We start from the raw sequence: 81,577 nt of genomic DNA on the forward strand, positions 1-81,577 counted from the left end.
GGTGTGCCCCTCTACTCGGGTTCAACTTTCCGTGGATGTGCGCGCGTTGGTGGTACGTGGCGTGCGCGCCGTTCTCGTTCGTGGGGTGCCGGTCCGGGCGGGTGCCCGGGCCGGTTTCGCGGGCGTCTCGACGGGGGCCCGGGAGTCGACGAGCTCCCCGATGCGGGCACTGGCGCGACGGCCCTCCAGATGCAGGCGCCCGACGCTCACGCCGTCCTGGGCGAGCAGGGTCAGGACGGCCGTGCGACCGGCCGAGTACGTCGACACGTAGCCGTAAGCCCCCCGCACCAGCAGTTCGCGGAAGTCGCCCTGCCCGGTCGCGTCGGCCAGCCGTACGGCGACGCCTAGCGCGGCGGCGGTCAGCGCGGCCATGCCATCGGGCTCGACACCGGGCGTGTCCTGGGCGATGACGAGTCCGTCCACGCTCGCCGCCAGGGCGCCGGTGAGGTGCGGCACCCGGCTTCTCAACCGGCGCAGCTCGTCCAGGATTTCGGGTTCGGCCGCCATCAGGTCTCTCCTCTCGGCGCGTGCCCGCTGCCGTTCAAAGGGACTCCAGCGCATCCCTGAGCCTCTTCAGCAACGTGATGTCGGGATCGGCGACCTCGGGCATGGCCGCATCGGAGGGGCGTTGGGGGCCGCGGGTGGCCAGGGGTATCGGCGTGCCGTGGCGCACGGGGCCGGGTCTGACGGGGGCGGCGGCCGGGTCGCGGGTCACGACCCCGGCCGCCGCCAGCCGCCGTACGTCCACCAGGGTGTGGAACGCCGGGCGGCCCAGCCGGTGGGCGATGTCCGACGCCGCGCGGACGCCGTCGACCAGGTGCAGCACCGCACGCTGGCGGGCCGTGAGGCCGGGGGCGGCGAGGGCGTCGGAGTGCAGCAGCGGCGCCTCGTCGGTCGTGGGGTCGGGCCAGATGCGGTGCAGCAGGTCGCGGCGGCGCAGCGTCTCGTGCTCCAGGGCGGCCACGGTGACCGGGTGCACGGCACCGAGACGGCCGGCGCCCGTGTACCGGAAGCGGCCCGGACTGCTGCTGGGCGCCAGCGCGAAGTAGGCGGCGTCGTACAGCGCCTCCAGGTGGCACAGCTCCAGCGCGCCCCGGGTGAGCCGGCCGCGCCCGGCCAGCAGCAGACCGGCGCCCGGAGCGCCGTCGGCCTCGGCGACCGCCTGGTTCCAGGTGTCCGCGTCCAGCGTGCCGTGGGCCGTGAGGAGCACGTCGAGGCCCGGCGCCAGGGGGCTCTCGGCGTGCACCACCCGGCCCTCGGCCAGATGCAGGGTGCCGCGCTCGCGGACGAGGACGCCGGTGGCCCGCTCGGCGGCGAGCCGGGTCAGCATCGGTGAGACGCCGCCCCACGCCCGGTCGCGGGCCTCCGCCTTGTCCCGCACCGGCAGCCTGGGCGGCGGTGGGGTCCTGACCGTCGTCATCCGAGCACCAGCCGTCCGGTCATCTCACCGAGGCGGATACGGGCCAGCGCGAGGTTGCCCTCCACGCGGGCCAGCCACAGATGCAGGAAGACGCTGCTGTCGAAGGACGTCCGGACGAAGCACAGGACGTGGTAGCTGTCCCGGTTGCTGATGATGACGTCCTCGACCGGTGGGTCGGTGACGTCGTCGTCCGGGGCGAACGCCCGGTGTTCGGCGGCCAGTCGGGCCAGCTCGGCCGCCTCCGCGGCGGCCGCCTCGTGGTCGCCGCCCGGTGACTCCCCGGCGGTGCCCAGGGCCAGCCCGCTGGTCCAGTCGACCAGCGCGACGCCCCGGGCACCGGGTAGTTGCATGGCTTCCAGCAGACACTCGTCGATTCCGGGCACCGCGGTTCCCCTCCCGCATGGGGTTCGGCTGAGTGACGCCGAAACTACGCAGGGTGTGCGTGAGGGGTGAGGATTCTGGCATTTTCCAGTGGAACATGCGCCAGATGACTAAGGTGGGTCAACTGGGCTCGTTTTCGGAACAGTTGACCCACATGTCCACCGGCGTGCGTCAACGGCGCGTGGTTGCTCAGAGGGTGGTGAGCCCGGACGCGTGCGCCCCTCCGGATTCGGCCACGATCTCGTCGACCGTCTGCGGCGTACGGACGGTCGCGAAAGCGACCCCGCCACCGTCGCCGCCCCCGTCGCCGACGTCACGGCCGTCGCTCGGGGCGAAGCCGTAAATGCCGGGCCGCGCCAGGGAGTTGTACGCGTAGTGATGCGCGAAGTAGTACGCCCCCGTGTCCAGCGCCGCCGCGTGGTCCCCCTGCTCCAGCAGCGGCAGTGCCCGCGCCTCGGCGAGCAGATCCCCCGAGAAACAGGCCGGCCCGGCGATGTCCTGCACCACCTCGGGCCCCTCCTTGGGCCGCCCCTTCGCGTCGTACGCCGCGATCCTGAGCGGCCACGACCCCGGCACGTACACCGTCCGCGTCGCCACCTGCACCCCCGCGTGCGTCACCGCGACCGCCCGCCCGCCGGCGCTCTTGGTGTACTCGACCCGCGCCACGACCGTCCCGTGCTTGGCCAGCAGCGACCGCCCGAACTCGGTGACCAGCCCGTACCGCCCGTCGAACAGCCCCGGCACCGCCTCGCTCAGCAGCCGCGCGTACTGCGCGTACGTCGGCGCCGTCGTGTCCGAGCCGAAGTTCACCGGCAGCCCGCCACCGATGTCGACCGTGTCGATCTGCCGCCGCCCGAGGCTCCGGTTGATCTCCTCGGCGAGCGCGTACGTCTCCGCGGCCCCCTGCGCCATCAGCGACAGCGGGATGCCCTGCGAGCCGGTGTGCGCGTGCAGCCGGGTGAGCCAGGGGCGGTCGGCGTAGGCGCGCACGATCCACTCCCGGGCGCCCTCGTCCCGTAGCGCCACCCCGAACTTCGAGGTCGCCGTGGCCGTGGACGTCGCCCCGATCGAACCCCCGCCGACCTGTGGGTTGACCCGGATCCCGATGGGGGAGCGGCTCGTGGCGGACCGCATCAGGGCGTCGATACGGTCCAGCTCCTGCGGATTGTCGGCGTTGACGGCGATCCCCAGCGCCAGCGCCTCCCGCAGCTCCGCCGGCGTCTTCGCGGGCGAGTCCAGAACGGTCATCTCCGGACGCAACCCCGCCGCCCGCGCCAGCGCCAGCTCGCCCGGACTGGCCACCTCCGCCCCGATCCCCGCCTCCCGCAGCAGCCGCAGCACCGGCACCAGTGGGGTCGCCTTCACCGCGAAGGCGTGCAGCACCGGGGTGCCGGGCGCGGTGACCGCGTCGAACGCCGCCCGCAGCTCAGCCGCCGACTCCCGGATGCCGGTCACGTCCAGAAGGCCGACGATGGGGTGGCCGGGCCCCAGCAGCCCCTGCTCCACGGCGGCCCGCACCGCCGCGTCCCGCCGCACCGCGCGTGCCAGGTGCTCCCCGTTGCCGTTGTCCACGCCGTCCCCCGTCAGGTCGATGTCCGTGCCCATGCATCCAGCCAAACACCGGTTCCGGCCCCATGCCGAGGGACCGTGCTATTGACTAGGTCTATTCAGAAAGTCAGGATGTGAATAACAGCAGCAACAGTCCGCTAGGAGGCAGACCATGTCAGGACCCCGCCCCGTCCGAGCGTCGCGCGGTACGGAACTGAGCGCCCTGGGATGGCAGCAGGAAGCCGCCCTGCGGATGCTGCAGAACAACCTCGACCCCGAGGTCGCCGAGCACCCCGACAAGCTCGTCGTCTACGGCGGCACGGGCAAGGCGGCCCGTGACTGGCGCTCCTTCGACGCGATGGTCCGCACGCTGCGCACCCTCAAGCAGGACGAGACGATGCTGGTCCAGTCCGGCCGGCCCGTCGGTGTCATGCAGACCCACGAGTGGGCGCCGCGCGTGCTGATCGCCAACTCCAACCTCGTCGGCGACTGGGCGAACTGGGAGGAGTTCCGCCGTCTGGAGGCCCTAGGTCTGACCATGTACGGCCAGATGACCGCCGGCTCCTGGATCTACATCGGCACCCAGGGCATCCTCCAGGGCACCTACGAGACGTTCTCCGCCGTCGCCGCGAAGAAGTTCGACGGCACCCTCGCCGGGACGATCACCCTCACCGCCGGCCTCGGCGGCATGGGCGGCGCCCAGCCGCTCGCCGTCACCATGAACGACGGTGTCGCGATCTGCATCGACTGCGACCCGCGGGCGATCGAGCGCCGGATCGAGCACCGGTACCTGGACGTGCGGGCCGACAGCCTCGAGCACGCGCTCCAGCTGGCGGTCGAGGCCCGTGACCAGCGCAAGCCGCTGTCCATCGGCGTCCTCGGCAACGCGGCGGACCTGGTGCCTCAGCTGCTCGCCATGGGCGCCCCCATCGACATCGTCACCGACCAGACCTCGGCCCACGACCCGCTGGCGTATCTGCCGACGGGCCTCGCCTTCGAGGACATGGCGGACGACGCGGCGAAGGACCCCGCCGGGTTCACCCAGCGCGCCCGTGAGTCGATGGCCCGGCACGTCGAGGCCATGGTCGGCTTCATGGACGCCGGCGCCGAGGTCTTCGACTACGGCAACTCGATCCGCGGCGAGGCCCAGCTCGCCGGGTACGAGCGGGCGTTCGCCTTCCCGGGCTTCGTCCCCGCGTACATCCGGCCGCTGTTCAGCGAGGGCAAGGGCCCCTTCCGCTGGGCGGCCCTGTCCGGCGAGGCGTCCGACATCGCGAAGACCGACAAGGCGATCCTGGAGCTGTTCCCCGAGAACGAGTCCCTGCACCGCTGGATCAAGATGGCGGGGGAGAGGGTCCACTTCCAGGGCCTGCCCGCCCGTATCTGCTGGCTCGGCTACGGCGAACGCGACAAGGCCGGCGAACGCTTCAACGACATGGTGGCCTCGGGCGAGCTGGCGGCACCGCTGGCGATCGGCCGCGACCACCTCGACTCGGGTTCCGTCGCCTCCCCCTACCGCGAGACCGAGGCCATGCTCGACGGCTCCGACGCGATCGCCGACTGGCCGCTGCTGAACGCCATGGTGAACGTGGCGTCCGGTGCGTCGTGGGTGTCCATCCACCACGGTGGCGGCGTGGGCATGGGGCGGTCGATCCACGCGGGCCAGGTGTCCGTGGCCGACGGCACGAAGCTCGCCGGCGAGAAGCTCCGGCGGGTGCTCACGAACGACCCCGGCATGGGTGTCATCCGGCACGTGGACGCGGGATACGACATCGCGGCGTCGGTCGCCGATGAGCGGGGTGTGCGGGTGCCGATGCGCGAGGGTGACGACGCGTGACGGTGAGCGAGAGCGGGCGCGGCAACTCCCCGGCGGGTGCTGAGGCCTCGTCGCCGGGCGCGGATCCGGCCGTGCCGACCCTCCCCCACTCTCAACCCCGTTCGAGCGGGGGGACCCCCATCGCCCTGCGGAACGACTGCCCACAGCCTGTGCGGGGTGATGCGGCACAGCCGGCCTCGGGCGGTGCTTCCTTCCACACCATGTGGAGCGAGCTCCGACCCATCGGCCGTCACCCCGGCTCCCGCGGCTACCGCCGCTACGCCTGGACCGGTGCCGACGCCGAGTGCCGGGCCTGGTTCAAGGAGCAGGCCGAGGCTCGTGGGCTGGCCTACGAGGTGGACCGCAACGGCAACCAGTGGGCGTGGCTCGGGGATCCCTCCGCCGGGGACGCCGTCGTCACCGGGTCGCATCTGGACTCCGTGCCGGACGGCGGTGCCTTCGACGGGCCCCTCGGCGTCGTGTCCTCCTTCGCCGCGCTCGATGAGCTCCGCGCCCGCAAGGCGACGTTCACCAGGCCCCTCGCCCTCGTCAACTTCGGCGACGAGGAGGGCGCCCGGTTCGGGCTGGCCTGTGTCGGGTCGCGGCTCACCTCGGGGCAGCTCACCGTCGAGCAGGCGCACAAGCTGACCGACGGGGACGGGGTCACGCTCCCGAAGGCCATGGAGGCCGCCGGGTACGATCCCGACGCCCTCGGCGCGGACCCGGAGCGGCTCGCCCGCATCGGCGCCTTCGTCGAGCTGCATGTCGAGCAGGGCCGGGCGCTGGACCTGTCCGGCGACCGGGTCGGGCTCGCCAGCGCCATCTGGCCGCACGGGCGGTGGCGGTTCGACTTCCGGGGCGAGGCCAACCACGCCGGCACCACCCGCCTCGTCGACCGGCGCGACCCGATGCTGTCGTACGCCGAGACCGTGCTCGCCGCCCGTCGCGAGGCCGAACTCGCCGGTGCCGTCGCCACCTTCGGCAAGATCTCCGTCGAACCCAACGGCGTCAACGCCATCCCGTCCCTCGTCCGCGGCTGGCTCGACTCCCGCGCCGCCGACCAGGAGAGCCTGGACGCCGTGGTCGGCGGGGTCGAGAAGGCCGCCCGCGAGTACGCGGCGGCCCACGGCATCGACCTCGACGTGGTCCGCGAGTCCTTCACCCCCGTCGTAGAGTTCGACCACGCCCTGCGTGACGAACTCGCCCGCATCCTCGGCAGCAGCAGCGGCACCGACCTCAAGGTCCCCGTCCTGGGAACCGGCGCCGGACACGACGCCGGGATCCTCTCCGGGCACATCCCGACCGCCATGCTGTTCGTACGCAACCCCACGGGTGTCTCGCACTCCCCGGCCGAATTCGCGGCCGAGGACGACTGCGTGGCCGGGGTACTCGCACTCGCCGACGTACTGGAAGGGCTGGCCTGCAGGTGACCCGGAAGACCTACTGGCTCGAACACGCCTGGCTCGACACCCACGTCGAGCCGGGCGTGGCCGTGGCGACAGAGGACGGTCGCATCACCACCGTCCGCACGGACACGCCCACCCCACCTCCCGGCGCCGAGATCCTGCGCGGCCTCACGCTGCCCGGCCTCGCCAACGCCCACTCGCACGCCTTCCACCGCGCCCTGCGCGGCACCGTCCAGGTCGGCTCCGGCACCTTCTGGACCTGGCGTGAGGTCATGTACGCCACGGCCGACCGGCTGACCCCGGAGAACTACCACGCCCTCGCCCGGGCCGCCTACGCCGAGATGGCGCTGGCCGGCATCACCGCGGTCGGCGAGTTCCACTACGTCCACCACGCCCCCGGCGGCACCCCGTACGCCGACCCCAACGCCATGGGCGAGGCCCTCATCGCGGCCGCCGCCGACGCCGGCATCCGCATCACTCTCCTCGACACCGCCTACCTCTCCTCCGGCATCCTGAACAAGCACAGCGGACAACCGCCCAACACCCATCAGCTGCGCTTCTCCGACGGCAGCGCGGACGCCTGGGCCGAACGCTGTTCCGTTCTCAAGGAACGGGATCACGCGCGGATCGGGGCGGCCATCCACTCCGTACGGGCCGTGCCCGCCGGCCAGTTGGCGACCGTGGCGCAGTGGGCCGAGGAGCGGCGGGCCCCGCTCCATGTGCATCTGTCCGAGCAGACCGCCGAGAACGACGCCTGCCGGGCGGCCCACGGACGCACCCCCACCCAGCTGCTCGCCGAGCACGGCGTCCTCGGCCGGCGCACCACCGGCGTCCACAGCACCCACCTCACCGACGAGGACATCGCCCTCATCGGCGACTCCGGCACCGGCACCTGTATGTGCCCCACGACGGAACGCGACCTCGCGGACGGCATCGGACCCGCGGTCGCCCTGCAGAGAGCGGGCTCCCCGCTCTCCCTCGGCTCCGACAGCCACGCCGTCATCGACCTGCTCGAAGAGGCCCGGGCGATGGAGCTCAACGAGCGGCTGCGCACCCGCACCCGGGGCCACTGGACCGCCGCCGCGTTGCTACGGGCCGCCTCCGCCGACGGTCACGCGGCCCTCGGCTGGGACGAGGCGGGGACCCTGGAACCCGGAGCGCTCGCCGACTTCACGACGATCGCGCTCGACTCGGTCAGGACGGCAGGGCCGCTTCCGCGGCTCGGGGCCGAGACGGCCGTATTCGCCGCGTCGGCAGCAGACGTGTCGCACACGGTCGTGGGTGGTCGCCATGTCGTGCGGGACGGGGTCCACTGCCTCGTACCGGATGTACCGCAAGCCCTCGCGGACGCGGTCGAAGCCCTGCGCGGATGACCCCGGGCCGCCCGCCCGCGCGGCCCGCCTCCGTCCCCGAACCCGCCCCCACCGCCGACCAGGCCACCAAGGACGCCATGAGCAACGCGACGACCGTCAGTCCCGCCCACTCCGCGAGCACCGCAAGCACGCTCATCACCAGCATCGCCGCCCTGGTCACCAACGACCCCTCCCTCGGTGACAGATCCCCCCTCGGACTGATCCAGGACGCGGCCGTCGTCATCGAGGGCGACCGCGTCGTGTGGACCGGTGATCAAAGCAAAGCACCCGCCACTGACAACCGGGTCGACGCGGGCGGCCGGGCGGTCGTCCCGGGCTTCGTGGACTCCCACTCCCACCTCGTCTTCGCGGGTGACCGGACGCAGGAGTTCAACGCCCGGATGTCGGGGCGGGCCTACAGCGCGGGCGGCATCCGTACGACGGTCGCGGCGACCCGGGCGGCGAGCGACGCCGATCTGGAGGCCAACCTCACGCGCTACCTCGCCGAGGCCCTCCGTCAGGGCACCACGACCTTCGAGACGAAGTCCGGCTACGGCCTGACCGTCGAGGACGAGGCCCGCGCCCTGCGCATCGCCGCCGCGCACACCGAGGAGGTCACCTACCTGGGTGCGCACATCGTCTCGCCCGACTACGCCGACGACCCGGCCGCGTATGTGGAGCTCGTCACCGGCGAGATGCTCGACGCCTGTGCCCCGTACGCCCGTTGGATCGACGTCTTCTGCGAGAAGGGCGCCTTCGACGGCGACCAGGCCCGTGCGATCCTCACGGCCGGCAGGGCGAAGGGGCTGCACCCGCGCATCCACGCCAACCAGCTCTCCTCCGGCCCCGGCGTCCAGCTCGCCGTCGAACTCGACGCCGCCAGCGCCGACCACTGCACCCACCTCACGGACGCCGACGTGGCGGCACTGGCGAGCGGCAACACCGTCGCCACGCTCCTCCCCGGCGCCGAGTTCTCCACGCGCGCGCAGTGGCCGAACGCCCGCCGACTCCTGGACGCCGGCGTGACGGTGGCCCTGTCGACCGACTGCAACCCGGGCTCGTCCTTCACGTCGTCCGTGCCGTTCTGCATCGCCCTCGCGGTACGGGACATGGGCATGACCCCCGACGAGGCCGTCTGGTCGGCCACGGCGGGCGGCGCGGCGGCCCTGCGCCGCGACGACATCGGCCGCCTCACTCCGGGCGCCCGAGCCGACCTCACCCTCCTCGACGCCCCGAGCCATGTGCACCTGGCCTACCGGCCGGGCGTACCACTGGTCAGCGCGGTGTGGCGCAAAGGCGTACGCCAGGTCTGAAGCACTGCGAACGCGGCCCGCCCGGCAACCGGGCGGACCGCGCTGGGAGAACCGGCGTCACTCCTCGACCGTGAGCCCTTTCCGCAGCCGCACCAGCGTCCGCGACAGCAACCGCGACACATGCATCTGCGAGATCCCGAGTTCGTCGCCGATCTCGGACTGCGTCAGCCCCGCCACGAACCGCAGGGAGAGGATCTTCCGGTCCCGGGGCGGGAGTTCGGCGATCAGGGGCTTCAGGGACTCGACGTACTCGATGCCCTCGATGCCGTGGTCCTCGTAGCCGATCCGGTCGGCCAGGGCGCCCTCGGCGTCGTCCTCCTCCGGCTGGGCGTCCAGGGAAGAGGCCGTGTACGCGTTGGACGCGGCCATGCCCTCCACGACCTCGTCCTTGGTCAGGCCCAGGCGCTCGGCCAGTTCACCCACCGTCGGCGCACGGTCCAGCTGCTGGGCCAGCTCGTCGCCGGCCTTGGCGAGGTCGAGCCGGAGCTCCTGGAGCCGGCGAGGCACCCGCACCGACCACGACGTGTCGCGGAAGAAGCGCTTGATCTCACCGACGATGGTTGGCATCGCGAAGGTGGGGAACTCCACGCCGCGGGCGAGCTCGAAGCGGTCGATCGCCTTGATCAGGCCGATCGTGCCGACCTGGATGATGTCCTCCATCGGCTCGCTGCGGGAGCGGAAGCGGGAGGCGGCGAACTTGACCAGGGCGAGGTTGAGCTCGACGAGCGTGTTACGGACGTACGAGTATTCGTGGGTGCCCTCCTCCAGCGACTCCAGCCGCGCGAAGAGGGTCTTGGACAGGGCCCGTGCGTCCACCGGCCCCACCTCGTCGAACGGGGGGATCTCCGGAAGCCCGGCAAGTAGGTCGTCCTGCTCGATGGGATCCAGATGTTCCGGGGGGGATGTCGACGTCGCTGTCTGGGTATGCGAGGCGTCGAGCCGGGGTGACATGATGTCCTCCATCGTTCTCGGCATATGGGCTGCCGAAGCCATTTGCGTGCACTGCGGTGTGCGGCGCCTCCAAAGCCGGCCGTGTCGAGTACGTGTCCTTACTAGCCCTACCCGCTTTCCCGACCCCACCGCAAGTGCATTCTGTTCGGATATGTCCGTTTGTGTGCAGATGTTCGGGTGTCAGGGCGTGGAGGGAAGGCGTAGTGTTCGTGGGCGTCAGGAGCAGCCACGACGTCGGGAGAGAGAGACGGCATGGACCGCGGGACGGTCGGCAGCGCACAGTCTGGCCGGCTTCTGGTCGAGGTGCGGAAACAAGGCGCCAGCGCCGTCGTGACCCCGGCGGGTGAGTTGGATCACCACACCGCCGATCTGTTGCGTGAGCCACTCGAGGCCTGCCTCGACGAGGGCTTCAACCGGCTGGTGGTGGACTGCTCGCGTCTGGAGTTCTGTGACTCCACCGGGCTCAACGTACTTCTCGGCGCACGGCTGAAGGCCGAGGCCGCCGGTGGCGGAGTGCATCTCGCCGGGATGCTGCCCGTGGTGGCACGCGTCTTCGAGATCACCGGCGCCGATGCGGTCTTCACCGTCCATGACACGCTCCAAGCGGCCCTGGCCGACGAGACCGGCTGAGCCGGTCCGTCGGGCCTCGCGGTGCCCCGGGCGTCCCTGTGCGACCGGTGCTCTCCACGCGCGTCCGCCCTCGCGGGAAAAGACGCGGGCCGAAACAGGGGGTGTTCTGCCCGTTCGGTCGGGCAGGAGACATCCTGAAAAAGGCGTCAGGCGCGGCGACGGATCCATCGTCGATCTACGTACTGCACTCTGACTATTGAATCGTGAACTGGTGAATCGGTGAGGTGAAGCGCTGATGAGCAGCACCCGGCCTTTCTCGCCGGGCGACCGCGGCCCGGAGGCCGACGGCGCTTCCGGGGTGTCCGAAGGGGGTGCGGCCGTGCCGCCCGAGTCGTCGGCGGGCCGGCAGGTCCGCAGAGTGAGCTTCGACGGCGCGAGCGGCGTCGTCCCCATGGCCCGCGACTTCGCCCGTCAGGCGTTGTACGCGTGGGGCTGGCTGCCGGCCGCCACCGCCGACCAGCGGGCCGCCGCCGAGGATGTCCTGCTCGTCGTCTCCGAGCTGGTCACCAACGCCTGTCTGCATGCCGAGGGCCCGGACGAGCTGTGCATCGCGCTCGACAACAAGGTGATCCGCATCGAGGTCTCCGACAAGGGCAACGGCCAGCCGGCCCCCCGCACCCCGCACCGCGCGGGCCGCCCCGGCGGCCACGGCATGTTCATCGTGCAGCGCCTCTGCCTGGACTGGGGCGTGGTCCGCAGCCCCGGACTCGCGGGCAAGAAGGTGTGGGCGGAGCTGGGCGCACCGGCGTAATCCGGTTGGCGCGCCGGGCCCGGCCCCTCTAGCCTCGACCGCAACGCGCTGACGGAGACAAGTAGCCCCGGGCCACGCGAGCAGAGAGAGCCGCCGACAGCTGTGAAGGCGGCCTCGCGGTCCCGGTGCGAATCCACTCCCGAGTGCGGGGAGGAAATGCCCCGCCGGCCGGCCCCCGTCATCGGGCTCGAACGAGACCGCCGTACGGGCCGAAGAGATCCGGCTCCACGACGGTGAAGGCGTGGTGGCACCGCGAGTACCCTCTCGCCCACGCCCCGAGGGACCACCCCGGGGCGGCGCCTGCCGTTCCGGCAGAACCGGACGGAGCGGGCACCATGCTCGACGTCACCCTCATCCGACAGCACCCCGACCGAGTCCAGGACGCCCTGCGCAAGCGCGCCGTGGACGCCGACATCCCCGCCTTCCTCGCCCTGGACGCCGAGTTCCGCGAGGCCCGTACCGCCGTGGAGCGGCTGCGCGGGGAGCGACGGCGGATCTCGGCCGACATCGCCGTACGACGGAGGGCGGGCGAAACCGCCGAGGGGCTCCAGACCGACGCCAAGGAGCTGACCGACCGGCTCGCCGCTGCCGAGGCGGAGCTCGCCCGGCTGGCGCGGGAACACCGGACGTTCCTGGATGCCCTGCCCAACCTCCCGGACGACGACGTCGTCGCGGGCGGCAAGGAGAACAACCAGGTCGTCCGGGCCACCGGAACCCCGCCCGCGTTCGACTTCGACGCCAAGGACCACGTCCAGCTCACCGAGGAACTCGGCCTGGTCGACCACAAACGCGGCACCCGGCTCGCCGGCAGCGGCTACTGGGTCTACCGGGGAGAGGGCGCCGCCCTGGAGTGGGCGCTGCTCAATCACTTCCTCGACACCCACCGCCGGGCGGGCTACGAGTTCGTGCTGCCGCCGCACCTGCTCACCTACGAAGCCGGTTATACGGCGGGACAGTTCCCGAAGTTCGCCGACGAGGTCTTCCGCACGGACGACGACCACTTCCTCCTGCCCACCGCCGAGACCGCCCTGGTGAACCTGCACCGCGGCGAGACCCTCGACGAGGCCGAACTCCCGCTCAAGTACGTGGCCTGCACGCCCTGTTACCGCAAGGAGAGCGGCAGCCACCGCACCGCCGACCGCGGCACCCTGCGCGGCCACCAGTTCAACAAGGTCGAGCTGTTCCAGTTCGCCCGCCCCGAGGACTCGGCCGCGGTTCAGCAGGAACTCCTCGCCCGCGCAGAGGAGTTGGTCGCCGGGCTCGGACTGCACCACCGGGTCACCCAGCTCGCCGCCGAGGACACCAGCCCCGCCCAGGCCAAGACCTACGACGTCGAGGTGTGGCTGCCCAGCCTCGGTGCGTACGCCGAGGTCAGCTCGGTGTCGAACGCCCGCGAGTACCAGGCCCGGCGCGGCGGCATCCGCTACCGCCCGGCAGGCGGCGGCAAGCCGGCGTACGTCCACACCCTCAACGCCTCGGGCCTCGCCACCAGCCGGCTGCTGCCCGCCATCCTGGAACAGCACCAGCGGGCCGACGGAACGGTCGAGGTGCCGCGGGTGCTGAGGCGCTGGGGAGCCCCCGAGCTACTCCGTCCTCGGGTTACCCGGGGTTAGCTCTCCACCCGAACCACCTTGCGTGCGCGCCGGATCGTCACAACTCCGGCGCGCACCTTGTCTTCCCTCCTCGCGAGCCCGGGCGTACCTTGACGGCCCATCTGATGTGCCGTCAGGTACTCGCGCAAGACAGGAACCAGTCAGGGAAACGAGTAAGGGAGCGGAACCGTGTCGTACCGGAAACGAACCGCCGCGCTCGCGTCCACCGCGGCCCTGGCCGGCTCGGTGGTGCTGATGGCCGCCCCCGCCGCCCGGGCCGAGGTCGTCGACGTCAAGTACCAGTGCAAGACGCCGATCGGCGACAAGAGCGCCGTCTCGCCCATCGACATCAAGGGCGTCAAGAGCGGCAGCGGCTACAAGATCACCATGTCCTGGCAGAAGGGCGTCTCGTCCAGCCCGGTCGATCTGGGCAAGGGGTCGATGAAGCCGAGCGCGGTCATCCAGCTCGGCGGTGCGGAGAAGGGCACCCTGAAGGTGACCGGCTCGGCCAACCAGGCGGTGGTGCCCGCCAACACCCCCATCAAGATCAATGACTTGAGCGGAACGTACACGCCGAAGGAGTCCGGAAAGGTCACCTTCACGGCGGGTGTGCTGACGATCATCGCGCTCGGTACGACGACGACGTGTACGCCGACGAACAGTCCCGGGCCGTCTCTCAGTCTCGATGTGACTGCCGCGGGTGGTGGGGGCGGCGGCGATACACAGAGCGGATCCGAATCCGGTTCCGGTGACTCGCTTCCGCAGACCGGGCCCGAGGATTCGGCGATCGCGCTCGGGACGCTCGGCGGCACGGTGTTGCTCGCGGGGGCGGCGGGGTCGTTGTGGGTTACGCGGAGGCGTCGGCGTTCTGCGGGGTGAGATGCGCCTTCGGGGCGCCGCGCCATGGCCGTTTGCGGCTGCGGCGCCGTTGTGGCTTGTCGCGCAGTTCCCCGCGCCCCTCAGGGGGCGCGTACCGCAACGCACGATTCTACGGAGCCGCCGATGTCGTTCGCCCTTCGTGTGCTGGGACTGACCGTCTTCACCCTGTTGACCACTGTGTCGGCTGCAACTGCCGCCGACGGGTGGTCCGTTGTGCCACTCGGTGAGGAGCGGCCTGTCTTCTATGCCGAGGGTGAGCCCAGGGCGGTGCTGCAGGACACGGTGGCGCTGGTCAATCGGGGGGAGAGGGCGGTCGAGGTCTCCCTCCGGGGCGACGGCGCCCGTGTCGTCTTCGCCGACTCCCGGCTCCGGCTGCCCCCGGGCACCCGCACCGAGGTGCCCTTCACCGTGACCGTTCCGGGCGAGGACGGCAGCGCCGAGATCGTGGTCCGGGACTCCGACGGGCGCACCCGGCGGGTGGCCGTTCACCTCCGGGCCGCCGTTCCCAGCGTGTCCGCGCTGACCGTCGAACACCTTGCCGTGCGCGGTGATCGCATCACGTACGAACTGGTCAACCGGGGTACGACGCCCCTCGTACCCACGGTCGCGGTCCGCGCCGACGGCCTCTTCGGGCGGGTCCTCGACCGGTCCCCGCGCACCCTGTCGGCCGAGCTGGCGCCGGGGCGGCGGCTCGAGCTCAGCGAGCCATGGAGTGCGCCCGCGCTGGACTCCGTCGAGGTGCGGCTGACGGTGACGGCGGCCGGTGGGGTGCGGGACGCGGCGAGTGTGTCGACCGGGAGCGGCCCGTGGGGGATGGGGGCCGCCGGGGTGGTGGCGGCCGGGGGCGCGCTGTTCGTCGTACGACGTCGAAGGCGCCGTAAGGGTGACGCGCCTGAACCCTCTTGTGTCGAGGTCGAGTTGACGGGAGCGGTGTCGTGAAGGTGCGGATCCTGGTGCTGGCGGCGCTCCTGGCGCTGGTGTCGGTCGTGTCGTTGCCCGTACAGGCCGCCGAGCGGCCCACCGTGAAACTCTCCAAGTCCCAGGCGGGGACCGGCGGTTCGATCACCGTCACCGGCAGCGGCTGGCGGTCGAAGGCGCTGCTGATGATCCTGGTCTGCGGTCAGGCCGTGCCGTCACGGGGTGTGCCCGGCGGTACCAACTCCTGTGCCAACGCCGACGGGCGGGCCGTCACCACGGATGCCGACGGCCGTTTCAGCAAGAAGCTGCCGGTCGCCGAGCCGCCCGTGCCCTGCCCCTGCGTGGTGCACGTGGCGACCGTGACCGGGGCCGGGGCCGAGGCCGACGCCATCTTCCAGGTCGCCGGACACGCGGTGGAGCCGCTGCCCGCCGAGGCCTCCGGCGGGCGACTGTCGGTGCTCACCGACACCCGGCTCGACGGCTCCGGCGGACTGCTGACCTGGTTCGGGGCACCGCCCGCCCGCACCCTCGTCTTCACCGTCGGCAACGTCGGCACCTCGGACATCAAGAACCCCGTCTTCCAGGTCGGCACCTCCCACGGCGTGTTCGCGCCGCAGTGGGAGGAACAGCAGTGGCGCGGCACGATCGAGCCCGGCAAGAAGGCGCGCATCGAACTGCCCGTCGAGCTCACGGGCGGCGCGCACGGCGACTACACCGTGTCCCTCAAGTACGGCGGCAAGGTCCTCGCCGAACAGCCCTGGGGCGTGGGCCGGCCCTGGGGCGTGACCCTGTTCTGGATCCTGGTCTGTCTGGTCGTGCCCGCCGCGCTGTTCCGGATCGGGATGGCCGTGATCGACCGGGCGCGGCCGCATCGGTCCGGCCGCGCACGGACCCCGGTCCGGCTCCGACTGCCCGAACTCACCCTGCGGCTCCCGGGAATGCACACCCCGGACCGGGAGCCGCCCCCCTCTTCGACCCTGCCGTGGTTCACCCCGGACTCCGATCCGGGCGCGGCCGGCCGGCTCTCCGCACCGCACGACGACAACTCCACGACCTCCACCAGAAAGGGATCCACGTGAGACAGCGAAGGAGAGTCCTGCCGGGCGCGAGAGTCGCGCTCGCACTCGGCTGTGCGGGCGCGCTGATCGGTGTGGCCGTCACGCCCGCGCAGGCGGCGGAGGTGTCGTTCGCGACGCACTGCATACCGCCCGTGGGCGATCCCGTGGACGGCACCACAAAGGTCGAGATCACCGCCCCGGAGACCGCGAAGGTCGGCGACGAGGTCGAGGTGGTGTGGAAGTTCGTCCAGGCCGCCTCGAAGAACCCCGGCCCCATCGTCATCGAGAAGGACAAGGTCAAGCCGACCGGCACCCTCAAGGCGGCCGGTGCGCAGACCGCCGACATCGCGATGGAGGGCCCGCAGGAGAACCCGGAGATCCCGATCGGCAGCGACATGGTGCTCTCCGACATGAAGGGCACGCTGAAACTGACGACGGCCGGCGACGTGACGCTGACGCCGGACGCGTTCGTCGTCAACGCCTACGGCACGAAGACCAACTGCGCCCCGACGGCGGCCGTGCCGACGGCCGCGACCATCAAGGTCGAGGAGGGGGACGGGAGTTCCTCCCCGACTCCCACCCCGACTCCGACCGAGAGCGAGAGCACGTCCCCGACGCCGACGGAGAGTGCCACGGAGAGCCCCTCCACGAGTCCGTCCGAGACCGACCCCGGCCAGACCGACTTCACCGGCGAGGTCGTCGACATCCCCTACACCTGTGAGTCGCCCATCGGTACGCAGAAGGCGACCTCCACGATCCAGATCAACGCCAAGAAGAACGGCGGGGACTTCGACATCACCGTCCAGTTCAAGAAGTCGCCGATGAACAGTCCGGCGCCCATTCCCGCGGGCAAGCTCCAGCCGTTCATGAACGTCGTCCTGGGCGGCTCCGACGAGGGGTCGGTGTCGGTGGAGGGGCCGGTCAACGCCGAGGAGATCAAGTCGGGGGACCCGATCGAGATACCGGACATGACCGGTACCTACAAGCCGGGGGCCACGGGTGAGTCGACGCTGTCGCCGGGGGTGCTGACGATCAAGGCGCTCGGTACGACGACGACGTGCACGCCGGACAAGACGTCCGTGTCGCTGACTCTGGACACCACCGAGCAGGAGGGCGGGGCGTCAGGTGGTACGTCGTCCACGGGCGGCGGCGGTTCGTCGTCCTCCGGGGGGCTCGCCGCGACGGGGTCCGAGGACCATGGCGCATTGAAGGCCCTGGGGTTGGTGGCCGGTACGGCCGTGTTGTTGGGTGCGGCCGTGTTCACGTTCCTTCCGGGGCGGCGGCGTCTGCGGTGATGGGTCCGACGGCCGGTGGGCGCTGGTCGCGCCCACGCGGCGGTAGCCGCATGTTGAACACAGCCCCGCGCCCCTAGGCGGGTCGGCGCTTACGCGTGCTTCAACAGCCAGCTCAGGACCAGATCCCTCGCCTGGTTCATGAGGGCGCCTCCATGCGAGGCGCCCTCCAGCGTGGATACGGTGATGTCCTTGTGGCCCAATCGGCGTTCCGCCGCCGCCAGTTCGGTCGAGTGGGCCGGAGGGACGAAGTCGCCCTCCGAATGGATCAACAGCATCGGGGCGTCGTCCGCGCCGGAGGCGTGTGCGCGGGCCGCGAGGTCGCCCCAGCGGGTCCAGCAGCGGGGGCCCGTGCGGTCGGGGGCGCAGCCGACCAGGCGCTGCGCCTCCTGGCGTAAGCGGCGCTGCTGGGCCGTGGCTCCGGGGCGGCCGCCGTCCACCCACGCCCGGTACGGGGAGGCGACCGGGGACAGGGCCACCACGCCTCGGACCAGCGATCCGCCCGCGCCGTACGTCGCCGCGTCCAGGGCGAGCTGGCCGCCCGCGGAGGAGCCGAGCAGCAGGGGCCGGCCCGGGGAGTCGGCGGCGATCCAGCGCAGCGCCGCCCGGACGTCCTCGCGTTGCGCGGGCCAGCGGGCGTCGGTGTTCAGGCGGTAGTCGGTCTCGTAGACGCGGAAGCCCTGGGCCGCCAGCCACCGCGCCGTGCGGCTCCAGTCGGCGTCCTCGGCCCAGTACCCGCCGTGCAGGATCACCAGCGGTGGGGCGCCCCGGTCGCCGTACACCGTGATGGTCTGCCGTTCGTGGCCGCCGTACGGGATCGTCTCCGGGACCGCCTCCACGACCGTGCCGGACGACGACATGAGGAAACCGAGGGCCGCGGCCACGGACAGAAACGTACGACGCATGCTTCCGATGGTGTGGTGCGGGCCTCGAGCGCGGCCGGAAAACCCCGAAGGGCCACCGCACCGGGTGGTGAGGCGGCCCTTCGTTCGAAGAAACGTCAGTGCACGGAGCCCATGAGCTCCTTGACGCGGTTGCGGTACATCCAGATCGCGACACCGGCGACCACGGCGAGCGTGGCCTCCAGGGCGACGATGCCCGTCTTGTTGAGGTCGACGCCGGCGATGGAGAGCAGACCGGTCGTGGCGTCACCTGCGGTGACGGCCAGGAACCAGACGCCCATCATCTGGGAGGCGTACTTGGCCGGGGCCATCTTCGTCGTCACCGACAGGCCGACCGGCGACAGGAGCAGCTCACCCACCGTCTGGACGAAGTAGATCGCCACCAGCCACGCCGCGGCCGCCTTGTGACCGCCCTCGGCGATCGACAGCGGGGCGAGGAAGAGGAAGAAGGACGCACCGACCAGGACCAGACCCGAGGCGAACTTCACGATCGTGCTCGGCTCCTTGCCGCGCCGGTTCAGCGCGAGCCAGAACCAGGCGAAGACCGGGGCCAGCGCCATGATCAGGACCGGGTTGACCGACTGGTACCAGGAGACCGGGAACTCCCAGCCGAAGATGGTGTTGTCGGCGGAGGAGTCGGCGAAGATCGACAGGGTCGAGCCGCCCTGGTCGTAGATCATCCAGAACACGGCCGCGGCCACGAAGAACCAGATGTACGCGGACATCGAGCGCTGCTCGGTGCGGTCCAGGTCCTTGTCGCGCTTGATGCGGGCCAGCACCATCACCGGGATGATCAGGCCGAGCAGCGTCAGCGGGACCAGGATCCAGTTCAGCGTGTAGTGGCCGGAGGAGCCGACGATCGCGTAGAAGACCACGGCGATGGCGGCCCAGATCGCGGCCTTGCGCAGCGTGGAGGCCTTCTCCTCGGCGGACAGCGGTGTCGGGACGACGCTGGAGCGGTCGGCGAGGTGACGGGAGCCGATCAGGAACTGGCCGAGGCCCAGCGCCATGCCGAGCGCGGCGAGCGCGAAGCCCAGGTGCCAGTTGACGTTCTCACCGATGGTGCCGATGACCAGCGGCGCGGCGAACGCGCCGAGGTTGATGCCCATGTAGAAGACGGTGAAGCCACCGTCGCGACGCGGGTCGTCCTTGCCCTCGTAGAGGTGGCCGACCATCGTCGAGATGTTGGCCTTCAGCAGACCGGAGCCGATCGCCACGAGGCCGAGACCGGCGTAGAAGGTGCCGGAGTTCGGCAGGGCCAGGGTGAGGTGGCCGAGCATGATGACGCCACCGGCGACGGCGACGGTCTTGCGGGGACCCCAGACGCGGTCGCCGAACCAGCCGCCGGGCAGCGCGAGCAGGTACACCAGCGACACGTACACGGAGTAGATCGCGGTCGCCGTCGCGGCGCTGAGGTGGAGGCCGCCCGGGGCGACGAGGTACAGCGGGAGGAGAGCCCTCATGCCGTAGTAGGAGAAACGCTCCCACATCTCGGTCATGAAGAGAGTGGCCAGTCCGCGGGGGTGGCCGAAGAAGGTCTGCTCGGTGCCGGGGGTGCCCGGTCGGGCCGAGTCCTTCGTCAGGCTGGACGCCATGGTCGTTCCTTGCTGGTCGGGACGCGCGTGCTGATGCGTGAGCGGCTCTGCGCGCCCGGTGGTCGCCGTCCCCTCCTGGGGGCCCGGCCACGGGTCATTCCTTCAGGCCGGCGATTGCTGGCCCGCACACAAAAGAGACCTTCAGCGTCAAATGATTGCCAAAGGTCCCCGTGGTGCTAAAGGCGTCTTTCACCATACGGCAGGACAGCGCCGGAAATAAAAGGACTTGAGATATGGATCACAGGTGCCAGCGGAACCGTAGGCACCTTTTCCAAGGTCCTTACTACCTTCTCACCGTTGAGACATAGGTTCGTACCAGAACGCCCCATGGTAAGAATCACGGGCTTGCGATCACACCCCAGCTTCTGTCATGCGCGGTCTACCATCAGGTCATGACCCGTGTACTGCTCGCCGAGGACGATGCGTCCATCTCGGAGCCGCTGGCCCGCGCACTGCGACGGGAAGGGTACGAGGTGGAGGTGCGCGAGGACGGCCCCACCGCGCTCGACGCCGGCATCCAGGGCGGCATCGATCTGGTCGTGCTGGACCTCGGACTCCCCGGCATGGACGGCCTCGAGGTGGCCCGCCGACTGCGCGCCGAAGGCCTCACCGTGCCCATCCTCATCCTGACCGCGCGTGCGGACGAGGTGGACACCGTCGTGGGGCTCGACGCCGGCGCCGACGACTACGTCACCAAGCCGTTCCGCCTCGCCGAACTGCTCGCCCGAGTCCGGGCCCTGCTCCGGCGCGGTGCCTCGGAGCCGGCGCAGCCGCCGGCGACGCACGGGGTGCGCATCGACGTGGAGTCCCACCGCGCGTGGATGGGCGAGGAGGAGCTTCAGCTCACGGCCAAGGAGTTCGACCTGCTGCGGGTCCTTGTGCGGGATGCCGGGCGGGTCGTCACGCGTGACCAGCTGATGCGTGAGGTCTGGGACACGACCTGGTGGTCGTCGACCAAGACGCTGGACATGCACATCTCGTGGCTGCGGAAGAAGCTCGGTGATGATGCGGCGAACCCTCGGTACATCGCCACGGTGCGTGGTGTGGGCTTCCGGTTCGAGAAGAGCTAGCTTCCGCGTCTTGTGCCGTCCGTGCGGGTCGACTGTGGCTGGTCGCAGTTCCCCGCGCCCCTAGGCGGGTGCCCTGCACCGGCCTCCAGAAGTAACCCGCCCGGAGGGGCCCCGTGCGTCGCCGTCTCATTCAGTCGACCCTCGCTGTGGTGCTGGTCGTCATCGCCGTCTTCGGTGTGAGCCTCGTCATCGTCGAGACCCGCACCATCAGCAACAGCGCCCAGGAGCGGGTCGACTCCGAGGCCGTGCGGCTGGCCAGCATCGTGGACAGCCGGCTGCTCGGGGAGCAGACCGTCGACGCGCAGGTGCTGAAGGAGCAGGTCGCCGGGGACCGGTACGCCGTGATCCGGATCCCGGGAGAGCCCGTCATCGAGGTCGGCACCAAGGCGACCGGGGACGTCATCAGCGCCACGGAGACGGGCGAGGAGGGCGAGACGGTCACCGTCCAGGAGCCGCGCTCGTCGGTGACCCGGGAGGTCGGCCGCACCCTGCTGATCATCGGGGCGGTGGCGCTGCTCGCGGTGATCGCGGCCGTGCTGCTCGCCGTACGGCAGGCCAACAAGCTGGCGTCGCCGCTCACCGACCTCGCCGAGACCGCGGAACGGCTCGGTTCCGGCGACCCGCGCCCCCGGCACAAGCGCTACGGCGTCCATGAGCTCGACCGGGTCGCCGACGTCCTGGACTCCTCCGCCGAGCGCATCGCCCGTATGCTCACCGCCGAGCGGCGGCTGGCGGCGGACGCCTCCCACCAGCTGCGCACGCCGCTCACCGCGCTGTCCATGCGCCTGGAGGAGATCACCCTCACCGACGACCTGAACACGGTGAAGGAAGAGGCCACCATCGCGCTCACGCAGGTGGAACGCCTGACGGACGTGGTGGAGCGGCTGCTCACCAACTCCCGCGACCCCCGAACCGGCTCCGCCGTCTCCTTCGACCTCGACGAGGTCATCCAGCAGCAGCTCGCCGAGTGGCGCCCCGCCTACCGCAGCGTGGGCCGCGCCATCGTGAGCTCCGGCAAGCGGCATCTGCGGGCGGTCGGTACACCGGGCGCGGTGGCGCAGGTGCTGGCGGCACTGATCGAGAACTCGCTCATGCACGGCGGTGGCACGGTGGCGCTGCGTACCCGGGTGACCGGCAACCAGGCGGTCATCGAGGTCACGGACGAGGGGCCGGGGGTGCCGGCGGACCTGGGCGCACGGATCTTCGAGCGGGCGATCAGCGGGCGGAACTCGACGGGCATCGGCCTCGCGGTGGCCCGGGACCTGGCGGAGGCCGACGGAGGGCGTCTGGAGATGCTCCAGGCGCAGCCGGCGGTGTTCGGGCTGTTCCTGTCGCGTACGCCGGTGCAGAAGCCGGTACCGGAAGCGGAACCGACCGTACGGTGACCGGGCGGCTCAGCCGACCCGCTGCCTGGCCCGCTGCTTCGGTCGCCGGGCCTGCACTTCTTCCGCCTCCGCCAGGAACGATTCCGCGCTGGCGACCACCTCGGGCCCCGGCAGGGTCTTGAAGACCCACGACCGGTAGGACCAGAAGCGGAACAGGGTGGCGATGCCGATGCCGAGGAACTTGAAGACGTTGCTCTGCAGCGGGCTGTCCCAGCCGAATCCGTACGTCGCCGCGTAGAGCACGCCGTTCTCGATCACCAGACCGACCGCGCTGAACAGCAGGAAGAGCGTCAGCTCCTTGGTGCGGCCGCTCTTGTCGCGCTCCCGGTACGTGAAGTACCGGAAGCCGATGTAGTTCGAGACGATCGCGACGACCGTGGCGACCACACTGGCGCGCACCACCTGGAGGTCGGTCGTGTGCCGCACCAGGTTGAAGACGAGAAGGTTGACGAGCAGACCCGCTCCGCCCACGGCGCCGAACTTGGCGGCCTCGCGCACGAGCCGGTCGACGCGCTGTCGTACCGCGCTCGGAGGCGCCGCATGAAGCGCCGAGGAACCACGTCCCATGGTCGTGCTAGCCCCCGTCCGTCCGGTTTCGTCAACCAAGCCATGCTAACCACCCCCCTGTGCAAACGCTTGTGGACGAGCTCACAGATTGGGAACAGGACGTGAAGACAGGTGCGTGTTTCGGGCCAGATCGGCGGAAATCGCGTGCACAAGGTACGGAATCCGGCCGCCCCGATGTGGCCGATACCCTAGGAGCGTGACGTTCCCGGTAGTCGGCATGGTCGGCGGGGGTCAGCTCGCTCGTATGACACACGAGGCAGGCATCCCGCTCGGCATCAGGTTCAAGCTCCTCAGTGACACCCCTCAGGATTCCGCGGCGCAGGTCGTAGGCGATGTCGTCATCGGCGACTATCGCGACCTCGACACGCTGCGTGACTTCGCGAGGGGCTGCGATGTGATCACCTTCGATCACGAACACGTACCCACCGAGCACCTCCGGGCGCTGGAGGCGGACGGCATCCCCGTGCGCCCCGGGCCCGACGCGCTCGTGCACGCCCAGGACAAGGGCGTCATGCGAGCGAGGCTCGACGCGATCGGGGTGCCGTGCCCACGGCACCGGATCGTGAGCGACCCGGCCGATGTGGCCGCCTTCGCGGAGGAGGGGGACGGCTTCCCGGTCGTCCTCAAGACCGTCCGCGGCGGCTACGACGGCAAGGGCGTGTGGGTCGTCGACAGCGTCGAGGAGGCCGCCGACCCCTTCCGGGCCGGTGTCCCGGTCCTCGCGGAGGAGAAGGTCGACTTCGTCCGTGAGCTCGCCGCCAACGTCGTACGGTCGCCGCACGGCCAGGCCGTCGCCTACCCGGTGGTGGAGTCCCAGCAGGTCAACGGCGTGTGCGACACCGTGATCGCCCCGGCGCCCGACCTGGACCCGGCCCTCGCGCTCAAGGCCGAGGAGATGGCGCTCAGCATCGCCAAGGAACTGGACGTCGTCGGCCACCTCGCCGTCGAGCTGTTCCAGACCCACGACGGCCGCATCCTGGTGAACGAGCTCGCGATGCGCCCGCACAACTCCGGCCACTGGACCCAGGACGGCGCGATCACCTCCCAGTTCGCCAACCACGTCCGGGCCGTCCTCGACCTGCCCCTCGGCGACCCGCGCCCCCGCGCGAAGTGGACGGTCATGGCGAACGTCCTCGGCGGCGACTACCCGGACATGTACTCCGCGTACCTGCACTGCATGGCCCGCGACCCCCAGCTGAAGATCCACATGTACGGCAAGGACGTGAAGCCCGGACGCAAGGTCGGCCACGTCAACACCTACGGCGACGACCTCGACGACGTGCTGGAGCGCGCCCGTCACGCAGCCGGCTACCTGAGAGGCACGATCACAGAATGAGCCCCGTTGTTGGCATCGTCATGGGGTCGGACTCCGACTGGCCCGTCATGGAGGCCGCCGCCCAGGCACTCGACGAGTTCGAGATCGAGTACGAGGTCGACGTCGTCTCCGCCCACCGCATGCCGCGCGAGATGATCGCGTACGGCGAGGAGGCGGCCGGGCGGGGCATCAAGGTGATCATCGCGGGCGCCGGCGGCGCGGCCCACCTGCCGGGCATGCTCGCCTCCGTCACCCCGCTGCCGGTCATCGGCGTGCCGGTCCCGCTGAAGTACCTGGACGGCATGGACTCGCTGCTCTCCATCGTGCAGATGCCGGCCGGTGTGCCCGTCGCCACCGTCTCCGTGGCGGGTGCCCGCAACGCGGGCCTGCTGGCCGCCCGTATCCTCGCCACCCACGACGAAGAGCTCCTCGGCCGGATGAAGGAGTTCCAGCAGGAGCTGGGCGACCAGGCCGCCGAGAAGGGCAAGCGGCTGCGCGCCAAGGTCGAGGGGCCGGGCAACGGCTTCGGTTTCGGGAAGTGACGGCTGTGAGCTCTGTGGAGACCGCCCGGGCACTGCTGCGGGAGTTCCCCGTCGTCGACGGACACAACGACCTGCCCTGGGCACTGCGCGAACAGGTCCGCTACGACCTCGACGCCCGGGACATCGCCACCGACCAGAGCGCCCATCTGCACACCGACCTCGCCCGGCTGCGGGCCGGTGGCGTGGGGGCGCAGTACTGGTCGGTGTACGTCCGCTCGGACCTGCCCGACGCGGTGCCGGCGACGCTGGAACAGATCGACTGCGTACGGCAGTTGATCGACCGGCACCCGGCCGACCTGCGGGCCGCGCTGAGCGCGGCGGACATGGAGGCGGCACGGGCGGAAGGCCGTATCGCCTCCCTCATGGGGGCCGAGGGCGGCCACTCCATCGCCAACTCCCTTGCCACGCTACGCGCGTTGTACGCGCTCGGCGTCCGCTACATGACCCTCACCCACAACGACAACAACGACTGGGCGGACTCGGCGACGGACGCGCCGCGCGTCGGCGGGCTGTCGGCCTTCGGCCGTGCGGTGGTGCGGGAGATGAACCGCGAGGGCATGCTCGTCGATCTGTCGCATGTGGCGGCCACGACGATGAGGGACGCGCTGGACGCCACGCTCGCGCCGGTGATCTTCTCCCACTCGTCGTCGCGGGCGGTGTGCGACCACCCGCGCAACATCCCGGACGACGTCCTGGAGCGGCTGTCCGGCAACGGCGGCATGGCGATGGTGACGTTCGTGCCGAAGTTCGTTCTCCAGGCCGCGGTCGACTGGACCGCCGCCGCGGACGAGAACATGCGCGCGCACGGCTTCCATCACCTCGCGACCACACCGGACGCGATGAAGGTCCACCGTGCCTTCGAGGAGCAGCGCCCGCGCCCCATCGCGACGGTCTCCACGGTCGCCGACCATCTGGACCACATGCGCGAGGTGGCGGGCATCGACCACCTGGGCATCGGCGGCGACTACGACGGCACGGCCTTCACTCCCGACGGCCTGAACGACGTCTCCGGCTACCCGAACCTCGTCGCCGAGCTCCTGGACCGCGGCTGGTCCACGTCCGACCTGGCCAAGCTCACTTGGCAGAACGCGGTACGGGTGCTCGGCGCCGCCGAGGACGTGGCCCGGGACCTTCAGGCGACGCGCTCGCCGTCGAACGCGACGATCGAGTCGCTGGACGGCTGAGCGGGCTCTTCGGAGAGTTCGCCGAGGGCGGGGTAGTCGGTGTATCCGGCCGCCCCGCCCACGTACATCAGGTAGCGGTCCCGAACGGGGTTGAGCGGCGCGTCCGTTCGCAGCCGCGCCACCAGGTCGGGGTTGGCGAGGAACGGACGTCCGAGGGCGACGAGATCGGCTCCGGCGGCGAGGGCACGCTCGGCGGCGTGACGTACTTCGCCGGTGGAGAGGTCTTTCAGCACCGGGTTCGCGATCAGGGTTCCCGGCCACTCCGCGCGGATCCGCCGGAACACGCGGGAGTCCGGGTCGGCGTGGACGATGTGCAGATAGGCGAGTCCGAGAGCGCCGAGCCTCTCGACGAGCGGCGGGTAGATCTCCTCCGCGTCGCCCTCCTCGATGCCGTTCACGGTGCCTCCGGGGGAGATGCGTACGCCCACCCGCTCGGGGCCGATCGCGGCGGCGACGGCCTCGACGACCTCCGCCGTGAAGCGGATCCGCTCGGTGCCGTACGCGTCCGTGCGCCGGTTCGTGTTGGCGGACAGGAACTGGTGCAGGAGATGGCCGTTGGCCGAGTGCACCTCGACGCCCTCGAATCCGGCCTCGATCGCGTTGCGCGCGGCCGTGGCGAAGTCGGCGGCGGTGGAGCGGATGTCGTCGGTGGTCATCTCCCTCGGCGTCACGGCCTGTTGGTGACCCCCGGGCGTGAAGATCGTCTCCGGGAGCGGGACGGGAGAGGGCGCGACCGGGGTGTGACCGCTGGTGGCCGGGTGGCCCACCCGGCCACCGTGCTGGAGTTGGAGGAACATCTGGCCGCCCGCCTTCCGTACGGCGTCCGTGACCTGTCGCCATCCCGTCACGTGCTGCGGGGCGTGGATCGCGGTGATGTTCGGGTACGTCTGCCCGACCGCGTTCGGCGTCGCGGCCTCGGCGATGATCAGGCCGGCGGAGGCGCGCTGGGCGTAGTAGGTGACCATGAGAGGGGAGGGCGTGCCGTCGTCCTCGGCCCTGTTGCGGGTCATCGGGGCCATCACCAGACGGTTGGGGAGGGCCAGGGAGCCGAGGCGGGCCGGTGCGAGGAAGTCCGTTGTCTGCGTCATGGCCGTACGGTAGAACTTGACACTGATGTCAGATTCAAGCCCGGGGGTGGCTGCCCATGCGGATCGGTCAACTGGCCCGGCGGACCAATGTCAGTGAGCGGTCGCTGCGGTACTACGAGGCCCAGGGACTGCTGCGCGCCGACCGGACCCCCGGTGGGCACCGTGACTACCCCGAGGCGGCCGTCGACCGGGTCGTGCGGATCCAGGAGCTGTTCGCGGCCGGACTGCACAGCAGCCGGATCGCCCAGTTGCTGCCCTGTATGCGGGACACGGACGGCGGCCCCTCCGCCGTCGCCACACCGCGGCTCGTCGCCGACCTCACCGCGGAGCGCGACCGCATCGACCGGATGATCGCCGACCTGGTCCGGTCCCGGGACACCCTGGACGAGGTCATCGACGCGGCGCAGGGTCGCTGAACCGGAGTACCCCCGAACGCCCCGCTCACCAGGAAGCCTTCCGCCCCCCGTGCGACGGTGACCGTACTGCTGATCTTGCCGCCGATCACGACGTACGGAGCCCGCAATGGCAGACCTCCAGGACGAACTGAACACCACCAGCGAGGTCGGCGAGCTCGACGACCTGCCCGACCCGTTCGTCGAGTCGGAGCCCTACACGCCGGTCTCCGATCCGGACACCGAGCCCCTGGAGCGGGCGCACGCCATCCTCGCCGCGCATCCCGTCGCCGACGGGTACAGCGGGCTGCCGTGGGCGCTGCGGCATCTGCCGTGGTTCGACCTGGAGCTCGGCGAGAGTTCCGTCGACACGGACGTGCCGCGGCTGCGGGAGGGGCATGTCGGCGCGCTGTTCTGGTCGCTGCATCTGCCCGAGAGCATCGGCGGCGACCGGGCCGTCGGCGCGACGCTGGAGCAGCTGGACCTGGTGAAGACCGTCGTGCGGGCCCATCCGGAGGGGCTACGGCTCGCCCGTACCGCCGGGGAGACCGCCGATGTACGGCACTGCGGCCGGGTCGCCGTGCTGCTCGGGCCGGCCGGTGCCGCCGCGCTCGGCGACTCGCTCGGCATCCTGCGCTCGCTGCACGCGCTCGGCCTGCGGGTGCTCACCCTGTCCGGGGTGACCTGGGCGAGCGAGGCGGGGCTGACCCGGTTCGGCGAGGAGGTGCTGCGCGAGATGAACCGGCTCGGTGTCCTCGCCGACCTCTCGGGCGCCTCCGCCGACACCGTCCGCCGTGCCCTCGCCGTCTCCAAGGCGCCGGTCGTGTGCACCCGCTCCGCCGCCCGCGCCCTGCGCCCCCACCCGGCCAACCTCCCCGACGACCTGCTCACCGAGCTGGGCGCCGCCAAGGGGCTGTGCATGGTGCCGCTCACCGCCGAGCAGACGGGCCCGTCCGTCCGGGACGTCGCGGACCACCTCGACCACGTCCGCTCCCTCGCGGGTGCCGAGTGCGTGGGCCTGTCCGGCACCTACGACGCCGGCACCGCCCATCCGCAGGACCTCGCCGACGCCTCCTGCTACCCGCACCTCATCGCCGAACTCCTCCGCCGCGACTGGTCCGAGTCCGACATCGCCCTGCTGGCCTGGGGCAACGTGCAGCGTGTACTGCGCGGCGCCGACTTCGCGGCCCGCGCGGCCCAGGAGCGCCGCGATCCGTCGACGGCGAAGATCTCCGACCTGGACGGCTAGCGCCACGGGCCGGGTACCGGAACGCGAAGCCCTTGATCCCCTGCACCACGGCGCGGGACGCGACCGGCAGGAGGCCGCGCCCCACCGGTCACGCGTGCTCGATGCGGCAGAGGCAGAACGGATGCCCCGCCGGATCCGCGTACACCCGGAAGTCCTCCTTGTCCTCGGCGTGCAGCAGACGCGCGCCCAGGGCCAGTACCTCCCGTTCCGCCGCGTCGATCTCCTCCCATGTCGACCCGGCGTCGAGGTCGATGTGGAACTGCTGCGAGTTGCGGTCCGCCCGCGGCCACTCCGGGGGTGTGAACCCGGGCGCCTGCGCGAAGGCGAGCCGTGGCGCGCCGGGGGTCTCCAGGACGACCCAGTCCGCCTCCTCCACGCGGGGAGTTCCGCCCACGATCGCCGCGTAGAACTGGGCGAGCGCGAGCGGGTCGGGGCAGTCGATCACGACGGAACGGAAACGAGCCACAGTCACAGTGGACCCTCCAGGTCTCAGCAGGCGCACAGACAGAACGGGTGCCCCGCCGGGTCCGCGTATACACGCCAGGTGCGGGAGCGGTCGGCGGAGTCCAGCGGCCGCGCGCCGAGGGCCAGGACTTCCTTCTCGGCCGCGTCCATGTCGTCGACGGTCAGGTCCAGGTGGAACTGCTGTGAGTTGTGGTCCGCGCGCGGCCACTCGGGCGGTACGAACCCGGCGGCGGCCTGGAAGGCCAGCGACTGTCCGCCGGGCACCTTCAGATCCACCCACTCGCCGTCCCCCTCGACGGTGCCGCCCAGTACCTCGGCGTAGAAACCGGCCAGCGCACGGGGGTCCGGACAGTCCAGGACGACGACGCCCAGTGTGGCGACAGCCATGACTTCCTCCTCGAAGCAGGGTTACCTCTATAGCCCGGTAACCGGTAACGGTTACTGCATGTTGCCTCATAGGAGGTAACGTCGCAAGCATGAGTGAACGATCGGCCGCGCCGGGGGGCCTGGCTCTGGTGGAGTCCCTGGTCAACACCCTCGACATCGAGTCGGGCGCCGACGCGCTCGACACGGCCGACGGCCGGGCCCGCTTCGGGCTCACGGAGGAGGAGGTCGTACGCGCGCGTGAGCTGCGCGAATCACTGCGTGCGGCCCTGCTCGCGCACGCCGGCCACCCGCCGTACCGCGAGGTGACCCCGCTCGGCGAGCTGCTGGCGGCGGCGCCGCTGGTCGTGACGGTCGACGGGGGCGACGGCTCGGCCGCGCTCGCGCCCGCCGACGCGGCGCCGCTGCTCTCGCGGGTCGCGGCGGCCGTCGCCGAGGCCCTGGTCGCGGGGACCTGGCTGCGGCTGAAGGCCTGCCAGGCCGCCGACTGCCACTGGGCCTACTACGACCGCAGCCCCGCGGGCCGGGGCCGCTGGTGCTCGATGCAGGTGTGCGGGGCGCGCGCGAAGATGCGGCGCTACCGGGCGAGGTAGCGCCGCACGGTCAGTCCTCGCCGCGGGACGCGGCCGCGCGGGAGCCGACCAGGAGCAGACAGAGGACGGCCACCCCGGCGATGAGTCCGGTCAGGAGCAGCAGGGGTTGCAGGGGGCGGGCCGCGGCCGCGGGTTCGGTCCGCGGGGCCGCCGCCGCGACGGGGGGCGCGCTGCCCGGCGACTCCGACGGCGAGGCCGGCGAGGCCGGTGCGGAGGACTTCGGGGACGTGGCGGCGGCCCGGTGCGTGGTCGGGGCCGTCCGGGTCGGCATCGGCATGGCCTCGTGCGAGGTACCGGTCTCGTGGTGGTGGGTGGGGGCGGGCGTGGGAGTGGGCTTCGGTGCCGCCAGCACGGTGATCCGCGCCGTCATGTCCGGATGCACAGTGCAGTAGTAGCCGTACGAACCGGCCGCGGTGAACGTGTAGGTCCAGCTCTGCCCCTTGTCCAGCATCGGGGAGTGGATCGTGACCGGACCGGACGTCGTCCTCACGTCGTGCGGTGCCGTGTCCCCGTTGGTCCAGGTCACGGAGTCGCCGACGTGCACGGTGAGGGAGGCGGGCGCGAAGGCGTACCCCTGCATCGCCACCCGGTACGAGGCCGCCGAGGCCTGCCCCGGTGCCAGGAACGTGAGGGCGAGGAGGGCGAGTACGGCGCCGAGCGCCGCCCGCCGGGCCGCCCTCACGCGGACTCCGCGGCGCACGCGAACTCCGCCGCGATCAGCAGCCGCAGCCGCGTGGCCGGCCGGCGCCACGGCAGCCGGAACCCGGTGGCCCGGCGCAGCAGCCGGTACGGCACCAGGACCGTGCCGACGACGAGCAGAAGCTCGTCGGTGCGCTCCACGACCCGCAGCCGCAGCAGCACCGGGAAGGCGACGTCGCGCAGTTCGAGGTCGCCGGTGACCTGGAGGTGCCGGCCGCCGTCGAGCGGCTCGACGTGCGCGCCGGTGAGGACGGCAGGCGGGTCGAGCAGCTCGAAGCGGAAGGAGGGCCGGGCGTCCGGGTCGTCGTGCGGCACGGTGAGCGAGGCGGCGGTGAGGGTGAGGCGGCGGCGGAAGGTGGGCAACGGGCCGTACCGGGAGGCGAGTTCGACGAGCGAGCGGCCCGGCGCGACGGCGTACCGCCCGGGCCGGGGGAGGTGCCGCTGCTCGGAGGGCAGCGTGACGGTTCTCATCCGGGGGCTCCTTGAAAGCGGTTCCCGTGGGGAGGCGGGGGCGTGGAGAATGGGGAGCGGCGCCGGTCCGGCCGACTGAGCCTCGGCCGGACCGGCGTTCGTCCCCGGGAAGGTCAGCAGCTGCCGGTGACGAAGCTCTCGGTGGGTGCGAGCAGGTGCTCGGCCCAGACCGTGTGCATCTTCACGTAGCTGTCGAGGTTCAGCAGATCGGTGACCTGCTGCCCGAGCGACTCCTCCAGGTGTGCGCTGTTGATGTGGGCGAGCAGCACGCTGAGCGTGTCGTCGGCGACCGTCCCGCCGCCCGAGGTGACCGGCGTCAGGATGCTCTCGATCCACACCGTGTGCGTCTTGATGTAGGAGTCGAGCGCGAGCGCGTCCTGCACCTGCTGACCCGGAGAACGCTCCAGGTGGGCCGCGTTGAGGTGTTGCAGGATCGGGAGCAGTACGTCCTGGACGCCGGCGCACTGCCCGTCGCCGCCGTCACCGGAACCGCCGGTCGGTGTGGCGGTCGGAGCGGTGGTCGGCGTCGCGGTGGGCGTCCCGGTCGGCGTGGCCGTAGGTGTGGCCGTGGGCGCGGCGGTGGGTGCCGCGGTCGGCGTGGGCGTCGTTCCGCCGCCCCCGTCGGAGGGCTCGACGACCTTCACCGAGGCCACCATGTCCGGGTGCACGGCGCAGTAGTACTCGTACGTCCCCGCCGTGGTGAACGTGTACGACCACGAGTCGCCCTGTTCCAGCGTGCCCGAGTCGAACTTCTTCGGGCCCTTGGTCGTGGTGACCGTGTGCGGAACGCTGTCGTGGTTCGTCCACCGGACCGTCTGGCCGACCTCGACGACGAGCTGCTTCCCGTCGCCGAACTTGTTGTTCATGATGTCGACCTGGTGGTCCGGCGCGGCGGCCGCGGCCTGCTGGGCCTCGGCTGCCGCGGGCGCCTGAGCCGCGCCCGCAGCCGTGTCCGAGGCGGCCGTCGTGCTGCTGCCCGCGGCTGCCTGAAGCAGCCCCAGACTGAGCACGGCGGCCAGTGCCGCCCCGAGCCCCGCGACGAGCAGGGCCCGGTTTCCGGCGGGCGGACGGCGCCGCCGTTCGCCGGTTTCCTTGGTGCGTGTCACTGCAACTCCTTTTGCTTGCGGGTGAGTTCAACGGCCGGGATCGGCCGTGACCAGCAGACTCGTCACGGCGAGCACGACGAGGACCAGCCCCGTCTCGGCCGCGACCGAGTAACCGAAGGGCCGCACGGTGGCGGCGTCGCCGCGCAGCAGCACGGCGAGATCGAGGCGGGTGCGCACCCACCGGCGGCTGCTCTGCGCGATCAGCAGCACAGCCGCGAGGACGGCCGTCTTGACCAGCAGCAGATGCCCGTACGAGGTGTGCAGCAGACCGTCGTACGACCCCACGACCTGCCACGTGAGTACCAGCCCGGCACCGACGATCGCGGTGACGGCGACGGCCGCCAGCCGGGAGTACCCGGGGACCACCTCCGCCAGCTCGCCCGTCCGCCGGCGCGGCAGCACCGCCACCGCGAGCATGGCGAGCCCGCCGATCCACAGGGCGGCACCGAGCAGATGGAGCAGATCGGCGAGGGCACCCCAGGTCGGCTCGCCGCCCTCGGAGTTGTGCCCGCTCATCCCGGTCGCCCGCAGCAGGCCGAGCGACACCGCGAGCGCGCCCACCCGCCAGCCCGGCGAGCGGGAGGTCCGCGCTCCGCCCTGGAGCAGCGCGCCCAGTACCACCGCCGCCAGCACCCACAGCAGCCCGCGCGCGGCGAGCGCGATGCCGGGCCCGGTGGTCAGGACGTCGGCGTACGACGAGGGCCGCAGCGCGTCACGCAGACCGCCGAAGGAGACGTACGCGCCCTCCAGCCCGATGCTCGCGACCGTCGACAGCACTCCGCACGTCCACGCGAGCGCGAGCAGCATCCGCGCCCGCGGCACACCCGCACCGCGCGGCCACAGCAGCGCGACGAAGGCGAGCCCGCCGACGAACAGGGCCAGCGAGAGATAGCCGGTCCAGCGAGCGGCGACGAGGCCCTTCCGCACCGAGGGGGAGAGGGCGGGTGCGGCCTCGTCGCCGCGGTCCCGGGCGGCCGACACCGCGACCCCGAAGGCGATCCGGCCGGAAGAGGCGTGACCGTCCTCCTCGTCGACGACCGACCACGTGACGGCGGTCCCGCCGTCGCCGGACCGGGGGAGGGCGACGCGCACGCCGTCCTTGCCGAGGCGGGACACCGGGAGCCGGTTGCCGTCCATCGTCACGACGCGCACGTCGTCCAGGGCCACCGGCTCGTCGAAGACGAGGGTGAGCTGCTCGGGGGCGCGCTTCAGCTCGGCCCCGTCCGCGGGCGTGGAGCGGACCAGCTCGGTGTGGGCGGCGGCGGGGGTGGCGAGGAGGACCGGGGCGAGCAGGAGGAGCAGGAGGACGACGGCGCGGCGGACGGTCATGGCGTGGCCTCCGGCAGCGGGGACGCGCTGATGCCGAGGAGGCCGGGGACGGACACGGGGGCGAGGCCGACGCAGGGGGAGGGCTCCGCCGACGGGGTCGCGGTGGGGGTGAGGGTGGGGGCGGCGAGCAGCCCCGTCAGGGTGCCGGTCAGGCCGGTGAGCAGCGGCTGGACCAGCCGTACCTCGCCGTCCGTACAGGTGTCGGAGGGCGGCTCCGTCGTCGAGCCGGACGGCGAGGGGGCGGGTGTGGGGGTGGCCGAGGCGCCGGGGGAGGTGCCGGGAGAGTCGCCGTGGCCGGTGTGCCCCTCGCCCCCGCCCCCGGTGCCGTGCCCGGTGTGCGCGCCGCTGTCGCCGGTGCCGCCGATGGTGCCGTACCCGGGAAACTCCCCGGTGCCGACCGGGACCTGTCCGCCCGGGTCCTGCGACGACGGCACGGTCGGGCTCTGCGGCGCCGTGGCGGCGGGTGTCGAGGTCGGGGGCGCGGCGGCCTCACCGGCACCGGAGGCGGTGGGGGCGCCGATGCCGGACGCGTAGCCGAGCACGATCACCACCGCGCCGACGAGCGCGCCCGCGACCAGCTCGTCACGGTGATCGCCCGGCCACTGCGCCCTGCGGAACAAGGGCATGGGTCACTCCTGTCATGGTCCGGTCAAACCGAACGGAGAGTGCTGCGAATGCGCACCAGTGGAGTGGAGGGTGGATTCCGCTTGGCTACGCGCCCGTTAACCGATTGTTGCCTGGCTCTCTTCGGGGGGTGACCCCGTTGTGAGAACGGGCTAGACCGCCTTTATTCCGCGCATTGTGAAAGTGAAGAGTTCGGGGAGGTGGATCAATATTTCCGACACAGTACTCGAATGAAATCGAACCCCGTTTGGTGATTTCAGGGAGCCTGGCATATGCCGACGCGCGAGAGGTCGTCCGCCCAGTGCTGAAGCGGCCGAGCGGGCCCACGCAAGGCGAAGCGGGCCACCGCTTTTATGTACGGAGACCCGCTCGCCGAGTATTTCTTTGCCGCGTTATTGCGTAATTCCTAATTCCACCACCGCGCAGGCTCAGGCCGTCGGTCGGCCCATTGCCCGGAACGACCATCCGGCCTTGCGCCACACCTCCGGGTCGAGCGCGTTCCGCCCGTCGAGGATCAGCCGGGTCGCGGCGACCTCGCCCAGCGCCGCCGGGTCCAGCTCACGGAACTCCCGCCACTCCGTCAGATGCAGCACGACGTCGGCGCCCCGTACGGCCTCGACGGCCGAGTCGGCGTACCCGAGCGTCGGGAAGACCTGACGGGCGTTCCCCATGCCCTTCGGGTCGTACACCGTCACCTGGCCGCCCTGGAGGTGGATCTGGCCGGCGACGTTCAGCGCCGGCGAGTCCCGGACGTCGTCCGAGTCGGGCTTGAAGCTGGCGCCGAGCACCGCGACCCGCTTGCCGAGGAACGACCCGCCCCCGAGCGCCTCCCTCGCCAGCTCCACCATCTGCCCGCGCTGGCGCATGTTGATCGAGTCGATCTCGCGCAGGAACGACAGCGCCTGGTCCGCGCCGAGCTCACCGGCGCGCGCCAGGAAGGCCCGGATGTCCTTGGGCAGGCAGCCGCCGCCGAAGCCGATGCCGGCCCGCAGGAACTTCTTGCCGATCCGGTCGTCGTACCCGATGGCCTCGGCCAGCTTGACGACATCGCCGCCCGCGGCCTCGCACACCTCCGCCATGGCGTTGATGAAGGAGATCTTCGTGGCGAGGAAGGAGTTCGCCGAGGTCTTCACCAGCTCGGCGGTCGGGAAGTCGGTGACCACGAAGGGCGTGCCCTCGCCGACCGGCGTCGCGTACACCTCGCGCAGCAGCTTCTCGGCCCGCTCGCTGCGCACCCCGACCACGACCCGGTCGGGGTGCAGCGTGTCGTCGACGGCGAAGCCCTCGCGCAGGAACTCCGGGTTCCAGGCCAGCTCGGCGTCCGCACCGGCGGGCGCGTGCTCGGCGAGGTACGTGGCGAGCCGGTCCGCGGAGCCGACCGGAACGGTGGACTTGCCGACGACGAGGGCCGGACCGGTGAGGTGCGGCGCGAGAGCGGCGATCGCGGAGTCGACGTAGGACATGTCACAGGCGTACTCGCCGTGCCGCTGCGGAGTGTTCACACAGACGAAGTGCACGTCACCGAACGCGCCGACCTCGGCGAAGTCCATGGTGAACCGGAGCCGCCCGGTGGAACCCTCGATCCCGGCGACGTGCTTGCGCAGCAGGTCCTCCAGGCCGGGCTCGTACATGGGGACCTCGCCGCGCTGGAGCATGGCGATCTTCTCGGGTACGACATCGAGCCCCAGCACCTCGAAGCCGAGCTCGGCCATGGCCGCGGCGTGGGTGGCGCCGAGATAGCCGGTGCCGATCACGGTGATCTTGAGGCTCATGGGTGCTCCAGAGAGGGACGTCGTTCGGTGCGCTGCCCGATCCTAGTAGGGGCGTGACCGGGCCCCACGGCGGGCAGCTTTCCCTCTGTCGCCAAGCTCACGTATCACTCCCGTGGGCGGGCCCCTAAAATTTGAGTTACTTAACGGTAATTAGCGTCGGCATCGCAGCGCATTTGGAGCGTGAGACACCTTGGCCGGATCGGCTGACTTCGACCTGTACCGCCCGTCCGAGGAGCACGACATGCTCCGCGACGCCATCCGCTCGCTGGCCGAGGCGAAGATCGCGCCGTACGCCGCCGCGGTGGACGAGGAGGCCCGCTTCCCGCGGGAGGCCCTCGACGCTCTGGTCGCCAGCGACCTGCACGCCGTACACGTACCCGAGGAGTACGGCGGCGCGGGCGCGGACGCGCTGGCCACGGTGATCGTGATCGAGGAGGTCGCGCGCGTCTGCGTCTCCTCCTCCCTGATCCCCGCGGTCAACAAGCTGGGCTCCCTGCCCGTCATCCTCTCCGGCTCCGAGGAGCTGAAGAAGAAGTACCTGGGCCCGCTCGCCAAGGGCGACGGCATGTTCTCGTACGCGCTCTCGGAGCCCGACGCGGGCTCCGACGCGGCCGGCATGAAGACCAAGGCGGTCCGCGACGGCGACCACTGGATCCTCAACGGCGTGAAGCGCTGGATCACCAACGCGGGCGAGTCCGAGTACTACACGGTCATGGCCGTGACGGACCCCTCCAAGCGCTCCAAGGGCATCTCCGCCTTCGTCGTCGAGAAGTCCGACGAGGGCGTCTCCTTCGGCGCCCCCGAGAAGAAGCTCGGCATCAAGGGCTCCCCGACCCGCGAGGTCTACCTCGACAACGTCCGCATCCCCGCCGACCGCATGATCGGCGAGGAGGGCACCGGCTTCGCCACGGCGATGAAGACCCTGGACCACACGCGGATCACGATCGCGGCGCAGGCCCTCGGTGTCGCCCAGGGAGCCCTCGACTACGCCAAGGGCTACGTGCAGGAGCGCAAGCAGTTCGGCAAGGCCATCGCCGAGTTCCAGGGCATCCAGTTCATGCTCGCGGACATGGCCATGAAGATCGCCGCCGCCCGCGCCCTGACGTACCAGGCCGCGGCCGCCTCCGAGCGCGGCGACTCCGACCTCACCTTCCAGGGCGCGGCGGCCAAGTGCTTCGCCTCGGACGTGGCGATGGAGGTCACCACGGACGCGGTGCAGCTGCTGGGCGGGTACGGCTACACCCGTGACTACCCGGTGGAGCGCATGATGCGTGACGCCAAGATCACGCAGATCTACGAAGGAACGAACCAGGTCCAGCGCATCGTCATGGCGCGCAACCTGCCGTAACGGCTGAACCGAGAAGGGACGCCCGGTCTCGGCCGGGCGCCCCTTCTCATGTCTTGCGGATGTCTTTGTGCGCCCTGGGTCAGTGCCCTGGGTCAGTCCTCGAACCCCTCGGCGGCCCGCTTCTCCCGCAGCTCCATGATCGCGCGGCGCCGGGCCAGCCGGTGCGTGCGGCGGATCTGGGCCTCCTGGTAGCGGCGCTTGTCGCGCTCGGTCTCCGGGAGGACGGGCGGCACCATGCGGGGCTTGCCGTCGGCGTCGACCGCGGCGAAGACGAGGTAGGCGGAGCCGACCTGGGTGGCCGGGTCGGACTCGTTCCATCGCTCGGCCAGCACCCGCACCCCGACCTCCATCGAGGTCCGGCCGGTCCAGTTGACCTGGGCCTTCACATGGACGAGGTCGCCGACGCGGACCGGCTCCAGGAAGGCCATCTCGTCCATGGAGGCGGTGACGGCGGGCCCGCCGGAGTGCCGTCCGGCCACCGCGCCCGCCGCGTCGTCGACCAGCTTCATGATCACGCCGCCGTGCACCGTCCCCAGAAGGTTGGTGTCGTTGTGGGTCATGATGTGGCTGAGCGTGGTGCGGGACGCGGATGTGGGCTTGCCCGGAATATCGGACTCCGCTGAGGGGGCCTGGTCTGTCATGGCCTCCACCTTATGCCGAGGTCGCAATCGCGGACTTTGTGTTGGGTTCGCAACAGCAGTGCCCTGATTTTCCTACGACCCTTGTAAAGGACACAGTCGTTCCCTGCACACTGGGCCCCATGAACGATTGGCCCGAGGCATGGTCCGACGAGAACCGCGGCAACCGGTACGGACGCGGCAGCGCGAGCGCACAGCCCGAAGGCGCGCGCGCGATGCGACAGGTCCGCCGGCCCGCCTCGGGTGCGTACGGGGGCGGCCCCGGCCAGTCCGCGCCGCCGCACGCGGGAGGGGTCCCGCAGCAGCCGGCGTACGGGAGCGGCGGTTACGGCGACGGCACCGCCGCCGACGGCTACGACAGCGGCTACAACACCGGCCAGGTCTACGGCGGCGGCGGACCGGGAGGTCCCGGCGGCGGTACGCGGGAGCCGCGTCCCGCGCCGAACTGGCGCCGCCGCATCAAGTGGACGGCGATCACCGTCGTGACCGTCCTGGTCGTGACGACGATCGGCACCTACTTCTGGGCCGACTCCAAGCTCAACCGCGAGGTCGACCTCTCCAAGGTCATCGACCGGCCGGACGCGGGCGAGGGCACGAACTACCTGATCGTCGGTTCCGACAGCCGTGCCGGCATGTCCGCCGAGGAGAAGAAGAAGCTGCACACCGGGTCCGCCGAGGGCAAGCGCACGGACTCGATGATGATCCTGCACACCGGCAGCAACGGCGACACGCTGATCTCCCTGCCACGTGACTCGGACGTGGAGATCCCGACGTTCACGGGCTCCGAGTCCGGCAAGACGTACCAGGGCACCGGCCGGCACGTGAAGCTGAACGCGGCGTACGCCGAGGACGGGCCCGAGCTGCTGGTCCGCACGGTCGAGTTCAACACCGGGCTGCGCATCGACCACTACGTCGAGATCGGCTTCGCGGGCTTCGCGAACATCGTGGACGCGGTGGGCGGCGTCGAGATCACGATCCCGAAGGGCGGCATGAAGGACACCAAGTCCGGTGCCGACTTCGAGGCGGGCAAGCAGACCCTGAACGGCGAGGAGGCCCTGGCCTTCGTCCGCACCCGGTACGCCCTCAAGGCCTCCGACCTGGACCGCACGAAGAACCAGCAGAAGTTCCTCGCCGCCCTCGCCAACCAGGTCGCGACCCCGGGCACGGTCCTGAACCCCTTCAAGCTCTACCCGACCATGGGCGCCGGCCTCGACTCGCTCATCGTCGACAAGGACATGGGCCTGTTCGACCTGGCCGACATGTTCTGGGCCATGAAGAGCGTCAACAGCGGCGACGGCAAGTCCATGAACATGCCGATCTCCGGTTCCTCCGGCGGCAACCTCGTCTGGGACAAGGCGAAGGTGAAGACGCTCGTGGAGCAGCTGAAGAACGACGAGACGGTCACGGTCTCGGGCAACTGAGCCGTCGGCCCGACGCGAGCAGCGCACGGTGGGGGAGGGCCAACCGGCCCTCCCCTTCGGTGAATTCGGCACTCAGTCGCTCGTACTCCCGCCTGATCCGTACGACGGTCTCCGGGGCCTGCGAGGTGACGACCAGCCCGATGGTGGCGACGCCGCCCGCCGCCCCGCTCCACCACTCCTCGACACCGGCCCGGTGGTCCCAGGCGAGCTCGCCTGCTGCCGCGTCCCCGAACCCGGCCTCCGCCAGCAGTCCAGCGAGGCCGTCCGCCGTACGGACGAAGTCCTCCCCGGGGTCGAGCCGTGGCAGATACGCCGGAGGAACCGCCCCCGCGGCCTCACAGGCCCGGCCGAGCAGCTCCTGTCCGGCTCCGCGCCGGGCGCCCCAGGTCGTCAGCGCCAGCTGTCCACCCGGCCGCAGGACGCGCCGGAGCGCGGCGAGGGCGGCGCGCGGACGACCTACGTGGTTGAGGACGAAGTTGCCGACGACGGCGTCGAACTCGCCGTCACCGTAGGGGAGTTCCGGCAGCGCGGCGACGCTCGCGTCGACCCCGAGCTCCCGGGCCGCGGCCACCATGCCGGCGTCGGCGTCCACGGCACGCACCCGCGCCCCGCGCTTCAGGGCCGCCAGAGCCGCCGTACCGGTCCCGGTGCCCACGTCGAGGACGTACGTCCCCTCCCCGACCCCGGACGCGTCCAGCAACGCCTCGACCGGGTGGGCGCACAGCCGGGCGAAGCTCCCGGCGTACGCCTGCGCCCGCCCGTCCCACATCCCGCGCTCGGCGGCGTCGAAGGCGTTCGTCCCGCCACTCACCGCTTCGCCGCTCATGTGAAGTCCGCGTAGGCGAGGTGCCGGTCGCAGTGGAGGCAGCGGAAGAGGTACGCCGTGGGCTGCCCGTCCGCGTCCAGCGCCTCGCAGAACTCCGCGCCGAACTCCGCCAAGAGGTCGGCCAGGGCGTCCGGGTGACGCCGTACGTCCGCGGCGCCCGCCGGGCCCAGGAACGCCGCCGCGTCACCGCAGTGGGTCAGCCACCGCTCCTGCTGCCAGCCGCGGAAGCCGGGGGTGCGCCGATCGACCTCGAGCCGCACCTCCCTCGGCACCCGCCCCTCGGTCTCCGTGAACTGCGCCTCGTACCGCTCGCCGGCGCTGCCGTCCGCGAGGCACCACGGGCACAGGGCCTGGGGGTCGGCGACGGCGTACACCGGACCGTCGTACACGAACCCGCGTCGCTGCCCGCAGCAGTCGCACGGCGCGTCGGACGGCACCACCGAGCCGGTGGCGAGCGGGTCGGGGTGGTAGCGGAACACGGGCAGGGCGGTCATGGGAAACAGCCTGCCGCACAAAGGATCAGGGGCACCCCGCGGGGTGCCCCTGATCGGCCTCAGGTCCGCCTCACATCGTGGCGCCCGCCATCGTCCGGCACATCTCCGCGCAGCGACGACACGCCTCGGCGCAGCGCATCATCTGTTCGTCGTCCGGCATGCCCATACACGCCTCGGCGCACATCTCACAGGCCTTGGCGCACATCGCGCACATCTCCGCCGACATCGGCGAGCGGCGCATCATCATGTCCGCGCACATGCGGGTCGTCTCGGCGCAGTCCATGAGCGCGCGCATGATCTGCATCTGGGCCTGGCCGCCCATCTGCATGCAGGAGCTCATGGTCTCCTCGCACATGCTGTGGCAGGACATGCACGCCTCGACGCAGTCCTGCATCTCCTTGCTCATCGCGGTCATTCCGGGCTGGGTCATGGCTCCTCCTGGGGGTGCGGGAGCCCCGGACGGGCCCCGTCGCCCTTCCGTCCTACGCCTGGACGGCGCCGGGCGCCATCGGGCGGACGGCAACAATCCGGAACGTAAGCGACGCAATCGTGCGGTCCTGGCCATTTCCCCAGGAAGGGCCATCGGGATGACGGAGTGCCCTACAGGCACCCCACCTCATCCCCCGTGACCACCCCGAACTCCCCCTGATACGGATCCTCCGCCCGCACCTTGCGCACCTTCTCGAAGTCCGCCCCGGCGATCACCTTCAGCACCGGTCCCTGTCCCGTCACCGCCCGCAGTTCGCTGCCCGGCAGGGCCGCCGCGAGGGACTTCGCGGAGCGGTCCCAGCGGGGGTCGTAGGCGACGACCGTGCGCTTGACGGTGCGGTTCGCGGAGGTCACCGGCTGGCGGGTGGTGCGGAAGCCGGTCGCGGCGAGCTGGGAGTCGACGCGCTTGCCCAGGCCGGCGGTGGCCGTGCCGTTCTCGACCTGGACGCGGATCTGCTGCGGGGCCACGCCCACCCGTACGGCCTTGCTCCTGGGCTTGTGCGCGGCGAGCGGTCTGTCGTCGCGCAGGGCCTGGAAGAGGCGGCCGGACTTCTTCGGGTCCCACTTCAGGGTGGAACCGACGCCCTTCACGGCGTATCCCATCTGCCCGATCGGGACCGTGGTGAACTCCGAGGAGGAGGGGGAGAAGTTGCGCATCGCCCGCCCGAGGTCCAGCAGTTCGTCCGTCCCGAAGCCCTTGTCGGCGCGTACCGAGCCGAGCACGGCCCGGGTGATGTCCCGGAACTTCATCGGGTTCAGCAGGATCCCGGAGGAGGTGGCCCGGTCGATCAACGCGGCCATGAACCGCTGCTGGCGCTTCATCCGGCCGAGGTCGGCGGCGCCGTCGATGTGCCGGGAGCGGACGTACTGGAGGGCCTCGCCGCCCATGAGCGTGTGGGTTCCGGCGGGGAGGTCGAGTCCGGTGTACGAGTCCTTGAGCGGGTCGGCGGTACAGATCTTCACGCCGCCGAGCACGTCGACCGTCTTCATGAAGCTGGTGAAGTCGACCTCCAGATAGTGGTCGATCTTCACATGGGTCATGTTCTCGACCGTGCGCACGGTGAGGTTCGGGCCGCCCTCCGCGTACGCCGCGTTGAGCTTGACGGGGTGGCCGTGGTGCGGTTTGCCGGTGGTCCGGTCGGTGTGCGCCGGTGTCATGGCGTACGAGTCGCGCGGCAGGCTCACCACGCTCGCCCGCTCCCGGTCCTCCGAGATGTGCACGATCATGACCGTGTCCGTGCAGTGGCAGGGGGCGCCGCCGAGCCGGTACTTCTGCCGCTCGGCCTCGGTGATCTTGTCCCGGCCGTCGGTGCCGACCAGCAGCACGTTCATGCCGTGGCCGGCTCTGGGCCGGTTCTTCATGTCCTTGAAGGGGTCCACGCGTGCGATGTCCGCGTCCAGGCTGGAGAGCACCGCGTGTCCGATCCCGGCCGAGGCGAGAATCACCACGGAGAGCGTTGTCACCGCCCGGGCGGCCCAACGAGGTTTCCGCCGTCGTACGGGCGGTCGTGGTCGGGGCCGGTGGGCGGGGGAGCGGCGGGGCGGCGTGGGCATGGGGGACACCTCCGCGAGGGCCGTACGTGGGATCATCAGCACCGTAGGCCCATACGATCTGCGGCCACCGGAACCACCCGGGCGGGGCGCATCGGTGTCCCCCGTTCGCGGTAACGTGAGCCCCCTATGAACGCCAAGCCCGACGTGCAGCTCCCCGCCGTGTCTGTGATCATGCCCGTCCTCGACGAGGAACGGCATCTGCGCGGAGCCGTCCAAGCGATCCTCGCGCAGGAGTACGCCGGCGAGCTGGAGATCGTGATCGCCCTCGGTCCCTCCAAGGACCGCACGGACGAGATCGCCGCCGAGCTCGTACGCGACACTGCGTCCCATGCGAACGGGCGTGTCCACACCGTCCCGAACCCGACCGGCCGCACGCCCGCCGCCCTCAACGCCGCGATCAAGGCCTCCCGCCATCCGATCGTGGTCCGTGTCGACGGCCACGGCATGCTCTCCCCGAACTACATCGCGACCGCCGTACGGCTCCTGGAGGAGACCGGCGCGCAGAACGTCGGCGGCATCATGCACGCCGAGGGCGAGAACGACTGGGAGCACGCGGTCGCCGCCGCGATGACCTCGAAGATCGGGGTCGGCAACGCCGCGTTCCACACGGGCGGCGAGGCCGGACCGGCGGATACCGTCTATCTCGGGGTGTTCCGGCGTGCGGCGCTGGAGCAACAGGGCGGCTACAACGAGGAGTTCATCCGCGCCCAGGACTGGGAGCTGAACTTCCGCATCCGTGAGGCGGGCGGGCTGATCTGGTTCTCGCCGGAGCTCAGGGTGTCGTATCGCCCGAGGCCGTCGGTGAAGGCGCTCGCCAAGCAGTACAAGGACTACGGCCGCTGGCGGCACGTCGTCGCCCGCTACCACTCCGGCTCCATCAACCTGCGCTACCTCGCCCCGCCGGCCGCGGTGTGCGCGATCGCGGCGGGGATCGTGGTGGGCGCGGCCCTGACCCCGCTCGGCTTCGTGATCCCCGGCGGCTATCTCGCGGCGATCGCCCTCGGGTCGCTGCCCGCGGGCAAGGGCCTGCCGCTGAAGGCACGGCTGCAGATCCCCGTCGCGCTGGCCACCATGCACATGTGCTGGGGCTTCGGCTTCCTGACCAGCCCGAAGTCATTGGCGAAGCGGGTCATCGCGTCGCGCCGGCCGGCGGTGCTGACGGAGGCCTAGGACGCGTCGAAGGCCCCCTTCCGGCACGGGAGGGGGCCTTCGAGGTCCGCGGCTCAGCCGCAGTGGACGCCGTAGTCGATGGGCGTGTAGTCGGAGGCGGCGCGGCCGCCCCAGTCGATGCACTTGTCCGCGGCGGAGACGTAGACCGGGCCCGCGTAGTACTTGAAGGTGCCGGAGTCCTCCTCGCTCGACTTCCACAGGGCGTCGGTGCGGTGCAGCCGCAGGTGTTGGCGCCCAGACCCATGGGCGTCCCCTGCGTGTCGCTGACGGTGACGACGCAGTTCTTGCCGCTGGCGCCGCAGTAGGTGAGGTAGGCGGTTCCGTCGCCGACGTCCATGGTGTCGATCACGCTGTAGCCGGAACGGCAGGTGCCGGCGTGGGAGGCCGCCGAGGCGGTTCCGGTGGCGGCGATCGTTCCGGCCGCCGTGAGGCCGAGGACGGCCACTGCGGAGCCGATCCGCTTGATGGTGGGCTTGGTTGAGTCCCCATCAGGTGCAGCTGCAGAACCGACATGATCATTTCATGAACGGCCGAGGCCCCGTCCGCGGGGGAAGGGGCCTCGGCCGTGGGTGAGTTCGATGGTGCTTCGGCTCAACCGCAGTGGAAGCAGCCGGAGTTCGGCACGTGGAGAGGGCCGCTACCAGGTGAAGTCGGGATTGACGTGCATACAGGCCTTGGTGTCCGCGCCGTTGAAGGTGTCCTCCGACTCGGGCAGCGAGTCGTCCTCCTCCGCGGCCTTGTAGGCCGTCCCCGAGCGCCAGTCCGCACCGACGACCAGGGTGACCCCGGAGACGTCCGTCGACTTCTTCACCGAACTCATCGGAACGCCGAGGGCCTTGGCGACCCGCTGGGCGTCGCCCTCCAGGTCGGCGCTGGGGTAGCGGACGACCGTCCTGGCCTGGCTGGGCGCCGTCGAGGAGTCGGACTTGGCCTCGGTGAAGCCCTTGCCGACCAGAAGCTCGGTCACATCGCCGGCTCGCCCCGTCACCGCCGTCTGCGTGCTGGTGCGGGTGCCGTTCTGCACCTGGACGGCGATCTCGTCGTCCGCGGCGGCCGGGTCGTCGGAGGTCTCGTCCGCCGTCTTCTTCTTGTCCTTGCCGTCGAGCGCGATGTCCTCACGGACCAGCCGGAACACCTTCTCCGCTTCCTCCGGCTTGGGCACCACCCGGTTGCCGTCCGAGGCGTACTGCCAGGGCATCGTCGTCATGGTGATGCGCTTGCTGGGGACCTTCCGCAGCTCGTTGCTCAGGTCGTACAGCTTCGTCACGCTGCCCAGTCCGTCGTCCACCGTCAATGCCTCGGTGGCCGTCTCGGCGAGCTTGCGCAGCTTGTTCGGGCTGTTCAGCGTCGCGTTCTCGCGCAGCTCGCGGACCATCGAGTTCATGTACTGGTGCTGGGCCTTGGCCCGCGCGATGTCGGTGTTGTCCTCGAAGCCGTACCGCGTGCGCAGCCACTGGAGCGCCTGCTCGCCCTTGATGTACGTGGTGCCCTTCTCCAGCTCCAGGCCCGAGCCCTTGCCCGAGGAGGTGTGCGAGCGGATGTTGGCGTCCACGCAGACCGGTACGCCGCCGATGGCGTCCGCCATCGACACCACGCCCGCGAAGTCGACCATGATGAAGTGGTCGATGTGGATGTCGGTGAGTTTCTCCCAGGTCGCCACCGTGCAGCCGGGGCCGCCACGGCCGAGGGAGTCGTTCGTCATCGCCGAGGTGAGCGCCGAGTAGGTCTTCTCGGTGTCGGGGTCCGTGCACTCGGGTATGTCGACCAGGGTGTCGCGCGGCATGCTGACCACCGACATGTTGGAGCGGTCCGCCGAGACGTGCAACAGCATCTGGACGTCCGCGCGCGGCGCGGTGTTGTACGTGTCCTTGGCGCCGCCGAGCTTCTGGTTCTCCTTGCTGTTCCGCGCGTCCGAACCGATCAGCAGGATGTTCAGCGGGGTCTGCCCGGCGGCGTTCGCCTCCGTCTTGGCCGCTCTGTCCTTCGCGTTGCCGAGGTTCAGGTCGTCCTTCTTGATGTTGCCGTTGAGGTGCCGGTAGTAGAGGTATCCGGCGCCCGAGGTGCCGAGTATCACCACCGACAGCACGATCGCGGACCAGCGCAGGGCACGGCGCGCCCGTCGTCTGCCGTCTCTTCCGCGCCGTCCCCCGCCGTGCCCGGCCGGCGGCCCGGGGTCCTGCGGTGTGAGGGACATCGTGTCCTCGACCGCGGGAACCTCGCCGCGCACACTTTGCGCCAACTCCCTGCCTCCCCACCCTGCGCCTGACGGACTGCCGAGCCTCCCCAGCCCGGCGGTCGGCTGTGTGCCTGGTCCGCCTCGTCGGAAGCGTACGCGAGAACCGTTGTCGAATACGCTGTCGAAGCGCTGTTCGAGCTCCGGGACCTGAGCACGCTTCATCATTCTGCAGGCAGTTAGGAGTTTGCTGTGGGGTGCGGAGCGGGGGAGCGGATCGTCAACCGGCCGCTACCAGCGGTACGGCTCGTACACGTCCATGCACTTGCTGCTGTCCGCCCCGTTGAGCTCGTCGGAGGTCGACGGCAGGTCCCCCGCCTTCGGGTCGGACTTCCTCGGGTACGTGGTGCCCTCGCGCCAGTCGGCGCCCACGACCAGGGTGACCCCGGAGACGTCCGTCGACTTCTTCACCGAACTCAGCGGAATCCCCAGGGACTTGGCGATCCGCTGGGCATCGCCCTCCAGATCCGCGCTCGGATAGCGCACCACGGTCCGTTCCTCGGCGAGCCCCGCCGTGGTGTCCGCCGACGCGCGAGCGAAGCCCTTCTGCACCAGCTGCCCGCTGACGGTCCGGGCCCGCCCGTCGACCGGGCCGAGCGAAGAGGACTGCGTGGCGTTCTGCACCAGGACGCCGATCTGGTCGTCCGCGGCCGCCGGGTCCTTGGAGACCTTCTCCTGAGTCTTCTTCTTCCCCGAGTCCGTCCCGTTGTCGTCGAAGGGCACGTCGTCGCGGAGCATCTGCCACATCTTCTCGGCGTCGGCCTCCAGCGGGACCAGGTGGTTCTTGTTCTCCGGATCCTCGATGTTCGGCATCGTCGTCATGGTGATCCGGTCCGCCGGCACCGACTTGAGCTGCTTGCTCAGGTCGTACAGCTTCTTCACGCTGCCGATCTCCTCGGAGACGTCCAGCGACTTCGTGGCAGCCTCGGCCAGGTCCATCAGGCGCCCGCCGTCGGTGAAGACGTTCTGCTTCTTCAGCGTGCGGATCATCGAGTTCATGTACATGTGCTGGGCCTTCGCCCGCAGCGGGTCACTGCCCCACGCGTGCCGGGTGCGCAGCCACTGGAGCGCCTCCTTGCCCTTGATCTCCTTGCGGCCGGCCTTCATCTTGAGGCCGGAGCCGCCGGGCACATTGGGCAGCGGGCGGTCGTGGACGTTCTGGTTCACACAGACCTCGACGCCGCCGACGGCGTCCGCCATGCGCACCACGCCGGCGAAGTCGATCGTCATCCAGTGGTCGATGTAGACCCCGGTGAGGTTCTGCCAGGTCGCCAGCGTGCAGCCGGCCCCGCCGCGGGCCAGCGTGGTGTTGATGATCTCTCTGGTCGTCGCCGGGTAGACCTCGTCCGTCTCCGGGTCGGTGCACTCGGGGATGGACACCCGGGTGTCGCGCGGGATGGTCACCACGGAGGCGCTCTTACGGTCCGCTGCCAGGTGGATCAGCATCTGCACATCACCCAGCGGCGGGTTGCCGCGGTTGTCCTTGCTGCCGCCGAGCTTCACGTTCTCGGCGGAGGCACGGCTGTCTGAGCCGATCAGCAGGATGTTCAGCGGGGTCTGCCCGGCCGAGTTCGGCGCGCTCTTCTTCGCCTTGGAGTCGCCGCTGCTGCGCTCACCCGTGCCGAGATTGCCGTTGAGGTGCTGGTAGTACAGGTATCCGGCGCCGGCCGTGCCGAGTATCAGCACCGACAGCGTCGTCGCGGACCACCTCAGCACGCGGTGTTTGCGGCGCGTCCGTGCCCGGCGTCTGCCGTGTCTGCCCCCGCTCCCGCTCCCCTCCGCGGCCCCCTCCCGAGCCTGCGGGACGCCCCCTCGCGTCTGTTCCCCCTGCACACTGTTCTGGGTCATCTCCCCGGTCCCCTCCCCACCCTGACAGCACTGAACAGGCCTGCCGTTACGCCCTGTTAGACGTACGACAGGCCTGTCAGGTCACACACTTCACACGGTCAACTCGCGCACTTGACCTCGTTCGCCGTGGTCTTCGCAACTTCCGGAGTCGACGCCGAGGAGGAGTTCATCTTCACCCCGGCCCCCTTGAAGTCCTCGCCCAGCGTCAGCGTCATGGTCGGCAGACCCTGGGAGTTGGTGACGCTCTCGCCCGGCTTCATCGCCGATCCGGACAGCCCCATGATCGCGGCCAGCCTGCGGGCCTGGTCCGCCTGGTCCGGGGCGTACTCGAGGGTCGTCTTCTTCAGCGTCTTCTCCGCGTTGCCCGCGTTCTCCGACTTGGACACACCCGCCTCGGTCTGGAGGTAGGTGAGCTCCTCCTGGGCGCTGCCGCCCGGCGCCCCGCCGTTGAGGATCTGCACCCGCACCTCGTCGGCGGCGGACTTGGTGCCCTTCAGCCGGGCGGCGACCGCGGCCTTCTCCTTCTTCTCCTTGGCCTTGACCTCGGTGAAGGAGACATCGTTCTTGATCATGTTGAAGACCTGCGGGCCGCTCGCGTCGTCGACGACGACGGTCGCCTTGACGACCTCGGTCGGGTTGTCCTTCACCGGAACCGTCAGGAAGGTGATGTTCTTCATCGGCACCTTCTTCAGCTCCAGGGCCACGTCTTTGAGCGTGCTGGCCTTGCCGATGCCCGTGTCGACGGTGAGCGCCTTGGTGGCGGCATTGGCCAGCTTTATCAGCTTCGTGGGGCTGGTGAGGGTGTCGCCGGCGGTCATCTTGCGCATCAGCGAACTCATGAACTGCTGCTGGACCTTGATGCGGTCCAGGTCGCCCTGGTTGCCGAAGCTGTGCCGGGTGCGGACGAAGGCGAGGGCCTGCTCGCCCTCGATCGTGGACTTGCCGGCCGGCAGGTTGAGCTTCGACTCCTTGTCGTTGACGGCCTTCGCCAGACAGACCTCCACGCCGCCGACCGCTGTCGTCAGCGTCTTCACCGCGTTGAAGTCGGCCATCGCGAAGTGGTTCACGTCGATGCCGGTGATCTCCTCGACCGTCTTCATGGTGCAGCCCGGGTTACGGCCGTCCTGGCCGAGGCTGGTGTTGAAGCGGACGTTCTGCGTGCCCGGGACGACCTTCGTGTTGCCGTCGTCGTCCGTGACCTCGCAGTCCGGGACATCGACGATCAGGTCCCGCGGGATGCTCATCGCGGTCGCGTTCGTACGGTCCTTGGAGACGTGCAGCAGGATGTTGGTGTCGGCGTGTCCGACGCTCCCCTTGTCGCCGTAGCCCTCGTTGCCCGCGCCGGTCCGCTTGTCGGTGCCGATGATCAGGATGTTGAAGGCCTCGTCCTTGCTGAAGCCGTCGTCCGCCACATTGCCGACGTCCTCGGTCGTGACGTTGCCCTCGAGGTGCTTGAGGTACAGATAGGCGGCGCCGGCGGTGCCGATCAGGACGAACGCCATGACGCCGCCGGTCCACATGACGGCCTTCTTGGCCTTCGACTTCTTCTTGACCGGCCGCCGGCTGCGCCGCCCCGGCAGTGGTTCTTCGGGCGCGCCTCGGCGTCTGCGTGGCGGCGGCACGTCACGGCCGGGTGCCTCGGCAGGCGCCGTACGGCCCGGCGCTGCCGACCGGTTGCGTGTTGCCCCGCCCGCACCGCCGGAGCGGGGAGCGGATCTACGAGGTCCTGGCACCGCTGATTGCGGTGCGGAAGGAGTCAGTCGCAGTTCGTATTCGCCAGTGGTCGGATTGAGTACCCACTGGTCTGCGGGGTCGATGTCGTCCGCCCGCCCACGGCCTTGCGCGTCCACGGTTGTCTGAATCCTCCGTCGGGGCCACGCGGCGCCTTCCCCCTCAAAGGCGCTCGGGTCTCGGTCACACTGTGCCCGACCCCAGGAAGCCCTGATGGCCGGATGCACAGGATCGCTCACACTATCCGGCCAGTTCGTCGTCAAGCGACGACGGTGACAAATTCCACGTCCCTACAACTGGTCAATCCGCCCCATTTCCTTGGACACCTGTACGTCGCCTTGGTAATCGCTTTACTTACAGGTGTCCTCGGCGGCGGTGTTTCCGCGGAACGTCGGCGCGGGCGAAACGGCCGCGACGGGCTCATCGGGCCGTTCTGCACCGGACTTGCCGTCGTAGCGGTCCCCGTACCCGGAGTAGTCGTCGTCGTGCGGCTCCTCGTGGGAATCCGCTTCTTTTTGCGAACCGTCGCTCGAATTGAGGCTTTTTGTCGCGGAATCCTGTGGAACTTCCTCGGCAACCGCCACCGGCTGATCCATGCGCAGCCGTTCGAACAGCTTCTCGGCGTCGGCTTGTACGAGTTGGTCGCGATTGGCGTCGTGGGCGTACGACTCCCTGGGGACGGTCAGGAATTGCACGCGTTTGGTGGGGATGTCGCGCAACCCGCGAACGAGGTCGTACAAACCGCGCAGGTTAGCCAGATCCGGGTCGGTGGTGAGCGACGAGGTCGCCGCGTCCAGCAGGGGATAGAGCTTCACCGGATTCAGCAGGACGTCATTGCTCTGCACCTTGTTGACGAGCGCCGCGAGGAACCGCTGCTGGCGGTCCATCCGGTCGGTGTCGCTGCCGTCGCCGAGCGACTTGCGGGCGCGCACGTACCCGAGGGCCTGCTCGCCGCTGAGTGTCACCCTGCCCGCCGGCAGGTTCAGCTTGGCGGCCTTGTCGTGGATGGGCTCGTCCAGGCAGATCCGTACGCCGTCGATCGCGTCGACCATGTCCTTGAAGCCGTGGAAGTCGACGACCACGTGATGGTCGATGCGAACTCCCGTGAGTTTCTCGACGGTTCGGATCGTGCAGGCCGAACCGCCCTTCTGGAAGGCGTAGTTGAACATCGCGAACATCGGCTCGGTCCGGCTGCCGTCCGGCTGCCGGCAGGACGGCACGTCCACCATCAGGTCGCGGGGGAGCGAGACCGCGGTGGCGCTGCGCCGCCCGGCGGCGAGGTGCAGCAGGATGGTGGTGTCCGACCGCTCGGTCCCCGAGTCCCGCCCGTACCGCGCGTTCCCGTCCCCGGACCGTGAGTCCGACCCGATCAGCAGGATGTTCTGCGCGTCCTTGACGAGCGCGGTGGGCCGTTCCTTCTCGTACCGGGCGAGCTCCGCGGCCGCCGCGTTGTCCGGAGTGATGTTGCCGTCCAGCTTCGCGTACACCGCCCACCCGGCCCCCACGGCGGCCAGCACGGTGACGGCCACCCCGACCGCCCCGAACCGCAGCCACCGCCGCCGACGCCGTCGTATCAGCCCGTTCCCCGTCGCGGACGCGCCCGCTCCCGGACCGAGGGTGCCTTCAGAGGGCGTACCAGCGGTGTCGGTCACGTCCGGATCCACCCCTCATGGCGTACGAGCGTCCACTGCGGCTGCTCCTACGACCATGGCGTGGATGGCGGGCGGGGGGTGAGCGGTGGGGGGCCGAACGGGGGACCCCGAACAGCCCTAGCGAGCGGTGACGGTGACCCGCTCGCTCTCGATCCGCTTCGCCAGCCCTTCCTCGCCCAACTGCTCCAGGTTCCGGCACAGCACCACGGACCCGCCGGTGGCCAGCGGGGAGTAGAGCCCGGCGCTGAGCCCCTCCCAGGTGTCGTACGACATCCCGGACAGGAGCCGTGAGCCCGCTCCCGTCAGTCCGAGTCCCGTCGCCTCCGCGGTCGCCCGCTCGACGACCTCGGCGCCGCTGAACTCCCGCCCGGCCACGATGAGCGCCGGCTCCTCGGGATCGACCGGCGCGAACGGCGCGAAGCGGTCGCCCTGTCCCGGCACCTCGACGGCGTAGTCGGCGAAGCCGTCCGGGGCCTGGGGGAACCGGCCGCCCAGCGGGCGCAGCGCGAGGGCGATGCGCGAGCCGGAGCAGGCCCGGGCGGCGTCCAGGGTGTCCGGGCCGCTCACCACGATGTCGGCGGCCTTGGGATCGCCGGCCACGTCCGCGACCACGCCCACCGACGAGCAGGCCAGCAGCCACACCGCCGTCTGCCAGTGCGCCGGCAGCAGCAGCGCGACCCGGTCGCCGGGCTCCGCGGACAGCTCGCCCTGGAGCAGATTGGCGGTCTTGGCCACCCAATTGGCGAAGGTGGCCACGGACAGTTCGACGCGCTCGCCGGTGGCGTCGTCGTAGAAGGTCACCAGGGGGCGTCCGGCGTCCGCGGCGAGCGCGGAACGCAGCAGGTCGGCAGGGGTGCGGTCGGTGGTGGTCACCCGCGCAAGCGTACGCGGGGGCGGCGCCGCGCAACGAGGGGCGGGGTCCCCGGTTCGGGGGAACGTGACCCGACGGTCCGTCAATTCCCGAATGGCGGAAATATCCGGCTGTGTCCACGATCGTTGGCATGCGTGGATTCCTTGCTTCTTCGATCGGTGTGACGTGCGCGGCCGCTCTGGCCCTTCCGCTCGGCCTGCCCGCCGCCGCGACCGTCGCGCGCCCGGCGCCGAACGCGGAAGTGTTCGTCCCCGGCAGCACCCAGTCCCTGCCCCTCGCCCCCCTGGGCCGCGACCGAGCCCTCGGCCCCACCGCCGAACAGGGCCTGCCGGCCCGCGAGGTGAACCACTTCTCGATGGTCGGCGTCGTCTGGGACGACCCGGACACCGCACTGCACGGCAGCGTCCAGGTACGCACGCGTGCCGCCACGTCCGGCACCTGGTCCGGCTGGCAGGACGTCGAGACGCACTACGGCGACGACGGCGCCGACCCCGGCACGGCCGAGCGGGCCTCGGGCCGGGTGCGCGGGGCGACGGCGCCGCTGTGGGTGGGGGACTCGGACGGCGTCGAGGTACGCGTGCGTGCGGGCGCCGAGGAGCGTGCCGCGTCGGCCGGCGCCCTGCCGTCGGGGCTGCGTCTGGAACTCGTGGACCCCGGGGAGGCCGCGGCGCCCGAGGGACCGCCGGTGGCCGGCCCGCGCGCCGGCTCGCTCGGCACCGAGTCCGTCACCGCCTCCGCCGCCAACGCCGACCTCGCCCCCCTCGGCGCCCTGGAGATCCCCGCCCTCGACCGTGCGCGGACCGAGCGGGAACTGTTCGCCCTGCGGGACGGCGAACTGACGGAGCGGCAGCGGGTCAAGCCGTACATCGGCCCGCGCCCGCGTATCGTCACCCGGCGCGGCTGGGGCGCGAACGAGAGCCTGCGGGAGAGGACCTTCGTCTACACGAAGAAGGTCAAGGCGGCCTTCGTCCACCACACCGCCACCGGGAACGGCTACAAGTGTTCGCAGGCGCCCTCCGTCATTCGCGGTATCTACCGCTACCACGTCCAGAGCATGGGATGGCGTGACATCGGCTACAACTTCCTCGTCGACAAGTGCGGGAAGATCTACGAGGGTCGCGCCGGGGGAGTGGCGAAGCCGGTCCTGGGCGCCCACACGCTCGGTTTCAACACCAACAGCATGGGGATCGCCGTCCTCGGCAGCTTCGGCTCCACCCGTCCCAAAGCCGCCGCCGTGACGGCGATCGCCCGGCTCACGGCGTGGAAGCTCGGTCTCTACGGCGCCAATCCCAGCGGAAAGACATACCTGAAGTCGGGTGGTGGCAATCTCTACCGAAAAGGGAAGAAGGTACGTCTGAACGTGATCTCCGGCCACCGGGACGGCTTCTCCACCGCATGCCCCGGCAAGGAGCTCTACCGCAAGCTCGGCTCGGCCCGTTCGAGCGCGGCCGACTACCAGGGGCGTTAGGGGAACCGGGGGACCGCGTTCAGTCATCTCCACCGCCATCGGGGGCCTGGGGCGGAGTACCGCACTGCCGCCGAAAGCGCCGCACAACGGTCTGCATACACTGACCGGTCGAAAGACAGTTCGGCCGGTCACCGGCAGGAAGCGGAGACTACAGGTGACAGAAGCGATCCTCCTGGTCGGCGGCAAGGGCACGAGGCTGCGCCCGCTCACCGTGCACACGCCGAAGCCCATGGTGCGCGCGGCCGGGGTCCCCTTCCTGACACACCAGCTGGCGAGAGCGAGAGCGGCGGGCGTGGACCACATCGTCCTCGCCACGTCCTATCTGGCGGAGGTCTTCGAGCCGTACTTCGGCGACGGCTCGGCACTCGGCCTGCACATCGAGTACGTGACGGAGGACGAGCCGCTGGGTACGGGCGGCGCGATCCGCAACGTGGCGTCCCGTCTGCACTCCGCACCGGACGACCCGGTCCTGATCTTCAACGGCGACATCCTGACGGGCCTCGACATCAGGGCGCTGGTCGCCACCCACGAGTCGACGAACGCGGACGTCTCCCTGCATCTGACGAAGGTGACGGACCCCAGGGCGTACGGTCTGGTCCCCACCGACCCGTCGGGCCGGGTGCTGGCCTTCCTGGAGAAGCCGCAGACCCCCGAGGAGATCGTCACCGACCAGATCAACGCGGGCGCGTACGTCTTCCGCCGCTCCCTGATCGACACGATCCCGGCGGGCCGCCCGGTCTCGGTGGAACGTGAGACGTTCCCCGACCTCCTCGCGGCGGGAGCCCACCTCCAGGGCATGGTCGACTCGACGTACTGGCTGGACCTCGGCACCCCCGCCGCCTTCGTACGAGGCTCGGCGGACCTCGTCCTCGGCCGCGCCCCCTCCCCGGCGGTCCCCGGCCGCTGCGGCGACCGCCTCGTCCTCCCCACGGCACGGGTGGCCGCCGACGCCAAACTGACGGGCGGCACCGTGGTCGGCGAGGGCGCCTTCGTGGCCGAGGGCGCCCGCGTCTTCGGCAGCACGATCCTCCCCGGCGCGGTCATCGAACCGGGCGCCGTCATCACGGACTCCCTGATCGGCACCAGGGCACGCGTGGGCGAGCGCTCGGTCCTCACCGGCACGGTCATCGGCGACGGCGCGGTGGTCGGCGCCGACAACGAACTGCGCGAGGGCGCCCGGGTGTGGTGCGACGCGCGGATCCCGGCGGGCGCGGTGCGCTTCTCCTCGGACCAGTAGTCGGACCAGCAGAGGGTGGTCGAGGGCGCGGGTCCGCGCCCTCCGCCGCCTTCACAGACGCCCGATGTCCCCCCGCGGCATCCGCGGAGCCCGCCGCGCCGGCGTCCGCCCGCTCAACAGGATCAACCGCGCCGCCCGATGCCGCTGTCCCGCATACGGCTCCAGCAGCGACAGCATCACGGAGTCGTCCGCGTCCCGGTCCCCGGCCAACGCCCACCCGACGATCCCCGGCAGATGCAGATCCCCCACGGTCACCGCGTCCGCCGCGCCATGGCTGCGCTGCACGACCTCCGCGGACGTCCACGGCCCGATCCCCGGCACGACCTCCAGCCGGGCCTGCGCCTCGGCCGGATCCATCGCCATCGCCTGCTCCAGCCGGGCGGCGACCCGGACCGCCCGCAGAATCGTCGACGCCCGCTTGTTGTCGACCCCGGCCCGATGCCACTCCCAGGACGGAATCAACGCCCACGTCCGGGGAGCGGGCATCACGAACAGCCGCCCACCGGCCGCGGGCCCCGGCGCCGGCTCGCCGTACTTCCGCACCAGCGACCGCCACGCCCGATACGCCTCGTCGGTCGTCACCTTCTGCTCGAGGATCGACGGGATCAGCGACTCCAGCACCAGCCCCGTCCGCGTCAGCCGCAGCCCCGGCCGCCGATGCTGCGCCGAAGCCACCAACCGGTGCCGCGGCGCGAACGCGGACGGATCGTCGGCCGCCCCGAGCAACGACGGCAATCCGTCGAGCAGCCACTCCGCCCCCGGCCCCCACGCCTCCCCGCGTACCTGACCACCGGCCGCGGTGACCCGCAGCGTCCCCGGCCCGGCGGGCGTGAGACTGGCCCGCCACACCGACCCGTCCGGCATCGCCCGAAACGTCGGGTCGGCAGGCCCCCGCCGCAACGGCCCGAGCACCAGTCCCAGATCCAGCGGCCCCTCGGGCACCCACGCCCGCACCCGCCCCGGCGCCGCCACCTGCCGCGGCACACCCCCGGGCACGGCGACATGCCCGCCGCGCACGGTCGTACGCGTGGGCCGCGGAGTGAACCGTCCAGCCACGAACGAAGTCCCGGGAGAGAGGGAGAGGGCCTGCGAGAGCCCTACGAGGGTCCCATCGAGCGTAGAGGTACGTGAGCCGCCCTCACCGCACCTCGATGAACATCCCCGCATCCCGGTCCGGACGCGGCCTCGGCTCCTGTGCCGGATGCCCGACCGCCACCGCCCCCATCGGATCCCAGTCCCGAGGCAGCCCGAGCACCTCGCGCACCACGTCCCGGCAGAACATCGTCGAGGACACCCACGCCGACCCCAGCCGCTCCCCGGCCAGCGCGACGAGGAAGTTCTGCACCCCGGCCCCGGTCGCGACGACGAACATCTCCCGCTCGGCGCCGTCCCGCCGTGGATCGCCGTAGTCGTGCGAACCGTCCATCACGAGACACGGCACCACCAGGTACGGCGCGTTCCGCAGCACATCCCCGCGCTTCACCCGCTTGGCGATCGACTCCTCGCTCTTGCCGTCCCGCCGCAGATCCCCGATCCAGGCGTCCCGCATCGCGTCCAGCAGCCGGGTCCGCGACTCCTCGGACTCCAGCAGCACGAAACGCCACGGCGTCGTGTGGTGCGGCGCCGGAGCCGTCACGGCCGCGGCGACCGCGCGGCGCACCGCGCCGGGGTCGACCGGCTCGTCCGTGAAGGCCCGCACCGTACGGCGCTGGGTCACCGCCTGCCGGATCGCCTCGGAGGTGCCCAGCCGGAACATGTCGTCGCGTGCGTCGCGCACCATGGCACCCGCCCCCTCTCCGTGCTCCTCGGCCACCACATGCGCCAGCCCCCGCACGACCGCGACGGGCAGCCCGGCGGCCTTGCCCTTCACCAGATCGCCGGCCGCGGCGAGTTCATCGGCCGTGGCGACGACGGTCGCGCTGAGCGGATTGCCGTACGCGTCCGTGCCGCCCCGCAGATCGTCGAGCACCCGCACGCCCGCGGCGCCGATCGCCACATCCGTGAGCCCCGCGCGCCACGGCCGCCCGAAGGTGTCGGTGACGACGACCCCGACCTGGACGCCGAGCAGGTCGCGCAGCCCCTCGCGGATCGCGCGGGCGGATGCGTCCGGGTCCTCGGGCAGCAGGAGGACCGTGCCGGTGGGGGTGTTGGAGGCGTCGACCCCGGCCGCCGCCATGATCAGGCCCTGCCGGTTCTCGACGATCCGCAGGGCGCCGCGTCGGGCCACCACCCGGACCGTCTCGGCGTCGATCGCCGCCTCCCGGTCGGCCGCCTCGACGACCCGGCCCTCCGCCTTGGAGACGATCTTCGAGGTGACGAGGAGGACGTCACCGTCGGCGAGGCCGGGCTCGGCGGCGGCGATGAGCTTGGCGAGGTCGTCGCCGGGCGCTATCTCGGGGAGGCCGGGCACGGCCCAGGCGCGGAAACCGTCCGTGGTCACGACGCGCGTACCTCCTCCGCCAGCGCGAGTGCCGCGCGGGCCATCTCGGCGGTCGCGTCGAGGTCCGTCATCATCAGCGGTACGGCCCGGCAGCGGATGCCCGCCGTCTCGACCCGCTCCACGGAGCCCGCGTCCACGGTGTCGACGAGCCAGCCGTCCAGCAGCCCCGAGCCGTAGTGCTCGGCCACCGCCGCGGCCGTCGACTCCACGCCCACCGCGGCGAGCACCTTGTCGGCCATCCCGCGCACGGGTGCGTCCCCGACGATGGGGGAGAGACCGACCACCGGCACCCCGGCCTCGGCGATCGCCTCGCGGATGCCGGGCACGGCGAGGATCGTGCCGACCGAGACGACCGGGTTGGACGGCGGGAAGAGGATGACGTCCGCCTCGGCGATGGCCTCCAGGACGCCCGGAGCGGGCTTGGCCTGCTCCGCGCCCACCGGCACGATCGCCTCCGCCGGGACCGAGGCCCGCAGCCGTACCCAGTACTCCTGGAAGTGGATCGCCTTGCGCTCGCCGTCCACCTCGACGGCCACGTGCGTCTCCACGCGGTCGTCGGACATCGGGATCAGCCGGACGCCCGGCTGCCAGCGGTCGCAGAGCGCCTCGGTGACCGCGCTGAGCGGAAACCCGGCGCCGATCATCTGCGTCCGCACGATGTGCGTGGCGAAGTCGCGGTCGCCCAGTCCGAACCACTCCGGCCCCACGCCGTACGCCGCGAGCTCCTCCTTGAGATGGAAGGTCTCGTCGGCCCGGCCCCAGCCCTGCTCCTCGTTGATGCCGCCGCCGAGCGTGTACATCACCGTGTCGAGGTCCGGGCAGACCTTCAGCCCGAAGAGGTGGATGTCGTCCCCGGTGTTGCCGATGACCGTGATGTCCGCGTCCGGCGCGGCCTGCTTCAGACCGCGCAGGAACCGGGCACCACCGATGCCGCCTGCCAGAACCACAATGCGCATGGGAGCAAGTCTTGCAGGCGGGTACGACAACGCGTCAGGCGGTCACGACGTCCACCTCGTCGTACGTCGCGGGGGCCGCGGTGCACGCGGTGTGCATGGGCATCTCCGTCAGACCCGGGTAGTAGACGTGCAGGCTGACCGCCGGCTCCAGGGCGTCGTTGACGACCTCGTGCACATAACCCGGCGCGAAGACCCGCTGCGAGCCCGTCCCCAACGCGCGGGTGCCCCGCTCCGTCCGCTCGGTCAGCTCGCCGTCCAGGACGGTCAGCACCCCGGAGGACCTGCCGTGGTCGTGCAGACCGCTGCCCTGACCGGGCACCCAGGACAGCAGCCACACCTCGTAGCCCGGGCCGGTGCGCAGCCGGTGGTACCAGCGCGACGTGGCGTCGTACCGCACCAGGTGCTCCCACTGGGAGCGGTCGGCGGCGATGGAGCGGGCCAGGCCGACGAACTCGGCGACGGTGGCCGGGTGCTCGCGCGGAGCCTGGAGCAGGTGTGGGACCTCGAGGATGTCGCCGGCGATCTGGAGGTCGTTGTCGCTGTTCATGGGATGCGCTGGTTCCTCAGTGAAAGAAGGTCAGAGGGGAACAGAAGAGCCGAGTCGCGGGGCGACTCGGCCTTCAGCCGGAGCGGGTGTCGCTCAACAGCTGGGACAGCAACAGCTACAGCGCGCGCGGGCAGCACCGTGGGACCCGGCGGTGCGGGTCGAGGTGAGTGCCGAGTTCGCGAGCATGCCCACAAGGACAGCGGCTCACACCCGGCACTGTCAACTCGACACCGGCATGTGGGACATGTTTCACCTCATCCGGTCCATCTGTGAGGTGAAAGGTTTGTTCACGCGTCTACCGGGACACATGGCGCACAACCGGGCGCACGGAACGGGATCGAAGTTCTGGGCGTCCTTCTCCGTACAGGTCCTGCGCGGGTCGGAAGTTCCCCCGGGCCCTATCTGCTTGTCAAGGTTTATGGCGATTTGAACACTTTCCGCTAGGCCTTGGTTCCGCAGAGTGAATAAGGGGCCCAATAGCAGATCTCGGCTTGACTCGCCCGGAGCAGCACACTTGTAATTTCACTCGTGTCGTTCAGCCGACATCGGTAACGGCTACATCACGGGGACGCGAAAGACAGACGAGGGGCGCACATGACCGAGCTGGTGCAGCAACTGCTGGTCGACGACGCGGACGAGGAACTCGGCTGGCAGGAGCGCGCGCTGTGCGCCCAGACCGACCCCGAGTCCTTCTTCCCCGAGAAGGGTGGCTCCACCCGTGAGGCCAAGAAGGTCTGCCTGTCCTGTGAAGTCCGCTCCGAGTGCCTCGAGTACGCCCTCGCCAACGACGAGCGGTTCGGCATCTGGGGCGGCCTGTCCGAGCGGGAGCGTCGCCGCCTGAAGAAGGCAGCCGTCTGACCGACCGGCGCCACATCGCACGCACATACGGGACTTACGGCCCGTCGCAGGTGGGTTGTCCACAGGCGGCGGGCCGTCCCCATGCCCAGCCGATAGTGTGGGCGCTCGTCCGAGACGCCCCGCTGCCCCCTGGGGGCACAGGCGTCCACCGCAGTCCACCGAACCGGGGCCCGTACCTCGATGTCCGTGCACAGCCACACGGCAGCTCACGACGCTGCCACTCCCGAGTTTCCGCGTCATGTGGTGACCGCGGTCCTCGTCTCCCACGACGGCGCCCGCTGGCTGCCCGACGCTCTCGCCGGGCTGCTCGGCCAGGAGCGCCCCGTCCAGTTCGCCATGGCCGCCGACACCGGCAGCGCGGACGACTCCGCGCAGCTGGTCACCGAGGCCCTCGGACCGGACCACGTGCTGCATCTCGCCCGCCGCACCGGCTTCGGCCAGGCCGTCGAGGAGGCCAACCGCAGCGCGCCCCTCCTCACCCCCGAGGAGCTGCCGTACCTGAAGCGGCCCAGCGGCTGGGACCCCGTCACGCGCACGTGGCGCGACGACGCCTACGACCTGCCCGAGCTCCCGCACGGAGAGCCGGTGCAGTGGCTGTGGCTGCTGCACGACGACAGCGCCCCCGAACCCGACGCCCTGGCCCAGCTGCTGAGGGTCGTGGAGAACGAGCTGGAGCTCGGCCGGGACGACGTCGCCGTCGTGGGTCCCAAGCTCCGCGGCTGGTACGACAAGCGGCAGCTGCTCGAGGTCGGTGTCACCATCGCGCACTCCGGGCGCCGCTGGACCGGCCTGGACCGCCGCGAACAGGACCAGGGCCAGCACGACCACGTCCGGCCCGTGCTGTCCGTCTCCACCGCAGGCATGCTCGTGCGCCGCGACGTCTTCGACCAGCTCGGCGGCTTCGACCGACGGCTGCCCCTGATGCGTGACGACGTCGACCTGTGCTGGCGTGCCACGGCGGCCGGCCATCGCGTCCTCGTCGCCCCCGAGGCGGTCGTACGCCACGCGGAGGCGGCCTCCCGCGAGCGCCGCGCCGTCGACTGCGTGGGCCGCACCGCGGCCTCCCCGCACAAGGTCGACAAGGCGGGCGCCGCCTACACCCTGCTCGTCAACAGCCGTACGGCCGTGCTGCCCTGGGTCCTGCTGCGACTCGTCGTCGGCACGCTGCTGCGGACGGTCGCCAACCTCGTCGGCAAGGTCCCCGGACAGGCCCTCGACGAGATCCGCGGCCTGCTCGGCACACTGCTGCGGCCCGAGCGGATCATCGCCGGCCGCCGCAGGCGCGGCACACCGGTGGTCGACAAGGGTGAGATGCGGCCGCTGTTCCCGCCACCCGGCGCGACCGTTCGGGCCACCGTCGAACAGGTCGCCGGTGACCTGTTCGGCAGCTCCGACCCCGAAGCCACCTCGGGCGCGGGGCGGCACGGCGGCGTGGTCGAGTCCGGACCCGGCGGCGACGACGCCGACTTCCTGGAGATCGAGCAGTTCGCCCGCGTCAAGCGCATCGCCCGCAAGCCGGGACCGGTGCTCTTCCTGGTGCTGCTGCTCGTCTCGCTGGCCGCCTGCCGTGAGCTCCTCGGCGGCGGCGCGCTCACGGGCGGCGCCCTGCTGCCCGCCCCGGCCGACTCCGGCGAGCTGTGGTCGCGCTACCTCGACTCCTGGCACGCGGTCGGCGCCGGAGGAACCACGTCGGCGCCGCCGTACCTGGCGTTCGTCGCGATGCTCGCGTCCCTGCTGTTCGGGTCGACGGGCCTCGCCATCACGGTCCTCCTCGTCTGCTCGGTGCCACTGGCCGGCGTCACCGCCTACTTCGCGTCCCGCCCGCTCGTCGAGTCGCGGCTCCTGCGCGCGTGGGCGGCCGTCGTCTACGCCTTCCTGCCCGCCGCCACCGGCGCGCTGGCCGGCGGCCGCCTCGGCACCGCCGTCCTCGCGATCCTGCTGCCGCTCATCGCCCGCGCGGGCATCGCGGCATCCGGCCTCGCGAACACCTCGGACGCCCGCGGCAGCTGGCGCGCCACCTGGGCGTACGCCCTGCTGCTGACGGTCACCACCGCGTTCACGCCGATCATCTGGCCCCTCGCGCTGCTCCTCGGCCTCGGCGTCCTGGCCGTGCGCCGCGCCGACATCACCGCCTACGGCCTGCGCTTCCTGGCCCAGCTCGGCACGCCCCTGCTGATCCTCGCGCCCTGGTCGCTGACGCTGCTCCCGTTCGGGTTCTTCGACGAGGCCGGCCTCGCGTACGGCTCCTCGGCCGCCTCCGCCCTCGACCTGCTCGGCGCCAGCCCCGGCGGCCCCGGCACGGTCAGCGGGCTGATGCTCATCGGCGTCGTGCTGGCCGCGCTGGCCGCCCTGCTGCGCTCGGAGCGTCAGTTCGGAATCTGGACGGCCTGGGCGGTCGCCCTGGTGGGCCTCGTCTTCGCGGTCCTGTCCAACGGCTCGACCTGGGCGGGCCCGGCCACCCTCGTCTACGGCCTCGCCCTGCTGGCGGCCGCCGTGCTCGGCGCCGACGGCGCACGCGCGCGTGTCGCGGAGCAGAGCTTCGGCTGGCGCCAGCCGGTCGCCGCGCTGATCGCCTTCGCCGCCGCCGCGGGCCCGCTGCTCGTCGCCGCCGGCTGGATGCTCGGCGGCGCCGACGGCCCCCTGGAGCGACGCGACCCGGTCCAGGTGCCCGCGTTCGTCGCCGAGGACAGCAACAACCGCGACCGGGCCCGCACCCTCGTCCTGGACAGCGACTCCACCGCCCGCGTCGGCTACGTGCTGGTCCGCGGTTCCGGCGCCCGCCTCGGCGACGCCGAACTCACCGCCGCCGACGGCGAGAACAGCCGCCTCGACAAGGTCGTCGCCAACCTCGTCGCCGGTTCCGGCGCCGACCAGTCCGACCAGCTCGGCAAGTTCGCGGTGCGCTATGTCCTGGTCCACAAGGGCGCCCCGCGCGGGGTCGCCCGCGTCCTGGACGCCACCCCGGGCCTGACCCGGCTCAGCGAGCAGAACGGCGACGCGCTGTGGCGCGTCGACCAGGACGTCGCCCGCGCCACCATCGTCAGCGGTTCCGGCGCCCCGACGCTCGTCGCCGCCGGCCCCGTCGAGATCCACACCACGATCCCGGCCGGCACCGACGGCCGCACCCTGCGTCTCGCCGACACCGTCGCCGAGGGCTGGACGGCCACCCTGGACGGCAGGCCGCTGACCGCGAAGACGGTCGACGGCTGGGCCCAGGGCTTCGCACTCCCGGCTTCCGGCGGCAGGCTGGACGTCGTCTACGACGACCCGATCACCCACACCGCCTGGCTGTGGGCGCAGGGCTCCCTCGCCGTCGTCCTCGTGGTGCTCGCCCTGCCGGGCCGGCGCCGCGACATCGACGACGACCTCCCCGAGGAGGAGCGGGCGATCCCCGCCCAGGCGACGGAGGGCGAGGGCCGCCGCGCCCGCCGTCTGCGCGCCCAGGCCGAGGCCGAGGAGTCCACCCAGGGCGACGAGTCCGGGTCTCCTCCTGCGGAGGAGACCCCGGTGCCGGTTCCGCAGCAGCAGGCCTACGGAGAGTGGGACCAGGCGAGTTACGCGGGCGCCGAGTACAACGCCTACGGCGGTGACCAGTACCAGGCCGCCCAGCAGTACCCGGCGGGCTACGACCAGCAGAACTACGCGGACCCCTACCAGGGCGGCCAGTACGACCCGTACGCGTACGGCGGACAGGCGCAGCAGCCGTCGTACGACCAGTACGGGCAGCCGTACGACCAGGGTTACGACGCGACGTACGACCCGGCGCAGCCGCAGCAGCACGGCGGCGAGCACCCCGACGGGAGCCAGCAGTGAACCGCACCACCGTGTCCCTGATCGCCTGCGCGACCGCCCTCGCCGCCGTCACCGGATTCGCCACGCTCACCGAGCCCGACGCGTCCGGCTCGGACACCGCCACGACCGCCACCGAGCTGCCCGTGGAGCGCACGAGCCTGCTCTGCCCGAGCCCGAGCACCTCCGACCTCGCCGAGACGTCGTACACCTCCTTCACGCCCGTCACCAAGGGTGCCGGGAGCGACGGCACGGCCGAACTCGTCTCCGCCGCGCAGGAGTCGGAGGACGGGAAGAAGTCCGGCAAGAAGAAGGCCGACAAGCCGGTCCTCACCCCGAAGGAGCCCGGCACTCCGGTCACGGGCGACACCTCCGGCGGTGACTCCCCGGCGCTCATCGGTACCGCCGAGGGGCAGTTCGCGCCCGGTTGGACCGTGCAGGAGACCACCGAGGTCGCCGCCGGCACCGGACGCGGCCTTCAGGGCGTCAACTGCACCGCGGCCGACACGGAGTTCTGGTTCCCCGGCGCCAGCACCGACGCGGACCGCACCGACTACGTCCACCTGACCAACCCCGACGACTCGGCGGCCGTCGTCGACATCGAGCTGTACGGCAAGGACGGTGCGCTGGAGGCACCGGCCGGTGAGGACATCACCGTCCCGCCGCACTCCAGCGAGCCGATCCTGCTGTCCACGCTCGTCAGCGACAAGCAGACCAACCTGACCGTGCACGTCAACGTCCGCAGCGGGCGGGTCGGGGCCGCCGTACAGGCTCTCGACGACAAGATCGGCGGCGACTGGCTGGCGGCGTCCACGGACCCGGCGGGCAGTCTCGTGCTGCCGGGCATCCCCAAGGACGCCACCGACGTACGCCTGGTCGTCTTCACGCCGGATGACGCCGACGCCGACCTGAAGGTGAAGCTCGCCTCGCCGTCCGGGCTGATCACGCCGGCCGGGAGCGAGACGCTGCACGTCAAGGCGGGCATGACGACCGCGGTCGACCTGGGCGACGTCATGCGCGGGGAGGCCGGTTCGCTGGTGCTGACGCCGACCGACCAGTCCGTGCCGGTCGTCGCCGCCGTGCGGGTCACCCGCGGCAAGGGCGACGAGAAGGAGACCGCTTTCATCCCCGCCACACGCGCGGTGGGCACGCGCGCCACGGTCGTCGACAACAGTGCCAAGGGCACCACGCTGTCCCTCGTGGCCCCCGGCCGCAGCGCGCAGGTCGAGGTGACCGCGTCGGCGGGCAGCGGCGGTGGCAAGGCGGCCTCGAAGACGTACACGATCAAGGGCGGCACCACGCAGGACATCGAGCTGCCGGTCCCGAGCGGTCTGAAGGGCACGTACGCGCTGACGGTCGAGCCGGTCTCGGGCGGCCCGGTCTACGCGGCCCGGACCCTGACGGCCACGCAGGACGGTGTCCCGGGGTTCACGGTGCAGACGCTGCCGGACGACCGGGGCATGGTCGAGGTGCCGCAGGCCGATCAGGACCTGTCGGTGCTGCAGAAGTAGCCGGTCAGTCCTCGCCGTAGCGCGGGTCGACGGTCTCGGGCGTGAGCCCCAGCAACTCGGCGACCTGTTCGACGACGACCTCGTGCACCAGGGCCGCGCGTTCGTCGCGGCCCTTGGTGCGGATCTCCACGGGGCGCCGGTACACCACCACGCGCCCGGGGCGTCCCTCGCGCGCGGGAATCGTGCCGCCGAGGGGGACCGCCTCGTCGTTCCAGGTCTCGCCCTCCAGCCGGGGCACTTCCAGCACGAGGAAATCGATGTCGGCGAGCTGCGGCCACCGTCGTTCCAGGCGCTCCACGGAGTCCTGCACCAGGTCCGCGAACGCCTCGGCGCGGCTTGCCGCGAGCGGCACCTGGGGCGGCGCGATCGGGCCACGCATGCCCCTGCCGTGGCGATCACGTCGGCGGGGCCCGGGGGCGGCGGCACGGGGCGGTACGGGGTTGTCCATCACTGGTGAAGCGTAGTCCCCGGCGGGACCGGGTGCCCGGGCCCACGCGGTGCCCGTGCGGTCTTCGGCCGCCTCGTACGGCATGTCGCAGGATGACCATTCCGGCCAAGGTTGGGCTCGATTCCGTATCTCTCCTAGACCGGTGATCTCAAGGCAATTGACCTTGTTTGTACCGACTGGTGATCGGACCGCCCACTGGCCGAGTTCTTGGAAAGCGGTGTCTACGCAGGTCAGGAGGGTGTGACCGGAGAGGCCTGTGGGGCGTTTCACACCACGACACGGTGGAGTGACCTGGTGGAGAGTCGTCGCGGCCCGCTCAGGAGTGCGGTACCGTCCAACGTCGTGAGCCCTGTACGTCGCTGTTCGCGCACCGCTTGCGGCCGCCCCGCCGTCGCGACGCTGACGTACGTCTACGCCGACTCGACCGCGGTCCTCGGCCCGCTCGCCACCTACGCGGAACCCCACTGCTACGACCTGTGCGCCGAGCACTCCGAGCGCCTCACCGCCCCGCGCGGCTGGGAGGTCGTCCGGCTCCTCGACAGTTCGACCCCCGCCCGTCCCAGCGGCGACGACCTGGAAGCGCTTGCCAACGCGGTCCGCGAGGCGGCCCGTCCGCAGGAGCGCGCCGCCCGGGCCGGCGGCGGACGCGCGGCGGACCCGATGGAGGTCGCCCGCCGCGGCCATCTGCGGGTGCTGCGCTCGCCCGACAACTGAGCCGGTTCACCCGGGCTCGCCCAACTGCCCCCGTTCTTGTGTGCGTTCGGTGCACGTTCCGCTCAGTGACGCACGACCATTGACGACCGCTTGGCGCGGACACGACCATTCCGGAAGCCGAAACGAGAAATCGCTTTCCGCATGACGGAATCGGATTCGGGGAGGCGCCCGTGTACGTCCAGGAACTCGAACCCGTCGCCGGCTCACTGGGCCTGTCCGCCCTCGTCGCCACGCTGCCACTGGTGATCGTCCTCGTCCTGCTCGGCGGCGTCCGCCTCAAAGCCCATCTCGCGGGCCTCACCGGCCTTCTGGCGGCCGTTCTGGTCGCCTGGCTCGCGTACGGCATGCCACTGGGGCAGACGCTCTCCAGCGGCGCCCAGGGAGTCGTCTTCGGCCTCTTCCCCATCCTGTGGATCGTCGTCAACGCCCTGTGGGTGTACCGGATGACGGTCCGCACCCGGCACTTCGACATCCTGCGCCGCTCCTTCGGGCGGCTTTCCGACGACCCGCGCATCCAGGCCCTCGTCGTCGCCTTCTGCTTCGGCGCTCTCCTGGAGGCTCTCGCCGGCTTCGGGGCGCCCGTCGCGATCTGCTCGGTCATGCTCGTCGCGCTCGGCTTCGACCCGGTGCGTGCGGCGGTCGTCGCGCTGGTCGCCAACACCGCGCCGGTCGCCTTCGGCGCGATGGGCACCCCGGTCGTGACGCTCGCCCAGGTGACGGAACTGCCCCTGGACACCGTCGCGTCCGTGGTGGGGCGCCAAACCCCGCTGCTGGCCCTCGTGGTGCCGCTCGTGCTGGTCTTCCTCGTCGACGGACGGCGCGGCCTCAGGGAGACCTGGGTGCCCGCCCTGGTCTGCGGAACCGCCTTCGCCGTCGGCCAGTTCGTCGCCTCCAACTACGTCTCCGCCCAACTCGCCGACATCGGCGCCGCCTTGCTGGGCGCGGCTGCCCTCGTCGCCGTCCCACGCGCACGCGTGCCCGCCACCGAGTCCGTACGCGCGTCCGTACTGACCGGAACCCGCAGCGAGGAACTCGACGAGGCCGACCCGCGCGCTGAAGTCGTGCGCGCCTACGCCCCGTACGCCCTGATCGTCGTGATCTTCTCCATCGCGCAGATCCCCGTCGTCAAGGACTGGCTGGCGAAGGCGACCCAGACCTACGACTGGCCCTTCCTGAACGTCGTGAACCCCGACGGCGACCCGGTCGGCGGCAACGTGTTCACCTGGCCGGTCGTGGCCACCGGCGGCACGCTCGTGCTGCTCGCCGGACTGTGCACGGCGGTCGTCCTCGGCGTGCACGCGCGCGTGGCCGTCAAGGAATGGCTCGCCACCGTCCACGAGTTGAGGTTCGCGATCCTGACCGTCATCTCGGTGCTGGCACTGGCGTACGTCATGAACCTCTCCGGACAGGCGGCCACCATCGGCCACTTCGTGGCGGCGGCGGGCGCGGGACTCGCCTTCCTCTCCCCGGTGTTGGGCTGGTTCGGCGTGGCCGTCTCCGGCTCCGACACCTCGGCCAACGCACTGTTCGGAGCGCTCCAGGTGACCGCGGCCCGCGAGTCGGGGCTGTCGCCGGAGCTCCTGGCCGCCGCGAACAGCTCGGGCGGCGTCCTCGGCAAGATGATCTCCCCGCAGAACCTCACCATCGCCTGTGCCGCCGTCGGTCTCGCCGGCCGCGAGGGGGACCTGCTGCGCAAGGTGCTGCCCTGGAGTCTGGGGCTGCTGCTGGTGATGTGCCTCATCGTCGTCGGGCAGAGCTCGCCGGTCCTGGGGTGGATGCTGCCCTGACCTGAGGTTACGTCCAGGTTCCACTCAGGGGACGCACAGCACCGCTGTCGGTGGGGGCGGGTAGTTTGGGGCGACCGACAGGACTTTGAGAAGGGTTAGGCCGTGGCTGCTGATCTGTCACAGCTCGTGAAGGCGTACGACGTGCGCGGTGTCGTTCCCGACCAGTGGGACGAGACGCTGGCCGAGCTCTTCGGGGTCGCCTTCGTCCGGGTGACCGCAGCGAGCGCGATCGTGGTCGGGCACGACATGCGGCCCTCGTCCCCCGGCCTGTCGCGTGCCTTCGCGCGCGGGGCGGCCGCGCAGGGCGTCGACGTCACCGAGATCGGCCTGTGCTCCACCGATCAGCTGTACTACGCCTCGGGCGCGCTGAACCTGCCGGGCGCGATGTTCACGGCCTCGCACAATCCGGCCCAGTACAACGGCATCAAGATGTGCCGCGCGGGCGCCGCCCCGGTCGGCCAGGACACGGGTCTCGCCGAGATCCGCGAACTGGCCGAGGGCTGGATCGACTCGGGCGCCCCGGCCCCGGCGGCGACGCAGGGCACGATCGACCAGCGCGACACGCTGGAGGACTACGCGGCCCACCTGCGGGGCCTGGTCGACCTGACCTCCATCCGCCCCCTGAAGGTCGTCGTGGACGCGGGCAACGGCATGGGCGGTCACACGGTCCCCACGGTCTTCGAGGGCCTGCCCCTGACGCTCGTCCCGATGTACTTCGAACTGGACGGCACGTTCCCCAACCACGAGGCCAACCCCCTCGACCCGGCGAACATCGTGGACCTGCAGAAGCGGGTGCGCGAAGACTCCGCCGACCTGGGCATCGCCTTCGACGGCGACGCCGACCGCTGCTTCGTCGTCGACGAGAACGGCGACCCGGTCTCCCCGTCCGCGATCACCGCCCTGGTCGCCGCGCGCGAGCTCGCCAGGAACGGCGGCAGCGGCGTGATCATCCACAACCTGATCACCTCCTGGTCGGTGCCCGAGGTCGTCGAGGAGCACGGCGGCACACCGGTACGCACGCGCGTGGGCCACTCGTTCATCAAGGCCGAGATGGCGAAGTCCGGCGCGATCTTCGGCGGCGAGCACTCCGCCCACTACTACTTCAAGGACTTCTGGAACGCCGACACCGGCATGCTCGCCGCCCTCCACGTCCTCGCCGCCCTCGGCGGCCAGGAGGGCCCCTTGTCCGCCCTCGTGGCCGAGTACGACCGCTACACCGGCTCCGGCGAGATCAACTCCACCGTCGCCGACCAGAGCGGCCGCCTCGCAGCGATCCGTGCCGCGTACGAGTCCCGGGAAGGCATCTCCCTGGACGAGCTCGACGGCCTCACGATCAGCGCCGCCGACTGGTGGTTCAACGTCCGCCCGTCCAACACGGAGCCCCTGCTGCGCCTCAACGCTGAGGCACGGGACGAGACGACGATGGCGAAGATCCGGGACGAGGTACTGGCGATCATCCGAGCCTGACGGAACGAGCGTCTTCCAGCCCGTCCGGCGCTTGACCGTGGGTCTTTCAGCCCGTCCGGCTTTTGAGGACGAGGCCTTTCGGGCCGACGGGGCCCAGGGGGCGAAACCCCCTGGGGGCGGGGTCGAAGGGGCGGCAGCCCCTGGGGACGGGAACGGGTAAGGGCGGCGGGGGCGAAAACCCTCAGGCGGTCACCCACACCCACCCTGTCCCCAACCCCCACACCCACCCCCCACCGGCGGTACCCTGACCAGGCACATCCGCACACGCACGCACAGGCATCCGCACAGCCCCCGAAGGGACACCCCATGCCGCTCGAAGCCGGCCTCCTGGAGATCCTCGCCTGCCCGGCCTGTCACGCCCCCCTCGAGGAGCAGGACACCGAGCTGATCTGCACCGGCCAGGACTGCGGCCTGGCATACCCCGTCCGCGACGGCATCCCCGTCCTCCTCGTCGACGAGGCCCGCCGCCCCGCGTAAGCGACCCCCGGCGACCCGAGCCGCAGGGACCGCCGACAACGGCGACCCGCGTGACCGACGAACCCGGCGATCGCAGGAGGCTGCCGCCCATGCTCGACGAATCGCTGCTCGACACCCCCGAGGCCCTCTCGGCGGCCGACCGCCGAGGCCTGCTCCGCGGCGCCGCCGAGGCCGGCGCCCGAGTCCGCACCGCGGCGAGGCACGCCGCCGAGGCCGGCGTCAACGAACTGAAGCCCGACGGCCGCCCCCGCGCGGTCCTGATCGCGGGCCCCGGCGCCGCCGCCATCTGCGTCGCCGACCTCCTCGGCACCCTCGCCGGCGCCGGCAGCCCCGTCATCCGCCTGGCCCCCACCGGCGTGGCCCCCGCGGCCGGCGCCCTGCGCTGGGAACTCCCGGGCTGGACGGGCTCGGTCGACGTGCTCCTGATCGCCACCTCCGACGGCACCGAACCAGGCCTGTCCCTCCTCGCCGACCAGGCCTACCGCCGCGGCTGCACGGTCGTCGCCGTGGCCCCCGCGAGCACCCCGCTCACCGAGGCCGTACAAGGCGCCCACGGCCTCTTCGTACCCCTGGCGACGGCCCCCTACGAGGAGGGCGAAGCCCTCGCCGCGTCCGCCCCCGGCATCCTGTGGGCACTGCTCACCCCGCTGCTCGCGATCCTCGACCGCACCGGTCTGGTCACCGCCCCGCCGGACGTCCTGGAGAAGGTCGCCGACCGCCTGGACCACATCGCCGAACGCTGCGGCCCGGCCATCGCGACGTACAGCAATCCCGCCAAGACCCTGGCCGCCGAACTCGCCGACGCGCTCCCGGTGATCTGGACGGAGGGCGTCTCGGCCGGTCCGGCGGGGCGCCGGTTCGCCGCCGCCCTCGCCGAACTCGCCGGCCGCCCCGCCGTCGTCGCCGAACTGCCCGAGGCGCTCGCCGCGCACCACGCCCTGCTCGCCGGTCCGCTCGCCGCCAGCGCCGACCCGGACGACTTCTTCCGCGACCGCGTGGAGGAGGCACCGGTGATGCACGCGCGCGCGGTGCTGCTGCGCGACCGTCCCCTCGGCGGCCTCTCCGCCGCTCCCGCCGCCCGTGAACTGGCCCTGAGCCACGACACTCCCATCAGCGAGCTGGAACCGGAGGAGGGCGGCGAACTGGAGACCCTCGCGGAACTGATCGCCATCACGGATTTCGCCGCGGTTTACCTGGCGCTCGCTTCCGGCGCCTGATCATGCTCAGGCCGTTCTGACCGTCGTACAGAAAGAACCCCATGGACCGCCTCGACAACACGATCCGCCCCTACGCCTGGGGTTCCACCACCGCCATCCCCGCACTGCTCGGCGTCGCCCCGAGCGGCGAGCCGCAGGCGGAGATGTGGATGGGCGCCCACCCGGGCGCACCCTCGCGCACCGGACGCGGCACGCTGGTCGAGGTCATCGAGGCCGACCCGGAGCGCGAGCTGGGCGCGGACGCCGTCACCAAGTTCGGCCCCCGCCTGCCCTTCCTCCTGAAGATCCTCGCTGCCGGAGCCCCGCTCTCCCTCCAGGTGCACCCCGATCTGGCGCAGGCCAAGGAGGGTTACGAGGACGAGGAGCGCCGCGGGATCCCCGTGGACGCCGGTCACCGCAACTACAAGGACGCCAACCACAAGCCCGAACTCATCTGCGCGCTCACCGAGTTCGACGGCCTGTGCGGCTTCCGCGCCCCTCTCGAGGCCGCCGACCTGCTCGCCGGCCTCGGCGTCGACTCCCTCAAGCCGTACGTCGACCTGCTGCACGCCCACCCCGAGGAAGCGGCGCTGCGCGAGGTCCTGACGGCCGTACTCGGCGCGGACCGCGAGGAGATGGCCCGTACGGTGACGGAGGCTGCGGCCGCCTGCGCCCGCCTCGGCGGCGCGTACGCCCCGTACGCGGACATCGCCCACCACTACCCGGGCGATCCCGGCGTCATCGCGGCCATGCTGCTCAATTACGTCCGACTCCAGGCCGGCGAGGCCCTGTTCCTCGGCGCCGGCATCCCGCACGCCTACCTGAACGGCCTCGGCGTCGAGATCATGGCCAACTCCGACAACGTCCTGCGCTGCGGCCTGACCCCCAAGCACGTCGACGTCCCCGAACTCCTGCGCATCGTCCGCTTCGAGGCCGCCGACGCGGGTGTGCTGCGCCCCGAGGCGTCCCCGGACGGCGAAGAGGTCTACGAGACCCCGATCGACGAGTTCCGGCTGTCTCGGTACGTCCTCCCCGAGGGCGGCGCCGCCCACGACCTCACCCGCGCCACCCCGCAGATCCTGCTGTGCACGGCGGGTTCCGTCCGGGCGGGTGAGCATGAGTTGAACCCCGGTCAGTCCGTCTTCGTTCCCGCAGGTGAGAAGGCCGAAGTGACCGGGACGGGCACCGTCTTCCGAGCCACTGTGATCGTATGACCGGGGCTGTGGACACCTGACACACCGCTCCCGGGAAGGGCTGCAAGAATGGCCCACCGGAAAAGGACGGGCAAAGGCCTGGACTGCGTGGACGTACGAAGGGACAACGCGAACACATGAGCGCGTCAGGCGGAACCAAGGCGATCGTGGCGGCACTTGCCGCCAACCTCGCGATCGCGGCATCGAAGTTCGTGGCGTTCCTCTTCAGCGGCTCGTCGTCGATGCTCGCCGAGTCCGTCCACTCCCTCGCCGACTCCGGCAACCAGGGCCTGCTGCTGCTCGGCGGCAAGAAGGCCCAGCGCGAGGCCACCCCGCAGCACCCGTTCGGCTACGGCCGCGAGCGCTACATCTACGCCTTCCTCGTCTCCATCGTGCTCTTCTCGGTCGGCGGCATGTTCGCGATCTACGAGGGCTACGAGAAGATCAAGCACCCGCACGAGATCGAGAACTGGTACTGGCCGGTGGGCGTCCTCGTCTTCGCGATCATCGCCGAGACCTTCTCCTTCCGGACGGCCATCAAGGAGTCCAACGTCCTGCGCGGCCGGCAGTCCTGGAAGGAGTTCGTCCGCCACGCCAAGGCGCCCGAGCTGCCGGTCGTCCTTCTGGAGGACCTGGGCGCACTGATCGGTCTGATCCTCGCCCTCGGCGGCGTCGGCCTGGCCCTCGGCACCGGAGACGGCGTCTGGGACGGCATCGGCACCCTCTGCATCGGCATCCTGCTCATCGTCATCGCGCTCGTCCTGGCCGTGGAGACCAAATCGCTGCTCCTCGGTGAGTCCGCGGGCATCGAAGCGGTCCAGAAGATCGAGGCCGCGATCGTCGACGGCGACGTCGTCACCCGCGTCATTCACATGCGTACGCTCCACCTCGGCCCCGAGGAGCTCCTGGTCGCCGCCAAGATCGCCGTCCAGCACGACGACTCGGCCACCGAGGTCGCCAACGCCATCAACGCCGCCGAGGCCCGTATCCGCGAGGCCGTCCCGATCGCCCGCGTCATCTACCTCGAGCCGGACATCTTCAGCGAGTCCGACGCCGCCAAGGGCCCCGATCCCGAGGCGACGCCCGGGGGACCGGCGCAGCACGACGCCGACCACTGACACCGGCTGAACGGGCCCCCCGGGATTCCGGTGGGCCCTTCGGCTCTCAGACCCGCACCGCCCAGGGCGGCGGTGACGGCACCACGGCACGCGCCTTCCGTCGTACGACCATGGCGGCGATCCCCAGCCCGGCAGCGGCCGGCACGAGCACCACGCCGGACATCATCGCCACCCCGGGCACCGTAGGCACGGTGTAGTCGTCGATCACCCGCCCCCGGACCGCCGACGCCGACGCCGGCAGCGTCGCGCCGCGATCGTCGAGGAAGGCCCGCGCGTCACGGGCATTCGCCCGGTGGTGGCCCAGCAGGAAGAGCGGCCCCTCGGGGACCCGCACGTCGTAGGCGGGCATGGGCAGCACACCGACGTCCCCGCCTTTCAGATACGGCTCCTGAAGCGGCTCCCCGTTCAAGGTGACCCGCGTGCCCTCCGCCTCCCCGGTGCAGCGCGCCACCCGGTCCCCGCCCACCCCTACGACCCGCTCGAAGACGACCCGCTCGCCCCGCCCGAACGTCGGCGCCATGCTCTCGCCCGACACGACGGAACCCCCGAGGCATATACCGTCCGTAGGCGGTGCCGCCCAGGCCCGCAAGCAACCCCACCAGCCCCACCACGACGGCCGCGATCCCCAGCCCCCGAGCCCTGCCCATCGCCGCTCCCTCCTCACACGGAACATCCGCGGCGGCAGAGAGCAGCGACCCGCTGTGAACGGGCAGTGCGGGCCGCACCCGTTGGCCACGGCCCGCACTCACCCGACCCCGCCCTACCGGATCTCGCCCAGCACCTCGAGCACCGCCCGCTCGTCCGGCGCCGCCATGAGCCGCTCCCGGAACCCGGCGTCCATCAACTTCCGCGACAGCAGCGCCAGAATCCGCAGATGCTCGTCACCCGCGGCCGCCTCCGGTACGGCGATCATGAACACCAACCTGGCCCGAGTACCGTCCAGAGAGCCCCATTCGATGCCCTCGGCGGACCGGGCGAACCCGACGACCGGCGCGCTCACCGCATCCGTCTTGGCGTGCGGAATCGCGATCTCCTCACCGAGCCCGGTCGTGCCCTGCTCCTCACGCCGCAGCGCGGTCGCCACCAGCTCGTCCACGTCCGCGACCTTGCCGGTCCGCGCCAGCAGCCCGGCCATCTCCCGGACGGCGGCCTCCTTGTCGACCGCGTCGAGCTCGGTCTTCACGGCCTGCTCGGTGAGATACCCGGAGAGGATCTCGGTGGTCGCGACGGGTGCCGCCACGGACTCACGTACGACCTTCTGCGCCACGACGGCCCTGGCACCCGGCACCTTGCCCGCACCCGCTCCGACCAGCACCGGCTCGGGCCCGGCCGCCGGCACCCCGACAACCGCCTCGCCGCGCCGCTTCCGCTCGCTGATGTCGACAAGAGCGACCGTCGTGAGCGCGGTGACGACCGTTCCGATCACCACGGCCACGAAGAACATCGGCACACCGCTCACCGCACCCAGCACCGCCACGATCGGCCCGCCGTGCGGCACCGCGTCCTCGACCCCGGCGACCCCGGCGATCGCACCGGCCACCGCGCCGCCCAGCATGTTCGCCGGGATGACCTGCGCGGGCCGTGCAGCCGCGAACGGGATCGCACCCTCGGAGATACCGAAGCAGCCCATGAAGAGGGCGGCGAGCCCGGTCTCCCTCTCCTGCTCGGTGTAGAGCCGCTTGCGTATCAGCGTGGCCAGGCCCTGCCCCAACGGCATGACCGGGATCGCGGCCGCGCACATACCCATGACCGTCTGATTGCCGGTCGCGATGAGCCCCGCGCCGAACAGGAACGCCGTCTTGTTGACCGGCCCACCCATGTCGAACGCGATCATCAGCCCGAGAATCGCGCCGAGCAGGATCGCGCTCGTGCCCGTCATCCCGCTCAGCCAGCTGGTCAGGTGCTCGAACACCCAGGAGATCGGCTTTCCGATGACATAGATGAAGAACAGCCCCAGCGCCGTGGTCGCCACGATCGGGATCACGATGATCGGCATGATCGGCTGCACGAACCTGGGGACCTTGACCTTCTTGATCCACAACACCAGATACCCGGCGAGGAATCCGGTCACGATCGCCCCGATGAACCCGGCACCCGCCTTGGAGTCGTACAGCGAACCGGTGTTGGCGATCCAGCCGCCGATCATGCCGGGAACCAGGGCGGGGCGGTCGCCGATGGCGTACGCGATGTATCCCGACAGGATCGGCACCATCAGCGTGAAGCCGATGACACCGATGTTGTTCACGTCCATCCAGAAGGAGTCCTTCGGGATGACCAGACCACCGGACGGGTCCGTGTGTCCGCCGAGCGAGAGCGAGATCGCGATCAGCAACCCGCCGACCACCACGAACGGGATCATGTAACTGACCCCGTTCATCAGCGCCTTGTACCCGACGCTGCGCTCCTTGCCGCCACCCGCACCGGCCGCGGGCGCGCTCGCCCCGTCCGGCTGGTGCACGGGCGCCGACCGCACCCGCTCGATCAACTGCTCGGGATGGTGGATCCCCTCCGCCACCCCGACGGTCAGGACCCGCTTGCCCACGAAACGGCTCAGGTCCACATCCTTGTCCGCGGCGACGATGATGCCGTCCGCGGTGCTGACATCGTTGTCATCAAGTACGTTTTCGGCCCCGATGGACCCTTGCGTCTCCACCTTCATGTCGATGCCGCGGCTCTCGGCAGCCTGCGCGAGCTTCTCGGCCGCCATGTACGTGTGCGCGATGCCGGTCGGGCAGGCGGTCACCGCGAGCAGCTTCAACCGCTTCTGCTCGCCACTGCCGCCGCCCGTGGGGGGAGGGCCGGCCGGACTGGTCACGTCGATCTCCTAACGCCATTGTTCGCACGGAACGCCGTCCCGGACGCCCCGCAAGATCGATCAGCTGTTCCCGATCCCTTGCATCCTGCAGCACGTGCCGTCCCGCTCAAAGGTTCAAAAGTCCCGGATTGTCACGGCCTGTTAGCTCCTCGTCCGGCGATCGTGGGTGTCCTGTTATCGATGGCGTGGCCACCCCGACCCCCTCTCGTGGCTGCCTCGTGAACGGCTCGATGTGTTCGGAGGTGGACTGGGGGCGCCCGGGCGTACCGGTGTAGCTTGGGACGGAGCCAGACGTCGCTGCTGATGGCGGTCGGGCGATCCCGATGCGGATCGACCGAGGGAGAGAGGGCCTCCGACGGACTGCGCTGCGCGCACCGGGCATGCCTGTGTCCTCTTTCGGGCACCCCTGTGTCCGCCGCCGCGCAGACCAGCCGTGTACACCTCGCCCCAACCTTGAGGAGCAGCCCGTAATGACGACTGTCGACAGCCGACAGGACTTCAAGGTCGCCGATCTCTCCCTGGCCGAGTTCGGCCGCAAGGAGATCACCCTCGCCGAGCACGAGATGCCCGGCCTGATGGCGATCCGCAAGGAGTTCGCCGCCACCCAGCCGCTGGTCGGTGCCCGCATCATGGGCTCGCTGCACATGACCGTGCAGACCGCCGTCCTGATCGAGACCCTGGTCGCCCTGGGCGCCGAGGTCCGCTGGGTGTCCTGCAACATCTTCTCCACCCAGGACCACGCGGCCGCCGCCGTCGCGGTAGGCCCGAACGGCACGCCCGAGAACCCGCAGGGCATCCCTGTCTTCGCCTGGAAGGGCGAGACCCTGGAGGAGTACTGGTGGTGCACGGAGCAGGCGCTGACCTGGCCGAACACCCCCACCGGCGGCCCGAACATGATCCTCGACGACGGTGGTGACGCCACCCTCCTCGTCCACAAGGGCGTCGAGTACGAGAAGGCCGGCAAGGTCCCCTCGGTCGACACCGCCGAGAACGACGAGCACCGCGTCGTCCTCGAACTCCTGAACCGCACCATCACCGACGGCTCCCAGAAGTGGACCCAGCTCGCCTCGGAGATCCGCGGCGTGACCGAGGAGACCACGACCGGCGTCCACCGCCTGTACGAGATGCAGCGCGACGGCGTCCTCCTCTTCCCGGCTATCAACGTGAACGACGCCGTCACCAAGTCGAAGTTCGACAACAAGTACGGCTGCCGCCACTCCCTGATCGACGGCATCAACCGCGCCACCGACGTCCTCATCGGCGGCAAGACCGCGGTCGTGTTCGGCTACGGCGACGTCGGCAAGGGCTGTGCGGAGTCCCTGCGCGGTCAGGGCGCCCGCGTCATCGTCACCGAGATCGACCCGATCTGCGCCCTGCAGGCGGCGATGGACGGCTACCAGGTCACGACCCTCGACGAGGTCATCGACAAGGCCGACATCTTCATCACCACGACCGGCAACAAGGACATCATCATGGCCAGCGACATGGCCAAGATGAAGCACCAGGCCATCGTCGGGAACATCGGTCACTTCGACAACGAGATCGACATGGCCGGTCTCGCCAAGATCCCCGGCATCGTCAAGGACGAGGTCAAGCCGCAGGTCCACACCTGGAAGTTCCCCGACGGCAAGGTGCTGATCGTCCTCTCCGAGGGCCGCCTGCTGAACCTGGGCAACGCGACCGGCCACCCGTCGTTCGTGATGTCCAACTCGTTCGCGGACCAGACCCTGGCCCAGATCGAGCTGTTCACCAAGCAGTCGGAATACCCGATCGGCGTGTACACGCTGCCCAAGCACCTGGACGAGAAGGTTGCCCGCCTCCACCTGGACGCGCTCGGCGTGAAGCTGACGACGCTGCGCCCGGAGCAGGCCTCGTACATCGGTGTCGAGGTCGAGGGGCCGTACAAGTCGGACCACTACCGCTACTGAGCACTCTCCTCAGCAGCAGGACCTTCGAGGCAGGCCCCCGCACCCCCGTGCCGGGGGCCTGCCCCTTTGGCCGCTCCGACCCGACCAGCCCGTGCCGCTATGCCCGGACCAGCCCGTCAAGACCCAGGACCCCCATGCCCCGCGGCCGCTATTCGCTCCATGATCCGCACGATCACACCCCCCTCGCAGAAGAGCACTTCCACTGCGCCCCCGGCCCCTCCGGCTGGCGCTACGTCGCCCAGCTGACAAACCCCGCGGGCGACCACTCCGGCTCCGTCGACCTGACTCTCGACGAGCTCGGCCGCCCTATCCGTCTGGAACTCCAGGCCGCGGGCTGGCAGGTACGCGGCGCCGCTCTCGACGGCGTCACCTGGGTCCGTACCGACCCCACCGGAGCCCACGCCACGGAAGGCAACGTCCCCGCCCACGCCTTCACCGGCACTTCCCCCGCATTCATCATCGCCACCACTCGGCTCCTACGCCTCACCCCTTCCGCATCAGCCACCCGCGTACGACTCGTCGCCTTCACGGATCCGGTCCTCGCCCCGCGCACCGTGGACCAGTCCTGGGCGCTGATGAAAAGCGAAGCACACGCCACTGACAACGGCCCATTGACCGTGGACGAATACCAGGTCACAGCCCTGGACACGGGCGAGCAGCACTCCGTGCACATCGCCGGGGACGTGGTCCTCTCGGCTCCCGGCATCGAGTTGGAAGACCTCGAATCGCCGCCGTCCGTCTTCGTGTGAGCAGGGGGTGGTACGGCTTACGCAGGGGGCGCGAAACCGCTACCAGGACGCTCAGGCGACGGTGTCTCCCGCGCCTCCACGGGCCCGGCGACGGGTGCCGGAGGCTGAGGCGCTGCACCGGAGCCGTAGAAGGGAGGCGGAGCAGCGGTAGCCGCAGCCGGTGAGAGCGAAGGCGGCTGAGCAGGCTGCGTTCCGTACGCCCCCGTCGATCCGTTCCCGAAAGCGCGCCGAGCCTCCCGGGCTTGCCGCTCCTGCACCACCGCCGCGAGATAGGCCGCCGGCGGAATGCCCTGCGGTGCCGGCGTCCCCGTACGCGCCGCGACGTCCGCGGCGAGCCGCTCGGCCATCGCCCAGCCGACCTGCGGGTCCAACTGCTGCATCCGCCCCAGGTACTGCCGGATGGCGAGCCACAACCCGTCCGGAACGGCCGACAGGTCCAGCCCGGAGAAACGCCCGGCCAGCCAGGGCGGCGGCGGAGGCAGGAACCCCGTATGTGCGACCGGAACCCGCTCCCGTACGACCAGAGTTCCCGCGAACACGTCCCCGAGCCGTCGCCCCCGCGCCGAAACGAGCGACGCGACACAGGCGACGACCCCGAACGTCAGCAGGATCTCGATGACGCCGATCCCGCCGCGCACCAGCGCATGCCGGAACCGGATCGGCCCGCCGTCGTCCCGCACCACACGCAGCCCGAACGCCAACTTCCCGAGCGAGCGACCGTGGCTGAGCGTCTCGACCGCGATGGGACCACCCACCATGACCAGCACGAACGCCGCGAGAGACACCGCGAACTGGGCCGCCTCGTCCAGGGAAGCCGTGGAAGCCACCAGCGCGATGGTCACGAGCACATAGACGATCACGCCCACCAGCAGATCGAGCAGTACGGCCAACGCCCTGCTCGGCAGCCGCGCAGGACGCAGCTCCAGCGCCACCGCCTCGCCCGTCACCAGCTCACTCACGTCCGCCGTCCTTCCCCTGGCCCGCCCCGAGAACGGCCAGTCTGCCAAGCTGAGGGCACATCGCACCGCAGTACGACAAGCTGACACACACGACGAGTCGCCGACGAGCAGCCGAGGAGCAGCCGAACCGATGGACCTCGACGTCTTCGTCTCCGCTCACCGAGCGGAGTGGGATCGCCTCGACGCCCTGCTCCGACGCCAGCGAAGGCTGACCGGCACCGAGGCCGACGAACTCGTCACTCTCTATCAACGTACGGCCACTCATCTCTCCCTGATCCAGTCCAGTGCCCCGGACCCACAGCTGACGGGCCGGCTCAGCCAACTCGTGGCACGCGCGCGTAGTGCCGTGACAGGCACCCGACGCGCCTCTTGGCGCGACGTCACGCGCTTCCTGGCGCACGGCTTCCCCGCCGCGGTCTACAGAGCACGTCACTGGTGGGTCCCCACCGCGCTTCTCTCCACAGCCGTGGCAGCCGTCCTGGGCTGGTGGATCGGCACCCACCCGGAAGTACAGGCCACCATCGCGGCCCCCAGTGAACTCCGCGAGCTCACCCGCCCGGGCGGACAGTACGAGTCGTACTACTCGAGCCACCCCGCGGCCTCCTTCGCCGCCCAGGTCTGGACGAACAACGCGTGGGCCGCCGCGCAGTGCCTGATCCTCGGCGTCTTCCTCGGCCTCCCGGTCCTCTGGATCCTCTTCCAGAACATGCTCAACCTCGGCGTCGGCTTCGGCCTGATGTCCTCGGCAGGCCGTCTCGACACCTTCCTCGGCCTGGTCCTGCCCCATGGTCTGCTGGAGCTGACGGCAGTGTTCGTCGCCGCGGGAACAGGCATGCGTCTCGGCTGGACCGTCATCGACCCCGGCCCACGCACGCGTCGAGCCGCCCTCGCAGAGGAAGGCCGAGCAGCGATCGGCATGGCCATCGGCCTCGCCCTGATCCTCTTCGTCTCCGGAGCCATCGAAGGCTTCGTCACCCCGTCGGGCCTGCCCACCTGGGCACGCATCAGCATCGGGGTCGTCGCCGAACTGGTCTTCCTCGCGTACGTCTACATCCTCGGCGGCCGCGCTGCCCGCGCCGGAGAATCCGGCGACGTCGCGGAGAGCGAACGCAGCGCCACGGTCCCCATGGCGGCCTGATGTGCGTACGGGCCTGCTGAGCTGCTAGTGTCCTCTTCGCCCCGCAGGAACCGTTGACACGGAGAGAGCGGGGAGGTAGATTCGAACAGTTGCCTAGAACTGGATCTAGTCCGGTCGGCAACAGTGAGTGTCTGTCTGCTTCTTGAAACTTCGTTTTCGAAGAAGCCCCTCCCGATGATTCGGAAATGAGCGGCCGGTCAGTCCGGCCCGGAACTTCTGATAAAGTCGGAACCGCCGGAAAGGGAAACGCGAAAGCGGAAACCTGGAAAGCACCGAGGAAATCGGAACCGGAAACGGTCTGATAGAGTCGGAAACGCAAGACCGAAGGGAAAAGCCCGGAGGAAAGCCCGAGAGGGTGAGTACAAAGGAAGCGTCCGTTCCTTGAGAACTCAACAGCGTGCCAAAAATCAACGCCAGATTAGTTGATACCCCGTCTCCGGCCGTGATGGTCGTAGATGAGGTTCCTTT

At 70.9% G+C, this 81,577-nt stretch carries 72 protein-coding genes; 37 read left to right on the plus strand and 35 right to left on the minus strand.

From position 1 onward, the window contains the following. Positions 1-21 precede the first annotated feature (21 nt). The 4 genes from ACWD3I_RS05575 to ACWD3I_RS05590 all read right to left on the minus strand — a co-directional run bounded on the left by ACWD3I_RS05575 (position 22) and on the right by ACWD3I_RS05590 (position 3,406). Positions 22-507 (minus strand): roadblock/LC7 domain-containing protein, encoded by a 486-nt coding sequence (locus ACWD3I_RS05575; RefSeq protein ID WP_365397377.1) that lies wholly within the window; start codon positions 505-507, stop codon positions 22-24. Between the two features lie 34 nt (positions 508-541). Then, entirely contained in the window at positions 542-1,420 is an 879-nt protein-coding gene (locus tag ACWD3I_RS05580; RefSeq protein WP_365397374.1) for a transcriptional regulator, read from the minus strand. Next, positions 1,417-1,803: a hypothetical protein gene (locus tag ACWD3I_RS05585; protein ID WP_365397371.1), complete on the minus strand. Its 387-nt coding sequence runs from the start codon at positions 1,801-1,803 to the stop codon at positions 1,417-1,419. Before ACWD3I_RS05585 ends, ACWD3I_RS05580 begins: the two co-directional genes overlap by 4 nt. A gap of 187 nt (positions 1,804-1,990) precedes the next feature. Next, the gene (locus ACWD3I_RS05590; protein ID WP_365397368.1) at positions 1,991-3,406 is read right to left on the minus strand and encodes a type III PLP-dependent enzyme domain-containing protein; all 1,416 of its coding nucleotides are present in this window, start codon (positions 3,404-3,406) and stop codon (positions 1,991-1,993) included. A 115-nt stretch (positions 3,407-3,521) separates the two neighbouring features. Here ACWD3I_RS05590 and hutU point away from each other — a divergent pair, with 115 nt between their 5' ends. The 4 genes from hutU (at position 3,522) to hutI (ending at position 9,236) form a co-directional block, all read left to right on the plus strand. Continuing rightward, entirely contained in the window at positions 3,522-5,186 is a 1,665-nt protein-coding gene (gene hutU, locus ACWD3I_RS05595) for a urocanate hydratase (protein ID WP_365397365.1), read from the plus strand. Between the two features lie 200 nt (positions 5,187-5,386). After that, complete coding sequence (locus ACWD3I_RS05600) at positions 5,387-6,595, plus strand: allantoate amidohydrolase (RefSeq protein ID WP_365397362.1); 1,209 nt, start codon at positions 5,387-5,389, stop codon at positions 6,593-6,595. Then, positions 6,592-7,944 carry a formimidoylglutamate deiminase gene (locus tag ACWD3I_RS05605; RefSeq protein WP_365397359.1) on the plus strand — a complete coding sequence of 451 codons (1,353 nt, stop codon included), beginning with the start codon at positions 6,592-6,594 and terminating at the stop codon, positions 7,942-7,944. The genes ACWD3I_RS05600 and ACWD3I_RS05605 overlap by 4 nt, the downstream gene beginning before the upstream one ends. Continuing rightward, the gene (hutI, locus tag ACWD3I_RS05610; RefSeq protein ID WP_365397356.1) at positions 7,941-9,236 is read left to right on the plus strand and encodes an imidazolonepropionase; all 1,296 of its coding nucleotides are present in this window, start codon (positions 7,941-7,943) and stop codon (positions 9,234-9,236) included. The genes ACWD3I_RS05605 and hutI overlap by 4 nt, the downstream gene beginning before the upstream one ends. A gap of 57 nt (positions 9,237-9,293) precedes the next feature. On the opposite strand, the gene ACWD3I_RS05615 is transcribed toward hutI, so the two are convergent. After that, positions 9,294-10,199, minus strand: a complete 906-nt coding sequence (locus ACWD3I_RS05615; protein ID WP_266891486.1) for an RNA polymerase sigma factor SigF — start codon at positions 10,197-10,199, stop codon at positions 9,294-9,296. Positions 10,200-10,439: 240 nt separating this feature from the next. Here ACWD3I_RS05615 and ACWD3I_RS05620 point away from each other — a divergent pair, with 240 nt between their 5' ends. The 7 genes from ACWD3I_RS05620 to ACWD3I_RS05650 all read left to right on the plus strand — a co-directional run bounded on the left by ACWD3I_RS05620 (position 10,440) and on the right by ACWD3I_RS05650 (position 17,310). Next, on the plus strand, positions 10,440-10,817 hold the full coding sequence (locus tag ACWD3I_RS05620) for an STAS domain-containing protein (protein ID WP_365397351.1): 378 nt from the start codon (positions 10,440-10,442) through the stop codon (positions 10,815-10,817). 235 nt (positions 10,818-11,052) lie between these two features. After that, positions 11,053-11,568, plus strand: coding sequence for an ATP-binding protein (locus ACWD3I_RS05625; RefSeq protein WP_365397348.1), 516 nt, complete (start codon positions 11,053-11,055; stop codon positions 11,566-11,568). Positions 11,569-11,903: 335 nt separating this feature from the next. Further along, entirely contained in the window at positions 11,904-13,181 is a 1,278-nt protein-coding gene (gene serS / locus ACWD3I_RS05630) for a serine--tRNA ligase (RefSeq protein ID WP_365397345.1), read from the plus strand. Positions 13,182-13,349: 168 nt separating this feature from the next. Continuing rightward, complete coding sequence (locus ACWD3I_RS05635) at positions 13,350-14,039, plus strand: LPXTG cell wall anchor domain-containing protein (protein ID WP_365397342.1); 690 nt, start codon at positions 13,350-13,352, stop codon at positions 14,037-14,039. A 123-nt stretch (positions 14,040-14,162) separates the two neighbouring features. Continuing rightward, positions 14,163-14,978, plus strand: coding sequence for an LPXTG cell wall anchor domain-containing protein (locus tag ACWD3I_RS05640; protein ID WP_365397339.1), 816 nt, complete (start codon positions 14,163-14,165; stop codon positions 14,976-14,978). Continuing rightward, the gene (locus ACWD3I_RS05645) at positions 14,975-16,036 is read left to right on the plus strand and encodes a hypothetical protein (protein ID WP_451084033.1); all 1,062 of its coding nucleotides are present in this window, start codon (positions 14,975-14,977) and stop codon (positions 16,034-16,036) included. The genes ACWD3I_RS05640 and ACWD3I_RS05645 overlap by 4 nt, the downstream gene beginning before the upstream one ends. Beyond that, positions 16,033-17,310: a hypothetical protein gene (locus ACWD3I_RS05650; RefSeq protein ID WP_365397336.1), complete on the plus strand. Its 1,278-nt coding sequence runs from the start codon at positions 16,033-16,035 to the stop codon at positions 17,308-17,310. The genes ACWD3I_RS05645 and ACWD3I_RS05650 overlap by 4 nt, the downstream gene beginning before the upstream one ends. Positions 17,311-17,399: 89 nt before the next feature. Here ACWD3I_RS05650 and ACWD3I_RS05655 read toward each other — a convergent pair whose 3' ends face one another. After that, entirely contained in the window at positions 17,400-18,212 is an 813-nt protein-coding gene (locus tag ACWD3I_RS05655; RefSeq protein ID WP_365403026.1) for an alpha/beta hydrolase, read from the minus strand. A gap of 95 nt (positions 18,213-18,307) precedes the next feature. Continuing rightward, positions 18,308-19,804 (minus strand): oligopeptide:H+ symporter, encoded by a 1,497-nt coding sequence (locus tag ACWD3I_RS05660; RefSeq protein WP_365403029.1) that lies wholly within the window; start codon positions 19,802-19,804, stop codon positions 18,308-18,310. Between the two features lie 392 nt (positions 19,805-20,196). Between ACWD3I_RS05660 and ACWD3I_RS05665 the strand changes: the two genes are divergently transcribed. Together ACWD3I_RS05665 and ACWD3I_RS05670 are read left to right on the plus strand one after the other, a co-directional pair. Further along, a complete protein-coding gene (locus ACWD3I_RS05665; protein WP_365403032.1) occupies positions 20,197-20,874 on the plus strand; it encodes a response regulator transcription factor in 678 nt (225 codons plus the stop codon). A 113-nt stretch (positions 20,875-20,987) separates the two neighbouring features. Continuing rightward, positions 20,988-22,259, plus strand: a complete 1,272-nt coding sequence (locus ACWD3I_RS05670; protein ID WP_266891494.1) for an ATP-binding protein — start codon at positions 20,988-20,990, stop codon at positions 22,257-22,259. Between the two features lie 9 nt (positions 22,260-22,268). Here the strand turns inward: ACWD3I_RS05670 and ACWD3I_RS05675 are convergent, their stop codons facing one another. After that, positions 22,269-22,826, minus strand: a complete 558-nt coding sequence (locus tag ACWD3I_RS05675; protein ID WP_365403034.1) for a GtrA family protein — start codon at positions 22,824-22,826, stop codon at positions 22,269-22,271. Between the two features lie 196 nt (positions 22,827-23,022). Here ACWD3I_RS05675 and ACWD3I_RS05680 point away from each other — a divergent pair, with 196 nt between their 5' ends. The 3 genes from ACWD3I_RS05680 to ACWD3I_RS05690 are packed head-to-tail and all read left to right on the plus strand — an operon-like array spanning position 23,023 to position 25,867. After that, positions 23,023-24,162 carry a 5-(carboxyamino)imidazole ribonucleotide synthase gene (locus ACWD3I_RS05680; RefSeq protein WP_365403037.1) on the plus strand — a complete coding sequence of 380 codons (1,140 nt, stop codon included), beginning with the start codon at positions 23,023-23,025 and terminating at the stop codon, positions 24,160-24,162. Beyond that, complete coding sequence (gene purE, locus ACWD3I_RS05685) at positions 24,159-24,683, plus strand: 5-(carboxyamino)imidazole ribonucleotide mutase (protein ID WP_266891497.1); 525 nt, start codon at positions 24,159-24,161, stop codon at positions 24,681-24,683. Before ACWD3I_RS05680 ends, purE begins: the two co-directional genes overlap by 4 nt. A 5-nt stretch (positions 24,684-24,688) precedes the next feature. Next, positions 24,689-25,867 carry a dipeptidase gene (locus tag ACWD3I_RS05690; RefSeq protein WP_365403040.1) on the plus strand — a complete coding sequence of 393 codons (1,179 nt, stop codon included), beginning with the start codon at positions 24,689-24,691 and terminating at the stop codon, positions 25,865-25,867. On the opposite strand, the gene ACWD3I_RS05695 is transcribed toward ACWD3I_RS05690, so the two are convergent. Continuing rightward, entirely contained in the window at positions 25,816-26,955 is a 1,140-nt protein-coding gene (locus tag ACWD3I_RS05695; RefSeq protein WP_365403043.1) for an alkene reductase, read from the minus strand. The genes ACWD3I_RS05690 and ACWD3I_RS05695 overlap by 52 nt on opposite strands. A gap of 56 nt (positions 26,956-27,011) precedes the next feature. On the opposite strand from ACWD3I_RS05695, the gene ACWD3I_RS05700 reads away from it, so the two are divergent. Next, positions 27,012-27,371 carry a MerR family transcriptional regulator gene (locus ACWD3I_RS05700; protein WP_365403046.1) on the plus strand — a complete coding sequence of 120 codons (360 nt, stop codon included), beginning with the start codon at positions 27,012-27,014 and terminating at the stop codon, positions 27,369-27,371. A gap of 106 nt (positions 27,372-27,477) precedes the next feature. Continuing rightward, complete coding sequence (locus ACWD3I_RS05705; protein ID WP_365403049.1) at positions 27,478-28,596, plus strand: dipeptidase; 1,119 nt, start codon at positions 27,478-27,480, stop codon at positions 28,594-28,596. Positions 28,597-28,684: 88 nt separating this feature from the next. Here the strand turns inward: ACWD3I_RS05705 and ACWD3I_RS05710 are convergent, their stop codons facing one another. Both ACWD3I_RS05710 and ACWD3I_RS05715 read right to left on the minus strand, forming a co-directional pair. Further along, positions 28,685-29,068 carry a VOC family protein gene (locus ACWD3I_RS05710; RefSeq protein ID WP_365403052.1) on the minus strand — a complete coding sequence of 128 codons (384 nt, stop codon included), beginning with the start codon at positions 29,066-29,068 and terminating at the stop codon, positions 28,685-28,687. Positions 29,069-29,085: 17 nt separating this feature from the next. Further along, complete coding sequence (locus ACWD3I_RS05715; protein WP_365403055.1) at positions 29,086-29,448, minus strand: VOC family protein; 363 nt, start codon at positions 29,446-29,448, stop codon at positions 29,086-29,088. 89 nt (positions 29,449-29,537) lie between these two features. Between ACWD3I_RS05715 and ACWD3I_RS05720 the strand changes: the two genes are divergently transcribed. Further along, positions 29,538-30,038, plus strand: coding sequence for a CGNR zinc finger domain-containing protein (locus ACWD3I_RS05720; protein ID WP_365403058.1), 501 nt, complete (start codon positions 29,538-29,540; stop codon positions 30,036-30,038). Positions 30,039-30,048: 10 nt separating this feature from the next. Here the strand turns inward: ACWD3I_RS05720 and ACWD3I_RS05725 are convergent, their stop codons facing one another. The 6 genes from ACWD3I_RS05725 to ACWD3I_RS05750 form a co-directional block, all read right to left on the minus strand. Next, positions 30,049-30,738, minus strand: a complete 690-nt coding sequence (locus ACWD3I_RS05725) for a cupredoxin domain-containing protein (protein WP_365403061.1) — start codon at positions 30,736-30,738, stop codon at positions 30,049-30,051. Next, positions 30,717-31,208 (minus strand): hypothetical protein, encoded by a 492-nt coding sequence (locus tag ACWD3I_RS05730; RefSeq protein ID WP_365403064.1) that lies wholly within the window; start codon positions 31,206-31,208, stop codon positions 30,717-30,719. The genes ACWD3I_RS05725 and ACWD3I_RS05730 overlap by 22 nt, the downstream gene beginning before the upstream one ends. A 113-nt stretch (positions 31,209-31,321) precedes the next feature. Then, entirely contained in the window at positions 31,322-32,314 is a 993-nt protein-coding gene (locus ACWD3I_RS05735; RefSeq protein ID WP_365403067.1) for a cupredoxin domain-containing protein, read from the minus strand. Positions 32,315-32,341: 27 nt separating this feature from the next. Beyond that, positions 32,342-33,643 carry a copper resistance CopC/CopD family protein gene (locus tag ACWD3I_RS05740; protein ID WP_365403070.1) on the minus strand — a complete coding sequence of 434 codons (1,302 nt, stop codon included), beginning with the start codon at positions 33,641-33,643 and terminating at the stop codon, positions 32,342-32,344. Next, complete coding sequence (locus ACWD3I_RS05745) at positions 33,640-34,269, minus strand: hypothetical protein (RefSeq protein WP_365403072.1); 630 nt, start codon at positions 34,267-34,269, stop codon at positions 33,640-33,642. Before ACWD3I_RS05745 ends, ACWD3I_RS05740 begins: the two co-directional genes overlap by 4 nt. 426 nt (positions 34,270-34,695) lie before the next feature. Further along, complete coding sequence (locus tag ACWD3I_RS05750; protein WP_365403075.1) at positions 34,696-36,039, minus strand: UDP-glucose dehydrogenase family protein; 1,344 nt, start codon at positions 36,037-36,039, stop codon at positions 34,696-34,698. A gap of 190 nt (positions 36,040-36,229) precedes the next feature. On the opposite strand from ACWD3I_RS05750, the gene ACWD3I_RS05755 reads away from it, so the two are divergent. Next, positions 36,230-37,387: an acyl-CoA dehydrogenase family protein gene (locus ACWD3I_RS05755; protein ID WP_046257498.1), complete on the plus strand. Its 1,158-nt coding sequence runs from the start codon at positions 36,230-36,232 to the stop codon at positions 37,385-37,387. Positions 37,388-37,479: 92 nt separating this feature from the next. Here ACWD3I_RS05755 and ACWD3I_RS05760 read toward each other — a convergent pair whose 3' ends face one another. Further along, the gene (locus ACWD3I_RS05760; RefSeq protein WP_361485473.1) at positions 37,480-38,028 is read right to left on the minus strand and encodes an acyl-CoA thioesterase; all 549 of its coding nucleotides are present in this window, start codon (positions 38,026-38,028) and stop codon (positions 37,480-37,482) included. Positions 38,029-38,147: 119 nt separating this feature from the next. Here ACWD3I_RS05760 and ACWD3I_RS05765 point away from each other — a divergent pair, with 119 nt between their 5' ends. Further along, on the plus strand, positions 38,148-39,446 hold the full coding sequence (locus ACWD3I_RS05765) for an LCP family protein (protein ID WP_365403079.1): 1,299 nt from the start codon (positions 38,148-38,150) through the stop codon (positions 39,444-39,446). Here ACWD3I_RS05765 and ACWD3I_RS05770 read toward each other — a convergent pair. From ACWD3I_RS05770 to ACWD3I_RS05785, 4 genes are all read right to left on the minus strand, one after another. Next, the gene (locus ACWD3I_RS05770) at positions 39,427-40,272 is read right to left on the minus strand and encodes a class I SAM-dependent methyltransferase (protein ID WP_365403082.1); all 846 of its coding nucleotides are present in this window, start codon (positions 40,270-40,272) and stop codon (positions 39,427-39,429) included. The two genes, ACWD3I_RS05765 and ACWD3I_RS05770, sit on opposite strands and share 20 nt — an antisense overlap. Beyond that, positions 40,269-40,766 carry a CbrC family protein gene (locus ACWD3I_RS05775; protein ID WP_365403085.1) on the minus strand — a complete coding sequence of 166 codons (498 nt, stop codon included), beginning with the start codon at positions 40,764-40,766 and terminating at the stop codon, positions 40,269-40,271. Before ACWD3I_RS05775 ends, ACWD3I_RS05770 begins: the two co-directional genes overlap by 4 nt. Before the next feature lie 70 nt (positions 40,767-40,836). Continuing rightward, positions 40,837-41,196 carry a four-helix bundle copper-binding protein gene (locus tag ACWD3I_RS05780; RefSeq protein WP_307029822.1) on the minus strand — a complete coding sequence of 120 codons (360 nt, stop codon included), beginning with the start codon at positions 41,194-41,196 and terminating at the stop codon, positions 40,837-40,839. 170 nt (positions 41,197-41,366) lie between these two features. After that, a complete protein-coding gene (locus tag ACWD3I_RS05785; protein ID WP_365403088.1) occupies positions 41,367-42,809 on the minus strand; it encodes an LCP family protein in 1,443 nt (480 codons plus the stop codon). Positions 42,810-42,935: 126 nt separating this feature from the next. On the opposite strand from ACWD3I_RS05785, the gene ACWD3I_RS05790 reads away from it, so the two are divergent. Further along, complete coding sequence (locus ACWD3I_RS05790; RefSeq protein WP_365403091.1) at positions 42,936-43,979, plus strand: glycosyltransferase family 2 protein; 1,044 nt, start codon at positions 42,936-42,938, stop codon at positions 43,977-43,979. Between the two features lie 637 nt (positions 43,980-44,616). On the opposite strand, the gene ACWD3I_RS05795 is transcribed toward ACWD3I_RS05790, so the two are convergent. The 5 genes from ACWD3I_RS05795 to ACWD3I_RS05815 all read right to left on the minus strand — a co-directional run bounded on the left by ACWD3I_RS05795 (position 44,617) and on the right by ACWD3I_RS05815 (position 52,316). Further along, positions 44,617-46,173, minus strand: a complete 1,557-nt coding sequence (locus ACWD3I_RS05795; RefSeq protein ID WP_365403156.1) for an LCP family protein — start codon at positions 46,171-46,173, stop codon at positions 44,617-44,619. A gap of 270 nt (positions 46,174-46,443) precedes the next feature. Beyond that, complete coding sequence (locus ACWD3I_RS05800) at positions 46,444-48,060, minus strand: LCP family protein (RefSeq protein ID WP_365403094.1); 1,617 nt, start codon at positions 48,058-48,060, stop codon at positions 46,444-46,446. Between the two features lie 98 nt (positions 48,061-48,158). Continuing rightward, positions 48,159-49,910 carry an LCP family protein gene (locus ACWD3I_RS05805; RefSeq protein WP_365403097.1) on the minus strand — a complete coding sequence of 584 codons (1,752 nt, stop codon included), beginning with the start codon at positions 49,908-49,910 and terminating at the stop codon, positions 48,159-48,161. Positions 49,911-50,141: 231 nt separating this feature from the next. Next, the gene (locus tag ACWD3I_RS05810; protein ID WP_365403100.1) at positions 50,142-51,443 is read right to left on the minus strand and encodes an LCP family protein; all 1,302 of its coding nucleotides are present in this window, start codon (positions 51,441-51,443) and stop codon (positions 50,142-50,144) included. Between the two features lie 117 nt (positions 51,444-51,560). Then, positions 51,561-52,316, minus strand: a complete 756-nt coding sequence (locus ACWD3I_RS05815) for a TIGR03089 family protein (RefSeq protein WP_365403103.1) — start codon at positions 52,314-52,316, stop codon at positions 51,561-51,563. A 128-nt stretch (positions 52,317-52,444) separates the two neighbouring features. Between ACWD3I_RS05815 and ACWD3I_RS05820 the strand changes: the two genes are divergently transcribed. Both ACWD3I_RS05820 and ACWD3I_RS05825 read left to right on the plus strand, forming a co-directional pair. Further along, complete coding sequence (locus ACWD3I_RS05820) at positions 52,445-53,782, plus strand: peptidoglycan recognition protein family protein (protein WP_365403105.1); 1,338 nt, start codon at positions 52,445-52,447, stop codon at positions 53,780-53,782. A gap of 154 nt (positions 53,783-53,936) precedes the next feature. Further along, positions 53,937-55,019, plus strand: a complete 1,083-nt coding sequence (locus ACWD3I_RS05825; protein WP_046257482.1) for a mannose-1-phosphate guanylyltransferase — start codon at positions 53,937-53,939, stop codon at positions 55,017-55,019. Positions 55,020-55,070: 51 nt separating this feature from the next. On the opposite strand, the gene ACWD3I_RS05830 is transcribed toward ACWD3I_RS05825, so the two are convergent. The 4 genes from ACWD3I_RS05830 to ACWD3I_RS05845 form a co-directional block, all read right to left on the minus strand. Next, positions 55,071-56,075, minus strand: coding sequence for a DNA-3-methyladenine glycosylase family protein (locus tag ACWD3I_RS05830; RefSeq protein ID WP_365403108.1), 1,005 nt, complete (start codon positions 56,073-56,075; stop codon positions 55,071-55,073). Positions 56,076-56,157: 82 nt separating this feature from the next. Further along, positions 56,158-57,459, minus strand: a complete 1,302-nt coding sequence (locus ACWD3I_RS05835; protein WP_365403111.1) for a coenzyme F420-0:L-glutamate ligase — start codon at positions 57,457-57,459, stop codon at positions 56,158-56,160. Then, a complete protein-coding gene (cofD, locus tag ACWD3I_RS05840; RefSeq protein ID WP_365403114.1) occupies positions 57,456-58,415 on the minus strand; it encodes a 2-phospho-L-lactate transferase in 960 nt (319 codons plus the stop codon). Before cofD ends, ACWD3I_RS05835 begins: the two co-directional genes overlap by 4 nt. Positions 58,416-58,449: 34 nt before the next feature. Next, on the minus strand, positions 58,450-58,962 hold the full coding sequence (locus ACWD3I_RS05845) for a cysteine dioxygenase (protein ID WP_361537949.1): 513 nt from the start codon (positions 58,960-58,962) through the stop codon (positions 58,450-58,452). A gap of 594 nt (positions 58,963-59,556) precedes the next feature. Here ACWD3I_RS05845 and ACWD3I_RS05850 point away from each other — a divergent pair. From ACWD3I_RS05850 to ACWD3I_RS05860, 3 genes are all read left to right on the plus strand, one after another. Then, positions 59,557-59,820, plus strand: a complete 264-nt coding sequence (locus ACWD3I_RS05850; protein WP_003990679.1) for a WhiB family transcriptional regulator — start codon at positions 59,557-59,559, stop codon at positions 59,818-59,820. 180 nt (positions 59,821-60,000) lie between these two features. Further along, positions 60,001-63,633: a glycosyltransferase family 2 protein gene (locus ACWD3I_RS05855; RefSeq protein ID WP_365403117.1), complete on the plus strand. Its 3,633-nt coding sequence runs from the start codon at positions 60,001-60,003 to the stop codon at positions 63,631-63,633. Then, positions 63,630-65,120 (plus strand): DUF5719 family protein, encoded by a 1,491-nt coding sequence (locus ACWD3I_RS05860; protein ID WP_365403120.1) that lies wholly within the window; start codon positions 63,630-63,632, stop codon positions 65,118-65,120. Before ACWD3I_RS05855 ends, ACWD3I_RS05860 begins: the two co-directional genes overlap by 4 nt. Before the next feature lie 4 nt (positions 65,121-65,124). Here ACWD3I_RS05860 and ACWD3I_RS05865 read toward each other — a convergent pair whose 3' ends face one another. After that, the gene (locus ACWD3I_RS05865; RefSeq protein WP_266830004.1) at positions 65,125-65,568 is read right to left on the minus strand and encodes a metallopeptidase family protein; all 444 of its coding nucleotides are present in this window, start codon (positions 65,566-65,568) and stop codon (positions 65,125-65,127) included. Positions 65,569-65,862: 294 nt separating this feature from the next. On the opposite strand from ACWD3I_RS05865, the gene ACWD3I_RS05870 reads away from it, so the two are divergent. The 7 genes from ACWD3I_RS05870 (at position 65,863) to ACWD3I_RS05900 (ending at position 73,520) form a co-directional block, all read left to right on the plus strand. Then, complete coding sequence (locus ACWD3I_RS05870) at positions 65,863-66,282, plus strand: DUF3499 domain-containing protein (RefSeq protein WP_266891553.1); 420 nt, start codon at positions 65,863-65,865, stop codon at positions 66,280-66,282. Positions 66,283-66,452: 170 nt separating this feature from the next. Further along, positions 66,453-68,069: an L-lactate permease gene (locus tag ACWD3I_RS05875; RefSeq protein ID WP_365403123.1), complete on the plus strand. Its 1,617-nt coding sequence runs from the start codon at positions 66,453-66,455 to the stop codon at positions 68,067-68,069. Positions 68,070-68,171: 102 nt separating this feature from the next. Then, the gene (locus ACWD3I_RS05880) at positions 68,172-69,536 is read left to right on the plus strand and encodes a phosphomannomutase/phosphoglucomutase (RefSeq protein ID WP_365403126.1); all 1,365 of its coding nucleotides are present in this window, start codon (positions 68,172-68,174) and stop codon (positions 69,534-69,536) included. Positions 69,537-69,842: 306 nt separating this feature from the next. Continuing rightward, positions 69,843-70,013: a Trm112 family protein gene (locus ACWD3I_RS05885; RefSeq protein WP_078936097.1), complete on the plus strand. Its 171-nt coding sequence runs from the start codon at positions 69,843-69,845 to the stop codon at positions 70,011-70,013. An 89-nt stretch (positions 70,014-70,102) separates the two neighbouring features. Then, positions 70,103-71,230 (plus strand): SIS domain-containing protein, encoded by a 1,128-nt coding sequence (locus ACWD3I_RS05890; RefSeq protein WP_365403129.1) that lies wholly within the window; start codon positions 70,103-70,105, stop codon positions 71,228-71,230. Positions 71,231-71,271: 41 nt separating this feature from the next. Next, positions 71,272-72,423, plus strand: coding sequence for a mannose-6-phosphate isomerase, class I (gene manA / locus ACWD3I_RS05895; RefSeq protein ID WP_365403132.1), 1,152 nt, complete (start codon positions 71,272-71,274; stop codon positions 72,421-72,423). A gap of 116 nt (positions 72,424-72,539) precedes the next feature. Further along, positions 72,540-73,520 carry a cation diffusion facilitator family transporter gene (locus tag ACWD3I_RS05900; protein WP_365403135.1) on the plus strand — a complete coding sequence of 327 codons (981 nt, stop codon included), beginning with the start codon at positions 72,540-72,542 and terminating at the stop codon, positions 73,518-73,520. 46 nt (positions 73,521-73,566) lie between these two features. Here ACWD3I_RS05900 and ACWD3I_RS05905 read toward each other — a convergent pair whose 3' ends face one another. Both ACWD3I_RS05905 and ACWD3I_RS05910 read right to left on the minus strand, forming a co-directional pair. Continuing rightward, positions 73,567-74,055, minus strand: coding sequence for a S26 family signal peptidase (locus ACWD3I_RS05905; RefSeq protein WP_365403138.1), 489 nt, complete (start codon positions 74,053-74,055; stop codon positions 73,567-73,569). Positions 74,056-74,280: 225 nt separating this feature from the next. Beyond that, entirely contained in the window at positions 74,281-76,335 is a 2,055-nt protein-coding gene (locus tag ACWD3I_RS05910; RefSeq protein ID WP_365403141.1) for a fructose-specific PTS transporter subunit EIIC, read from the minus strand. 470 nt (positions 76,336-76,805) lie between these two features. On the opposite strand from ACWD3I_RS05910, the gene ahcY reads away from it, so the two are divergent. Both ahcY and ACWD3I_RS05920 read left to right on the plus strand, forming a co-directional pair. Further along, the gene (gene ahcY, locus ACWD3I_RS05915; RefSeq protein WP_365403144.1) at positions 76,806-78,263 is read left to right on the plus strand and encodes an adenosylhomocysteinase; all 1,458 of its coding nucleotides are present in this window, start codon (positions 76,806-76,808) and stop codon (positions 78,261-78,263) included. Between the two features lie 134 nt (positions 78,264-78,397). Beyond that, positions 78,398-79,012: a hypothetical protein gene (locus tag ACWD3I_RS05920; protein ID WP_365403147.1), complete on the plus strand. Its 615-nt coding sequence runs from the start codon at positions 78,398-78,400 to the stop codon at positions 79,010-79,012. A gap of 17 nt (positions 79,013-79,029) precedes the next feature. On the opposite strand, the gene ACWD3I_RS05925 is transcribed toward ACWD3I_RS05920, so the two are convergent. Beyond that, positions 79,030-79,971 (minus strand): RDD family protein, encoded by a 942-nt coding sequence (locus ACWD3I_RS05925; RefSeq protein WP_365403150.1) that lies wholly within the window; start codon positions 79,969-79,971, stop codon positions 79,030-79,032. A 130-nt stretch (positions 79,972-80,101) separates the two neighbouring features. Between ACWD3I_RS05925 and ACWD3I_RS05930 the strand changes: the two genes are divergently transcribed. After that, on the plus strand, positions 80,102-81,109 hold the full coding sequence (locus ACWD3I_RS05930) for a stage II sporulation protein M (protein ID WP_365403153.1): 1,008 nt from the start codon (positions 80,102-80,104) through the stop codon (positions 81,107-81,109). The last annotated feature ends 468 nt before the right edge of the window (positions 81,110-81,577 follow it).

The organism is Streptomyces sp. NPDC002817 (genome assembly GCF_053592055.1).

Excerpts from the sequence above, each read along its gene's own strand:
- ACWD3I_RS05575 (WP_365397377.1), bottom strand. The coding sequence starts at position 507 with ATGGCGGCCGAACCCGAAATCCTGGACGAGCTGCGCCGGTTGAGAAGC.
- ACWD3I_RS05580 (WP_365397374.1), bottom strand. The coding sequence starts at position 1,420 with ATGACGACGGTCAGGACCCCACCGCCGCCCAGGCTGCCGGTGCGGGAC.
- ACWD3I_RS05590 (WP_365397368.1), bottom strand. The coding sequence starts at position 3,406 with ATGGGCACGGACATCGACCTGACGGGGGACGGCGTGGACAACGGCAAC.
- hutU (WP_365397365.1), top strand. The coding sequence starts at position 3,522 with ATGTCAGGACCCCGCCCCGTCCGAGCGTCGCGCGGTACGGAACTGAGC.
- ACWD3I_RS05600 (WP_365397362.1), top strand. The coding sequence starts at position 5,387 with ATGTGGAGCGAGCTCCGACCCATCGGCCGTCACCCCGGCTCCCGCGGC.
- hutI (WP_365397356.1), top strand. The coding sequence starts at position 7,941 with ATGACCCCGGGCCGCCCGCCCGCGCGGCCCGCCTCCGTCCCCGAACCC.
- ACWD3I_RS05615 (WP_266891486.1), bottom strand. The coding sequence starts at position 10,199 with ATGGAGGACATCATGTCACCCCGGCTCGACGCCTCGCATACCCAGACA.
- ACWD3I_RS05620 (WP_365397351.1), top strand. The coding sequence starts at position 10,440 with ATGGACCGCGGGACGGTCGGCAGCGCACAGTCTGGCCGGCTTCTGGTC.
- ACWD3I_RS05625 (WP_365397348.1), top strand. The coding sequence starts at position 11,053 with ATGAGCAGCACCCGGCCTTTCTCGCCGGGCGACCGCGGCCCGGAGGCC.
- serS (WP_365397345.1), top strand. The coding sequence starts at position 11,904 with ATGCTCGACGTCACCCTCATCCGACAGCACCCCGACCGAGTCCAGGAC.
- ACWD3I_RS05640 (WP_365397339.1), top strand. The coding sequence starts at position 14,163 with ATGTCGTTCGCCCTTCGTGTGCTGGGACTGACCGTCTTCACCCTGTTG.
- ACWD3I_RS05655 (WP_365403026.1), bottom strand. The coding sequence starts at position 18,212 with ATGCGTCGTACGTTTCTGTCCGTGGCCGCGGCCCTCGGTTTCCTCATG.
- ACWD3I_RS05660 (WP_365403029.1), bottom strand. The coding sequence starts at position 19,804 with ATGGCGTCCAGCCTGACGAAGGACTCGGCCCGACCGGGCACCCCCGGC.
- ACWD3I_RS05665 (WP_365403032.1), top strand. The coding sequence starts at position 20,197 with ATGACCCGTGTACTGCTCGCCGAGGACGATGCGTCCATCTCGGAGCCG.
- ACWD3I_RS05675 (WP_365403034.1), bottom strand. The coding sequence starts at position 22,826 with ATGGGACGTGGTTCCTCGGCGCTTCATGCGGCGCCTCCGAGCGCGGTA.
- purE (WP_266891497.1), top strand. The coding sequence starts at position 24,159 with ATGAGCCCCGTTGTTGGCATCGTCATGGGGTCGGACTCCGACTGGCCC.
- ACWD3I_RS05695 (WP_365403043.1), bottom strand. The coding sequence starts at position 26,955 with ATGACGCAGACAACGGACTTCCTCGCACCGGCCCGCCTCGGCTCCCTG.
- ACWD3I_RS05700 (WP_365403046.1), top strand. The coding sequence starts at position 27,012 with ATGCGGATCGGTCAACTGGCCCGGCGGACCAATGTCAGTGAGCGGTCG.
- ACWD3I_RS05705 (WP_365403049.1), top strand. The coding sequence starts at position 27,478 with ATGGCAGACCTCCAGGACGAACTGAACACCACCAGCGAGGTCGGCGAG.
- ACWD3I_RS05715 (WP_365403055.1), bottom strand. The coding sequence starts at position 29,448 with ATGGCTGTCGCCACACTGGGCGTCGTCGTCCTGGACTGTCCGGACCCC.
- ACWD3I_RS05720 (WP_365403058.1), top strand. The coding sequence starts at position 29,538 with ATGAGTGAACGATCGGCCGCGCCGGGGGGCCTGGCTCTGGTGGAGTCC.
- ACWD3I_RS05730 (WP_365403064.1), bottom strand. The coding sequence starts at position 31,208 with ATGAGAACCGTCACGCTGCCCTCCGAGCAGCGGCACCTCCCCCGGCCC.
- ACWD3I_RS05740 (WP_365403070.1), bottom strand. The coding sequence starts at position 33,643 with ATGACCGTCCGCCGCGCCGTCGTCCTCCTGCTCCTCCTGCTCGCCCCG.
- ACWD3I_RS05745 (WP_365403072.1), bottom strand. The coding sequence starts at position 34,269 with ATGCCCTTGTTCCGCAGGGCGCAGTGGCCGGGCGATCACCGTGACGAG.
- ACWD3I_RS05750 (WP_365403075.1), bottom strand. The coding sequence starts at position 36,039 with ATGAGCCTCAAGATCACCGTGATCGGCACCGGCTATCTCGGCGCCACC.
- ACWD3I_RS05760 (WP_361485473.1), bottom strand. The coding sequence starts at position 38,028 with ATGACAGACCAGGCCCCCTCAGCGGAGTCCGATATTCCGGGCAAGCCC.
- ACWD3I_RS05765 (WP_365403079.1), top strand. The coding sequence starts at position 38,148 with ATGAACGATTGGCCCGAGGCATGGTCCGACGAGAACCGCGGCAACCGG.
- ACWD3I_RS05770 (WP_365403082.1), bottom strand. The coding sequence starts at position 40,272 with ATGAGCGGCGAAGCGGTGAGTGGCGGGACGAACGCCTTCGACGCCGCC.
- ACWD3I_RS05775 (WP_365403085.1), bottom strand. The coding sequence starts at position 40,766 with ATGACCGCCCTGCCCGTGTTCCGCTACCACCCCGACCCGCTCGCCACC.
- ACWD3I_RS05780 (WP_307029822.1), bottom strand. The coding sequence starts at position 41,196 with ATGACCCAGCCCGGAATGACCGCGATGAGCAAGGAGATGCAGGACTGC.
- ACWD3I_RS05785 (WP_365403088.1), bottom strand. The coding sequence starts at position 42,809 with ATGCCCACGCCGCCCCGCCGCTCCCCCGCCCACCGGCCCCGACCACGA.
- ACWD3I_RS05790 (WP_365403091.1), top strand. The coding sequence starts at position 42,936 with ATGAACGCCAAGCCCGACGTGCAGCTCCCCGCCGTGTCTGTGATCATG.
- ACWD3I_RS05795 (WP_365403156.1), bottom strand. The coding sequence starts at position 46,173 with ATGTCCCTCACACCGCAGGACCCCGGGCCGCCGGCCGGGCACGGCGGG.
- ACWD3I_RS05800 (WP_365403094.1), bottom strand. The coding sequence starts at position 48,060 with ATGACCCAGAACAGTGTGCAGGGGGAACAGACGCGAGGGGGCGTCCCG.
- ACWD3I_RS05820 (WP_365403105.1), top strand. The coding sequence starts at position 52,445 with ATGCGTGGATTCCTTGCTTCTTCGATCGGTGTGACGTGCGCGGCCGCT.
- cofD (WP_365403114.1), bottom strand. The coding sequence starts at position 58,415 with ATGCGCATTGTGGTTCTGGCAGGCGGCATCGGTGGTGCCCGGTTCCTG.
- ACWD3I_RS05845 (WP_361537949.1), bottom strand. The coding sequence starts at position 58,962 with ATGAACAGCGACAACGACCTCCAGATCGCCGGCGACATCCTCGAGGTC.
- ACWD3I_RS05850 (WP_003990679.1), top strand. The coding sequence starts at position 59,557 with ATGACCGAGCTGGTGCAGCAACTGCTGGTCGACGACGCGGACGAGGAA.
- ACWD3I_RS05855 (WP_365403117.1), top strand. The coding sequence starts at position 60,001 with ATGTCCGTGCACAGCCACACGGCAGCTCACGACGCTGCCACTCCCGAG.
- ACWD3I_RS05865 (WP_266830004.1), bottom strand. The coding sequence starts at position 65,568 with ATGGACAACCCCGTACCGCCCCGTGCCGCCGCCCCCGGGCCCCGCCGA.
- ACWD3I_RS05885 (WP_078936097.1), top strand. The coding sequence starts at position 69,843 with ATGCCGCTCGAAGCCGGCCTCCTGGAGATCCTCGCCTGCCCGGCCTGT.
- ACWD3I_RS05890 (WP_365403129.1), top strand. The coding sequence starts at position 70,103 with ATGCTCGACGAATCGCTGCTCGACACCCCCGAGGCCCTCTCGGCGGCC.
- manA (WP_365403132.1), top strand. The coding sequence starts at position 71,272 with ATGGACCGCCTCGACAACACGATCCGCCCCTACGCCTGGGGTTCCACC.
- ACWD3I_RS05900 (WP_365403135.1), top strand. The coding sequence starts at position 72,540 with ATGAGCGCGTCAGGCGGAACCAAGGCGATCGTGGCGGCACTTGCCGCC.
- ahcY (WP_365403144.1), top strand. The coding sequence starts at position 76,806 with ATGACGACTGTCGACAGCCGACAGGACTTCAAGGTCGCCGATCTCTCC.
- ACWD3I_RS05920 (WP_365403147.1), top strand. The coding sequence starts at position 78,398 with ATGCCCCGCGGCCGCTATTCGCTCCATGATCCGCACGATCACACCCCC.
- ACWD3I_RS05930 (WP_365403153.1), top strand. The coding sequence starts at position 80,102 with ATGGACCTCGACGTCTTCGTCTCCGCTCACCGAGCGGAGTGGGATCGC.